The organism is Bacillota bacterium, assembly GCA_033549065.1.
Classification (GTDB): Bacteria; Bacillota; Dethiobacteria; order DTU022; family DTU022; genus JAWSUE01.
Map to the genome: position 1 here is coordinate 1 of JAWSUE010000007.1, position 115,085 is coordinate 115,085.

Sequence of the window (115,085 nt, forward strand, 5' to 3'; positions counted from 1 at the left end):
TGATGAAATAGTTGCCGACATAATCTTCGCCGACTTCAACTTCATCGTCCTCGTCCCAACCCCACTCATCATCACCATCGCCAGGGCCAGGGCCGTAGGCTGCAGTAAAGTCAGTGTGCATGTTACCAGAGAAACTGGGATCTGCTTTAACTTCGGCTGCCCAGATCTGCTTGGTTAGAGGTTTGATATCGTCCCTATCATATAGATCTTCAACATCAAAGTATACATCGCCATCAGAACCATTGCCATTTGATAAAGGGGCTGATACTTCACCATTTGGTTCATCAGGGAAATCATATACATGCTTTGCCGGAGCGCAGAGCTCAATGGCGGTGATGACAGACAGGCTGCTGGTTGCGGAAGCAATCCAGTCATTGTCATCGTCTACTGTTAAGTAACCTGCCATCATGTAAGCGTCTGTTGATTTCATCATCGTTCCGGCACCGGCGATAACCTGCTTCATTTCAGCGCCGGTGTTGCAAAGGTGCCCGACATGTTTCTTCAGGCTGATTGTGCCATCCAGGTCATAATCAACACTGTGGGTCATGTCCTGGGCGAAAACGGGTGCAGCAAGGGCCAGGGTAAAGATAACGGCCAGTGCTACTGCTACGAGTGTCCTTTTCTTCACTTTCTTAACACTTCCTTTCTTAATTTTAGTTGTAATACACCTCGCTAATGGTAATTTTATTAATTTTATGCCTATTTGTCAAGCTAATTTTACGCAATTATTGCAATATATTAAGAATTAATTAAAGAAAACGCCTTATTAATTAAGAAGAAACCAGGGGATTAATCAATAATATAAGTTACATCATATTAAAAGGAATATACTCTCGAATTGTCAGCCTTTAATTAGATAAACCGATATATAGCTTGCTTGCAGAGTAAAGTTTCTTATGCCAACTGCAGCTCTTTAAAATGAAGCAACTTTATGCTAACATTGATAGAGCAACTTCAGAGCATCGGCTTTAACCCGGAAGGGAGATATATTAATGAAGAAACAATTGATCAAGGACTTGAAAATAGGCGATGAGGTAGAGACCCAGGCTTTGGTGGCCGAAGTGAACAGGTCGCCCTTTGCTTCGCCGCACCGGTCAGGCGAGTTCTTTTTAAAGCTCACCCTGGCTGATGTGAGCGGCAGGGTGAAGGCGGTAATGTGGGATCCCCCGGTGGGCGAAGAAGAGATCAAGAGCGATGATATAGTATTTGTGCGCGGTTCTGTGGGCGAATATCACGGGCCACAGGTAGTGGTCAGCGATATGCGTAAGCTCGACCCGACCAAGGTGAACAAGGCCTTCTTCCAGCCGGTGGCAGAAAGAGATCCCCGGGAGATGCTGGGTGAGCTGAAAGAGATAATAGAGCAGGAAGTAAAAGACCCGCAGCTAAAAGGCCTGCTGGAGAAATTCCTCGGCGATGCCGAGTTTGCCCGCAGTTTTGCCCTGGCCCCGGCGGCGAGGACGATCCACCACAATTATGTGAGCGGGCTGCTGGAGCATACCCTGGAAGTGATCGAGATCTGCCGCAACCTGGTCAGGATTTATCCCGGGCAGCTCAGGTTTGATCTTTTGATCGCCGGGGCGGTGCTGCACGATATTGGCAAGATTGAAGAGTATAAACAGGAGAGCATCAGTTTTGATTTTACCGACCGGGGTAAACTGGTGGGCCACATCAGCATCGGCAAGGAGATGCTCGATAAAAAGCTGGCCGAGATGCCCGACTTTCCCGAAGCGCTGAAGCTGGAACTGCAGCATATAATGCTCACCCACCACGGCATGCGCGAGTGGGGCTCCCCGGAAGTGCCGAAGACGATCCACGCCTTTGCCCTCTTCCACGCCGACCTGGTCAGCGCCCGGATGAACCAGTTCATCAACGTCATGCAGAAACATGTCCCCGAAAGCGGCGACTGGACCGAATGGGACCGCTTCCTGGAACGCAGCGTCTACGTCCCCCCGGAAGAATAATTTCCGGGACACATTATTTATTTATATTTTCTGATAATATTCAAACAAGATACAGAGAGATGGTGACCGTGTTGGGCAGAGCCGACAGACCGAAAGGCATATTGAAAACAGATAAAATAAATCCCAAGGTAATCCCCTTTAACCAGGATGCAAAATATTATACCGAAAAAGGGGTTTACTTCGGTCAAAAAAATAAACTGGGCAAGGCACTGCTCTACCTGCAGAAAGCAGTTGAAGCAGACCGAGACGACCCGGCCAACCACTACAACCTGGCCTGCCTGCTGAGCAGGGCCGGCAAACTGAAAGAATCGAACAAGATATTCAAGCATATAGTCCAGAATATGGATTCCGAACTGACCGAATGCTACTTTTTCATGGCTGTCAATTACGGGCTGATGGAAGAGCTTCCCGAAGCGAAGCGCTGTTTGCTCAAATACCTGCATATTTCTCCCGAAGGCGATATGGCTGAAGAGGCGGAAGACCTGCTCTTTGCCATGGAGGAAGAAGAGGAGTATGAAGAAGGGGCCCGCAGTTTAAGCCCCGAAGAAAATGAAGCCATGTTCAAGCTGATCGGGGAGACTTCAACTGTTCAGTTCAAGGAAAGGCTGCTGGAAGAAAAAGAGTTCAGCCAGGTGGTGCGCTGGGGACTTTACCAGGGCAACGATATATTAAAGGAAGCGATAATCAGGCTCTACGGGGGAGCGGACTGCGAAGCGGCCAGGATTGGGCTGGCGGAGTTCGCGGCCAATCCCTGGATCAACGAGCGTTTGAGACAGATTGCCCTGCAGGAGCTGAAGAGAACAGCGCCCCCGGGGCGATACCGTATATTCAACGAAGGGTGCTTCAAGGAAGTCAACCTGAATAACCTTCCTGCATCGGCTCCTGTCTGGGACAAGAGCTGGCAGCAGGTTATAGAGTGCACCATGGCCAACATGCGCCGGAGCGCTTTCTATACTGAAGAATTCTACGAAGATGTGGAAGCGATCTGGATCGATTACATAAATCACCGTTACCCGGAAGGCCCGCGGGTAGATAAGCCGCAGACCTGGGCGGCGGGGCTGGAGTACTGCCTGGCCCGCTTTCATTTCTTAGGTTTAACCCAGAAGGAATTGGCCGCGGCCTACGGCGTGTCGGCAGCCAGCGTGCGCCGAAAATTTAAAGAGATCAACGAAGTTCTGCAGATCGACCGCAAAGCCTACCGGAACATGCTTGCCCTGCTGAACGAAAATAATTTGGGGACACATTAGTTAATTATATTTTCCGACAATTCCTCTGTCTGGAGGTATCCGGATGTACTTCGAACTAAGTGTAAGTTCCACCCAGCGAGAACAATTTATTAATATTACCGACAAGATCAATGCCCTGCTGGCAGCCGGAGGGGTAAATGAGGGGCACTGCACGGTATTCGTTTCCCACACCACTGCAGCGGTAACCATCAACGAAGATGCAGATCCCGATGTGATGAGCGATATTTTAGGTTTCCTGCAAAAGATGGTTCCGCTCAGGGGCGGCTACCGCCACCGGGAAGGCAACAGCGATGCCCACATCAAGGCTTCCCTGCTGGGCTGTTCCCTGCACCTGATCATCAGGGAGGGAAGGCTCGACCTGGGAACCTGGCAGGGCGTCTTCCTGGCTGAATTCGACGGCCCGCGGACCCGCACGGTAAAAATTTGGGGACACATTAGTTAATTATATTTTCCGACAGTTTAATATCTAATTTAACTTCAAAGTCAGGGGAGGTTGTAAGTGATGACCGAACTGAACGAGAAGATCAGGAAAGTGGCCGAACTGCTGCTGGATAGTGATTACGCTTTAGCCCTTACCGGAGCCGGTATCTCCACCGAAAGCGGTATACCCGACTTCCGCAGTCCCGGAAGCGGACTATGGACCATGCTTGACCCCGAGATGTTTACCATCCAGGGGTTCAAAAGGAACCCCGGCGCCTTCTACAGGGCGGGCATCCCATTTTTTAAAATGCTCGAGCAGGCCGAGCCTAACGAGGCGCACCAGGTCCTTGCCGAGCTTGAAAATCGGGGTATGATCAAAGGAATCATCACGCAAAACGTGGATGCCCTGCACCAGAAGGGCGGTTCAAAAAAAGTATACGAGATCCACGGAACACTCAGCAGCGCCAGCTGCATGCACTGCGGCAGGCAGGTGCCCATCGAAGAGGTGGCGGCCGACGTGGAAGAAGGGCTGATCCCGCCCCTCTGTGTGGAATGCGGGGAAGTTCTCAAGCCTGACGTGGTGCTTTTCGGGGAACCGCTATCCCCCGATTACGGCAAAGCGATGAAGGAAGTAGAAAAGGCCGACCTTATCCTGGTGATCGGTTCAAGCATGCAGGTATCGCCGGCCAACCAGATTCCAGCCCTCTGCGATAACGTGGTGATCATCAACCGCACCCCCACTTTCCACGACAGCAAGGCCAGGGTAGTGATCAACGACAGCGTAGTTACAGCAATGAGATTGCTCCTGAAAGAACTTTGAAAGCAAATGTATTTTGGAGGTTAGACCGTGAGATTCGGAGTGCATATGCCCCAGAAGGGCGGGTTTGAAGCAAATGTTAAGCGGGTGGCCGATATCGGCTGCCGTACAATCCAGATCTTTCCCGGCAACCCCACCGGCTGGAAAATGGGTAAGCTGGAGGAAAGCGAGATTGCGAAGCGGGCGGACATGATCGATGTAATGGATCTAAATCCCCTGGTTGTCCACAGCGCCTACCTGATCAACCTGGCTACGAACAACGCAGAATTTCTGGAGAAGTCGAAGAAGCTGCTCGATGAAACGATGGAGAGAGCCGGCTTCTACCGGGCGCCCTACGTGGTTTTACATACCGGGAACCACGGGGGTGAAGGGGTGGAAAAGGGCATTAACCAGATTATTGAATCGATCGGTGAGGGACTGCCGAAGTGGCCGGAATCAGTTAAACTGCTCCTTGAAAACACGGCAGGCAGCGGGACGGCAATCGGCTCCAGGTTTGATGAGCTGGCCGAGATATTGAAAGCTTTTCCTGAAGGCAAGCTGGGGATCTGCATCGATACAGCCCACAGCTGGGCGGCCGGATATGAACTCGGTACAGCAGCCGGGGTCGAAGCGACAATGAAAGAGATTGAGAGCACGGTGGGCTTAAAACACCTTCATGTTATCCATGTCAACGATACGAAGGTGAAGCTGGGGGCAAGAGTCGACAGGCATGCCCATATCGGTGAAGGAAATATCTGCCTGGAAGGTTTCGGCGCGGTGATCAATTACGGCTGGTCGGAGGACTTCCCGATCATTCTGGAAACACCGGAGAACGGGACAGACAGGGACCGCGCCAACTTAGAAAAGCTGGAAAGCCTGGTTAGATAGTCGCTCAGCTTGCGTTAAATTCATTTAAATTTTACCGGCAGGATATACCTGATTCAGGTAACGGGAAATATACATTTTTTGAAAAAATTATTCGGGAGGAAGCATCTTGGCGAAAAAGAAAACGCTTTTCTGCTGCGGCAGCTGCGGTCACGAGAGCCATAGATGGCTGGGGCGCTGCCCGGGCTGCGGCGAATGGAACACGATGAATGAAGTAACGCTTGCGCCATCAAAAAGATCTGCTGCCCCGGGGGGAAGGGCCAGAAAATCAGACTCCAGGGTAGTTACCTTAAGCGATGTTAAATCAACCGAAGAAGAGCGCTTTGCCACCGGTATAACTGAGTTCGACCGGGTTCTGGGCGGCGGGCTGGTTTCAGGCTCGGTGGTCCTGCTCGGGGGCGATCCCGGTATCGGCAAATCCACGCTCCTGCTGCAGGCAGCGGCAAACCTGGCCGACCGTAAAAAGGTATTTTATGCCAGCGGGGAAGAATCTTTGCAGCAGATCAAGATGCGTGCATCGAGGCTTAATATAAAGGATAGTTTTTTCACGGCAGCGGTCACGGAACTTGAAACTCTGTGTGAGGCTGCCGTTTCGCTTGAACCGGCCGTTCTGATTGTCGATTCGGTACAGTCGGTATACCGCAGCGAAATTGACGGGGTGCCCGGCAGCGTCAGCCAGGTGCGCGAAGTAGCCTCGGAACTGGTCCGGCTGGCCAAGGAGGAAAATATTGCTATATTCCTGGTGGGACACGTGACGAAGGAAGGGGTCATGGCCGGACCGCGCCTGTTAGAGCACATGGTAGACTGTGTCCTCTACCTGGAGGGGGACCGCTATCACAGCTTCCGCATCCTCCGCGGGGTGAAGAACCGCTTCGGTTCGACCAACGAGATCGGGGTTTTTATGATGGAAGAAGAAGGGATGGTTGAAGTGGCCAATCCCTCGCACCTGTTTATAACCCAGAGACAGGAGCAGGCTCCGGGTGCGGTTATCACGGCCAGCATGGAAGGGACCCGCCCCCTGCTGGTCGAGATCCAGTCGCTGGTGGCCCCGACCAGCTATCCCTCACCGAAACGGACTTCAACGGGTATAGACTTAAACCGGGTTGCCCTGGTTCTGGCGGTTCTTGAAAAGCATGCCGGGATATCTTTCTTCGGACTCGATACCTTTGTCAACGCCGTCGGCGGAGTGCGTCTTTATGAAACGGCTGCCGACCTGGCCCTGGCTTTGAGCCTTACTTCAAGCCTGAAGGGCGTGAGCCTGAACGGAGATACAGTTGCCGCCGGGGAGATAGGCTTAACCGGTGAAATACGCCCGGTGAGCCGGATCCGCCAGCGCCTGGGAGAGGCAGCCAAACTTGGTTTCAAGAGATTTATCCTGCCCCAGGCCAATATTACCGAGCTAAAGGGGAGCAGAAAGGAATTTAAAGATCTCCAGCTCATCGGGGTGGATAATATAAAGGAAACAATCGGTATATCTCTGCTGCGAAGTTAGGATCATAATTGTTAGGTTTATAAGTAAGACTCACTAACTTAAATCAGGGTGCGAATTTTTGATAAAACCTCCGAGGTGACCGTTGCGGGAAGAGAAGCCAGGTATTCTACCTGTCGTGAACGCCAGTCCAGACTTTTTACCTGGTCGGTAAGTATAACACCGGATACCTGTAAATTTTCAGGGAGTAAAACTTCAAAGGGATACCCTTTTATTGCATTGGTAATCGGACAAAAGATTGCGAGCCCGACTTTTTGGTTGTAGGATTGAGGAGATATGCAAAGAGCCGGACGACGTCCTGACTGTTCATGACCTGACTGGGGAGAAAAGTCAATCCAGACCAGATCGCCCCGTTTTGGTATATAGTCATATTTCATTACCAGATCTCCTTACCTTGAGGTTCTCCGGTATCAATTTCGTAATGAACATTTTCTTCATTAACCTGATTCAGAAGTTGTTCCAATTGATAACTTTGTTCATCTTCAACCGGCTTAACACTAAGTTTTCCATTTTCGATTGTCAGTTCTACACGGCTGTTTTCTTTTATTTTAACCTCACTGGCGAAGGCTTTTGGAATCCTGATAGCCAGACTGTTACCCCATTTTAATATTTTAACCAACACCAAAAACACCTTCCTCAAATTCAGATCGCCGTATCTACAATGATTATACATAATGGGATGATTTCGGTCAATAAAGCCAAAATCCGCGCGGCCGCACGGATTTTGGCTTACTTAATTTGCTTTCAACGGAGGTAATGAAAGCATTACAGAGCCCTAAGGTAGATCTCCTCGTAAGCTTTAACGGTGAGATCACGCGGGTTGCCGATTGTCTGCGGGTCGTTGAAGGCTTCCTGGGCCAGGCGGGGGATATCTGATTCCTTGATTCCCAGTTCGCTCAGTTTGGGTATGCCAATATCACTTGCCAGGTCGCGTACTTCCTCGACAGCGGCCAGGGCGGCTTCGCGCTCGGTCATCCCGAAAGTGGGCACGCCTAAGGCCAGGGCTATCCGGGCATACTTGGCCGGTTCACCCATCCAGTTGTATTCCATTACCGGTACAAGCGTAGAGCCGACAACGATTCCATGATGAACAGGGAATATGCCACCCATGGTCTGGGTCATGGCATGGACAGCTCCGGCGCTTTCAGCACCGTAGGAAAGACCGGCCAGCATGGCGCTCATGGCCATGTAATAGCGGGCTTCCACATCCTGGCCGTAGGCAACAGCCCGGCGCAGGTACTTGCCGGCATACTCGATGGCGAGCAGGGCGACGGCATCTGTTGCCGGTTGGGCGTAGGCGCAGGTATAGCATTCGATGGCGTGGCATAATGCATCCATTCCGGTTCCGGCGGTTACCTCGGCCGGCATTGACAGATGCAGCAGAGGGTCGACCAGCGCCAGGTGAGCGGCGATCAACGGGCCGCCCACGTTGAACTTGTACTGGCGGGCCGGGTCGGTAATTACTGCCCACAAGGTAACCTCGCTGCCTGTTCCCGCAGTAGTGGGGATACAGGCCAGAGGCGGGATACGCTTGCTCAGCTCTTTTTTCCCTTCAGCACATTCATATTCAAGGACCGGTTCGTCGTGAGCAATTTCAACCCCGATCGCCTTGGCGCAGTCCATGGAAGAGCCTCCGCCGACAGCCACAAGGCCGTCACAGCCGTTCTTGTGATACATTTCGGTTCCGGCGGCAACCGTGGCCAGGGGCGGGTTGAAGACAACCTGGTCGTAAAGTACGTAGCTCACCGAGGCATCTTTTAAAGGTTTGAGAACCTGGTCAAGCAGGCCGGCCTTGACCACACCCTGGTCGGTGACGATCAGGGGTTTTTTAACTCCCAGGATGGCGAGTTCATTGGGCAGGTGGTTTACCGCGCCGAGAGCATGTTTCATTACGGTCGGAACCTCGAAATAGTGCAGTTTCTGTAAATCTTTCACGAGGCAAATCCTCCTTAAATTATGGATATGTAATCAAAAATATAATTATGGTTTTTTAATCAAAACCGGCATCTGATCCAGGCCCAGTGATGTAAGTTTATCAGCCGTTGGCTTTCCTTCAGCATCCCAGCCGCGAACCGCATAATATTCGTCGAGCAGCACGTCAAGGTCTTTCAAAGGGATGCGCTGACTGGCATAAGGCCCTTCGGGCAGCGGCTCTTCGGTAAACCTTTTCGGCAGGGTGTCATCAGCACGGGTAAAGCCTTCGCGCAGGTTAAAGAGCCTGATCTGGTTCCAGACTCTCTCGCCGAGCTGTATCAGTTTTGGAACATCATATTTTTCTCCCGTTGCCGCTTCCAGCATGCGGCAGTAGGTTACATCTTTTACCCCGTACTGGCCGAAATCGCATTTAACAACCGTATCGAGACCGGCCAGGTAGTTCTGAAGGTGGGCGACAATTTCACCTTTGCCTTTAAGGGCTTCTCTTTCAACGGGCACGCCGTTCCATTCTCCGCCCACTTCATAAAGTATCGGAAAGGCCCTCTGGTGGCACCCGCCGCGGTCGGCCGTAGCAAGGGCAAGCCCCATACCGGGTACGCTTCGCGGTCCCCAGGCCGGGCTTTCAAGACCCTTGACGTGGACAGCAAAGGCATCTGCATTTCCGCCCAGTTCGCTTGCCGCTTCTTTTACCCCTTTGGCCAGGATATTACCGATCCCGTCCCTAAAAACGATCTTTTCCAGCAGGTAGTCGGCAGATTCGGTGTCGCCAAATTTAAGTTCCCTGCCTCCCGTATCTTTAGCGGTGATCAGCCCTTTCTGATATGCTTCAATGGCAAATCCGGCTACTCCGCCGGCTGACATGCCGTCCAATCCCAAGGCGTCACACTTTTTAACCAGGTAGGCTACATCGCGTGTATTGCTTATCCCCAGGTTGCTGCCGATCATTGAAGCCGTTTCGTATTCCACAACATCGGAAACCATGCCCTTGTGGCGTCCCCGCCTGATCAAACCCACCTTTCCACAGGCGATGGGACATCCGGCGCAGGCTACGTTACGGAGCCAGAAGCTTTTACGCTGGGCCCCGGCATTCAGGCCGGAAGCACCTTCAAAGGTTCCGTCGTAGTAGTTGTGGGTTGGCAGTAGCTGTTCGTCATTGGCAAAATCGATGGAAGCCGCTGTACCGTCAGCCGTAAAGGAAGCGATGGTTTCGTCGGCTGCCAGTTCTGAGTAAGCCTGGTCAACGGCGGAGCTGAATTTTTCAGGATCAGCCGGGGTAATTACTTTGCTTCCCCGCAGAACCAGAGCTTTCAAATTTTTTGAACCCATCACCGCACCGGTGCCTGCTCTACCGGCATGGCGGTTATATTCGCAGTTAATCAGGGCAAAGGATACCAGGTTTTCTCCAGCCGGACCGATACAGGCTGTTTTGACTGTTTCATCGCCCAGCTCTTCGCGGATTACCTCGACAGCAGCGAAAGTATCCAGACCCCAGATCCCTTCTGCAGAGCGGATTTCAACTTTACCGTCATCGATCCAGATATAGCTTGGTACGGCGGCGGCTCCGGTAATGATTATCCCGTCGTAACCGCAGTAGCGGATCTCCTGGGCGAAGTGCCCGCCGAAGTAGGAATCGGCAAAGGTTTGGGTTAAAGGGGATTTTGTAACTACACAGCCGCGCATGGCCGGAGCGAGGGTGCCGGTCAGCGGACCGGGCATGAACATCAGGATATTTTCCGGTGACAGCGGGTCGGTTTCCGCAGGCAGCAGATCGAAAAGAATTTTCGCTCCAAAACCCTTACCCCCGACGAAATCTTTAACCAGGCGGGGATGGGGTGTAATTTCAGTAATTTTTCCGCTGCTGAGATCGATATAGAGCAGTTTATTCATATAGGCGTTCATCGCGTGATCACCTCCCGCTTTTCGACCAGTTTCAGAGCTTTCGGTACACAGTATTTTACGCAAAGCGGTTCCGGTTCATCCTGGCATAAGTCGCATTTGTCAGCCTTGCCAGCGTTATCCAGCTGGATCATATTATCGGGGCAGGCAGTGACGCAGTCGCCGCAACCGGTGCAGGTTTCTTTGTTGATCAGGACAACACCTGTATCTTCCGACCTGCTGATTGCAGCAACCGGGCAGGAATGCAGGCAGAAGGGGTTTTCGCACTGGGTGCAGACCAGGGGGCGGTTAACCAGGTTTTCATTCTCGCTGAAAATTTTGAGACGGGCCAGGCGGGGACTGTAACCGCCGGCAGCCCGGTTGGAACAGGCCAACAGGCAGGAGCCACAGCCGGTGCATAAATCGAACTCGCCTCTCAAGTAAAGCATGGGCATTCCTCATTTCTTCGTAACTTATAGTTCGTCCACATCTTTGTACCACTTTACTTTATCGCCGACCTTACTGCGCATGCGCCAGGCAAGCGGTTTCGGCTCGCTATCGACGTAACGGCTAATTTCAGCCAGACGTTCTTCGATCAGTTTCTTCTCATTGTTATCAAAGAGATCTGTTTTGTTGTTCATCATCATCAGCTTTTCCACGTTGCCGGTTACGGTGCGCCAGAAACCCCACTCACCGGCCAGCACCCTTGCGATCACCGGGGCATTGATTGTTTCCTCATCGCTTTCCCCAACCGGGTGTTCTGCCAGGAGCATCATGGTATCGACGATATCTTTTTCGTTGATCTGAACAATCTGCATCTTCTCCAGGAATAGCTCGGCCAGGGGGATGGTCAGATCGTCAACATCCAGCCTGTCGCGCAACGGCAAAACGTGGCAGAAATCGAGCTTATCAAAGAAGATATCGGAGTGCATCCCTGTTTCAGGGTTATCGAACACCAGGCGGTCGGAGCCGTATAAAGTGGTGATCATTTCATCGTCACGGTAACCGAGTTCAGCGTAAGCTTCAATAATTGCCTGCTGGTGCTCACTGCGGGCTACGAAATCGGTATCGGTGAAGACCCGGCCCCATTTCTGATGAATATGCCTGTAATCGTGACAGTGCAGGTGAAAGGCCAGCGCGCCGATTAAACGCAGTGGTGCTCCCCTTTTTTCCGCCGACTCGATGATCTGTTTAGCTTCGGCGATAAATTCGCCGGCTTCTTTACCTGTATATTGAGACACGTTAGACCTCCTTTCAGCGAATATTTCACATGTTGTTTTTAGCGCCCACATATCCCCTCCCCGCTGAAGGGGAGGGGTAAGTGGGGGTGACATTGTTTTTATTGTTTTACCTTAACCCGAGGTCAAAACGTATTTTTTGACCCCTTTCTTATCCATCTCGATGATTGAACCGAGCAGGGTGCTCTGTTCGTAAGAGCTGCCCGGGTTAACCACAAAGGTCTTCTTCATCCTCTTGATTCCGCGTCCTTCATGGATATGTCCCGTCAGGGCCAGGGGCGGCTGGTACTTATTGATGGCGTCGCGTACTGCATAGCTGCCGACAGGAATCAATGAACGTCCGGCATATTTGGGCCGCAGGTTTTCATCGAGCTCCGGCGCTTCATCAAGGCCTGATCCGAATGGCGGTGCATGCAAATTGAAGACACAGCGATTTATATCAGGCACTTTTGAAGCCATGGCTTCGATTTTTTCGGCCAACTCTTCTTCACTGCACTCGCGGTGGGTATCCCAGGGAGTGGGATTTGACCAACCGGTGCTGATCATTTCATAATGACCGTCGAGATCGAGCAGTTTGCCTTCGGCCATGGTTATGGACTTTGATGATTCAAGAACGTCGTCAATTTCGAACATGTCGTCGTTACCGGGGCAGACGAAACATTTAATTCCGGTACCGACCAGTTTTCCGTCGGCGAAAGCTACCCAGCGTTCAGCCATAGCCAGCACATGATTAACGAACAGTTTTTCAACCTTTTCCGAGTCGGCGCTCAGTTCTTCGAACTCGTCATCGGTCAGGTCTAGAGGATAGTATCCACGGTCGGAAATATTTTTAAACATCCGCGCCTTGCCTTCTTCATCCAGGAGCATTTCTTCTTCCAGGAAGTTAACTTTGTACATTCCCTTGCTGTCCTTGATGAAGGGCACCAGCGCTTTGCCGGTCATATCGCCGCCGAGAACGAGAATATCTGCGTTGTAGAACTTTCCGGCGTTGATAAATTTTTTCCAGCATATCTCCGAACCGTGAACATCAGTTGCAAAAAAGATGGTAGTCATGAATCAGCCTCCATGAAGCACCAGCGTTAAAAATTATTCAACGGGGATGCTCTTATGAATTTCGTCCAGGTTAATACCCTGCTTTTTACGGTATGCCTTGGAACCGACATAAATGATAATTGAAATGGCATAGAGAATAGCCATATAGATGTAGGAAGTCGGTTCGTTGATCCCGTAAACGGAATCGGTTGCCCACATGTAGAAGAGGAAGAGCAGGAAGGCGCCGAATATAATTCCGGTAACCGTAATCAGCGGCAGGCCGAATATTTTAAGCCTGGCGATCGGTGAAGCCTTGTAAAGTTCCGGATCTTTGTAGGGCAGGATTATGGCGGCAATAGTGGTTCCGAAGTAGGTTACAGCGATAACCACGGTCGAGTTCAGGGCAAGAGTTTCCAGATTTTCCGTGTAATGCATTCCGGCGCTGACAATTACACCGCCGACAGCCATTACCAGCAGCGCGTTAACCGGAGAGCGGAACTTGGTGGAAACGCGGGCCATCCACTCGGGCAGGATACGATCGAAAGCGGCTGCGAAGATAACCCGGGTTGAGGAGAGGAATACCGTGCCGCACCAGCCGAAGAACCAGGCGCTCATAGAAATTAAAAGCCACATCTGCAGCAGAGGGCTGTCGGTAAGGAAGCTTACCAGCAGGGCCGGGTAGGGATAAGCGCCAAAAGGCGAGGTGCCTTCATAGTAAGCAAAGTTTGCGGCGTTGTAGAAATCCCAGCCGATTACTTTGGCAATCAAGCCGAGCACGATCAAAGCCAGGATGGTGGTGCCGATTAAACCGGCGGCCATGCTCCAGAAGTTACGCTTGAAATCGGAAGCGCCGCGCACTTCACCGTATAATGTGGCGCCCCAGTTTGGCCAGAGGTTGAAGAAAACAACCATCGGTATAAGGGCCAGGCTGGCGCCGACTGCCACTCTGTTCAGCGGTGCGGCAGTGTAACCGCCTTCGGCAGAAGCAGCCAATACCTGTTGGTATACATCTCCCCCGCCCGCTGCGAAGAAGTTGTTTGCATACTGGTTGAATCCGGCAATAAAGTCTGCCCGGTTGTTGACCAGCATCATGATAATCATTGTGGCCATTCCGGCCATTCCCAGGTAAAAGCAGAATTTCTGAATGCGGGCATACCAGCTCATCCCGAGGCTGACGTAGATAAAAGCGAGGACAATAACAACCAGGGAAGAGACAAAGAAACCGTTGGTGCTGATAAACCAGCTTGCAGCGTTGTGAAGACCGGTGCTGCCGGTCCAGCCGCCCAGCATGCCCAGGATCGGGGCAAATACGTTAAAGGCAAGCATATTTCCGTAGAGAGGTACCCAGTGCCAGAGAATCCAGGCCCAGCCGGTGATCGAGAGGACGAATCCGAGACCGCCTCCCAGGATACGGCTCTGCCAGACATAGTCACCGCCGGCACGGGGCATAACCGCCACCAACAAACCGTAGACGAAGATTTCAAAAATGATAAAGATTGCGCTTATTACAATAGCTGTCAAGAGGTTCGCTTCGGGGAGATAAGGAGCGAAAGCAAAGATATAAAAGCCAAGGGTAACAAGGTTGATCGAGAAGAAAGCATAGACAAAGCCGTCGAAAACCGACCATGAGCGAACCAGGCCGCTGGCTTTGCGGACAAACATTCCGGGTTGTGCCATTATCTTATCTTCCTTTCTAAACTTGTTTTCCGGCAGGTGCTGCCGGGTAAAACTTAACAGGGACTATGCTTCGTGACGGCCGGTTCACCTCCAATTTGTTTGATTTGTCCGGTAAAAATGAGGAAATGATAACAAAATAAATAACAGTTAGTCTATTTAAATTTTCACAGGGGATCACCTTTGTGTAATAGGCTGAAATATTCCTACCTGCTTGTGCAAAATGCACAATTGTGTATGTGGATATGTGAGGATATGTGGTGGTTACCTCTACTGGGCGAGTCGGCGGCTGATCGAGGCGAGCAGCATGGGAAAGGTGTCGACTTTATCGATTTCCTGCCCCAGCAGCTCTTCGATTTTTTGAAGCCGGTAGTTGAGTGAATTTCGGTGCAGGTGAAGTTTTTCTGCGGTTTTGGTCCGCGAAAAGTTGTTTTCTATGTAGGTTTCCAGGGTTTGGACCAGTTCCCCACCTTTTTCCCGGTCATATTCAAGCAGCGGTCCATAAACTTGCTCGAATAGGTGGTCGGTCCCCGGGCTGGTCAAAAAACGTTTTACCAGGTGGTATGGGGCCATGTCCGGGTAAGCCAGGGCAAAATCTGAGGCATTTAGCTTTTTACCGAGATCCATAGTTTCCCATGCTTCCAGGTATCCGGCACTGATTCGATCGATATCGGCACAGTAATCACCGACCGACATGTAGAAGGGTATTCCGTCGATCCGGGGTTTAACTATTTCTTTAATCCTGAGCATAAGTTCTTTCCCAAAGTTTCGTGAGGCAACAGCCCCGAGTTTGTCGGGAACCCTGGCCAGCACGATCAGGCTACCCAGAGCTTCAATTACTATCCCTTCAGTGTTTTCTTTCTCCAGGGAGTAGTGCAGAAGCCTGAAAAGCCTTTTTTCGAGGATCTCCTTATTATATTCAAGGCTGCTCTGCATTTTTTTGTCACTTAATATATTTTCCTTATCAAGTTCGATCAAGATCACAAAGTAGCTGCCTGCGGCATCCAGGCCGTACTGCTGGGCGCGGGTTATGATCGTTTCCTTGTTCTTGATATTGCCGAGGAGCAGTTCGTTGAAGAAGTCAAGTTCGCTTTTCCGCGCGGCTTCCCTGATCGCCTTCTCTTTAAGAATATCAAGGGCAATGGCCATGGCACCCGCTTCCATTGCCACTGTTTTCTCCTTTTCCAGTTCGCTGCTCAGGTCGGGAACAATTAATATGCCGTAGAAAGAATCACCGGCGACAACAGGAAAAAAGAAGTCAAAATAATCCGCTTCAGCAGATCCGTACTGGTAGTATGCCGGTTTCTTTTCATGGAACAATTCATTCAGAAGTGCCCGTGGGTAATAGTCGATTAAGGATAATTTTTTGTTGCTTTTCTCCCACTGTTTGAAAAGAGGTGCTGCGGTATTACAGTCGGCCGGAGCTGCTGCATCAATCAGCATCAGTTCTCCGTCAGCCATCAGGGCAGGTTTTTTCAATAAAGAGGTTAGTGAAAGAAGCAGTTCCTGAAGACCCTTGCCTTTCAGGACAATATTAGTCATCATGCTGTGAACTTCCTGGGCATATTCCAGGGCCTGGACCTGTTTGTCGAGGATTTTGGTCATAACCGGAACAATTACATCTATATATGAACAGTCGGGCATCTGCAGGAGCGGTAAACTGAGCTCATCCGCTTTTCTAATCAGCTTTTCATCGATCTGGGAGATATAACGTTCGGGAGAGAATATGATCAGGGCAGACCCGCCGCAGGTCTTAATATCTTCGAGCATTTGAAGCTGGGCGTCAATATTGTCCTTGAGGGCGTAAAAAGTGGTTGAAAGAAGCGAATCGCGGCGAAACCAGATTGCCGCGTCGGGAACATCGATAATATCTACGGCCCGGATTTCGTTATCCAGTCCTGCCGATCCGGCAAGCACCTTGGCTTCTACCAGGCCGCCAATCTTTAAAGCATCTCTGACCGTGATGGTCATCAGGCAAAACCCCGTTCAGGCGTTCAGGAGAGTAAAAAGTGACCTAACGTATTCATCCTGTCTGCTTCAAGATTAAAGAGATCTTCCAATTTAAAATCAAGAGTGTTGCAAAGGGCTGTTAGGTAAAAGAGATGTTTCCCGATTTCTTCAGCGATCACTTCACGGCAGTGCTCGCACATTTTACCCTTGATATGGGAGTCCATGTACTTTCCGCATTCTTTGAGTGAATCCATCGGGGGGTATTGCTTTTTGTTGGCATTTATTGAAATACAGCCACAATCTGTGACAGTTTTGATGATACTGCGGTTAACACGTGCAGCTGACTCCTGGTATTTTGACAGGCAATCGAGGATACTTCTGTGGCGGATCAAAACTTCTGACACCATTTCCTGAAAGTCACAAACTACATCGTTGTCTTTCACCTGGCGATCACCTCTTTTTCTGTATAGGGGCCTTGTTTACGTAATTATACTTTGAATTTTCCGGTCATGTCAACTAGAAGAGCCTTTAATATAAGGATCGGATACGCTGTCAATTTTTATTATTGTAACCGTCTTCGGGATGTGTTAAACTATATGTTTAATTGACACATACTGGTTATTATGCTACAATATTTAAAGTTACCGACAGGGGGGCGAGGTATTGTTCAGTATTGGAGACAGAGTAGTTTACCCGATGCACGGTGCGGGTGTAATCGAAGCAATAGAAGAAAAAGAGATCCTTGGAGCCCGGAAGAAATACTATGTGATGAAATTACCGATGGGTGAAATGAAAGTGCTCATCCCCACCGATAGCATAATGCAGGTAGGCTTAAGGGGCGTGATCGCTAAAGACAAAGTTTCGGAGGTCTTTATTGTTCTTCAGGGAGAACAGCCGGAGATGTCTGCAAACTGGAACCGGCGCTACCGTAATCACCTGGAAAAGATCAAAACCGGGGATATTTTCGAAGTTGCCGAAGTAGTTCGCAACCTGATGCTCAGAGACCGTGAAAAAGGATTGTCGACCGGTGAAAGCAAGATGCTTGAAACGGCACGCCAGATCCTGATCAGTGAGCTTATCCTGGTTCAGGGCATTGAGCAATCCGAGATAATAGATACCCTTGACAATATATTTGAACAACCGGCAGAATAGTTAGCAGTTGGGATAATTAATACTCTGCCTCGTACGTTTTACCTTGCTTCCGGGGAAAACTTTAAGTTATAATATTTTGAAGAGTTCCCTGGAATTTTTGTTTATAAATATGAATACTCCCCTGAGATGCTTATAATGAATTTATAAATGGATGCATGGATAAATGATAAAAGAATGATGGTTTAAATTCTTTAGAGAGGAGGTGATCCATATGGCGCGTAAAATACTTCGATTTGTTGGTACGCTGATCGGTATTGTGGTTGGTATTTATATTTTTTCGGAGCTGCTTCCCCTGGTTTCTATTTTCATTGAAATTTCTCCCGGCATGCATTTTACTCCTGCCAATATAGGATATTACGCCGTGGGCGGCTTATTATTCGGACTTATATTTTATCTTCTTACCCCTGTTTTGATTAATATTTTTATCCGTTTGGTCGGATGGGCCGACAGTAAGCTGAAAGCAGTCCCGACCCATGATATTGCCCTGGTTGTATTAAGCCTGATTATTACTTTATTGATTGGATTACTGCTCAGTTATCCCATCTATCGACTTCCGGTAGTCGGTGTATTTCTCTCACCCGTGATCACTTTGTTTTTGGTTTTTATCGGTGTCAGATTTGTATTAAATCGAAAGGAAGAATTTGCATTTCTTTCCAACCTTTTTAACCGTGGGATTCGCAGTTCGGGCGGAGAAAATGAAGTCTTTAAAATACTCGATACCAGCGCTATCATTGATGGTCGAATTGTTGATATCTGCAAAACCGGTTTTTTGGAAGGCGTGATTATAGTTGCCGGATTTGTGCTGGAAGAACTGAGACACATTGCCGATTCTCCGGATCTGCTTAAACGTAATCGCGGACGACGCGGGCTTGATGTGCTGAACAAGATCCAGAAAGAGATGGATATCCCGGTTCAGATTTACGAAGGCGACTTCGAGGATATTCCGGAAGTGGACAGCAAGCTGGTTAAACTGGCGAAAACGATCAACGGAAAGATCATTACCAATGATTTTAATTTGAATAAAGTATGTGAACTTCAGGGTATCGCGGTTTTGAATATCAACGAACTGGCCAATGCGGTTAAGCCGGTAGTTCTGCCCGGTGAAGAGATGGTTGCCCAGATTATAAAAGACGGCAAAGAATCGGGACAGGGCGTAGCCTATCTTGATGATGGAACCATGGTTGTTGTCGAGGGCGGCAGACGTTTTATCGGTGATACGATTGAAGTTCTGGTGACAAGTGTTCTGCAGACGGCTGCGGGCAGAATGATTTTTGCCAAACCGAAACTGGATGCCGAAAAAACCAGCGGGGTTAAGTAATGAAAGTTGCCGCGATTATTGCTGCTGCCGGTGAAGGTCTGCGGATGGGTAGTTCAACCCGCAAGCAGTATCTTCTGCTGGAAGGGGTTCCTGTTATTGTCTATTCGGTAAAGCTTTTTCTCGGTCATCCGGCGGTAAAGGAGATCATTATAGTTGTTCCGCCGGGAGAAAAGGATGCTGTAAAAGCGTTAATCCGGACCTATTACAGTTCCGGGCAGTATATCCTGGTTGAAGGCGGAGAAACGAGGCAGGAATCGATAAGCCTTGGCCTTGAAGCTGTATCGATAGATATTGACCTTGTTGCTGTTCACGACGCAGCAAGGCCGCTTGCTACTGCAGATTTGTTGAACAGGCTGGTCGAAGCCGCTGCCGAAAAGGGAGCAGTAGTACCGGTGATCTCTTTGAATGATACGGCCAAGGAAATTGACCCCTCGGGTTATATAATATCGACACCGGATCGTGAAAAACTGCGGCTGGTTCAAACGCCCCAGGTTTTCAGACGGGAGATACTGGTAAACGCTTATCAGGAAGCCTCAAGAAAGGGTCATATGGCTACAGATGATGCATCCCTGGTTGAATTGTCCGGAGCGAAAGTTTTAACAATTTTAGGTGAAGTTAATAACCTGAAGCTTACTTCACCCCGCGACCTTGAGTTGGCCGCGATCTTGATGAGAGGATTAGGTGAAAAATGTACCGGGTAGGAACTGGTTTTGACATGCACCGTCTGGTTGAGGGCCGGGATCTTATTCTCGGTGGGGTAAAAATTGACCACCATCTTGGCCTTGAAGGGCACTCTGATGCAGATGTTCTTGTTCATGCCCTGATGGATGCCCTGCTGGGTGCGGCAGCTTTGGGAGATATCGGACGGCACTTTTCGATGGGTGACCCTGAATATAAAAATATATCAAGCCTGATTCTTTTACATAGAGTTGCCGGGATGGTCGGGCAGAAACAATGGAAACTGGTTAATGCCGATATGACGATCATTGCCGAAGAACCGAGAATGGTTTCTTATATAGATGAAATGCGGGAGAAGATTGCTGAAATTCTTTCTGTTTCAAAAGGTTGCATATCGATCAAGGCGACGACAACTGAAGGGCTCGGTTCCAGTGGCAGAGGGGAAGGTATTGCCGCACAGGCAGTTGTGCTGCTCGGTGAGACTGCCTGCCCGGGCCCGGCCAGTCATGAAGCGCAATAACAGCTCAGAAAGGATTGTCCTCAATGTTCAAAAGAATCCGTCAGGATATCAGGGCGGTTAAGGAAAGAGATCCTGCTGCGAAAAACACCCTGGAAGTTCTGCTCTGCTACCCGGGGCTCCATGCCCTGCTCTTTCACCGGGTAGCCCACTTCTTTTACCGACATGGCCTGGTATTGCTTCCACGGTTGATTTCTCACTGTTCCCGGTTTTTAACCGGTATTGAAATTCACCCCGGAGCAACGATTGGTGACTCCTTTTTTATTGATCATGGTATGGGGGTTGTCATCGGTGAAACTACTGAAATAGGTTCCAATGTGACCATTTACCAGGGGGTAACCCTGGGTGGAACAGGAAAGGAAAAGGGCAAACGCCACCCGACAATCGGTAATAACGTGGTTATCGGTACCGGGGCGAAGGTGCTCGGTCCGATCGAAATAGGAGACAACTGCCGGGTTGGAGCAGGTTCAGTAGTGCTCCGTGCTGCTCCTCCCAATTCAACTGTCGTCGGCATACCCGCCAGGGTTGTCTACTATAATGGAGAAAAAGTACCCTCGATTAACCTAAATCACAGTGATATGCCCGACCCGGTAGCAGAAGCTTTGAGTAACCTGCAACAGCAGATCGATCAGCTGCGCTGCCATCAGGTAGACCAGAAAAACGGAGTGTGCAAAAGTGGCCATAAAGATCTATAACACCTTAACCCGGAGAAAAGATGAACTAAAGCCCGGAGCACCGCCTCTGGTAACTTTTTATGTCTGCGGCCCGACCGTTTACGATTACATACATATCGGTAACGCCCGGGTTTTTATTATTTTTGATGTAGTCAGGCGTTATTTGAAATATCGCGGTTACGACGTGAAGCTGGTACAAAATTATACTGATATAGACGATAAGATGATCAACCGGGCCAACGAGCAGGGGATCACAGTTCCCGAACTGGCTGCAAGGTTTATTAAAGCTTTCGAAGAAGATGTGGCGGCGCTGCATATCAGGCCGGCCGATGTTAAACCGCGGGCTACTGAGCATATTAATGAAATTATCGAGTTGATCGAACTTCTTTTGGAAAATGACTATGCCTACATCAGCGACGGCGACGTCTACTATGACACCTCGCGATTCGAAGATTACGGAAAGTTGTCCCAGCAGAAGCAGGATGAACTGCTGGCAGGAGCCCGGGTTGAACCGGGCGAGAAGAAACGCAGCCCCCTTGATTTTGTCCTCTGGAAGCAGAAAAAGGAAGGTGAACCTTCCTGGGAGAGCCCCTGGGGTGAGGGGCGACCTGGCTGGCATATCGAATGCTCGGCAATGTCTACACATTTCATGAATGACACTCTCGACATTCATGCCGGAGGAGCCGACCTTATTTTCCCCCATCACGAAAATGAGATTGCCCAGACCTGGGGAGCTGACGGGCGGCCGCTTTCACGCTACTGGATGCATGCCGGCTATCTGAATATTGAAGATCAGAAGATGTCAAAATCGCTGGGCAATGTGCGCACGGTGCGAGAACTTATTGCTGAACATGATCCCCTGGATTTAAGATTTTTAATTTTATCTGCCCATTATCGCAGCCCCCTGAATTTCAGTGCTGAACTTGTTGCCCAGAGCAGAGCAGGGCGCCAGAGAATGCAGGAGATGATCACCAATCTTTTGAGTGTAATAGATGATGCAGCTGATTCAGCCGGTGAACAGGAAGAAAAGCTTCAGGCCGCACTAAAAGAGGCAGCTGCCCGCTTTGTCGAAGCAATGGATGATGATTTCAACACTGCTGATGGATTGGGAGTACTTTTTGATCTGGCCCGCAGCTGCAATATTTATCTCAAAGAAGCATACCCCTACAACAGTGAACTGCTTGGAAAGACACTTCAATTTTACAGCGATGTTAATGATATTTTTGATATTCTTGATATCAGTAAACCGGAAGAACTGGGCACAGAGATAAATGCCCTGATCAAAGAACGGGATCAGGCCAGGGCCGATAAGGATTGGGCGAAAGCCGACAGGCTTCGGGATGAACTGACAGCAAAAGGAATAATTCTTGAAGATACTCCTCATGGAACCCGCTGGAAAAGAAAATAGATGAATAAAAACCGGATGTTAATAAGATGCTAATAATAGGATAAAATTATTATATTCTGCTTCAGGTGCCGGGCACCAAAAAATGACATTAAACAGGGGTGTATACAAATGGCCTATGTAAGGGAAAGGACGATTGAATCGGCCTGGCGGATGGTTCTCTGGAACTGTGCCCGCTACGGTTACAGCTACCGGACCAAGAAAGGAAGTTATGAGGGGCAGCTGCGCAAGCAGTTGGATACCCTGACGGTGATGATTGAAGAACCGTATACCCGCCCCCTGGCGGTGTGGCTGCCGGAAAACTGTGGCATTCCAGCGCCCACTTCTGAAGAGCGAATTCAGAACTATTTTTACGAGTATCTCGCTACCGATACCAAATGTGAAATGGAAGATTATACCTACGGTCAGCATATATCTCCCCAGCTGCCCAAGGTGGTTGACCTGCTGAATCGCTCAAAAGGAGCGACCAATCAGGCCTGTATGAATATTGGAGGGCAGGAAAATATTGATCTTGCCGATCCTCCCTGCCTCAGGGTTATCGATTTCAAGGTCGTTGACGGGAAGCTCAACATGACAGTTTTTTTCCGTTCCTGGGATATATTTGTCGGGTTCCCGGAAAACGTTGGAGGACTACAGCTGCTCAAAGAATATATCCTGATGCAGCTTAAGTTCCCGGTTGAAGACGGACCGATATTTGCTTACTCATCGGGGGCGCATATCTACGAACAGTACTTCCCGATAGTCAATATTCTTAATGCACATAAATGCTAATCGGAGGGCTGTATGAGCAGGCAGGAGAGAAAGAAACCCGGTAACCAAACCGCGGAAAACAATGAGGAACTGGTAATCGGACGGCAGGCTGTCCTGGAAGCTTTGCGTTACGGGAGCCCTTTACAAGTACTGCTTGCCGAAGGTTGCAGGGGTTCGATTATCGATGAAATAACAGCGCTTGCCGGTCGTAAAAAAATTACGGCAGAGCGGTTGGCCAGGGATGACTTTGAAGGGAAAACAGGTGGCATTCCGGGTAGCCAGGGAACGGCAGCGATCATGCCTCCCTTTGAATACAGCACCCTTGATGATTTGATCGGGCGGACAAAAACATCAGACGAAGAGCCTTTTCTCCTGATGCTGGACCACATTGATGATCCCCGTAACCTTGGTGCTGTCATGAGGACAGCCGATGCTGCCGGTGTTCATGGCTTAATCATCCCCGGAGACAGGGCCGCGGGCATTACTGCTGCGGTAAGAAAGGTTGCTGCCGGGGCTGCTGAACGTCTGCCTGTAGCAAAAGTAGTTAATCTTAACAGCGCTGCAGAAAGGCTAAAGGCTGAGGGTTTCTGGCTTTATGGCGCGGAAGCTGACGGCGATGATTACTTTTATAAAGCTGATTTCAGGCGACCAATTGTGCTTGTTCTTGGCTCGGAAGGGCGCGGAATATCGCGTTTGCTGCGTAAAAACTGTGATTTAATTGTTTCCATACCCATGCCCGGTCATTCCGGTTCCCTGAATATCTCTGCTGCGGCAGCCGTACTGATCTATGCCGCTCTTTCCCAGAGGAAGGAGTGGTCGGGATGAGTGAGCAGATCCTGATCGTTGATGGTTACAATATTATCGGAGCTTGGGAAGATCTTAAGGAACTGAAAGTCCTTGACATGGGCAGCTCCCGTGACCAGCTGATCTCCACACTTGCCTATTACACCCCATGGCACTGGACCAGAATAATAGTTGTTTTTGACGGGCAGAGTTTTGACTGGGATTATATCGGAGGGGTGGAAATCGTTTTCACAGACAAAAGGGAAACCGCCGATACCATGATCGAGCGCCTTGCTGCCGGAATGGTCTCGTCCTACCATGTTGAGGTAGCCACATCGGACTTTGCTGAATACAGGGCGGCTTCGGCAATGGGCGCGGTTGTTTTATCAGCCGGTGCACTGAAGGAAAAGCTGGCTGAGGAACGCAGAAAGTATGACCGGAAGTCCGGTTCTTCCAGAAATAAAGGACTCATGCTGAACGATATTTTAAACAAATCGGTCATCGATTCACTGGAACGGTTGCGCCGTTCTTAATAAAGATTTAAAATCAAAGCAGCCTGTTTAAACTTGACCCTTAAGAGGCGATAAGTTATAATAACCTGGAAAGTCTGCAAATATCCCACCATAAGATATCCAAACGGAGGCGATAGGTGTGAGCTTTTTAGCTCATGAGTTCAAGTATTCCTGCCAGAGTGAACCCGACTTGGAATTCCGCAGTGATGAAGATATCGTTATGGAAGCCAAAAACGGCGATATTATTGCTCTGGAGTTTTTGATCAACAAGTACAAAAATTTCGTTAAGGCAAAAGCAAGGTCTTATTTTTTGATCGGTGCCGATCGGGAAGATATCATTCAGGAAGGTATGATCGGCCTGTACAAGGCGATCCGCGACTTCAGGGGTGATAAACTATCTTCATTTCGCGCCTTTGCAGAACTCTGTATCACCCGCCAGATCATAACGGCGATCAAAACGGCAACCCGTCAGAAGCATATCCCACTGAACTCATACGTTTCTTTAAATAAACCGATCTATGATGAAGATTCTGACCGCACATTGCTTGATATACTTTCCGGCACCAAGATTACCGACCCTGAAGAGCTGATGATCAACCGCGAGGAGTACAACGACATAGAGTTCAAGATGGGTGAAATTTTAAGTGAACTGGAATGGAAAGTGCTAACCCTGTATCTTGAAGGCAAATCCTACCAGGAAATCGCCATCGATCTGAATCGTCATGTCAAATCAATCGATAACGCCCTGCAGAGAGTAAAACGCAAGCTTGAGCGCTACCTGGAAGTGCGGAAAACCTGAGCATAAGTTAACCACAATACTCTGAGTTTTTTTTGTTAACTTATTGTCCGGACTGACGTGTAAGCAGTTTATTATTGTTGACTTTTAGATATTGCCAGTGTATAATCAGTATCGCTTAAGCGCGGGTGTAGCTCAATGGCAGAGCCCTAGCTTCCCAAGCTAGTCGCGTGGGTTCGATTCCCATCACCCGCTCCAGGGACGTCGCGGGGTGGAGCAGTCTGGTAGCTCGTCGGGCTCATAACCCGGAGGTCGCAGGTTCAAATCCTGCCCCCGCAACCAAAATAAGGAAATCGCTTCTGCGGTTTCCTTATATAACTGAAAAGAGAGTTTACCTGCTCACGTAGCTCAGGAGGTAGAGCGTGTCCTTGGTAAGGACAAGGTCACCGGTTCAAATCCGGTCGTGAGCTCCACTGGCGGCGTAGCTCAGTTGGCTAGAGCACGCGGTTCATACCCGCGGCGTCCGGGGTTCGAATCCCTGCGCCGCCACCACGTTTATATACTGGTCGGCCGATCAGCCGGTCGGTTATTGTTGGGTAAGGTTAAATACCACCTGAGCAATTTTTCTTTTTACTCTTAGGAGGTGCATTTAGTTGGCAAAGAAGAAGTTTGAGCGGACGAAACCGCATGTTAACGTAGGGACGATTGGTCACGTGGACCACGGCAAGACGACTTTGACGGCGGCGATGACCTACTGTTTATCGAGTGCCGGATTTGCGCAGAAGACGTCATTTGACGAGATTGACAAGGCTCCGGAAGAGAAAGAAAGAGGGATTACCATAGCGACAGCGCACGTGGAGTATGAGAGTGAGAATCGCCACTATGCGCACGTGGACTGTCCCGGACACGCGGACTATGTGAAGAACATGATTACCGGAGCGGCGCAGATGGACGGAGCGATACTGGTAGTATCGGCAGCAGACGGGCCGATGCCGCAGACCCGGGAACACATTTTACTGTCCCGCCAGGTAGGCGTGCCCTATATTGTAGTATTTATGAACAAAGCAGACATGGTAGACGATCCTGAGCTATTAGAATTAGTGGAGATGGAAGTAAGAGATTTGCTAAGTGAGTATGAATTTCCCGGAGACGACACTCCGGTGATCGTGGGTTCAGCCCTCAAAGCCGGTGAATGCGGCTGTGGCGGACGCGAATGTGAATGCTGCAAGCCGATCTGGGAACTGATTGACGCACTGGACACCTACATACCGATGCCTGAGCGAGAGAAGGACAAGCCTTTTTCGATGCCGATCGAAGACGTATTTTCGATTACCGGTCGTGGCACAGTGGTTACCGGCCGTGTTGAGCGCGGACAGATTAAAGTCGGCGACGAAGTAGAGATAGTAGGATTTAACGAGCGTTCCCGCAAGACTGTAGCCACCGGAGTAGAGATGTTCCGCAAGCTGATGGACTATGCCGAAGCGGGCGACAACATTGGAGTGCTTCTGCGCGGGATAGACCGTGAATCGGTTCAAAGGGGCCAGGTATTGGCCAAGCCGGGCACAATCAACCCGCACACGAAGTTTAAAGCGGAAGTATATGTATTGAAGAAAGAAGAAGGCGGTCGTCACACCCCGTTTTTCCAGGGTTACCGTCCGCAGTTCTACTTCAGGACCACCGACGTTACCGGAACGATTACCCTCCCCGAAGGGATGGAAATGGTTATGCCCGGTGACAATGTGAATATGGATATAGAACTGATCACCCCGATCGCTATAGAAGAAGGTGTCCGCTTTGCTATCCGTGAAGGCGGCCGCACCGTCGGCGCCGGCGTAGTTACCGGTATCACTGCCTAAACAGCAGGCTGATCAAACATCAAATATAAAGGGGCGGGTATGAATTCCCCCGCCTCTTCATTATGCTAACTTATTGACATAGCGGAATATATTATGATAAATTGATATTTACGAGTTCGGGAGGCAGGTGGAAGAATCAAATGCGTGTAACAATACATTTAGCTTGCTCGGAATGCCAGGAGCGAAATTATACAACCCGGAAAAATAAAAAGAATAACCCGGACCGTCTGGAAATGAAAAAATATTGCAGCCGCTGTAAGGCACAAACCTTACACAAGGAAACCAAGTAATATCACCAGCCTGGGAGACGGTTTAACAGGGTAAATTTTTAGGATCACGGGGAGAGGTAAACCATCAATGAAATTCTTTAAACGAATCGGCAAATTTTTGAGCGAAGTCAGGGGCGAGTTGAAGAAAGTTAACTGGCCGACAAAGCGTGAGTTCAGCGTATTTACAGGTATTGTGTTGTCAGCTGTTCTTGTCATTGGGGTATTTTTCTGGATTCTTGACACCGCTTTTCTTGGCATCCTCCAGTTGGTTATTCGCTGATTTACCGTTTAACTGTCAAATGTTTAGTTACAGTGGACCGGTAACATGGCTTATCAGGGTATTTAATAAAGAATAGGGAGTGACCGGGAATGCGAGCGCATTCCCCAGACTATGAACACTGAAGCAGAAACCGGAGCCGAAAACGGCATCGAGCAGATCTCTGAACAGGAAACTGAAGAGAGTAAAGTTAAAAAAGATTGGTACGTAGTTCATACCTATGCCGGTTATGAAAAGCGGGTAAAAACCAATCTTGAACGACGTGTGGATTCCATGGATATGAAAGATAAAATCTTTCGGATTCTGGTTCCCACCGAAAAAGAAATTACCAGCCGGAGCGGTCAGAAGAGAACTGTTGAGAAAAAAGTTTTTCCCGGTTATGTATTGGTGGAAATGGTCATGGATGATGACTCCTGGTATGTTGTGCGCAATACGCCTGGTGTAACCGGATTTGTCGGTCCCGGATCAAAGCCAGTGCCCTTGAGTGAAAAAGAAATTACCCATATTCTGCGGTCAGTAGGCGTTGTGGAAGGTAAACCGCGTATTGAGTTTGACATAAATCAGGTAGTCAGGGTTGTCAGCGGACCCTTTAAAAATTTCGAAGGCAAAGTTGAAGAAATTAACCGGGAGAAAGGCACTGTTAAGGTATCTGTGTCGATGTTCGGACGTGAAACCCCGGTGGAACTCGAGTTTCACCAGGTTATAAAATTTTAATCAGCACTGCCCGTTAAACACTGGACGGCTGCAGTCGGGAGGTTTATTTAATGGCTAAAAAGAAAAAAGTAATTGCAATTACAAAGCTGCAGATACCAGCCGGTAAAGCAACACCTGCCCCCCCGGTCGGGACTGCCCTGGGCCCGCATGGAGTAAACATTATGGCTTTCTGCAAGGAGTTCAATGAGCGTACAGCCGCGGATAGCGGATTAATTATTCCGGTTGAACTGACCGTTTACGAAGATCGTTCTTTCAGTTTTATAACTAAAACTCCCCCGGCGGCAGTTTTGTTGAAAAAAACACTTGGTCTCGAAAAAGCATCGGGTGAACCAAACCGGGTAAAGGTTGCAACAATTTCCCGTGATAAAGTAAGAGAAATTGCCAAGCAGAAAATGGAAGATCTGAATGCTTACGATATCGAAGCTGCAGCAAAGATTATCGAAGGTACTGCCCGCAGCATGGGAATCGTAGTTGAAGGCAATTAATAGTGGGAGAGCGCATGAAGCTCGCGGACCACAGGAGGTTAATTTAAATGGCAAAAAAAGGTAAGAAGTATCAGGACGCACGAAAAGAAATCGATCGCGAAAAAAAATACGAACCGACTGAAGCACTGCAGATGGTCAAGGATTTAAGCAAAAGATCTTTTGATGAGACGGTTGAACTGGCAGTCCGTCTTGGTGTTAACCCCAAGCATGCCGACCAACAGGTTCGAGGCTCAATTGTTTTGCCCCATGGAACTGGCAAGACCATGCGAGTTGCCGTTTTTGCCAAAGGTGAGAAAATCAAGGAAGCTGAAACAGCCGGTGCCGATTTTGTCGGTTCTGACGAACTTGTTGCTAAGGTTCAGGAAGGCTGGCTTGACTTCGATGTAGCAGTTGCAACACCTGACATGATGGGTTCAGTGGGAAAACTCGGTAAGGTGCTTGGACCACGTGGCATGATGCCCAACCCGAAAAGCGGAACAGTCACTTTTGATATCGAAAAGGCGATCAGTGATATCAAAGCCGGAAAAGTTGAGTATCGGACCGAAAAAGCAGGTAATGTTCATGTTCCCATCGGCAAGGTATCTTTCAGCCACGAGCAGCTTGTTGAAAACTTTAATGCAGTGATGGATGCTCTGATCAAGGCGCGACCTACATCTGCAAAAGGTCAGTACATAAGAAGTGTTACAGTTAGTTCAACGATGGGTCCGGGCATTAAAACCACTCCCGGAGTTGAAATGAAAAGGTAGGCTTAATAGCCTGATATATAGTTATATAGTGACAATTCTTCCGTAGACGACAGGTACTAATCAGTTTAATGGTTTCTAAGCCGCCTGTTGAGGAAATGAATGCACGCCGGTCAACCACTTAATGAATAGGTTGCCACGGGGCTTTCCTTCTGCGGAAAGCCCCGTTTTAATTTTATTAAGTTTAGGTTCTTAAGGAGGTGAAATATTTGCTTACCAAAAAAGCCAAAGAGAAAATGGTGGAAATGATCAGTGAAGATCTAAAGCAGGCGGAACTTGTTATTGTTTCTGATTACCGCGGGCTGAATGTCCAGGCCATCAACAGGTTGCGTGGAAAACTGAGAGCTGAAAATTGCCGCTACCGGATTACCAAGAATACATTGAATCGTATTGCCTGCCACCAGGCGGGGGTCGAAGCTCTTGAAAACTTTTTCGAAGGCCCGACCGCAATAGCATATTCAAGTGCAGATCCAGTTGCTGCAGCCAAGATATTAATCGATTTCGCCAGGGAAAATGATGCTCTGGTTATTAAAGGTGGTTTGCTGTCCGGACAGGTTTTAGATCCTGCACAAATCAAAGCCTTGGGTGAAATTCCACCGCGCGAAGTCCTGCTTGCCAGGGTTGTTGGCGGATTCCAGGCTCCAATCTCCGGATTGGTCGGAGTTCTTCAGGGTACTATTAGGCAACTGGTCTACACAGTAGATGCAGTACGCCAGCAGAAGGAAATTGCATAATCAGTTAAGATTTAAATCAAAAATAACTAACTATTAATAAAGGAGAAATTCTTAATATGGCAAAGGCAAAAGGCGATAACAAAGTAAGTGAGATTATGGATAAAATTAAGGAAATGACCGTCCTGGAACTGTCCGAACTGGTCAAGGCTTTAGAAGAAGAATTCGGCGTAACCGCAGCCGCTCCGGTTGCAATGGCAGCTGCTCCTGCAGCCGGCGCTGCAGCAGCAGAAGAAGAAGAGAAAGATGAGTTCGACGTTGTTCTCACTTCAGCAGGCGAGAAGAAGATCCAGGTTATCAAAGTTGTCCGCGAAATCACCGGATTAGGACTTAAAGAAGCGAAAGAACTCGTTGACGGAGCACCCGGCACCGTCCAGGAAAAAGTCAACAAAGAAACCGCTGAAGCTACAAAAGCCAAAATCGAGGAAGCCGGCGGAGTCATCGAACTCAAATAACTTTTTAAAAAGCACTCCGAGTACTTTCTTATTAACTTATTGTTGATTCAGCAAGCACCTCCTGCTATAATCACTGGCAGGAGGTGCTTTTTGCTACAAGACTGCTTACTGTGTAAAGGCGATTCGCTAAACATAACTGCTGCAGTCGCAAAAAGTTCAGAAAAGTAATCTGAGTACTAACTTATTAACTTATTGGCATTTTATAAAAAAACCCCTTTTTAACCGTTGACACCTTCCAATCCTTGTGATAATATCTTAAGATGTCTAGTACTACCACTATGTGTATTTTGAGTAGTATTTCGGTTTTTCTTCTCAACAATGACATACCCATAGGAGACAGAATTTTGATTTACCGTTCACTGATTTCGGCCTGTATTTCTTCCGGTTCCTAAATCATAAACCAGGTATCAGGGGAGTGATTTTTTTTAATGTCCACTAGCATTGCAACAGGCAGAAGGAGCAGGCGTTCCTTTGCCCGAATCAAAGAGGTTTTGGACCTTCCGAACTTGATTGAAGTTCAACGTAGTTCATTCGAATGGTTTTTAAATCAGGGTTTGAAAGAGATTTTTGAAGATTTTTCTCCGATTCAGGATTTTACAGGTAACCTGGTTCTCGAGTTCTTCGACTATTCTTTGGGTGAACCGAAGTATTCAGTTGATGACTGCAAGGAGCGGGATGCCACTTATGCTGTACCGCTTAAAGTAAAAGTCAGGTTAATTAACCAGGAAACCGGCGAAGTCAAAGAACAGGAAGTTTTCATGGGAGATTTCCCGATGATGACTGAAAACGGCACGTTTATTATTAATGGTGCCGAACGGGTTATCGTCAGCCAGTTGGTCCGCTCACCGGGAGTTTATTTCAAAAAACAGCCAGACCCGACAGGAAGTACCGGAAAAGAGTTGATCAGTTCCACGATCATTCCGAACAGGGGGACCTGGCTCGAATTTGAAACCGACATTTCTGATGCTGTATTTGTTCGCGTCGACAGAACCCGTAAGATTCCGGTAACCGTTTTGCTCAGAGCTATCGGTTACGGGACGGATGAAAAGATTATTGATCTGCTTGGCGAAGATGCCCGCCTCCGTGAAATGTTGGAAAAGGATCATACTGACTCTGAAGAATCGGCTTTGCTCGAAATCTACAAGCGTCTCCGTCCGGGTGAACCCTTAAATGTTGAAAATGCCCGTTCGCTTTTTGAGTCGCTTTTCTTCGACGGCAAGCGCTATGATTTTGCAAGGGTCGGACGGTTCAAAGCCAATAAAAAGCTTTCTATCAGCAACCGCCTCTATGGCCAGGAATTGGCTGAAGATATAAAAGATCCGGTTAGCGGAAAAGTTTTATATCCGGCCGGTACAATAGTTGATGAAGATGCTTTACGCATAATTGAAGAGCATAATATTCAGCGGGTCATTGTTACATTCCGTGAAAAGACGCATATAATTATAAGCAACGGAAAAGTAGATGTGGCAATCAGGCATCTTGTACCTGATGATATTGTAGCTTCAGTTAATTACATTTTTAATCTGCTCGATGGCATCGGAACCATAGATGATATAGATCATCTTGGCAATCGCCGTCTGCGCAGTGTTGGAGAGCTGTTACAAAACCAGTTCAGAATTGGCCTTTCCCGAATGGAACGAGTTGTCCGGGAAAGAATGACCATTCAGGATGTGGAAGCAATTACTCCCCAGGCACTGATCAATATCCGCCCGGTAATTGCTTCAATAAAAGAATTTTTTGGCAGCAGTCAGTTGTCCCAGTTTATGGATCAAACGAACCCGCTGGCCGAGCTGACTCACAAACGCCGTCTCAGTGCTCTCGGGCCCGGTGGTTTGAGCAGGGAGAGGGCGGGGTTTGAAGTCCGTGACGTTCATCACTCTCACTACGGCAGGGTATGCCCTATAGAGACTCCTGAAGGCCCGAATATCGGCCTGATCGGATCGCTGGGAACTTATGCCAGGATCAATGAATATGGTTTTATTGAAACTCCATATCGCCGGGTAGATAAAAAAGAAGGGCGGGTCACTTCGGAAATCGTCTATCTTACTGCCGATGATGAAGACCGCTTTGTTATTGCCCAGGCTAACGCCAAGCTTGATGATGACGGTAAGTTTGCGAGCAACCGTGTAACCTGTCGGTATTACTACGACACTGTTATGCGTCATCCAAACGAAGTCGATTTCATGGACGTTTCACCGAAACAGCTGGTTAGTGTGGCGACCGCCCTGATCCCCTTCCTTGAAAATGACGATGCCAACCGTGCTCTGATGGGTGCTAACATGCAGCGCCAGGCGGTTCCCCTGCTGAAAACTGAAGCTCCATATGTGGGAACCGGCCTTGAGTATAAAGCCGCCGTCGATTCAGGTGCAGTTGCAATCTGTCTCAGCGATGGTGAAGTTGTCAGGGTAACCAGCAATGAAATTATAATCCGCCGTAAGGATAAAAGCGACGGACAAAATTACAAGATTAACGGCCGAACTAGAGAGCGGTTTGAATCAGACAGACTACCTGATCTCGAAACAGGCCTTGATATTTATGTTCTGCAGAAATTCAAGCGGTCCAACCAGGGGACCTGTATCAACCAGCACCCGATTGTCCACCGCGGCCAGAAAGTAAAATTCGGTGAAGTTATTGCGGACGGTTCATGCACTAACCTGGGCGAACTTGCCCTGGGCCGCAACGTGCTGGTAGCCTTTTTACCCTGGGAAGGGTACAACTATGAGGACGCTATATTGATCAGTGAAAAACTGGTTAAGGAAGATGTTTTTACTTCAATCCATATAGAAGAATATGAGTCAGAAGCAAGGGATACCAAACTTGGACCTGAAGAGATAACCCGTGATATTCCCAATGTCGGGGAAGAAGCTTTGAAAGATCTGGATGGCCGCGGAATCATCCGCATTGGAGCCGAAGTGCGAGCAGGAGATATTCTGGTTGGTAAAGTTACACCAAAAGGTGAAACCGAGTTGACTGCTGAAGAGCGCCTGCTGAGAGCGATATTCGGCGAAAAGGCCAGGGAAGTCCGCGATACTTCGCTGCGAATTCCACATGGTGAATCCGGGATAGTAGTTGATGTTAAAGTTTTTAACCGCGAAGACGGTGATGAGCTTTCACCTGGTGTAAACCAGTTGGTCCGGGTCTATGTTGCCCAGAAACGTAAAATTTCAGAGGGTGACAAGATGGCTGGCCGCCACGGAAACAAAGGTGTTATAGCTCGTATCCTGCCTGAAGAGGATATGCCTTTCCTACCGGATGGCACTGCGCTGGATATAGTACTTAATCCGCTGGGTGTTCCTTCAAGGATGAACATTGGTCAGGTTCTGGAGGCTCACCTTGGCTGGGCAGCTAAATCGCTGGGCATCCATATTGCTTCACCGGTATTTGACGGGGCTACAGAAGACGATTTGTTTGCTGCTTTCGATGAAGCTGGTCTGCCGGTTTCGGGTAAAACAGTCCTATATGATGGTCGCACGGGTCAACCCTTTGATGAAAAAATTACCGTCGGCTATGTTTACATGTTAAAACTGGCTCACCTGGTTGATGATAAAATTCATGCCCGCTCAACCGGTCCTTACTCACTGGTAACCCAGCAGCCTCTCGGTGGTAAAGCCCAGTTTGGAGGCCAGCGATTTGGTGAGATGGAAGTATGGGCATTGGAAGCTTATGGAGCAGCTTATACATTGCAGGAGATCCTGACTGTTAAATCCGATGATGTTGTCGGTCGGGTAAAAACTTATGAAGCAATCGTCAAGGGTGAAAATATTCCTGAGCCCGGTGTGCCTGAATCTTTTAAAGTTCTGGTTAAAGAACTTCAAAGCCTCTGCCTCGATGTCCGGGTTCTCAGCGAAGAAACAGGAGAAGTGGAGATTAAAGAGGGCGATGATGATTCTGATTACCGCCGCCTCGATGTCAATATTGAGGGAATGGAATCAGATGAAGATGATATAGACCGATTTATATACCGCAAAGAGCCGAAGGAAGAAGTCGAGATCATGAAAACTGATAAGGTAAAAGAAGAATTAATCGATCTTGCTGAAGGAGACAATGAGGAAGAAGATATTCTTGAAGATGACGACGAAGAAGCAGTTGAAGTTAAAGAACCTGTTGAAGAAGAAGTTGAAGAGGTATCGCTCGATCAGCTCGAGGAAATGGAAGACGATGACAACGATGATCTTGACGATGAAATGGAACCGAAGAGACCTGTTAAGAAAAAAAATAAACGGGTCAAGGTTGAAATCGACACCGAAACCGATGATTTCGATGAAGACGATGAAAACATCTACTAGTAGCACAGGTTGATTCCTGGCGAAAGGAGAGATCTTTTTGTTAGATGTAAATAATTTTGATGCCTTAAAAATTGGGTTGGCATCATCTGAACAGATCAGAGCTTGGTCGAGAGGTGAAGTTAAAAAACCGGAAACGATCAATTACCGGACTTTGAAGCCGGAACGTGAAGGGCTCTTTTGTGAAAAAATATTTGGTCCACAGAAAGATTGGGAATGTCACTGTGGGAAATATAAGCGTGTTCGCTACCGCGGTATCGTTTGTGATCGCTGTGGTGTGGAGGTAACCAGGGCAAAGGTTCGACGCGAACGGATGGGTCATATTGAACTGGCTGCACCGGTCTCGCATATCTGGTACTTTAAGGGAATTCCCAGCCGTATGGGCTTGCTGCTTGACATGTCCCCCCGGGCTCTGGAAAAAGTACTTTACTTCGCTGCATATGTTGTAATTGATCCGGGTGATACTTACCTGAGTAAAAAACAGCTCCTAACTGAGATGGAATACCGTGAGTATTACGAGAAATACCAGGCGTTATTCAAATCCGGTAAAGGCTTTAAAGCTGAAATGGGAGCAGAGGCAATTAAAAAGCTGCTGGCCGATCTCGATCTGGAGGAAATTGCTCTGGAACTGAGGGAAGAGCTTGTGAGTTCAAGCGGCCAGAAAAAGATCCGGGCGATCAGGCGTCTTGAAGTTGTTGAGGCCTTTCGCCAGTCGGGCAATGACCCATCCTGGATGGTTCTTGATGCTATTCCCGTTATCCCCCCGGATTTGCGTCCAATGGTTCAACTGGACGGTGGGCGCTTTGCCACGTCTGATCTAAATGATCTCTACAGGCGGGTAATTAATCGTAATAACCGTCTTAAGCGACTGCTCGATCTGGGCGCTCCTGATATTATTGTCCGTAACGAGAAACGTATGCTCCAGGAAGCGGTGGATGCCTTGATTGACAATGGACGGCGCGGCCGCCCCGTAACAGGACCAGGTAATCGTCCGCTTAAATCATTGAGCGACATGTTGAAAGGGAAGCAGGGACGTTTCCGCCAGAACCTGCTGGGCAAGCGTGTTGACTATTCAGGGCGTTCAGTTATTGTTGTCGGTCCTGAACTGAAGCTTTACCAATGCGGGCTGCCTAAAGAGATGGCCCTGGAGCTCTTCAAACCTTTTGTTATGAAACGTCTGGTCAGCGACGGTCTGGCACACAATATCAAGAGTGCCAAGCGGATGGTTGAAAAGGTACGACCCGAGGTTTGGGATGTTCTTGAAGAAGTTATCAAGGATCATCCAGTGCTGCTAAACAGGGCTCCTACCCTTCACCGCCTGGGTATTCAGGCATTCGAACCTGTCCTGGTGGAAGGCCGGGCTATTCAGATTCATCCGTTGGTTTGTGCGGCTTACAATGCCGACTTTGACGGCGACCAGATGGCGGTTCACGTGCCACTTTCTACCGAGGCTCAGGCTGAAGCAAGACTTTTGATGCTGTCAGCACATAATATTCTTAACCCCAAAGACGGTCGCCCGGTGACCACACCTACCCAGGATATGGTTCTCGGTTGTTACTACCTGACTCTCGAAAAAATGGGAGTAATGGGTGAAGGAAAGGTTTTCCCTGATCCCGATGAAGCTGTAACTGCTTACGATCTTGGCTACCTTGACCTGCATGCCCGTATTTTTGTCCGGGTTTCAGGATTTAAAGGACGCGATTTTATTCGACGTAAAAAGTACCTGCTGACAACTGTCGGCAAGCTGATCTTTAATGATGTATTCCCGAAAGATTTTCCGTACATGAACAATGCCGATTTTACCAATTCTTTACCTGAAGAGTCTTTTATTCCAATCAAGAATTTTGAACCGGCAAAAGTTCTGGAAAATCAGCAGCTAAACAATGCAATCAAAAAGGATTTTCTGGCCGAACTGATTGCCCGATGCTACAGGATATACGGTAATACAAAAACGGCAGAGATTCTCGACCAGGTTAAAAAACTCGGCTTCCGCTTTGCTACCAGGGCAGGAGTAACTGTCGCAGTTAGCGATATAGAGATCCCTGTGGAAAAAGCAGAAATTCTCAAAGCGGCGGAGGAAAAAGTTGAGGCAACCGAAAAGCAGTATGACCGCGGTCTTATCACCGAAAACGAGCGATACGACAGGGTAATTGAGATTTGGAGCGGGGCCAAGGATGAAGTTACCACTGCCCTGATGAACGGGTTGGACAAACTTAACCCTATCTATATGATGGCTCATTCAGGAGCCCGCGGTAATGAATCACAGATAACCCAGCTTGCCGGTATGCGCGGTCTTATGGCTGACCCAGCCGGACGGATTATCGATATTCCGATTAAAGCTAATTTCCGCGAGGGTTTAACCGTTCTTGAATACTTTATTTCAACTCACGGGGCACGTAAAGGTTTAGCTGATACTGCGCTGAAGACAGCTGACTCGGGTTATTTAACCCGCCGACTCGTTGACGTTGTTCAGGACGTTATTGTCCGTGAAGACGACTGCGGAACCGGCCAGTCAATCGGCTTGAGTGAATTTCTTGAAAGTGATGAAGCTCTGGAAGATGCAGTTAACCGCTTGATCGGACGATACACTATGGAACCGGTATATCATCCTGAATCGGGTGAAGTTTTGATTGACGCCGATACACTGATCACTGAAGAGATAGCCCAGCAAATAGTTGACCTCGGGATTACGGAAGTAAGGTTCCGCTCCGTTCTTACCTGCAAAACCCGTCACGGCGTTTGTGTTAAATGTTACGGACGGGACCTGGCCAGCGGAAAAATAGTCAATGTTGGCGAAGCGGTCGGTATCATTGCTGCGCAATCAATCGGTGAGCCGGGTACGCAGCTAACAATGAGAACTTTCCATACCGGTGGCGTGGCCGGGGACGATATCACCCAGGGTCTGCCCAGGGTTGAAGAACTATTTGAAGCCCGTAAACCAAAAGGGCAATCCCTGATCGCCGAGATAGCAGGTGAGGTTGAAGTTGTTGAAACCCGCTACAAGCGGGAAATAAAAGTTACAGCCGAACATGGTGATCAAAGAGTCTATGTTATTCCCTACGGGGCAAGAATCAAGGTGGAAACGGGTAAAAAAGTCAATGCCGGAGATGAACTGACAGAAGGTTCAATTAACCCTCATGAGTTGCTCAAAGTCAAAGGTGTCCGCGGTGTACAGCTATACCTTCTCAAAGAAGTCCAATGGGTATACAAGATGCAGGGTGTGGATATCAACGATAAACATATTGAGATTATTGTCCGGCAGATGCTTAAAAAAGTTAAAGTTGATGATCCGGGAGATACAGATCTACTGCCTGGTGGCATGCTAGACAGCTATGTTTTCGAAGAGATCAATGCGGCTGTGGTCGAAGAGGGAGGCAGCCCGGCTATAGCCAGGCCGCTTCTGCTTGGTATAACCAAAACTTCGCTTGCTACTGAATCATTCCTTTCAGCAGCTTCATTCCAGGAGACGACAAGGGTTCTCACTGAAGCTTCAATCAAAGGAAGACAGGACCAGCTTCTTGGACTGAAAGAGAATGTAATTATAGGCAAGCTTATTCCTGCCGGGACAGGAATGACCCGCTACCGCAATATTGAGGTCAGGCCTGTTGGGCTTGAGCCTGAAATGGAAGATGAAGTAGAACAGGAAGTAGACCTTGGTCTTGACCTGGAAGAAACAGCAGTCGTAGCCACTGCTGAACAGAAACCCGACCAGGCTGATGAAGAATCGGAGCCGGTTGAGGAGTAAAATAAGGTTCAAAAGAGGCATATTTTAATTGACAAGCATTGAATACGGTGTTAAAATCTTAAAGTGCGCCAAAAAAGCTTCTCATTTTGAAGGTTTTGGCAATGAGGTAGGTGTTACTTGCTGTTGGAAGAATTATTAGTCAACGCCCGGCATAAAGTCGTTGGCACCAAGCAGACGATTAAAGCCCTGGAAAAAGACGAAGTAAGCCACGTTTTTCTAGCCAGAGATGCCGAGGATAAAGTAATCCAGCCTGTTATTGATCTCTGTAAAGAGAAGAAATTAGAGCCGCAGTATATTAACACAATGCTTGAATTGGGCAAACTCTGCGGCATAAAAGTTAAGGCAGCAGCAGCTGCAATCACAGAATGTTAAAGGAGGTGGACTGATGCCGACAATTAATCAATTAGTTCGTAAGGGTCGCAAGCAGATGACCAAGAAATCTTCTGCTCCGGCATTGGATAGTTCTCCGCAGAAAAGGGGTGTCTGCACCCGCGTTTCAACAACAACCCCGAAAAAGCCGAACTCGGCCTTACGTAAAATTGCCAGAGTCCGCCTGACAAATGGAATCGAAGTTACAGCTTATATTCCCGGTATTGGGCATAACCTGCAGGAACACTCAGTTGTTTTGGTCAGGGGAGGCCGTGTTAAGGACTTACCGGGTGTACGTTATCACTTGGTAAGAGGCGCTCTCGATGCAGCCGGTGTGGAAAACAGGGCTCAGGGGCGTTCGAAGTACGGCACTAAAAGGCCGAAAACGCAGTAATTTTGTAAGGAGATGGTGATCTAAAATGCCACGAAAAGGCTCAGTACCAAAGCGGGATATTTTACCGGATCCGGTCTATAACAGCAAACTGGTAACAAGGTTTATCAATAAATTGATGTTTGACGGACAAAGAGGATCTGCCCAGGAAATTATATACGATGCTTTTAACATAATTAAGGATAAAACCGGCAAGGAACCGAATGAAGTATTTGAAACAGCCATTCGCAATGTATCTCCGGTATTGGAAGTAAAACCCCGCAGGGTTGGTGGTGCTACCTACCAGGTACCTATTGAAGTTAGTACTAACCGGAAAAATATCCTTGCTATCCGCTGGTTAATCAGTTATGCTCGGGCTCGCGGAGAAAAAACTATGGCCCAGCGTCTGGCCGGAGAATTTATGGATGCAGCCAACGGAGCTGGTAACTCTATTAAGAAAAAAGAAGATACACATAAAATGGCTGAAGCAAATAAGGCTTTTGCCCATTACCGCTGGTAGTTGCATCCCGTTATTTAGGAGAGGAGGGATGACATGAGCAAGGAAGCACAATTAAGCGAGATCAGGAATATCGGTATTGCTGCCCACATCGATGCGGGTAAAACAACAACGACCGAAAGAATATTATTCTATACTGGTCGTCTTCATAAGCTTGGAGAAGTTCACGAAGGAACCGCTACCATGGACTGGATGGCCCAGGAACAGGAACGTGGTATTACAATTACCTCTGCAGCTACATCCTGCCGTTGGCGCGATCACTTAATTAACATTATCGACACGCCCGGGCACGTGGACTTTACAGTCGAAGTTGAAAGATCGATGCGGGTTCTTGATGGAGTGGTGGCTATCTTCTGTGCCAAAGGTGGCGTTGAGCCGCAGTCGGAAACAGTTTGGCGCCAGGCCGATCGTTACCATGTTCCCCGTCTGGCATATATCAACAAGATGGATGCAGTAGGTGCAGATTTCTATAATGTTTTGCGTCAGCTGCAGGAACGGCTTCATGCACATGCCCTTCCAATTCAGTTACCAATAGAGGAAGAAGGCAATTTTTCAGGGGTAGTTGACCTGATAACCATGCGTGCCATTATTTATGAAGATGATCTCGGAACGAGAAGCACCGAATCGGACATTCCGGATGGAATGAAGGAAAAAGTTGCTGATTACCGGGAGAAGATCCTGGAAACCGTTGCCGATTATGATGATGAATTGATGGAAAAATATTTCAGCGGAGAAGAGATCACCCCTGCCGAATGTTACCGTGCCCTGCGCAAGGCGACCATTCATCACGGGTTAGTCCCTGTTCTCTGTGGTTCTTCATACCGAAACAAAGGAGTGCAGCTGCTTTTAGATGCCGTGATCAATTACCTGCCTTCACCGGTTGATGTCGGTGCAGTTAAAGGCTTTAATCCGGTAAGCGGCGCGGAAGATTTTCGCCTTCCTTCTAATGATGCTCCCTTTGCGGCGCTGGTATTTAAAATAATGGTCGATCCTTTTGTTGGAAAGCTTGCTTTTGCCCGGGTTTATTCGGGTAAACTTGATAAGGGTTCGGTCGTCTATAATGCTACCCGTCAGAAACGCCAGCGAATTGGAAGGTTAATCCGGATGCATGCTAATTTCCGGGAAGAGATTAATAGCATCAAGACTGGAGATATTGTGGCTATTATTGGTCCGAAGGAGATCAGCACCGGTGACACGCTTTGTGCCCTGGATAAGCAGATCATTCTGGAAAATATTCAATTTCCGGAACCGGTTATTTCGGTGGCCATTGAACCGAAAACCAAAGCGGACCAGGATAAGATGACCGTATCAATGCAGCATCTGGCCGAAGAAGATCCTACATTCCAGATCCATTCGGACAAAGAAACAGGTCAGACGATTATCTCCGGTATGGGTGAACTTCACCTGGAAATTATTGTTGACCGCCTGTTAAGGGAATTCAAGGTTCAGGCAAATGTTGGTAAACCTCAGGTTGCCTATAAAGAAACTATTCAGGGCGAGACAAAAGCAGAAGGTAAGTTTGTACGTCAATCCGGAGGTCGTGGTCAGTATGGACATGTTCTCATCGAGGTTTCACCCCTTGAACCAGGCGGCGGATTTGTTTTTGAGAACAAAATTGTCGGTGGAGCCATACCGAAAGAATTCATCGGATCTGTTGAGGACGGTCTGAAAGAAGCTGCTTTGAACGGAGTGCTGGCCGGTTACCCGGTTGTTGACATCAAGGTCGTGCTCTATGACGGTTCTTACCATGAAGTTGATTCTTCAGAACTTGCATTCCGTATAGCTGGCTCAAAAGCTCTTAAAAAAGCGCTGGCAAAGGCAACACCTGTACTGTTGGAACCGGTTATGAAAGTAGAAGTTTCAGCGCCTGAAGAATATTTGGGAGACATTATCGGTGACTTTACAGGAAGGCGCGGCAGGATTTTAGGAACGGAACTTAAGAGCGGTCAGCAGGTAGTTCGGGGAGTGGTTCCCTTATCAGAAATTTTCGGTTATGCCACCGAGTTACGATCACATACCCAGGGTCGTGGGGTATATAATATGGAGTTTTACCGGTACGAAGAAGTACCGCAGAGCATAGCTCAAAAAATTATTACTCAGAGTGTTGCTTATTAATAGTTGGAGGTGCATTTAGTTGGCAAAGAAGAAGTTTGAGCGGACGAAACCGCATGTTAACGTAGGGACGATTGGTCACGTGGACCACGGCAAGACGACTTTGACGGCGGCGATGACCTACTGTTTATCGAGTGCCGGATTTGCGCAGAAGACGTCATTTGACGAGATTGACAAGGCTCCGGAAGAGAAAGAAAGAGGGATTACCATAGCGACAGCGCACGTGGAGTATGAGAGTGAGAATCGCCACTATGCGCACGTGGACTGTCCCGGACACGCGGACTATGTGAAGAACATGATTACCGGAGCGGCGCAGATGGACGGAGCGATACTGGTAGTATCGGCAGCAGACGGGCCGATGCCGCAGACCCGGGAACACATTTTACTGTCCCGCCAGGTAGGCGTGCCCTATATTGTAGTATTTATGAACAAAGCAGACATGGTAGACGATCCTGAGCTATTAGAATTAGTGGAGATGGAAGTAAGAGATTTGCTAAGTGAGTATGAATTTCCCGGAGACGACACTCCGGTGATCGTGGGTTCAGCCCTCAAAGCCGGTGAATGCGGCTGTGGCGGACGCGAATGTGAATGCTGCAAGCCGATCTGGGAACTGATTGACGCACTGGACACCTACATACCGATGCCTGAGCGAGAGAAGGACAAGCCTTTTTCGATGCCGATCGAAGACGTATTTTCGATTACCGGTCGTGGCACAGTGGTTACCGGCCGTGTTGAGCGCGGACAGATTAAAGTCGGCGACGAAGTAGAGATAGTAGGATTTAACGAGCGTTCCCGCAAGACTGTAGCCACCGGAGTAGAGATGTTCCGCAAGCTGATGGACTATGCCGAAGCGGGCGACAACATTGGAGTGCTTCTGCGCGGGATAGACCGTGAATCGGTTCAAAGGGGCCAGGTATTGGCCAAGCCGGGCACAATCAACCCGCACACGAAGTTTAAAGCGGAAGTATATGTATTGAAGAAAGAAGAAGGCGGTCGTCACACCCCGTTTTTCCAGGGTTACCGTCCGCAGTTCTACTTCAGGACCACCGACGTTACCGGAACGATTACCCTCCCCGAAGGGATGGAAATGGTTATGCCCGGTGACAATGTGAATATGGATATAGAACTGATCACCCCGATCGCTATAGAAGAAGGTGTCCGCTTTGCTATCCGTGAAGGCGGCCGCACCGTCGGCGCCGGCGTGGTTACCGGTATCACTGCCTAATATAAAAGATGTTAAAAAGCGATGAAGTAAAAGGTTGCCGGGTTAACCGGGGAATTTTTACAGAGCAGCTCTGATTTAATCAGGCGATAAGGAGGATTCGTCCATGGCTAACCAAAAAATCAGGATCAGATTAAGAGCTTTTGATCACCAATTGCTTGATCAGTCTGCCGGTAAGATAGTTGAAACGGCGCGCCGTACCGGAGCTGATGTATCCGGACCGGTACCTTTACCGACAGAGAGAAGCCTTTACACGGTCATTCGGGCGCCGCATAAATACAAAGACTCCCGGGAGCAATTCGAAATGCGCACACATAAGCGCCTGATTGACATACTTGAACCAACACCAAAGACAATTGACGCTTTAATGCGGCTTGATTTGCCTGCCGGTGTTGACATTGAGATTAAGCTCTAGCTGATAGGCGGGAGGTGTATTGATTATGACAAAAGCAATTTTAGCACGTAAAGTCGGGATGACCCAGGTATATGATGAAAACGGTCGCGTTGTTCCGGTAACCGTTCTGGAAGCAGGTCCTTGCCATGTGGTTCAGGTTAAGAACATGGACAAAGATGGTTATAACAGCATCCAGCTTGGGTTTACGAATAAAAAAGAGCAGAGGGTTAACCGCCCGCTGAAAGGGCACTTTCAGCAGGCAAAGGTCAAGCCGTTGCGCTATTTACGCGAATTCAGGGTCGATGATTCGTCCGGGTATACCCCGGGACAGGAAATTAAAGCAGATTCTTTCTCGGCAGGAGACTATGTTGATGTCAGCGCAATCGCCAGGGGAAAGGGTTTTGCAGGATCAATTAAAAAGCTTGGCTTCAGCAGAGGGCCTAAAACACACGGATCGCATTACCACCGTGGGCCTGGATCGCTGGGAGCTGTTGCTCCGGCAAGGGTTTTTAAAGGACGTTTGCTTCCAGGTAGGATGGGCGGATGGCGGAGAACAGTCCAACGTCTGTTCGTTGTTGAAGCTGATGCAGAAAAAAACATTCTGCTGGTTAAAGGTTCTGTGCCCGGCCCCAAAGGCGGCCTGGTAGAAGTTAAAGAATCAGTAAAAAGCTAGTTAAGTAAATGGATAGCGCAGAGAAAGGAGATGCCCTGAGCATGCCTAAAATATCACTTTACAATAAAGATGGCGAGCAGGTCGATGAAATAGAACTTCAGGCAAGCATTTTTGAGGTCCCTCTCAAAATGGGAGCGATTCATCAAACGGCTGTTTCGCAGGCGGCAAGGCGCAGGCTTGGTACCGCTTCGAGCAAAGATCGCAGTGAAGTAAGGGGCGGCGGAAGCAAACCGTGGCCGCAAAAAGGGACGGGTCGGGCCCGTCATGGGAGTACCCGCTCACCGTTATGGGCAGGCGGAGGCGTGACATTTGGTCCTCAGCCGCGCGATTTTAGTACAAAGGTGCCGAAAAAAATGCGTCAGGCTGCATTGAAATCAGCTCTCAGCGAAAAGCTGGCCGAAGGCAAGCTTCTTGTTGTAGATAATTTTGCCATCGACACTCCGCAAACCAAGAAAATGGTTTCCTTGCTTGAGCACCTGAAGGTATGCGGTGGAGCCCTGATTGTAAATGTCAATCCTGATGTAAATATTATAAAGTCAGCCCGCAACCTGCCCAAGGTCAAGACAATTTTAGCCCGTCAACTGAACGTGCTTGATCTGCTTACTTATAATTACCTGGTTATGAGCAAGGAAGCGCTGCAGCAGGTTGAGGAGGTGTTTGGCGGATGAAAGATGTAAGAGATATTATAATCCGTCCTCTGGTTAGTGAAAAATCTTCCGACCTGATGGAAGAAAACAAGTATACCTTTGTCGTTTCGGGCAAAGCGAACAAAATTGAGATCAAACGTGCTCTTGAAGAGATATTTGATGTCAAGGTACAGGCAGTGAATACTGCTAATTTTAAGGGCAAGATGAAACGTCTGGGTCGTTACCCTGCAGGTAAGCAGCCCAGTTGGAAAAAAGCAGTAATCACTCTGGCCGAAGGCAGCAAACCGATTGAGCTGTTTGAAAGCCGCTAGTAGAAGGAGGGAATACTAAATGGCTGTTAAACGTTTTAAACCCACTTCGCCGGGGCGGCGGTTTGCCACCGTTTCAACATTTGAAGAGATTACCAAGCAGGAGCCGGAAAAATCACTTCTGGCCCCGCTGAGTAAAAAAGCCGGTCGTAACTCCTATGGAAGGATTACTGTCCGGCATCAAGGCGGCGGCCATAAGCGCAGCTACCGGATTATTGATTTCAAGCGGAATAAAGATGATATTCCGGCAAAAGTAGCCGGTATCGAGTATGATCCGAACCGTTCGGCCAATATTGCCCTGCTGCATTATGCCGATGGTGAAAAGCGATATATACTTGCTCCGCTTGGATTAAGAGATGGCCAAACAGTAATGTCCGGCAATAAAGTAGAAGTAAGGCCCGGAAATGCCATGCCGCTTCGCTCTATACCGGTCGGTACTTATGTCCACAATATTGAGTTGAAACAGGGTTATGGCGGTCAACTGGCCCGCTCTGCAGGTACTGCTGCTCAGCTGGCAGCAAAGGAAGGCGATATGGGGCATATCCGCCTGCCTTCCGGAGAAGTACGCCTGGTTCGCCTTGATTGCAGGGCAACTATCGGCCAGATTGGCAATATTGAGCATGAGAACCTGACGATCGGTAAAGCAGGCCGCAGCCGCTGGATGGGCAAGCGCCCGACAGTCCGCGGTTCGGTTATGAACCCCTGTGACCACCCTCATGGTGGTGGAGAAGGAAAGGCACCGATTGGACTCAAGCGGCCGGTAACCCCCTGGGGTAAACCGACACTTGGATATAAAACACGTAAGAAGAATAAGGATTCGGATAAACTTATTGTCCGTCGCCGTAAGAAGTAGCCGGAAAGAGTATCCGGGGCTCTTAAGTAAAACCGGTTTCTTTTCGACTGAAAGGGAGGTTGTATAATTGTCGCGTTCACTGAAAAAAGGTCCCTATGTCGAGGCCAGCTTGATGAAAAAGATTGAACAGATGAACGATAAGGGAGAGAAAAAGGTTATAAAAACCTGGTCCCGCCGTTCAACCATCTTTCCTGACATGGTTGGTCATACAATAGCTGTTCACGACGGTCGACGTCATGTTCCAGTCTATATAAGTGAAGATATGGTTGGACACAAACTGGGCGAATTCGCCCCAACCCGAACCTTCCGGGGGCACGGGCACCATACCGAACGCTCTACGACTTTGAAGTAGAGCAGAGGAGGCAGAAAGACTTATGGAAGCAAAAGCACAGGCCCGTTACGTGCGCCTGGCGCCGCGTAAGGCGAGGGCTGTTGTTGACCTCATTCGCAATAAAGATATCGATGAAGCCTTGAGTATACTGCGCTATACCCCGAGGCGTGCCGCTTCGGTGGTGACCAAGGTGGTTAATTCTGCGGCAGCTAATGCCGAGAATAATTTGGAAATGAAACGGGGAACGCTCTATATCGATCAGGCCTATGTTGATGAAGGGCCAACCCTGAAACGTGTTCAACCACGAGCCAGGGGAAGACGTTTCCTGATATTAAAACGGACCAGCCATATTACGGTTGTAGTCAAAGAGAGAAAGGGGGTCTAGTTGTGGGACAAAAAGTAAGCCCCATCGGTTTCCGGATCGGTATCATTCGCGATTGGGATGCTCGCTGGTTTGCCGGAAAAAACTATAAAGATTTACTTCATGAAGATCTGAAGATCCGTAATTATATCCAGAAAACCCTTGCAGGTTCATCGTTGTCCCGGATAGAGATCGAAAGGGCAGCCAACAACCTTAGGATTAACATCCATACTGCCAAACCAGGAATGGTAATTGGCCGTGGTGGCGTGGGAGTAGAAGATCTGCGCAAACAGTTGGAAGCGATGACAGATAAAAAAGTGCACTTAAATATTATTGAAATTAAGAAACCGGAATTGGATGCGTTCCTGGTGGCTGAAAGCGTTGCTCAGCAGCTTGAAAGGCGCATCGCATTCAGAAGAGCTATGAAGCAAGCTGTATTCCGGGCTATGCGAAACGGAGCCAAAGGAGTAAAAATCGCCTGCAGTGGCAGATTGGGTGGTTCTGAGATGGCTCGTAATGAGAGTTATCATGAAGGAACGGTACCGCTCCAGACACTGCGTGCAGATATCGACTACGGATTTACCGAAGCCCGGACAACTTATGGACGGATTGGGGTAAAAGTGTGGATTTACAAAGGTGAGATCCTACCCTCAAAGCCAAGCGTAGGGAAGCCTGCAGAGGAGGTAGACGCAGATGTTAATGCCTAAGCGGGTTAAATTTCGCCGTCAGCATCGCGGCCGGATGAAAGGCCGGGCTAAAGGCGGCACGGTAGTACAGTTTGGTGAATTCGGAATGCAGGCTCTTGAGCCTTCCTGGATTACAAGTCAACAAATTGAAGCAGCACGTATTGCCATGACCAGGTTTATCAAAAGGGGCGGAAAAGTATGGATCCGCATCTTTCCTGACAAGCCGGTTACTGAAAAACCTGCTGAAACCCGAATGGGTAAAGGTAAAGGTTCGCCCGAATACTGGGTTGCTGTAGTGAAACCGGGCCGGGTCATGTTTGAACTGGCTGGTGTAAGTGAAGAAATTGCCAAAGAGGCACTGCGCCTGGCGGCTAATAAATTACCGATTAAAACAAAGTTTATTAAAAGAACTGAAGCGGGTGGTGTATCTGAATGAAAATAAAAGATGTCCGTGAACTTAATGAAGAGGAACTGGAAGAGAAAGTAAAAGAGTTGAAAGATGAGCTTTTTAACCTTCGTTTCCAGCAAGCCACCGGTCAGTTGGAAAATGTAATGCGTATTAAAGAGGTCCGCCACAGTATTGCCCGGGTTAAAACCGTGCTCAGGGAACGGGCCCTAAGCTGAGCCTGATGAGGAAGGGAGGCCCATTGGTTTGGATAATTTAAAACGTAAGGTTCGCAGTGGTCGCGTCGTTAGTGACAAGATGGATAAAACCAGGGTGGTTGCGGTTGATAGAGTAACCCGCCATCCCTTGTACGGCAAAATCATCCGCAGAACCAAAAAGTATAAATTTCATGATGAAACAAACGAATCCCGAGTAGGAGACATTGTCAAGATCATGGAAACCAGGCCCTTGAGTAAAGATAAAAGGTGGACCCTGGTGGAAATCGTTCAGCGTTCGAAGCTGTAGATTCTCTTTCCGAATAGCCTGTCGGAAAGGGGATGAAAGGAGAGGCAACGATGATTCAAAGCGAAACCATCTTAAATGTAGCTGACAACTCGGGAGCTAAAAAGATCCTCTGTATCAGGGTCTTGGGAGGATCGAAGCGCAAATCAGGCCGAATCGGCGATATAATTGTTGCTTCGGTCAAGGAAGCCACCCCGGGTGGAGTGGTTAAAAAAGGTGAAGTGGTCAGGGCTGTTATCGTGCGGACAAGAAGCCGGCTTACCCGCAAAGACGGATCCCATATCCATTTCGATGAAAACGCAGCAGTTATTATTAATGAACAGAATAATCCACGGGGAACACGTATTTTCGGCCCCGTTGCCCGTGAGCTGAGGGATAAAGAATTTATGAAGATTGTTTCCCTGGCGCCTGAAGTGATTTAGATGTTCAGTATGGAGGTGGCGAATAACCGGTGGAAATAAAAAAAATGTCAGTTCGTCGGGGGGATAAAGTATTAGTCCTCTCCGGCAAAGATAAAGGTAAAAAAGGGAAAGTGATCGCCACTTTTCCCCGCCTTGGCCGGGTAAAGGTGGAAGGGGTTAACATTATCAAGAAGCATGCTAAACCGACCCGTAAGGTTCCCCAGGGGGGAATAAGGGAGATGGAAGCGGCATTCCCGGCATCGAAAGTTATGGTTGTCTGCCCGGCTTGCAGTAAACCGACCCGCGTTGGCAAAAAAATTCTTGCTGATGGTAAAAGGGTTAGAATCTGCCGGAAGTGCGACGAATCGCTGGATAAGTAAGGAGGGTTAATGCGTTAACATGTCAAGAATGAAGCAGAAATATCTTGAAGAAGTAAGGCCCGCTCTGGCCAAGCAGTTCGCTTATAAAAGCTTAATGCAGGCGCCAAAAATTGAAAAAGTTGTAATCAATATGGGCCTGGGTGAAGGTAAAGATAACCCGAAAATACTCGATGCAGCGGTAAACGATCTCTCGATTATAACCGGCCAGATGCCGATTATCACCCGTGCACGTCGGTCTGTTGCCAGCTTTAAATTGCGTGAAGGAAATCAGATTGGCTGCAAGGTGACTCTGAGAGGTATCCGGATGTATGACTTTCTGGACAAGTTTTTCAGCATTGCATTACCCAGGGTCAGGGATTTCAGGGGAATTTCACCGCACTCGTTTGATGGTCGGGGAAACTTTACCGTTGGTATCAAAGAACAGTTAATTTTCCCGGAAATTGAGTACAGCAAGGTAGAAAAAATTCTCGGTATGGATATCACCATAGTGACTTCTGCCGAGACTGATGAAGAAGCACGCGAACTTTTAACTTTGATGGGCATGCCATTCAAAGCAGCTTAAAGCTGTAAGTTCAGCGAGAGGTTAAGAGGAGGGAAAGGATGGCCAAGAAATCATTAATCGCCAAGGCCAAGAGAGAGCCCAAATTTGCAGTCCGCAGCTATAATCGTTGCCACATCTGCGGCCGACCGAGGGCTTACTTACGTAAATTCGGCCTGTGCCGCCTTTGCTTTCGTCATCTGGCCAACGAAGGAAAAATTCCGGGGGTTAAAAAAGCCAGTTGGTAGATGGTGAAAGAATGAGAGGAGGTTATTACTGCCAATGATGACAGATCCGATTGCCGATATGCTGACACGTTTACGCAATGCAAATAATGTGCGGCATAAAACTGTCGAAATCCCTGCTTCAAATGTGAAACGCTCTATTGCAGCTATAATGAAGCAGGAAGGGTTTATCAAGGATTATGAATTTATTAAGGATGACAAGCAGGGTGTCTTGCGTGTTCACTTAAAGTATGGACCCAATCAGGAGAGGATTATCAGTGGTCTGAAAAGGATCAGTAAGCCTGGCCTGAGGGTTTATGCGAAAAAAGACGAACTGCCCAAAGTTCTTGGAGGGTTAGGAATAGCCGTTATTTCAACTTCACAGGGCTTAATGAGTGACCGCCAGGCCCGGGAAACCGGCACAGGCGGAGAAGTCTTATGCTATATCTGGTAGCATAGCAAGGAGGTTCACCGATGTCTCGAACCGGCAGAAAGCCTGTCGCTGTACCCGACAAGGTCGAGGTAAAGATTGACGGGCAGAATATTGCTGTTAAAGGTCCGAAAGGGCAGCTCAATCAGGAACTGCCAGCAGATATGATTATTGAGCAGGAAAATGGATTTATCAATGTTAAGAGACCGACCGACAGCCCGCAGCATAGAGCGCTGCATGGCCTGACCCGTTCATTGATTGCGAATATGATTGAAGGGGTTACCGAAGGCTATAGCCGGACGCTTGAACTGGTTGGCGTGGGTTACAAAGCTGCGCTTCAGGGTAACAAACTTGTTCTCAATATTGGTTTTTCACATCCGGTTGTTTTCGATCCCGGTAAGGATATTGAGATCGAAGTCCCCAGTGCAACCAAAATTATAGTTAAGGGGATAGATAAACAGAAGGTAGGGAACCTGACTGCAGTTATACGCGGAACTTTCCCACCCGAGCCTTACAAGGGGAAGGGTATTCGTTATGAGAATGAAAAAGTGCGCCAGAAGGTTGGTAAATCTGGCAAATAGTCACCTGGAGGTGTAAAGAACTGTGCCTAATATAAAAATAAGACAGATCAGCCGGAAACGGCGTCATCGTAGAGTACGCGTGAAAGTTAGCGGCACTCCGGAACGTCCCCGGTTAAATGTTTTCCGCAGCATCAACCATATTTATGCCCAGGTGATTGATGATCAGTCTGGAAAAACCCTGGCTGCTGCCTCCAGTCTGGATCCCCAACTTCGTTCGGAGCTGTCTAAAGGTGGTAACCGTGAAGCAGCCCGAAAAGTCGGTACTCTGGTGGCTCAGAGGGCTGTGGAAAAGGGTATTAAAAGTGTTGTTTTTGACCGTGGAGGTTACTTGTTCCATGGACGAGTAAAAGAATTGGCAGAAGGAGCCCGCGAAGCGGGGTTAAACTTCTAGAAAGGGGGAATCACAGGGGTGTCGAAGATCGAACCATCACAGGAATTAGTAGAGAAGGTAGTCCAGGTCAACCGTGTGGCCAAGGTAGTTAAAGGTGGAAGGCGCTTTAGCTTTAGTGCCCTGGTCGTTGTCGGTGATCAAAATGGAGTAGTCGGAGCCGGAATGGGAAAAGCCGGCGAAGTGCCGGAAGCAATCCGTAAAGGTATAGAAGATGCCAAGAAAAACCTGATCCGTGTGCCCATGGTTGGAACGACAATTACCCATCCCATCACCGGCAGATTCGGTGCTGGCAAAGTGCTTTTAAAGCCTGCGTCAGAAGGTACCGGTGTTATAGCCGGCGGACCTGTTCGTGCTGTCTTGGAGTTGGCAGGAGTAAGGGATATTCTGACAAAGTCCCTCGGCTCGGCCAATGCGATAAATATTGTAAATGCAACTATTGAAGGTTTGAAGTCGCTGAGAAGAGCTGAAGAAGTCAGTTCTCTACGTGGCATTGAAGTGGAGAAGTTGCTCGGTTAAGGAGAGTAAACAGCTATGGCAAAAAAATTATTAATTACCCTGGTCCGCAGTCCTTTGGCCCGCAAACCGAAACATCGCCGCACTGTAGCGGCACTCGGTCTTAAAAAAATCGGCCAGACAGTCGAACATGATGACACTGATGCGATCAGAGGGATGGCTAAAACTATTGATTACCTGGTACATGTTGAAGAAAGTAAATGATCTAAGAAGCGGTATAGAGGGAGGTGTAGCCGATGCGTTTACACGAATTAAGGCCTCCTGAGGGAGCCAGGAAAGCGGCTAAACGTAAAGGAAGAGGTATAGCTTCGGGTTTGGGCAAAACTGCAGGCCGGGGACAGAAAGGACAGAAGTCCCGTTCGGGTTCCGGAATCCGCCGTGGATTCGAAGGCGGCCAGATGCCTTATTTCCAGCGCCTGCCAAAGCGCGGATTTACCAATATATTTAAGAAAAAATGGAATATTGTAAATATCGATAGCTTAAATGCGTTTGATGAAGGTACCGTTATTACTCCGGAACTTTTACTGGAAAAAGGTCTGCTGAAAAACCTTACCTATCCTTTGAAAATCCTTGGGGACGGTGAACTGGACCGAAAACTTGAAATCCATGCTCATCATTTTAGCAAACAAGCCCAGGCGAAGATTGAAGCAGCTGGCGGAAAGGCAGAGGTGATTTAAATTGCTGGAAACAGTTCGTACAGCTTGGAGGATAAAAGAACTCAGAGAACGTATCCTCTTTACCCTGGCCATGTTCGTGGTTTTCAGGGTTGGATCAGCGATCCCCGTACCCGGGGTAGATCCATCCCGGCTGGCTGAATTCTTCCAGCAGGATACCATTTTTGGCTTTGTAAATATTATCGGTGGCGGTAACCTGGCCAATTTTACCATATTTGCCCTGGGCATTATGCCTTATATTAATGCTTCCATTATCATGAACCTGCTGACGATTGTTATTCCGAAGCTTAAAGAGTGGAGTCAGGAAGGTCCTGAGGGGCGGAAGAAAATTTCACAGATTACCCGTTACGGAACAGTCGTAATAGCGGTAATCCAGGCGCTCGGTTTATCAACATTGATTGCCGGAGAAGCTGTTCTGGATAAATCTTTACTTTCCTATGCGACGATTATCATCTCATTGACTGCGGGAACTGCTTTTCTGATGTGGATGGGTGAATTGATTACCGAAAAGGGAATTGGTAATGGCATATCTCTGATCATATTTGCCGGGATTGTTGCCGGTTTTCCGATTGGTGTTGCTCTGGCTGCTGAACAATACCGCTTTGGTCAGATTAACCTCCTGGTTATTATCGTGGTTATTGTCATGCTGCTGTTCTTGATTATTGGAATTATCGGTCTGGATCAGGGTCAGCGGAGGATTAATGTTCAGTACAGCAAACGGGTAGTCGGCCGGCGCATGTATGGCGGGCAGGCAACTCATATTCCGATGAAAGTTAACCAGGCAGGGGTTATTCCGGTTATTTTTGCCTCGGTTATTCTAAGCTTTCCGCAGACACTGGTCAGCTTTATACAGCATCCGATTGCGCAGAGAATTGCTGCCAGTCTGGGATGGGGCACAAACCTGAACCTGGTTTTATATATGATCCTGATTATTCTCTTTACCTATTTTTATACGGCAGTACAGTTTGATCCATTCCAGGTCGCCGGGAATATTAAAAAGTACGGCGGCTTCATTCCCGGGCTCAGGCCGGGACGGCCAACGGCTGATTATCTGGCCCGGGTAACATCCAGGCTGACAACAGCAGGAGCATTCTCATTGGCCTTCATCGCAGTATTTCCGATCATCCTGGAACGGGTAACAGGGATGAATATTATTTTTGGAGGAACCGGGCTGATCATTGTTGTTGGTGTGGTTCTTGAGACTTTTAAACAGATTGAAAGTCACATGTTGATGCGAAGTTATCGCGGATTCATGAAATAGAGATCATTATGATCAAACTGAAATCGTTGCGGGAAATACAATTGATGAGAGAAGCGGGTAAGATAGTAGCTGAAGTACTTGATGAACTTGAAACTGCAGTTAAAGTTGGCATACCCACCGCTATGCTGAATAAGATTGCGGAAAAATGTATCCGCAAGTACAATGCAGAACCGGCTTTTCTGGGATATCATAATTTCCCCGCATCAATTTGCACATCGATTAATAATGAAGTTGTGCATGGGATTCCCGGGTTGCGTAAGCTTAACGAGGGCGATATAATCAGCATTGACGTTGGTGTCCGTTTAAATGGGTATTACGGAGATGCTGCGGCAACCTTTCCGGTTGGCCGGATATCCTCTGAAGCTCAAAGCCTGATAGATGTTACCAGGGGTTCCCTGCAGAAAGCAATCGGGGCGATGAAAGAAGGCCGGAGGCTTTCTGATATATCGCATGCAGTGCAGACTTTTGTGGAACAAAATCACTTTTCGGTAGTCCGTAACTATGTCGGTCACGGCATTGGGGAAGAGATGCATGAAGAACCCCAGGTTCCGAATTTCGGTTTACCGGGGAGAGGACCACGGTTGCAGCAGGGAATTGTACTGGCTATTGAACCGATGGTTAATCACGGTAGCTGGGAAGTGAAAGTTCTTGAAGATCAGTGGACGGTTGTAACAGCTGATGGCAGCTTGTCTGCTCACTTTGAGCATACTGTGGCATTGGGTGAAAACGGCCCGGAGGTACTTACCTCTTCAAACCTGAATTAGGGGGGCGGAGTAATTGGCAGAGTTAAAACCGGGGCAATTGGTCCGTTCACTTGCCGGTCGCGATAAAAATAAGCATTACCTGGTGCTTAAAGAAATTGAACAAAATTATGTATTACTGGTCAATGGGCGCAGTAAGCCTGTCGCCCGTCCTAAGAAGAAAAATAAGGCTCATCTTCAACACTATGAGCGCCGGGCAGATCTGGGAGACATGACGGATCCGGAAAGTATGGATGACAATCAAATTGCCAAATATTTAAAAGAAGTAGTTCCGGTGGCCGGGTCACCCGAGGAGGAGGTTTAACTGGTAGCATGAGCAAGAAAAAAGATGTTGTTGAAGTGGAAGGTACTGTAGTCGAACCATTGCCAAACGCCATGTTCAGGGTTGAGCTGAAAAATGGGCACAAGGTTCTGGCTCATGTATCCGGAAAAATCCGGATGAATTTTATCCGAATTCTGCCGGGTGACAGGGTATTGGTTGAGCTATCGCCTTACGATTTAACTCGGGGGCGCATTACCTACCGTTACAAGTAATAAGGAGGACTGGTTATCATGAAGGTGAGGCCCTCAGTAAAAAAAATGTGTGAAAAATGTAAGATAATTCGGCGTAAGGGTAGGGTTGTTATTATCTGCCAGAACCCGAAGCACAAGCAGAGACAGGGCTAAGCGTGAATTACCTGGCTTATGCTGAAGCAGAAAACAACAGGGGGACTTTATTTAAGGAGGTGTTAATCGATTGGCCAGAATTGCAGGTGTAGACTTACCGCGTGACAAACGAGTAGCAGTTGCGCTGAGCTATATTTACGGAATCGGTATAAGCAGAGCGGCAGATATCCTGTCACATACCGGGGTTAGTCCCGAAACCAGGGTAAAAGATTTAACCGAGGATGAGCTCGGACGGCTGCGTGAATTTATCGATAAAAACTATAACGTCGAAGGTGACTTGCGTCGTGAGGTGGCTCTTAACATCAAACGACTGGTCGAAATTGGCTGCTACCGCGGAATCAGGCACAGACGTGGTCTGCCGGTTCGGGGACAAAAAACGAAGAATAATGCCCGGACTCGCAAAGGCCCGCGCAAAACAGTCGGTATCCGCCGTAAGAAATAGGATGACCCTAGAAGGGAGGAACTGGTGAAAATTGGTTAAGAAAAAAACTACCCGCACCAAACGTCGTGAAAGAAAAAATATTGAACGCGGGGTTGCTCATATTAAATCAACCTTTAACAATACATTTATCAGTATAACCGATGTGGACGGAAACAGCATTTCCTGGTCCAGCGCCGGAAATGTGGGATTCAAGGGCTCGCGTAAATCAACTCCTTTTGCCGCTCAGCTCGCTGCCGAAGCTGCTGCCAAGGTAGCCATGGAACACGGCATGAGACAGGTAGAAGTATTTGTAAAAGGGCCGGGAGCCGGTCGTGAAGCGGCTATTCGTTCACTTCAGGCTGCAGGACTCGAAGTTAATGCTATTAAAGATGTAACTCCGATTCCGCATAACGGTTGCCGTCCGCCTAAAAGGCGGCGAGTTTAGTTATTTTTAGAAGGAGGTGTAACATAAACCAATATGGGACGCCATACAGGAGCAGTTTGTCGTTTATGCCGCAGAGAAAAAGATAAACTTTATTTAAAAGGGGATCGCTGCTATTCTGATAAATGCGGGGTGGTGCGTCACGCATACCCACCGGGAGAACACGGTCAGGGCCGTCAAAAGTTTTCTGAGTACGGCCAGCAGCTGCGTGAAAAGCAAAAGGCCCGCCGTATATATGGAGTTATGGAAAGGCAGTTCCGCCGTTACTTTAAGGAAGCCGATCGCCGCAGAGGTGTTACCGGTGAAATTTTACTGCAGCTTTTGGAAAGCCGCCTGGATAACATAGTTTACCGTTTAGGCCTGGCCAGGTCACGTTCTGAAGCGAGGCAGCTGATCAATCACGGTCACTTCCAGGTTAATGGTCGTAAGGTCGACATACCTTCATACCTAACGAGGGTAGGAGATGTTATTGCCGTTCGGGATAAATGCAAAAATAAGCCAGTTTTCAAACTGATTGCTGAGGCAAGGGATCAGCAGGGAACCGTGGACTGGTTGGAAGTGGATCATGAAAAACTGGAAGGTCGGATTATCAGGATTCCACAGCGCGATGAGATAGATGTTCCTTTAACAGAGCACTTAATCGTCGAACTTTATTCCCGTTAATTGTATATAGCACCCTCAATATATCAAACGAGGAGGGTAAACAGGATCAATTATGATTGAAATTGAAAAGCCGAAAATTGAATTTGTTGAGAAGAGTGATCAGAATAATTACGGCCGTTTTGTTGTGGAACCTTTGGAGAGAGGCTATGGAACAACACTGGGCAATGCGCTGCGCAGAATCTTGCTCTCATCGCTACCCGGAGCGGCCATAACCAATGTGAAATTTGACGGAGCATTACACGAATTCTCGAATTTACCGGGAGTTTTGGAAGACACCATTGAGATAATCTTAAACCTGAAAGCAGTTTCGCTGAAGATACACTCTGATGAACCGCAAACTCTGGTTATCGATACCGATAAAGCAGGAGCGGTTCGCGCACAGGATATCAATGCCCCTTCAGATGTTGATATCTTAAATGGTGAACATCACATCTGTACCCTTGAGGAAAATGCCAGGTTATACATTGAGATGACTGCGCAAAACGGAAGGGGATATGTTCCGGCTGAACGTAATAAGATGGCACAACAGCCGATTGGTGTAATTCCTGTTGATTCGATGTTTTCGCCAATTCGAAAAATTAATTACCAGGTTGAGAATACTCGTGTTGGTCAGATAACAGACTATGATAAGTTAACCCTTGAGGTTTGGACTGATGGGAGTATTCGGCCTGATGAAGCGATCAGCCTTGCTGCAAAAATACTGAATACCCATATCTCCCTGTTTGTTAACCTTACAGAACAGGTTGATGATGTTGAGATTGCCTCTGATCGTCAGGAAGAAGATCGCGAACGTAAGCTTGACATGACTATTGAGGAGCTTGATCTTTCTGTGCGTTCGTACAATTGTCTGAAGAGGGCCGGAATAAATACCGTTGGCGAACTGGTGCGGAAGACAGAAGATGAAATGATGAAAGTACGCAACCTGGGTAAAAAGTCGCTTGAGGAAGTGGAGCAAAAGCTTGAAGAATTGGGCTTTGCTTTTAACAAGAGCGGAGAGTAGCCTTCAAGGAGGAAGTTTAGAATGCCATACCAGAAACTGAGTCGTAAAAGTGGACCCCGACGAGCGCTGCTGCGTGGTCTGGTTACATCTTTTCTACGATCCGGCAGAATAGAAACCACTGCTGCCAAAGCTAACGCAATCCGCCCGCTGGCCGAGAAAATGATTACACTTGGCAAAAGAGGCGATCTGCATGCACGCCGACAGGCATTGGCCTTTTTACTGGATGAAGATGTTGTAACAAACCTTTTTGAAAAAATCGGGCCTAAAATGGAAGCTCGTGACGGGGGTTACACACGTATAATCCAGAAAGGACCGAGACGTGGGGACAGTGCTCCGATGGTCATCCTGGAGCTTGTATCCGACTGATTGACAAAATGGCCGGTCTAAAAGATATTTTTATTGAAGCGAAAGCAGTATCTTATAATTATCCAGGAGAAGAGACAGAATCTTCGCCTGCACTTTCCGGAATTGATATGGTTATTAAAAAGGGCGAATATGTCGCCCTGATTGGTCCCAATGGTTCCGGAAAAACTACTTTAATGAAACTTTTTAATGCCCTCCTGATTCCCTCCTCCGGTGAGGTCTTGGTTGAGGGCATTTCTACAGCTGATGAAGAAATGTTGCCTGAGATAAGGCGCAGGTGCGGGATGATTTTTCAAAACCCAGATAATCAGCTTGTTGCTACTACTGTTGAGGAAGATATTGCTTTTGGCCCGGAAAACCTGGCTTTGCCAACCGAAGAGATCAGGGAGAGGGTATATTCTGCTGCGAGCCAACTGGGTCTTGACAGAGTTCTGAAGCAACCGCCGCATATGCTATCAGGCGGAGAAAAACAGCGGGTTGCAATTGCCGGGGTTCTGGCCATGCAGCCGGGGTGTATCTTGATGGATGAGCCGACTGCGATGCTTGATGCCGCCGGGCGGCGAGAAGTTCTAAAGACTGTTGCAGCGTTAAACAGAGATCACGGTATTGCCATTGTCCATGTTACCCATTTTCCTACCGAAGCAGCCCTGGCTGACCGGATAGTCCTTCTTGATCATGGTTCAATTGTAACTCAGGGTTCTCCACAAGAGGTTCTAACAGATCTTTCTCTGCTCCATAATTTAGGTCTGAGAGGAACTACAGCAGTGGAACTTGCAGCAGCGCTTCGCCGGGATGGTTTACAACTCAAACCCATGCTGCTTCATAACCGGGAGTTGATTGAAAGTTTATGTTCATTGGAACGAAAAATTTAAGCCATACATACATGCCCGGTTCTCCCTTTGCCACCGAGGCGCTTCGCGATATTTCTTTCAGCCTGGGGAAGGGTTGTTTTACTTTGCTAATCGGTCCATCCGGTTCAGGCAAATCAACCCTGATCCAGCACTTAAACGGACTTCTCAAACCCACCTCCGGACAAGTTTATTTTGAGGATAAAGCAATCGGTGCAGATAAACATGAATTACTTCTGCTGAGACGGCGAATAGGTCTTGTATTTCAGATGCCCGAAGATCAATTTTTTTCTGAGACTGTTTTTGATGAAGTAGCCTTTGCCCCGCGCAACCTCGGACTACCTGAAGGGGATGTCAGAAACAGAGTAGTGGAGGCACTGGAAAAAGTTGGACTGGATGCTGAGGAGTACATGGACCATCACCCTTTTCAACTGAGTGCCGGGCAAAAGCGTCTTGTTGCTGTAGCAGCTGTATTATCTCTTCAACCAGAGGTACTGGTTCTGGATGAACCGACTGCAGGGCTGGATGCGGCAGGACAAAATAATTTATTTCGGCTTCTTGAAAAACTTAACCATGAAAGCGGCCTGACTGTAATTATCTCCACCCATCATCTTGATGAAGCTGCCGCGCTGGCTGATACAGTTCTGGTTCTTCATAACGGCAAACTTGTCATGTCAGGAAGCAGAAACGAAGTATTTTCAAAAAGAGAAGAACTATTTGATTTAGGATTGGAGTTGCCTGCTCTTTCAGAACTGATGAATGAACTTGCTAAAGAAGGTTTGCCGGTTAAAACAGCAGTATACACATTGGACGATGCAAGGAATGAAATAAATAAGGTTTTTAGGTGGCATAGCAAATGAGCCGTAGTATTACTCTTGGTCAGTACCTGCCGGGTGAGAGCTTCATTCACCTTTTAAACCCGCGATTGAAAATAATCACTTTACTCGCAATGTTGGTTTTGCTTTTCACCATGCAGACGATGACAGGTTTGTTAATCCTGCTAATATTTGCCCTGCTGCTTTTTGCAATTTCAAAGATACCTTTCCGTTACTTTTTGCGCAGCTTAAGACCGATCATGATGATTGCTCTTTTTGCGCTGATTATTTATTTTTTCTTTACCAAGGGTGGAGTGGTACTATTAAGAATCGGATCGGTTACAGTTGAATCGGATGGAGTAACCCAGGGGATCTTCATAATAACACGCCTCTTTACCCTCATTCTCTTTTCCCTGCTTGTAACGCTGACGACAACCCCACTATCTTTGACGTATGGCATGGGATATTTTTTAAAACCCTTTAATCGCCTCGGTTTACCAACAGAGGAAGTGGCCATGATCATGGCCGTTGCTTTACGGTTTATCCCTACTCTGATGGAAGAAAGCCAGCGATTGATGCGTGCCCAGCTGTCCAGAGGAGCAGATTTTGAAACTGGCTCTATATTCAGGAAAGCAAAAAGCATGGTTCCCCTGATAGTTCCGCTATTTATCAGCGCTTTCAGGAGAGCAGATGAACTTGCCCTGGCCATGGAAGCCCGCGGTTATAGAATAGGAGCTAAAAGAACTAGATTGCAAAGAGACTTAATAACTTTCAGAGACTGGGCAGCATTAATATCTGTTTTGGTTTTACTGATGATTGCCCTTGTCTATAATTTTTAAACGAGGAGAGAAAAGTTAATGTTAACATCCAGACAAAGGGTTGAAAGAGTTTTGAATCATCAGGAAGCGGACAGGGTTCCCCTTGACCTGGGAACAACATTTTTTACAGCATACCATCTGGAAGTAGCCAAAGAAGTTAATAAACAACTGGGTGTTGAGCAGGATGACTATCAATTTGTTTCATTCAGTGCCCAAACGGTTAAAGCTCATCCGGTTGTACTTGACAAGCTGAAGATAGATACTTATGGCATAAATTCAAAACCTGCCGGAAATTTCCGGTTTGAATTAAACAGGACAGATAATTCATATATCGATGAGTGGAACATCCACTACAGAAAAGCAGAGCACTCATATCAGTACGATTTCATCAAACACCCTCTCGACAATGCGGGAATAGCTGATCTTGATCTTTATCCATGGCCTGACCCTCTGGATCAAGGCAGGTTTAAAGGATTTCGAGAAGAAGTTAAATCTTTATATGAAAATACTGATTACGCTCTAATTCTTAATACCCCGGTTGGTTCACAAATAATGGGCATGATCGGTTGGCTGACCGGCTATGAAAAACTATATACCGATATTGCAGTTAATCATGATTTTATTCGGGCTATATCGGAAAAATTGCTTCTCTGGCATGAGGAATGGATTCGTAAAGCTCTGGAGTTGGTTGGTGAGTATCTCACCTGTATAGCTATCGCAGATGACCTCGGTATCCAAAGCGGGCCGATGATCAATCCGGCAATTTACAGGAAACTGATCAAACCTTTTCATCAAAAGCTTTTTTCATTTGTAAAATCGAGGACCGATGCTAAAATTTTGTTTCATAGCTGCGGTTCGGTGTATGAATTCCTACCAGATCTGATTGAAATGGGCGTTGATATAATTAACCCTATCCAGTACTCGGCAAAAGACATGAGCTGCATTAATCTGAAAAAAAATTTTGGTGATAGAATTTGCTTTTGGGGTGGTGGATGTGATGCGCAGGGTATATTGCCCTTTGGCTCTGTATCGCAGGTCCGGGAAGAAGTGGAAAGGGTAATTAATATCCTAAAACCTGGTGGAGGGTATGTATATGCCCCTATACATGCTGTTTTACCCGGAGTGTCTGCCGAAAAGGTATTAACCATGTATCAGACTGCCCTGGAACATGGTGGTTATTAATAAACATTTTTTTGTGGGAAGTTTTCGTATGAGTAATCTATTGTTGACAATCAGTTATGATGGGACCGCTTACAGTGGTTTTCAGATCCAGCCTAATGCACCTACCGTTCAACAAAGCATTGAACAGGCGCTGGAAATTATCTATAAACAGCCGGTGAGGATAAATGGCGCCGGGAGGACAGATGCGGGGGTGCATGCACGGGGACAGAGAGCCAGTTTTACAGCCCCCTTTCCGATCGCCATCAATAAAATACCCTATGCGCTGAACTCACTTTTACCGGAAGATATTGTGATTATTGACACCCGTGAAGTTCCTGAAGATTTTCATGCCCGGTTCAATGCCAGTCGGAAAACTTACAGCTACACCTTGGATCGCGCATTATTCCCCCAGGTAATGCTCAGACTCTATAGCTGGCATCTTCCTGACGCTCTGGATCTTAACCTGATGGGCGAAACGGCTAAGCTTCTTGAAGGAACCCATGATTTTAAAGCTTTCCAGGCGGTGGGGAGCCTGGTTGAAGATACTTTTCGGACTCTCTACAGGGTTGAAATAAATATTATCCCCGAAAAAGATCTATTGGTAATCCACTATGAAGGAAGTGGATTTCTTTACCGCATGGCCAGACTCATAACCGGGACTCTCGTCCAGGTGGCCCAAAAAAGGCTGCCAGGCTCAGTTGTCAGTGAAGCCCTTCTGACAGGTAATCCTGCATTAATCGGGCCTACCGCTCCGGCACGTGGTTTATGCCTGGAATGGATATCTTATGATGGGCTTGTTGAAGAGGTGTGAATAATTAGCGGACATGGGGGTGGAAGAAAAGATGACTTCTTTGCTTTTCAAAAATGCTCAAATTGTTACCATGGATTCATCCAGAAACGTGATTTTTGGTAATTTACTGATTGAAAACGACCAGATAAAAGCAATCGGAGACAGAACTTTTTTTGCCGACAAAGAGATCGATCTGAATGGCAAGATAATTATTCCCGGGCTTATCCAGACTCATGTCCATCTGGCCCAGACACTTTTCAGGGGGCAGGCCGATGACCTTGCCTTACTGGACTGGCTGAGTAAAAAGATTTGGCCGATGGAAGCAGCACACGACGCATATACCTTGTATTACTCAGCGCTATTGGGAATCTGTGAACTTTTTCGAAACGGTACAACATCTATTGTAGATATGGCCACTGTCCATTATACTGACTCTGTTTTTCAGGCGATGACCGAAACAGGGATCCGGGCTATAGGTGGTAAATGCATGATGGATACCGGAAACGATGTTCCACCACGTATGATGGAAAGTACCGGAAAATCAATTCAGGATAGTGTCGATCTGCTTGAAAAATGGCATGGTAGTTCCAATAACCGTATTCAATATGCATTTAACCCAAGGTTTGTGCTTTCCTGCAGCAAGGAAATGCTCCTTGAGATCAGAGATCTTTCTGAAAAAAATCAAGTCCTTATACACAGCCATGCTGCGGAGAATGAAGATGAAACTAAGGCAGTTAAACAATCATTCGGAAAAGGCAACATTCATTATCTTGCCGATCTAGGTTTGACCGGAGAAAGGTTAATCCTGGCCCACTGTATCTGGGTCGATGATGAAGAACTGGAGATCTTGAAAGAAAGTGGTACGAAAGTAGTCCACTGCCCATCATCAAATCTGAAACTGGGTTCCGGAATTGCCCGGATAACTACAATGCAGGAGATGGGAATAAGCATTTCACTGGGGGCTGACGGTGCACCCTGTAATAATAATATGGATCCCTTTATGGAGATGCGCCTGGCAGCCCTGCTGCAAAAACCATTCTTTGGCCCTACAGCTATGCCTGCAGAGAAAGCATTTGAGATGGTCACCCTTGGTGGGGCTAAAGCAATGGGCCTTGAAACTCAAATTGGTTCAATCGAACCAGGCAAAAAAGCCGATCTGGCCATTTTGGATCTGGATCGTGCTCACAGCATACCGGCAACGGGAAGTAACATCTACAACAGGCTTGTTTATGAAGCTCAATCTTCAGATGTAGTGCTGACAATGGTTGACGGAAGGATCGTTTTTGAAAACGGTACAGTGCAGACAATCGACGAAAAAGAGGTATATCGGGGGTCTGAGCGATTAATCAGGAAGATTCTCACCCGATTGGGTGCCATATAAAAAAAATAGCTAAAAATAGCTTGAAACAGCCTGTTATAGCTTGACAGGGCTAGCCCGGTATATTAGAATGTAGGTTGTGGCTTTACTGGAAGAGGTAAAAGGAGAGGGTAGAATTGCGTACTACATACATGGCTAAACCTCATGAAATAAATCGGCGCTGGTATGTTATTGATGCTGCCGGACGGCCTTTGGGCAGAGTGGCAACAGAAGCAGCCCGTTTATTGAGAGGGAAGCATAAACCAGAATTTACTCCTCACCTGGATACAGGTGATCATGTCATTATTCTTAATGCCAGCCAGGTCGTGTTAACCGGGCGCAAGCTGGAACAAAAAAATTATTACAGGCATTCAGGTTATCCCGGCGGACTGAAGAAAATACCTTATGAAGTTTTGATGGCAACAAAACCTGAAAAAGCTGTTTATGAAGCAGTTCGGGGCATGCTTCCCCATAATCGCCTGGGTCGCGCAATGCTTAAAAAATTGCGTGTATACAGAGATGACCAGCACTCTCATCAGGCTCAACAGCCGGTAGTCTGGGGAGAAGGGCCGGAAGTTAAGACGGAAGGAGGCCCTAAATCTTGAGCGAAGTTCAGTATATGGGCACCGGACGCCGTAAAAAATCGGTAGCCAGAGTAAGGCTTTTACCGGGTAACGGCAAGATAGTCATTAACGGGAAAGAAATGGATCAGTATTTCGGTTTGGAAACTCTCAAGCTTATTGTCAGACAGCCGCTGGTTGCTACTGAAACTGAAAGTCGGTTCGATGTTATCGCCAAAGTTGAAGGTGGCGGGTTTTCCGGGCAGGCCGGTGCAATCAGGCACGGAATAGCCCGGGCTCTGCTGCATGCAGATGGCGAATACAGACCGGTTCTGAAACGTAATGGTTATCTTACACGGGATCCGCGCATGACAGAACGTAAGAAATACGGCTTGAAAAAGGCACGTAAAGCGCCTCAATTCTCAAAACGTTAAAAGTTCCTTTAAAAGGCAGATTATTTATAGAATACTGGTTTTAATTGCCCGCAGAGGTGACCCGCAAGGACACCGGATGTGGGCTTTGATTTAGCCTTATGGCTGTTCAAATGGGAATCAAGGAGACAGATGCTGGATGAAAGAGATAGTTGACGGATTGTGGTTTATCGAAGGTGAAAATAAAGGCCGATATCCTCATGCCCATTCAATTTTTCTGGAAGGGGAGGAAAACATCCTGGTTGATACCGGGGCCGGTTCTGTATTAAAGGATTTGATTCCAAAAATCAGGCAGGTTTTTCTGACCCATTATCACCGGGATCATGTGGCTTTAAGCCATCTTTTTACCGGGGCAAAATTTTTAATGCACCCGGTTGATGCTCCCGGAGTAGAATCTCTTGAAGGGTTTTACCGTCTAACCGGTTTGGACCATGTCGATATTGATGCCTACTGGAAGATAGTCAGGCAGGTCAAATTTGAACCGATAAAGATTGACTGCTACCTGCAGGAAGGCGATTATCTGGAAGGTGCCCGCCTTGATGTAAAAGTACTGCATTTCCCGGGGCACACAGCCGGCCACTGCGGTCTTTTGGTTGAGAAATGTGGATTGGTCTTTGCTACTGATATTGACCTGACCACCTTTGGCCCCTGGTATGGCAATCCCGCTTCTGACATCAAAAAATTCCGGCAATCTATTCGCCGGTTAAGAGCTATTAAGCCTGACATTCTTATAACCGGCCATACCGCACCGATAAATAAGCACCTGGATCAGAAACTGGCAGAATATGAAGCGGTGATTGACCAGCGTGATGAAGCAATATTATCAGCTTTGAGGAAAGAGCCGCTGAACCTGGATCAACTGGTTGATAAGAAGATTATTTACAAGCGCCATTACGGGCAGGAAGTGCTGCGCCATTTTGAGAAGTCTATCGTTGAAAAGCATCTACAGGACATGATTGAGTGCGGAAAAATTGCAATAATGCCAGATAGCACAATTGAAGTATTGTAATCTGTCTAAAATCTCACTGTTGTCAAGTTGTCAAACCCTCCAAACTGGACTATAATATGCTTAAGAATATGGAACAGGCGATACACCATTCTGGTCTTGGTCAGGGTGCTATAATCTTGTTTTGGGATGCCCCGGACAGGACTCAAGAAGAAGGTAAAACTGATGAAAGTCCAACAATATATAGAAGAAAAACTCAGCCAGGGAGCAGTTCATATAACATTGATTGACCCATCGCGGCAGACCCCTGATGCTGCTGGAAGACTTGCAGAAACGGCCCAGGAAGTGGGCAGTGATCTTATTTTTGTTGGTGGCTCCTCGGGTGGAACACAGAGAATACTATCCGAAACTGCCGATGCTGTCAAGGAGAAAGTATCTATTCCCGTTCTTTATTTTCCCACCGGGACGGAATCGATCAGCTTAAATCTTGATGCCTTTCTTTTCCTCAGCCTGCTAAATTCACGAAATTCCCATTTTATCAGCGGCACTCAATCACGTCTGGCTCTCGTGTTAAAGCGTCTTGAGGTCGAAGTGCTTTCAATTGGATATATTCTAGTTGAACCCGGTATGAAACTGGGAGAAATCGGGGAAGCCGATCTGGTAGCTCGCGATAATTTCTGGGATGCCATTGGCTACGCCCTCACTGCTGAATTCATGGGTATGTCCTATGTTTACCTGGAGGCAGGAAACGGGGCGGCCCAGCCGGTACCAGCCGGAATGATCAGATCGGTGAAAAGGGAACTCTCCATTCCACTGATCGTTGGAGGCGGGATCAGAACGGCTATCGACGCCCGCAGGGTACGTCAGGCTGGGGCCGATATTGTTGTTACCGGAACCGTTATTGAAACAGCCGGTTATCGTGAACGCCTTCGTTCGATTTTAAGCGCACTGAAAGATTGATTTACTTAAAATAAATACTATTTATCAAGGTTATGTTGCCCGGGTTTTCAATCCCGGGCAATAATTGATTTAGTTTATTTTCTTATATTAGTCGAAGTGTTAAATGTGGATGTTATTTTGACCTTATATCTTTTCCCTGTAGCCTTCGGCTAACTTCAAAACTAGCTCATTAAGAAATGCACTGAATGCTTCTTCGTCATTCATTACAAGATATTTTTTATCTTCAATTAGTTTTCTTGCTTCAACTAAATCCTTATTTACTGATCCCGCTTCTTCAAGAATATCGATAAGGCGACTGGAAGCATCGACCAATCGAAAAGGGCCATACAGTGGCGGTTCACCAATAAGATTACAAGCACTTGTTGCCATATAACATATCAGTTTGTATGAATTCATTAGCAACTTATCATTTTCCATTACACACACCTCTGCAGTAATATTCCCTATAATAAACATCTTCTAAGGCAGGCCTGATCCCTCTTGGTTGATCCCCTTCAGGGTAACCAAGTGCAACAAGAAGTTCTGGTACTATGTTTTCAGGCAATCCTATGAGTGTGCCGATGGCTTTTGCATGGAAAGAGCGTATTACGCATGCCCCAAGACCCAGAGCGTGAGCTGCCAGTAAAAGATTTTGAGCTGCCATTGCAACATCCATAATTGAGTATATATAACCATTTGAACTGGCCTTTTCTTTGGCTTTTGCCTGATCGCCACAGAGGACCAAAACTGCTGCAGGTTTTCCAAACATTCCCGGAGATAAAGATTTAATAGCTTCCACTGTATTAGCTTCCTTAACCGACAGAAATATCCTGGGATTTATATTCCCCGCACTGGGAGCCCAATGAGCAGCTTCAACGAGAGTTTGCAGGGTGTCATCAGGTATTTCTTGTTCCCGATATCTTCTAATGCTTCGTCTGCTCTTTATAGATTCAAAGATTTCCAAATTGTTCACTCCTGTTAAAAGAGTTAAATTAAGGTAATTATCAACATATTAACCAATACTGCATAAATAAGTTATCCGATTAAAGTATCCCTAATATTGTATGTTTGTGAAGGTTTGTAAATGCACACTCAAATAAAATATGAAATTGTTTTTAAAGAAGACATGAAAGTGTACATAGGAAAATAATAAAATATTAGCAGTAATTTGGGCAAAACTGAAACATTTACTTTATAACATTTTTTAATTGTTCCTGTCAACAGCGTGTTAATACTCTTTATCTTATGCTCTTTGAAGTTGTTATTTGTTTAAGCAGCCATCATAAAGGGGAAGGATTCCTCTTTGAGCTGTAGAATTATGGTAAGACTACACTATAAGGTCCAATAGTAATCAATAATGAAAAATACACTCTAAACATTTTTTATGCATAACGCTTCACCTTGGTTTATTTTTAATACTGTGAAAGGAACTCGATAATGCCGTTTATTACAGTCAGAGAAGTTCTGGAACTGCCGGAATTGCAAAGTTTGGAAATAATTGCCGGTGAGACAGGCCTGGATCGGGAGGTAAGAGATGTAACGGTTCTTGAAGTGCCTGATCCTTTTCAATGGCTGAAAGGCGGTGAACTGGTTCTTACAGCTTTTTATGGTGTACGTGAAAACTATGATGCTCAGGTAAAGATTATTGAAGAATTTGCGAAAGTGATAGCAGGAATCTGTTTTAATCCGGGACCGGGTGTATTATTTGATCCAAAGATTATTAAAATTGCTGATCGATTAGCATTACCAATACTTAGAATGCCTGGTGATATGCCGTATACAAAGGTAATAACCGAGGTTATGCAGGCTATTTTAAACCGAAGAGCATATCTCCTTGGTCGCTCTTCAGAAATTAATTCAATGATGATAAAAGCAATATTAAATGGAGCAGAGTTAGGAGAAATTATATCTACACTTGCACAATTGGTACAGAATCCAGTTGCATTTCTCGACACTTCATTAAATCTTGTTGCCGATGATCCATATTATGATGGAGGCAGAGAATTTCTGCAGGCTGGGTTAGAGAAATTGCACGATTTTAATATATTTTTTAAGGATAACCAGAAATGTGAATTTCCTCTTTTTACAACCATAAATATTTCTAATAAAGATTTTCGCATTGGTCTGCAAGCAGTTATGATTAAGTCAACAACTTATGGTTATTTAACGGTTTGGGAGATTTTGAAAAAATTTGATGAAATTGATTTTCATGCCATAGCTCATGCATCTTCAGCTATAGCGCTTGACTTTGTAAGAAGTATTAACCTGGCTGAACAAAGGCAGAAAATGATAAATGATATTTCTGAAGATTTATTATCAGGCAATTATGTTTCCGAGGATTCAATTGTGAAGCAAGGAGAAGTTCTAGGTCTAAATATACCTATGCTAAATCAGGTTATGGTAATCCAAACAGGGAACATTAAGATAAAACAGATAATGCAAAATAAAAAAAGGAAAGTAACTTTCGATTTTAATGAGCTAATGTCAGAAATCAGGATTATAGTAGAAGGTTCTTTTTCTAACTCTCTTGTATCAGGCCGGAGAGGGGAAATTGTTGTTATTCTTAACACTGGGGCGGATAGTAAACGAAAAGAAGAGTTGGATAATTTGGCACAGGATATTGAGCTTAAATGTAAAAAATTAATTGGCAAGTCGGAAGTGATGATTGGGATCGGAGCTTGTGGAAAGTCTCTTAACTCACTTCCCTTGAGCTACTCGCAAGCGAAGGCTTCTATAACTATTGTTAATAGGTTGTTTGATGGCAGGACTATAATTTCATATGAAGATTTAGGTATATACCGATTATTAAATGAAATTCCTGATACACCGGAAGTAAGAAGATTTATAGAGATGATTCTTCCTGAAGTTGATAAGTGTGATCAAAATGTTTTGAAAACACTCGAAGTATTTATAGAAACACAGAAAAGCCCTGTTAAAGCAGGTAAGTATCTATATGTTCATCCAAATACAGTGAAGTATCGAGTAAGAAAAGCTAAAGAGCTCTGGGGGGAACATATATTATCAGATGAGAGATGTATCGATACACTTATAGCTATAAAATTAAAAAGGATCTTTACACATTCACTTCAAGATTAATAATATCATAACAGTAACGCTTAATTTTGAAGAAAAACTGCGAGATTCTTGAAGATAGATTTTTAACTGCCGCAGTTCCACATTATTCTAAATTGTCAGTCTACGCTAAGAATATTCTGGTTTTTTGTCCTCAAAAAACAAAGGATTAATTCCATTATAAAAGAACATTCTTAAATTAAATCTCTTTTTACATGAAACTGAATTGATCAGTTGTTACAGGTTATTTTATTAATTAGCTTCTGCAGATAAAAATAATTCTTGCTGGCTTATCTATTCCTTAAAACAGGGTTAATTGCAGAATGATGTGGGGAGGTGTTTTTATAGAAGGTCGTATTTGCACGATTATATTAGCAGTACAGGGCAAATAGTTTACTGTGTGTTTTATCAATTAGGGGGTGTAAGTAAAATGTTAAGAAGGCAATTACTTGCCTTACTGATTGTGCTTTTACTGATTTCTGCATTTAGTTTCGGCTGTGGACCGAGTGAGCCGGTTGTTGAACCAGATGAGGAAACACCTGAACCTTCTGTTGAAGGACCGGTATATTTAAGGAAGACATTTTCCTGGCCGACCTATATCGATCCGGCAATTGGCTCTGACTTTTCAAGTTCTACAGCGATGACCAACCTTTATGACACTTTGATCTATCCTAAATCTGATGGGTCTTTTGATCCACATCTTGCAAGGGATTGGGAAGTATCGGAGGACAACCTTACTTACAGATTCTTTTTAAATGAAGGGGTAATGTTTCATGACGGTTCAGAACTTACAGCAGAAGATGTAAAATTTAGTTTTGATCGTCTAGTTGCAATCGGAGAGGGCTTTGCATATATTTTCGGGGGTAGAGTTGAATCTGTTGAAGTTATTGATGACTATACAGTAGATTTTCACCTTCCGGTGCCATTTGGTCCTTTTTTGACTACACTTACCAGGTTATACATTGTAAATAAGGACTTAGTAATGGATAACCTGCAGGAAGGGCCATATGGAGATTTTGGAGACTATGGGAAAGAATTTCTTAACACTAATGATGCAGGTTCAGGGGCATACAAAGTTAAGGAATTTGATGTAGCAACCACCCTGGTGCTTGAAAAATTTGATGACTATTTTGCATTTATTGATCCAATGGCACCTGATATTTTTGAACTGATTGGAACAACTGAAGCGGCTACAGTAAGAACCGGTATGATGAGACGTGAAATTGAGATTTCCGATCAATGGCAGACATTGGAAGCCTTTAATTCTCTTGAGGCAACAGATGGTGTGGAAATCGCCAGGTGGCCGGATGGTGGACAGCTTTATTTGATGATGAATACACAGAATCCACCTCTGGATGATATTCATGTGCGTAGGGCGTTATCATGGGCTTTCAACTATGATGCATTAGTCCAGAATATATATCCGGGCACAGAGCAGGCTAAAGGTCCTGTCTCCAGCGTACTGCCAGGTTGGAACCCGAATGTAATGCAATACAGCTATGATCTTGAAAAAGCCGAACAAGAGCTTGCTTTATCAAAATACGCAGGGCAATTCGATCAATACCCGATTGAATATGCCTGGACGGCTGAAGTGGCTGATCTGGAGAAAATTGCTTTAATGACTCAAGCTGAGGCTCAGAAGATTGGCCTAACTGTAGAAATAGTTAAAACTCCCTGGATGACGATGATTGACCGGGCTGGGAGTGAAGATACCACCCCACATATCATGAGTATCTGGGTTTCCCCTCACTATGGTGAAGCAGGTTCAATCCTTGAAGCCAAATACCATTCTTCTAATACCGGCAGTTGGGAACAGACAGAGTGGCTAAATAATGCTGAAGTTGATGCTTTGATTGAACAGGCTATGGCTACAGTAGATCGCGAAGAGAGATTTGCTATATACATGCAAATTCAGGATCTGATAGTTGATCTTGCACCTACGATCTTTGCCTATGATAATATGGAGCGCCATGCTTATCAGTCATATTATATTGAGTGGCCGCAGGCAAATGATCCGATTCCGGTTATGGGTTACAATTTAGCTGCACGTTTTATCAGGGTTGATCCTGTCAAACGTGCTGAATTATTAGGCAATTAAGCAATCACGTAAGGAGAGTCCGAAAGGACTCTCCTTACACTTGTTTTATTAGCTGTGCGGAGGTTTAAGGATGAAGCTCTCAACATTTATTCTAAAACGACTTATCCTCTCAATAGGAGTATTAATAGGTCTTTCCATACTGATCTTCGTAATAGCCCGGGTTGTCCCCGGCGATCCGGTCAGGTTAGCTCTTGGCGCCCGTGCACCACAGGAAGTTGTTGAAAAGGTAAGCAGTGAGATGCATCTTGATAAGCCTTATCCGATACAATATGTTTTATGGTTAAAAGGTGTGGTGCAGGGTGATTTTGGAATGTCTCTTTATACCCGAAGAAATATTAGCGAAGATATTAAAGCATTTCTACCAGCGACACTTGAGCTTGCATTATTTTCCGGCATTATAATGACGATATTTGGTATTTTGCTAGGTGTCCTATCCGTAATGAAAAGAAACACCTGGCTTGATCATGTCGTACGTGTAATTTCATATCTGGGAGTGGTTACGCCGGCATTCGTTTTTGCTATCTTTTTTGTACTTTTCTTTGGTTATGTAATGCAAGCATTTCCAATATCGGGCCGTTTGGCTGCCCACATTACTCCTCCTCCTATTATTACAGGGATGATAACAGTTGATAGTTTGTTAACAGGTAATATCAAGGCATTTTTAAGTGCGCTTACCCATCTTTTTCTTCCAGCGCTTGCACTTTCTATGGCAGGTTTATCGCAGCAGGCAAGGATTGCCCGGTCAAGTATGAGCGATAATTTACAAAAAGACTATATATTAGCCCATAGGGCATGTGGTATTAGTGAACAGAGGATTATGTTTAAATATCTTCTAAAACCATCTCTAATTCCAACAGTTTCCATACTTGGGCTTGATTTTGCTGCACTACTCAGTAATGCATTTTTGGTAGAGCTCGTATTTAACTGGCCGGGTATTTCAAGATATGGCATTAATGCGATTCTCCGAAAAGATCTAAATGCGGTTGCTGCTGTTGTGATGATTCTTGGAATAACTTTTGTTCTTGTAAATATAATAGTTGATATAGTAGTTGCTTATTTGGATCCAAGGATTCGCATGAGGAGGGATCGTACTGGTGCCTGAGATAAATAATGGTATAAAAGAAAATAAATGGGAAGTGTATAAGGATAATATTAAAAGGTCATGGTATAAATTCACCGGAAACAGGCTTTCCGTTATTGGCTTGGCAATTGTTATCATTGTTATCTTTTTAGCGTTATTTGCACCATGGGTTACTCCTTACCCTGAACATAGAGATGCGTTTGTAGATTTTGGCAATGCCATGCAATCACCAAGTGTAAACCATTTAATGGGTACAGATGCAGTTGGCAGAGATATTTTAACACGGGTTATATTTGGATTTCGCTTTTCATTAATGATGGGTTTTGTTGTTATTGGCCTGGCAGCGCCTCCCGGTATTATTTCGGGATTGGTTGCAGGTTATTTTCGCGATACATGGATTGATACGATAATTATGCGTATTACTGATGTCTTTCTTTCTGTTCCTCCTCTGATATTAGCTTTGGCAATCACTGCTGTACTACCGCCGAATGTTTTTTTTGCAATGCTGGCAGTAACCCTAATGTGGTGGCCGTGGTATGCACGTTTGGTCTATGGTATAGCATCTTCATTACAAAATGAATTCTTTGTTCAGGCAGCTCAGGTTACCGGAGCGTCAAGATCATATATTATATTCAGGGAAATCCTTCCGAACTGTGTTTCATCAATATTCACAAAAATGACCCTTGACTTAGGTTTTGTGATTATTATTGCCTCCAGCCTTAGTTTTGTCGGTTTAGGGGCTCAACCTCCTACACCTGATTTGGGCACTATGGTTGCAGATGGAGCAAAATATATGCCCGATCAATGGTGGATGACTGTTTTTCCTGCTCTGGCAATAGTTATAGTAGTTCTGGGATTTAATTTATTAGGTGACGGGCTTCGTGATATGCTCGCAGTCGAGGAGGTATAATGGTGAGTGAAAAGCTGCTTGAAGTTCGTAACCTTTGTGTAAGTTATAAAACCTATGAAGGAAATTTGCGAGTAGTTGATGGGTTAAATTTAGAGGTGAGACAGGATGAAAAGGTAGGTCTTGTCGGGGAAACCGGTTGCGGGAAAACTACAACTATGAGAGCTATTATGGGTATATTACCAAAGCCGGTAGGAAAAGTAGATAGCGGAGAAATAATCTATAAAGGGCAGGACTTGCTTAAAAAAACCAATAAGGAAATGCAATGTATCCGGGGTGTTGAAATTGCAGTAATATTTCAGAATCCGACTGCTGCCTTGAATCCTGTTTTTACAATTGGACAGCAGTTGCAGCAGGCTATAAAAAGCCAGGTTCCGAAAAAAACTGGTAAGAAAATATCTTCTTCAGAAGCAAGGGAAAGAGCAATAAAAGCTTTAAAGGAAGCTGCTCTTCCTGATCCAGAAAGACTTTTGTCGAATTACCCTGTTCAATTAAGTGGAGGAATGAAACAGAGAGTATGCATTGCATTGGCGTTGGTATCTGATGCTAATCTGTTAATTGCAGATGAACCAGGTACGGCATTAGATGTGACCATTCAAGATCAAATTTTGCGATTGTTAATGTCCTCCGTAGAAAAACGGCAAACCGCAACCCTTTATATTGAACATTCTTTGGGAGTAATCAGAGAATGGATGGATAGGGTTTATGTTATGTATGCCGGAAGGACTGTAGAAGTAGCTAAAACCAAAGATCTATTTGATAATCCACGGCATCCTTATACCCGCGGCCTGATGCAGGCAGTTCCGAGACTTACAGGTGGAGGTATAGCCCAGGGGATTCCGGGAAGAGTGCCTGAATATGTTAATCCACCTAGTGGATGTCGATTTCATCCACGCTGCCCTTATCAAATAGATATTTGTGTGAAAGAAAGGCCACCTTATTTTGAAATAGGGGAAGATCATAAAGTAGCTTGTTATAGGAGTGCAGAAATTGACTGAAATACTAAGAATTGATAACCTGAAAAAATATTTTCATACAGCCCAGGGAGTAGTAAAGGCAGTTGATGGTGTTAACCTAACCCTGGATGAAGGTGAAACACTGGGTCTGGTAGGTGAATCGGGCTCAGGGAAAAGTACTGTTGCTTATACTGTGGTTGGTATCTATGGAGCTACATCCGGCAAAATTTTATTTCGCGGCAAGGATATTTCCATGGGAACTGTCCGTCGTCCAAAATCATTGAAAAAAGATATACAAATTGTTTTTCAAGATCCCGGAACATCTTTAAATCCCCGGCATTATGTTCACGAAATTCTTGCCATGCCTTTGCGGGTTCATAAAATCGTCCCGGAAAAAGAGATCACCAATAAAGTAAAAGAGCTTCTCGACAGAGTTCAGCTCCCAACCAGTTTTATATATAAGCACCCTCTCGAGTTGGGTGAAGGCGAAAAACAGTCGGTAGGTGTTGCCAGAGCATTGGCGGTGAATCCTTCACTAATTGTATTGGATGAACCTACATCAGCTTTAGATGTATCGATGCAGGCAAAAGTAATAAACCTGCTGTTAGATTTACAGAAGAATTATGGATTTTCATATTTATTTATTACCCACGATCTTGGAGTCATGAGAAATGTGGCAGACAGGATTGCGATAATGTACCTGGGCAAGATCTGTGAAATAGCTCCGGCAGCTGATTTCTTTCATAATCCACTTCATCCTTATACCCGGATGCTTATATCATCTGTACCGGTTGTATCTGAGGAAGAGGAACAACTAAGGCCTGTCAAAGTTGCTTCTCGTGGTGAAATTCCGAGTCCGGTAAATGTACCTAGTGGGTGTGGATTTCACCCTCGCTGCTCAGATGTTATGAGCCTATGTAGTGAAGAGATTCCCGGTAAATGGGAAGTAGAACCTGGACACTATGTATTTTGCCACAAGTATATAAAAGATAAGAGATGAATGTAAGATCCTGATTATCATGAAATGTGAATAAAGACTATGAGTATAATTTTAAGGGGGTAAGAGGGCTAATTAATATTAACTATAGTCTTAATATTGTTTTTACCTGTAAGGGCTTTGAATTAAGCTGTTGAAGAAAGGAGAAAAAATGTTAAGGGTAGCAACAGATATTGGCGGAACTTTTACTGACCTTGTTTATGTTAATCCGGAAGGTGAAGTTGTAAATGCAAAAAGCAATACAACTTCGGGAGAGTTTGAAAAAGGTGTTATGAATGTAATAGAAACCAGCGAAATATCTCCAGTTGATTTCATTTCTTTTGTACACGGGACTACTATTGTGATTAATGCAATTACTGAAAGAAAAGGGGCAAAAACTGCTTTGATAACAACAAAAGGTTTCCGTGATGTGCTTGAAATTGGACGTGGAAACCGCCCGGATTTTTTCAATCTGGAATATAGAAAACCAAAACCCTTTGTTCCCCGTTATTTGCGCCGTGAAGTATCAGAAAGAGTTAATTACAAAGGTATAGTGAAAGAAACTCTGGATTCAAGCGACCTTCCTAAAATTCTTGAGGATTTTCGATCAGATGGAGTTGAAGCTATTGCAATTTGTTTAATTAATTCCTATGCAAATCCGGTTCATGAAGTTCAAATTCTTGAAATGATTAACGAGCAATGGCCAGAGGTGGCTGTAGTTGCTTCTCATCAAATCACCAGGGAATGGCGCGAGTACGAGCGTACAAACACTGCAGTCCTATCTGCATATGTGCAGCCAATTGCCCATCGCTATTTGGATCAGCTAACAAATTCTTTAGATGATGCCGGAATGAAATGCACACCATATATTATGCAGTCCAATTGTGGAATTGACACTGTAAATAGCGCACGACAAATTCCAATTACGATGATTGAATCTGGACCGGCCAGTGGGATCTGGGGTGCAGCGGCACTTGGTAGAATAATAGGAGAACCAGAAATTATTGCCATTGATATTGGTGGTACAACCGCTAAATGTGGCTTAATAACCAAAGGAGAAATTAAACTAAATACGGACTATAAGGTAGAGAGAAGTGAAATTTATGCCGGCTATCCGGTTATGGTACCAGTGGTTGATTTAGTCGAGATTGGAAACGGTGGGGGATCGATTGCCTGGGTAGATGATTACCAAAGAATGCATGTTGGCCCCCAAAGTGCAGGTGCTGTCCCCGGGCCGGTTTCTTATGGGATTGGCGGAACTGAACCCACCCATACAGATGCCTTTCTAGCACTGGGAATAATCAACCCGGATTATTTCTGCGGAGGCACAATGGTTGCTGATATGGAAGCGGTAGAGCAAGCTATCAATAAACTGGCAGGTAAGCTCAATATCAGTAAGCAGGAAGCAGCACATGGCATTGTTAGAATTGCATCAAACAACATGGTCAATGCAATCAAGTTGATTTCAATTAACAGAGGTTTTGATCCACGTGATTTTACGCTGATGGCATTTGGCGGTGGAGGTGGATTAAACGCTTATGCTCTGGCGAAGGAATTGCAAATCAAAAAAATTATAATCCCGAAGCTATCCAGTGTTTTCTCTGCATGGGGCATGTTACTGAGCGATCTTAGGCGAGATTACTTGCTTACACAGATTGTAGAGTTAAAAGATGAAAGCAGTAAGCAAATTACAGCATCATTTAAAGACTTGGAAGAAAAAGCATTAGAACAATATGTTGAAGAAGGTATTGAAGAGTCCAGGATATCATTCCGCCGTTTTGCCAGATGCAGATATCAGAATCAGGAACATACAGTTGAAATACCTTTTCCTGAAGGGATTATCTCTGCTGAAGAGATTAAAAATACCTGTGAACAATTTCATGTACACTATGAAAGAGAATACACTTACCGTCTTGATGCCCCAATTGAGTTAGTTTGTTACCATCTTATTGCTATAGCAGAAATGGATAAGTTAAAACCGGAGAAAGCCCCAAGATCCGGACTTAAAGTTGAAGATACCATCAAAGGTAAACGTGATGTGGATTTTGTAGAACACGGTATTTATGAAGCAGTAATCTATGATGGTAATGTCTTCGAGCCCGGCATGAATTTAAATGGTCCGGCAATTATCGAAGAAGCGGGAACCACCATTATAATTCCGCCAAAATTTAACTGCAATATAGATGAATATGGGAATTACCGGATAAATCTTATTGAGGAAGGTGAATAAATATGATTATCCATCAGTATGATCCTATTACACTAAATATTATTCAAAACTCTATCCAGGCCGCAGCCGATGAAATGTTTGCTGCATTTCGACATACCGCTATGAGTGCTATTATTTATGAAGTGCTTGATATGGGAGTTGGGATTACAGATAAAAACGGAGAACTGGCCAGCAGTGGAGCAGGAATACCTGCATTTGCCGGACTATTAGATAAGTCCGTATTTTGTATTCTTAAAAAGTTCAATAAACCAGATGATATAAAGCCGGGTGATATCTTTATAACCAATGATCCTTATAATGGCGGAGTAACACATCTCAATGATGTTGTACTGGCTATGCCTGTATTTGTAGATGGTGAGCTTATTGCATGGACTGCAAATATGGCTCATTACAACGATGTCGGCGGGGCAGTTCCAGGCAGTATGTCCAATGATGCAACGGAGATATTCCAGGAAGGTTTTATACTTTCAGCAATTAAACTTTTTTCTGAAGGAAAACCGATCCAATCTGTATTTGACATAATGACTTCCAACTGCCGCATGCCCGATTTCTTGACCGGAGATCTTTGGGCCGGCATTGCATCGCTGAGAGTGGGCGAAAATCGAATTATGGACATATGCAATAAGTATGGAAAAGATGTTTTTTTGCATGCCATAGAGGAATACCTGGATTATGCTGAGCAGGTTAGCCTGGATGCGATGAAGGAGATTCCCAATGGCAAGTATTCACTGGTTGAAGAGCAGGATAATGGAATGTTCTATAAAGTTACAATTGAAATAACTGATAATGAATTTATAGTTGATTTGCGGGAAAACCCCGATCAAGATAAAGGGCCTTTTAATACCAGCCGTGATGGCACGTTAACTATATGCCAGCTCGCTTTTAAAGGGGTAACATCATCCAATAAGATGTCAAACAGCGGAACATTCAGGCCTTTAAAAGTTTTAACTCGCCCGGGTTCAATCTTTGATCCAGTCTATCCGGCTGCTCAGGGCATTTACTATGAGTTAACAGTAAGATTGTCGGATTTGATAGTAAGGTGTATGGCTGAGAAGCTTCCTGAGCGTTTACCGGCAGGAAACTTTTCCTCAGTGTGTGGAACACTATTTGGAGGGATACATCCGGATACCGGAAGGACATACGTTGTTATTGAGCCTGAGCTTGGAGGCTGGGGTGGATCGGCAACATCAGACGGTAACTCCGGACAGTTCTGTATGATGCATGGAGAAACATATAATTGTCCCGCTGAAGTAGCTGAAGCACGTTACGGAGTGACTGTAGATTACCTGAGTTTTCATGATGAAGATGGCGGTGCCGGACAGTATAAAGGAGGTAAAGGGGTAAGAATAGATTATAGAATTAGATCGGATAACGCATGGTTGACTGTTTCATATACTCGCTCAAAGTTTCCACCCTGGCCTTTGGAGGGTGGATGTGAAGGATCACCTAACTATATCTTGATTGTTCGCTCAGACGGCAGCACTGAAAGATATTCTGTAGTTAGCGGATTGACATTGAATACTGATGATGTAATCAGAATTATGACAGGAACAGGTGCCGGTTGGGGAGATCCATTAAAACGTGAAATTGAAAAAATAAACGAAGATATAAAAAATGGTTATGTAACTTTAGAACAGGCAAATCGCTATTATGATTATGAAAACAGGTTAAAAAAACAATAGCTAAAGTATTATGGTTTACATTAGTTTGCCTTATGAAAAGTAAGAATAGTTATGATAGGAGAGAAAAATGGTTAAATTAACAGTGCTTTACAATTTACCGCCTGATGCAGATCATGAAGAGTTTCTCAAATGGCGCACTACAACTCATCAGAAGAACAATATGGCCATGCCAGGAGTGATTAAGAGTGATTTCTATGAAATCAAGAAAGCCTGGAAAAACGATTCTGCTCCATACCGCTATATGACGGAGGCATATTACCCGGACATGGCAACCTTTGAGAAAAGTTTTTTTGATCCTGACTATCAAGCAAGATTAGCGGTATCATTAGAACGCATCGCTGATCCGCTTTTCTTAATTTCAGAGGAAATAATTTCAGAGGAAAATTAGTCAATTAGATTAACTATTCAAATCAATTTTGAGGGCATAGATTGGATTTACTATGCCGGAAAAGGTTTCATGACCGTAAAACGTTTTGCCGATCAATGAATTGAATAATGAGGAGGGCTTAAAATGTCGAGGCGGATTCTTTGGGTCAATCCTGTAGGCACTGATATTTTTGATGCTCCGATAAAAGAAATTTTTGATGCGGAGAAAATGCCTGATTCTGAAGTTGATGTAGTATCCTTGAAGCGTGGACCTCAGCACTTGGAGTACCATTATTATGAGATGATGGTGATTCTGGATATGCTTCATTTAATCAAACAGGGGGAAAAGGACGGCTATGATGCTGCTGTTATTGGCTGTTTCTATGATCCTGGATTAAGAGAAGCCAGGGAAATCACCGAGCGGATGGTAGTCACTGCACCGGCAGAAGCCTGCATGCATATCGCTACCACTCTTGGCGACAAATTTTCTGTAATAGTAGGCCGTCAGAAATGGGTTCCGGCAATGAGAGAAAATGTTCATAAATATGGATTTGGCGATAGACTGGCTTCATTTAAACCAGTGGGCCTGGGAGTACATGATTTTCACAGGGATGAAAAAGAAACAAAACGCCTGTTAAAAGAAGCGGCCAGAGAAGCTGTTGATATAGATAAAGCGGAAGTAATAATTCTTGGCTGCACGATTCAGTTCGGCTTTTACAAGGAATTACAGGAGTATGCAGGTGTTCCTGTAATCGACGCAATTCTTGCTCCCTTGAAGTACGCAGAACTTCTAATCGAGATAAATCAAAAATTTGGCTGGTTCCATTCCAAGAAATACGGTTATGAAAGCCCACCTGCACCTGAAATTGAGGGTTGGGGCTTAGATGTCCAGTACGGTTTCGGTGATCTCTGGAGGTAACCTGTCCTATAAATCAGGAGATATGGTTATTCAGGTAAAGTAATTTGATGATAAAGGCGTGCCATGCGGCATGCCTTTATCATCATCTCGCGCATTCCCCGCCGCGTCCGGTAACAGTTTCAAGGGCATGCTCCAATACAGGAATCAATACATCCAGGCATTCAGCAACCGCTTTCGGGCTGCCCGGCAGGTTAACGATCAGTGTTGAACCGCTTATACCGGATATGCCCCGGGTGAGCATGGCTCTGGCTGTTACTGCAGCAGTTTCACGACGCATTGCTTCACCAATTCCGGGGATCTCGCGATCGATTACTTCCAGCGTTGCTTCAGGTGTTACATCTCGCGGGCCGAGTCCCGTGCCGCCGGTGGTAAAAATTGCATCAATACCTCCGGCAATCATGTTGCGCATGGTTTTTGACAATATTGATTGATCATCGGGAACAATCAGGTAATCAATGGTATCGCCGTATGGCAGGAGCATTTCAGTCACAGTCGGTCCACTGGTATCTTCTCTTTCACCGCGGGAGCCCTTATCACTGGCGGTGATTATACCGAACCGGTAAGAATGGACAGCTTCCAGATGATTACCAACCTCAATTTCCCCTCCCCGGAGAACTTCGGTAAAAATTCCCTCACGCGGCATAACGCAGTCACCGGCCTGATAGTAAATAGCGCACCGATCATGGCACTCCTTGCCGATCTGGGTCACCCTTAACCTGGCCTCTTTCCCTGCTTTCAAACGGGTGCCGACCGGCAGGCTGACCAGATCTATGCCCCTGGTGGTCAGGTTTTCGGCAAAATCACCACAGCCCACATCCAATCCCTTGGCAACCATCTTGGCAATACTCTCTTCGGCCAGCAAACTTACCTGGCGGTGGGCAAATCCGGCGTGAGCATCACCCTCAAGGCCTTCATTTTTTAACAACATGCTTTTACCGATGTTCGTTTTTCGCTGCCCTTTCTTCGGACTGGTACATACAGCGACAATTTCACCCATTATTTCTGGTCCCGGCGATAATGACCGGAACGTCCTCCCTTCTTTTCGACCAGACGGATATTCTGGATCACCATATCTTTATCAACTGCCTTGCACATATCATATATAGTAAGGGCTGCTACACTCACTCCGGTCAGCGCCTCCATTTCAACTCCCGTTTGTCCGGTTAATTTGACCCTGACCCCGATTTCGACTTTCGGATCAGGAGCAAAGACTGGAACAAAATCGACTTCTACACCTGATATGCCCAGTGGATGAGCCATCGGTATGAGACGGCCTGTATCCTTGACGGCCATAATAGCTGCTACCTGGGCAACAGTTAGAACATCTCCCTTGGCCATTCCACCTTCCATAATTTTGGTCAGCGTATCGGCAGCCATAATGATCTCCCCCAGGGCATATGCTTCCCGTAAAGTTTCATCTTTTCCCGATACATCCACCATCTTTGGCCGGCCTGACCGGTCGAAATGAGTGAACTCTGCACCAGCGCTTTCATCACCGGTACGGTTTCTGAAATAAGTGTCAAAGATGAAGTTGGCCAGTCCGCTGCTGTCGTCAAGATGGAAAACGGGAATATGGAGATCAAAATCTTCCCGATCGGTGACAACTGCTATGGTATTTTCTACTAATAGGGGTTCGCGGCTTATCGCGCTGCGGACAATTTCTATTTTCGGATTTGTACTGGTTTTATTACCTTCGATCAATATCAAGTCAAAATCTTTTAACAACTCCGCTGCGGCATCCAGGCCGTTCATTCCACTTCTGGATCCGATCAGAATATAACTTCCCGGTGTGGTAATCCCGGATACTTCTGCTCCGGCTTCAGCAAAACGCCAGCTATCCTTGCCGGGAAGGTCCAGGTTATATTTATGTATTTTCCCTTTTAATGCAGCGACACGAAGGTCGCGTTCGATCAATTTTGGCAATAATTTTTCGAGCAGTGTTGTTTTACCGCTGTCCGAAAGTGCTGCAACCAGGTTAATCATTACCGGTGGCACCTATACCACCTCCTTATCCTCCCGTTTTAGACATGCCGCGCATTTGACCCGGAAGAACAGATCCGCAGTGACCATTGGAAGACATTTTATGTTCGACCGGTTTTATACTGAGCACTTCGATAATTAATTTTTTTAGAGCCTCTTTATCATCTATAACCGGATGGACTGGCTGTTCGTCCTGCCAGTAGAGACAGGCTTTCAGGTTACCATCTGCAGTAAGCCGTAAGCGGTTGCAGCTGTCACAAAAGTGTTTACTTATCGGGTGTATCAACCCGACAGTTCCTTTACCGTCCGGTATGGTGTAAGACTCTGCCGGTCCTGCTCCCCCGGGTAAGGGAATCGGAGTAAGCGGAAGACCTGCTTTACCCGCGGTTTCTTCGACGAAACTTAAAGGCAGGTAATGATCGTTATAGCTCTGGTCATGATCGCCGATAGGCATATATTCGATAAAGCGGACATGCAGTGACCTTTCACGGACCATCTGCAGAAAGTTAAGCACTTCACTTTCATTGATACCTTTCATTAAAACCACGTTTAGTTTGACCGGTTTAAGATCATATTCCAGGGCGGCATCGATCCCCTTTAACACCTGCCGGAGATCACCACAGCGTGTTATCCGGTTATAAACTTCTTCCCGCAGAGAATCAAGGCTGATGTTAACTCTTCGCAGACCGGCTTCTTTAAGTTCCCTGGCATAACGGGAAAGAAGTATGCCATTTGTTGTCATAGCAAGATCGACTATCCCCGGTACTGCCGCTATTTTTTCGATTAGACCGATAACGCCTTTGCGAACGAGCGGTTCGCCTCCGGTTATTCTAATCTTGCTGATTCCCAACTCGGCGCCGGCAGTAACAACCTTCAGGATATCTTCATAGCTTAATATATCCCGGTGAGAAATCTGTTCAATTCCTTCTTCACCCATGCAATAAACGCATCGCAGGTTACAGCGGTCGGTTACAGAAATTCTGAGATAATCATGATATCTTCCATGTCCGTCTATGAGCGGCATAATTACATCTCCCTTTTGCCGGCATCCCGCATACTATACCCACCCAGTGCTTCAACCTCTTTCTGAAAGAGCGGATCTGTAATAATATCGAGGATCAGTTGGCCTTCTTTGCTTTTGTAGAACGACTCACTCATCAACAGGTCATAGCGTTCTTCAGTAAGTGGAACAAAATCGAGCTTAAAAGCTCTGGCTGCCGGCAGTATGCCCAATCCGGCCCGGGCAGTTCCGGCCGCTACAGCAGCTGCTACATTCAGGTGGGTATGCTCTTCCCGTTGGTATCCATAAATCTGATCGGGGTTGTATTTTGCTTCGGCCAGCAGGTGATCAAATAAAAGGCGGGTGCCTGCACCACGTTGGCGGTTGACAAAAGGTATTTTAAGTTCAGCCAGCTGCTTAACAGATTCAATCCTGTCCGGGTTACCCTCGGGAACGATCCATCCCTGCATCCTGTATACAAGATTGATCAGGTGGAAATTCCCCTTCGGTAAAAACCTCTTGAGATAAGGAATATTATATTGACCGGTTTCAGAATCAAAAAGGTGTATTCCGGCAAAATGAGCCTGGCCCTTTCCGATGGCAGCAATACCTCCCATACTGCCCAGGTGGGATGAAGAAAGATTGACAAGTGGGTCACGTTCCCGAAGCGCTGTGGATAAAATATCTAAAATCAGATCGTGGCTTCCGGCAGCCAGCAGGTTATAGCGCAGTTGGTCACGTGATTTATATAGCTCTATTTCTACGGTTTCATCCTGTTCATTGCCGAGAGAATTTGCAGGTATTACCAGCAGCCCATCAGCCCTGACCAGCGACATGGTTACTCCGGCGCCCCTGGTCAGAGGATTGGCAATAAAGCGGTCTTCCACATAACCAACGGTCATCCTGACGAATTCTTCAACACCGATCTCGGAGACAACCCTTCTGCCCAGTGTAACCTCCATCTTTTCTCTCACCGGTTCAGGAATCCCGAAATATCGGTAGATCAGGGGTCTGACAAACCATTCCAGGCTCATGTAGGCAGAAACCGGGTAACCGGGCAGACCGATAATCGGTTTGGAATGGATAGAACCGAGTATGGTCGGTTTGCCCGGTCTGGTGGCTACTCCATGCAAAAAAACCTTGCCAAGATTTTCTATAATTGAGCTGGTATAATCTTTTTCACCGGCCGATGAACCGGCATTGATTATAACCAAATCGCTTTTTTCAATAGCCTTCAGTATTGAGTCCCTGATTTTGTCAGGTTTATCAGGCACAATCGGGAAAATTTCCGGTACTGCTCCCCATTCCTCAAGATACGATGCGATAACCGTGCTGTTAAAGTCGGGGATACTTCCCTTTTTTCTATCAGCGGACGGGCTGATTACTTCAGAACCGCTGGGAATTACAGACACCTTCGGTTTGGCCATAACTTCAATTTCAGTAATTCCCCCTGCCAGCAGGGCACCAAGATCGGGAGGTTTCAAACAATGCAGGGCGGGAACAATCAGTTCTCCGGCGACCACATCTTCACCGACAGCCCTGACATGCTGCCAGGGGGTAGCGGGTGCGAGAATTTCTACTTCATCACCTTTGATGAAATGGATATCCTCTATTTTAATAACCGCATCAAATCCGTTGGGAAGTGGGTCTCCGGTGTTTACATTGTCGTAATGATTGCCCCGCATAAGGAATACGGGAGTTTGGTCCGATGCCGTGAATGTTTTTTCTGCTGTGACTGCTATACCGTCCATGGCAGCAGCATGATACCCGGGCATAGAAAACCGGGCGATTACCGGTTTGGCGGTGACACGGCCAATCGAGCTTTTTACTTCTGAAGTTTCGACCTTCCTCGGAATGTTAGTCCTCTCCAAAAAAATCCTGAGAGCCTCAGACCGGGGAGTATTGCTCAAATAAACTTTTCTCATCTGGTTCCTCCATTGGTTATTCCCAGATTGTTATTTCAACAACTTCTCCTTCTAATAAACCTTCTTTTTCTGCCGGTATGGTTAGCAGTCCGTCTGCTTCGGCCAGAGAGCGCAGAATGCCTGATCGGCCGAAAATCGGTACTGCTCTCAATGTATCATTTTCTTTTTCAAGCTTGATCCGGACATAATCGGTGCGCCCCGAACGTGAAGGGATATTTCGACCGAGTATAGCTTTGACTGTGGGTGCGAAAGGTTTTTCAATGCGGCCTGACAGCCTTTCGATTACAGCTCTGCCAAAAATTGAAAATATATTAAGCGCTGAAACAGGATGACCGGGTAATCCGAGAATCGGTTTGCCTTCACAGTTTGCCAAAAGGGTTGGTTTGCCCGGTTGAATGGCAATACCTTCAACCAGTAAACCCGGTTTGCCGAGTGCATTCATAGTTCGGGCAGTGTAATCCCTGCTTCCTACTGAACTACCCCCCGAGAATACAAGAAAATCTACCTTTTGAAGCATGGAGTTGCTTCTGTCCAGGAAAGTTTCGTATATATCGGGTAAAATCCCCCCGTATTGAGCGTCGGCGCCGAACTGTTTTGTTAGGTATAGTGTTGCCGGGGCATTGCTGTCACGGATTCGGGCAGTTTCGATGGTCGGTTGATGATAATCGACCAGTTCATCACCGCTGGAAAAGAAGCCAATCAACGGTCTTTTATGTGCTTGAAATTTGGTAATACCGAGTGATGCCAGGAGCCCGATTTCAGGAGCACGCATCCGATGGCCTCCTGCCAGGGCAAGAGCTCCTTTCTTCAGGTCTTCACCGCGAAGAATTACATTTTCTCCCGGTGCAACCTGGCGGAAGCACTGGACCATCGTTCCAGTCACTTCGGTATCCTCTATCATAACGACGGCATCGGCTCCCTCAGGGAGCATACCGCCGGTATGAACCAGGCAGCAATGGCCGCTGTTTATAGCGGGGGCAGGTTGCCCCATCAATACCTCTCCTACGGATTCAAGCATGGCCGGGATACCTTCGCCGGCTCCAAAAGTATCCCTGGCGTTGACGGCGTAACCGTCTACGGTAGATCGGTTAAACCCGGGAGAATCTTCTGCAGCGAAAATATCCTCGGACAGTATGCGTCCGCCTGCTTCAAGCAGGCCAACTTCTTCGCTTTCCAGCGGCTTAAATTGTTCGGCAATTAACTGCAAAACATCGGCCGGGTTACTTACCTTCATTAATTTCATCAGAGCACCCCGAAAAAATAACAAACCGCGCCTCCCAATCAAGAAAACGCGGCCTAATGGCGATTGTCTCCTTTCCGAACACGGGAGGCTAAGGGATTTCTCCCTCAACCCAGGCCTTTTACCATACCCGCATTACGGCTGTAGGTAAAAAGGCTCGGAGTGGTTTATTTGGTTTTACCAACAGCGCTATTATACCATTAGTAAGGGAATAGAATCAACCCGAGAAGTGCTCCCGCAGCAATGTAATAAAGCGGGCTGATCGGCCGCAGGATGCACGCTGAGAGAATTAAACCGAATATCAGTGCTGTGGAGAAATCGATCACTGCTGTTTGACCAAGGGTAAAAGAAGCAAGCAGAATCAGGGCGATCAGGGCTGAACGGAGACCGTTCAGGAAAGAGGCTGCTTTCTGGTTTTGAATTAGCTTGAATAAAATTCGCGAAAGTAACAGCAGGAGAACCAGTGATGGTGTGATTACCCCAAGGGAAGCGGTGAGCGAGCCGATCACCCCGGCTAACCTGTATCCGATAAAAGTCGCTGCATTGATCGATACCGGACCCGGAGTCATCTCTGCAACAGCGATTATGTCGAGAAATTCTGAGGCCGTGAGCCAGCCGTGAACATTGATCACTTCGGCTTCCATCAGGGGGATCATTGCATAGCCGCCACCGATTGTAAATAAACCTACTTTAAGAAATGACCAGTAAAGGGAAAGTAATATAGTTGCCATCAGTCGCATTCCCCCCTGCATACGAAAAGCCCGGCCACACCGCCGGCTACCAGAACCAGAATAGGGTGTATCCGGGTGATGATTGCGATTACAAGCAGAACAGCACAGAGTAATACTCCGCGCCAACCATGAAGAATTCCTCGTCCCATTTTAATTGCAGCGTAAGCAATAAGGGCTACTACGGCCGGACGCAAACCGTAAAAGGCAGCCTGGACATAAATATTGTCCCTGACCAGGGGGTAAAGCCAGGCGGCAATGATCAGCAGAATGATAACCGATGGGGCGGTTACCCCAAGAGCTGCGACCAGACCGCCGATATTTCCACGCAGTCTGATCCCGATCTGAATGGCACTGTTCAAAGCCAGCTGGCCGGGCATACCCTGGGTTATGATCAAAATATCGGAGAAGGTGGAGTGACTAACCCACTTTCTGTTTTCCACGACTTCTCTCTGAATTACCGGCAGGATTGCATAACCGCCCCCGAAAGTAAAAGCGCCCACTTTAAAAAACGTGAGCAGGATTGTCCATAAAGATTCCTGATTAGGTTTGGCTGGGATTTCAGACTGCAAAAGCTGTCTTCCTTTCAATGATGCTGAGATTTTTATTGATTAATTCAACTGATTCAATTATCGATTGTTACCGTCCTCCGGTTGTTCGGTTATGTTTTCCAATTCTTCGAAAACGCGCATCACAGATTGCAGAGAGACAATCAAATTTTCTCTCTCTTCAGGATTCAGATGTTGGGCTAGGTTGTTAAAACGGAATGAACGTCTTTCAAAAACCAACCGGGAAAGCTGGCGGCCGTATGATGTCAGCGCGACACGAACTACCCTGCGATCGTTCTCGTCTCCCCGTCGTTTGACCAGGTTAAGATTTACCAGGCGGTTAACCAGACGGGTTGCCGCGCTCTCCGCAAGGTAGATTTCGGAGCTTAACTTACCCATGGTCAGATCATCATGAAAATAAAGAACCAATAATGCATTGATCTGGCTGGGGGTAATTCCTAATCCGGTTAGTTCCCTGTTCTCTTCAGCACTCAGATAGTGCATGAGTTTGGGGAATATAGCCTGGATGGCTGCAGTAAACTTTTCAGCATCACGATATTCACTGCTCATATTACCCGTCTCCTGTCCGGTTTACTTTGTTATTGGAGAAAACTTATTCATAGGTTAGGCTATTTGCATAAATATGTCAAGTTGGTAAGCCAGGTTTTCAAGTAAAACTATGGAATTAATTGTTCACCAATAAACTATTTGGTATACTTGCTTTAAGAGTTAACAGAAACGGCCGGAGCCCAGGCGGCCTGGAAAATATTTCGCTGAGCTTCCGGTCTGAAGGCAGGTGTTTTAATTGTTGCAGGTGATCGGAATTGCTCCTCACCCTCCCATAATAATTCCGGAAATCGGCCGCAGTGAAATTACCAAAGCTCGTAAAACCGTTGATGGGATGTATCGCTTAGGTAAAATCTTTAATGAACTAAACCCCGAATTGATAATCATTATAACTCCACACGGGCAGATTATGCGTGAAGGTCCTGCAGTATTAACTGGAAAGAAACTGCAAGGTCACTTTGGTCACTTCGGTTTCCCCGGTATTCATGTTGAATTTGAAACCGATATGAAGCTGCTTGAACTCTTGAGAGAAAATGCTGACCGGGCCCCTTTGCGGCCGATATTCCTCGAAGACAGCGACAGGTTCTATGAAGGAAACATACTGGATCACGGGGCAATGGTTCCCCTGTACTTCCTCCGGGAAGCAGGGGTAAATGCTCCGGGGCTGCATATAACTTTTGGCTTTAACTCCTTTCGTGATCTCTATAAGTTCGGTACCTTTTTAAGGAAGCTTATCGAAGAAAGAGGCAAGCGGGTTGCCGTACTGGCCAGCGGAGATCTATCACACCGTTTGATTCCCGGTGCACCTGCAGGATATGATAAAAGGGGCGCTAAATATGATCAGCGGCTTGTGGAGTTACTGCGCAGTAAAGAAATTGACCAAATAGTGAATTTTGATCCGGATCTTGTTGAAGCAGCCGGTGAATGCGGCCTTAGATCCTTTTTAATTGCACTTGGAATGCTCCATGGAGAAGTTTTTAATTCTGAAATCATCTCCTATGAAGGGCCTTTCGGGGTTGGCTACCTTGTAGCTGCTTTAATACCTTCAGAAATAAGTTCTGATTCAGATAGAAAAGAGGTTGAACAGCCTGCCGTTCAGAATGAAAAGGAAACACTAAACCCAGCACGCTTTGCGCGAATGGTTTTAAAAGAGTATTTAGCTGATGGAATAATTCCACAGCTGCCTGCTGTCCTTCCGGATGAATATAAAGTAAAATCAGGCGTTTTTGTTTCCCTGAAAAAAGAAGGTCAGCTGCGTGGATGCATCGGGACTGTAGAGCCGGTGCGGGAAAACCTGGCATCCGAAATTATTGCCAATGCCATTAGCGCTGCCTTGCGTGATCCCCGGTTTTCACCTGTCTGTAGAGAAGAGTTAGCTGATTTGGTTATTTCTGTGGATGTTCTCAGCCCGATGGAGCGAATAAAGAGCATATCCGAGCTCAACCCAAAAAAATATGGCGTCCTGGTCCGCAGCGGTATGAAAACAGGTTTGCTCCTTCCTGACCTGGAAGGTATTGATTCAGCAGAAGATCAAGTTGATATTGCCCGGCGTAAAGCAGGAATAACACGGGATGAGCCTGTAGAGCTATATCGGTTTACCGTTACCAGATACAAGGAGTAAACTATGCAGCACAGGGCAAGGTTTTATGAAAAAAGAGTAGAAAAAATACGCTGCCTGCTGTGCCCTCACCGGTGTTTGCTGGGAGAAGGGGAAGTCGGGTTATGTGGTGTCCGGGAAGTTTCAGTGGGCGAGCTGTATACAAAAGTTTATAATTATGTTGCCGCCTTAAACTGGGATCCTATCGAAAAGAAGCCGCTCTATCATTTTCATCCAGAGAAAACAATCTTATCGGTTGGAACAGTCGGTTGTAATCTTGGTTGTTCATTTTGCCAGAACTGGACGCTGGCCCGGGGACGCCCTGACCAGAAGAGCGATATTATTAAGCCGGAAGATCTTCTGGCAATGCTGGACAGGGAGGGCGGCAGGGCTAAAACAATCGGCCTTGCTTATACCTACAATGAACCGACCGTCTGGTATGAATATGTTTTTGATACTGCCCGGCTGCTTCACGAAAGAGGGTATAAGAATGTTTTGGTTACCAATGGATACATTAACCGTGAACCGCTCCTGGAGATACTGCCCTATATTGACGCAATGAATATTGATGTCAAGGGTTTTACAAATTCTTTTTACAAGGATTACTGCCAGGGTTCGATGAAACCGGTTATTGAAACTGTCGAGACTGCTGTCAAGCACTGTCATGTCGAAATAACCTGCCTTTTGATACCTGGTCTTAACGATGATTTGAAGGAGCAGGAAGAACTGGCCAGTTGGCTGGGCAATTTAAGCAGGGATCTGGTTCTTCATTATTCTCGATATTTCCCCCAGTATAAACTGGATATACCTCCAACATCTCCGGAGACAATGATCGGCATCCGGGAGATGGCACGGAAATATTTACGTTATGTATACCTGGGAAATATTGACTTCCCTGGCACTTCCGATACCATTTGCCCCCACTGCGGAAACCTGCTTGTTAAGCGCAGTGGTTACCGGGTAAGAGTTGTCGGTCTGGATGGAGTTAATTGCAATAATTGCCGCAACCAAATCAGTGTTATCCTGTCAGATAATAATGAATAATTTTTGATATTAATTATGGTTAACTTTTTATGGGCGGGCAGGTATTTTCGGATAAGAAAGCGAATAATTACCAGTTAGGTAAAAAGAGAAATATTTCTTCGAGTTTACCTAAATTAAAACAAAGAGGGCTCAACTGATAGTGGCTATATGGGAAAGAATTCTTGCCGCAATTCTACAACTAAATTTTGAATGGCGCGACGTAATTGATGTTGTTATCATGACCTACGTCTTTTACCGCCTGATTTTAATTATTCGCGGTACCAGAGCTGAACAGTTAGTTAAAGGCCTGGTACTCCTATTGTTGGCCATGGTCATCAGTGACCAATCCGGTCTTGATACTCTTCACTGGACCCTCCGACAGACAATGACTGTTGGTTTGATTGCTATTCCTATCGTATTCCAACCGGAACTCCGCAGGGCACTTGAACAATTGGGCAGGGGTAAAATTTTTAAATCCACTTATTTCAACTGGAATACTCAGGATTTCGAAAAGATGCTCGATGAACTGATCAAGGCTATTCCGGTTCTGGTTAAAAAAAGAATTGGCGCCCTGATTGTTATGGAACGTTCGACCGGATTGAAAGACTGGGTGGAAACCGGTATACCGGTAGAAGGTGTAGTAACTGCTGAATTACTGATCAACATCTTCTTTCCCCGGAGTCCTCTTCATGACGGGGCCGTAATAATCCAGGGGAACCAGATAGTTGCGGCGGGGTGTTACCTGCCTTTAACGGAAGATCCCAATCTTGGCAAGGAGTTGGGAACCAGGCACAGGGCGGGAATCGGTATCACTGAACAGTCTGATGCCCTGGCCATTATTATTTCTGAAGAAACCGGAATAATCTCTGTTGCTCATGATGGTGTTCTTACCCGTTACCTGGACGAGAAAAAACTTCGAACGATGTTAACGGAGTTATGCTCACCAGAACGCGGTGAAGGGTTCAATCTATGGTCACGAAAGGGTAATAAATAACTATGGAAAGGTTTTTACGAAGTAACAACTTTGCCAGGATTCTGGCTCTTTTCCTGGCCATCATCCTCTGGCTTTTTGTGACAGGTGACAAAATTACCCGCAGCACTCCGTCCCTTAAAGTATGGCAGGATGTGCCCCTGAGGGTAGAAAATTTAAACCAGGATTACGTAATTACCGATATACCCTCAGCGGTTAATATTACACTGGAAGGTCTGCCCGAGGCTTTTGAAGATCTGCCGGTACAGGAACTTGATGCGTACGTTGATCTTGCCGGGAAAGAACCGGGCAATCACCTGGTGAGAGTGCAGGGGCGCCCACCACGTGGCCTTAACCTGGTCCTGCTGGAACCGGAACAGGTTCGGGTGACAATTGAAGAATTCTTTTCAGAGGATTTTGAAATTGAAGTAGAGCTTAGCGGCGAACCGGCAGAGGGCTGGAGATTTGTTCAGTATACAATTGATCCGGGAGAAGTTTTAGTTGGCGCTCCGGAATCCATATTTGAAAGAATCGATAAGATTATTCTCAGGATTGATATTACCGACATGCGTTCAATAGAAAGGTTCGATCTAGTACCGATTGCCCTCGACGAAGACGGCAACCCGGTTCACGGACTGATAATAGATCCTTTTGTAATATCGGTTCGTGTTGAACTGGAAAGGATCCCGGAACCTGTAGTTGAAGAAAATGATATTATTGAGTAACAAACTGTAATAAAGTATAAACAATACTAGTATATACTCCAGGGAGGTATGTTATTGGGAGAGCTATTTGGAACAGACGGAATCAGAGGAGTAGCCAATCGCGATTTGACACCGGAGTTAGCCTTTAAAATTGGAAGAATAGCAGCCTGGATTTTAGGCCGTGAACATAAAAACCCCATATTTGTCATCGGACGTGACACCCGCCTTTCCGGCCCCATGCTCGAGGGAGCGCTGACAGCCGGAATAGCCTCGGCTGGCGGTGGAGTTCATTTACTGGGTATCGTTTCAACGCCGGCGGTGGCATACCTGACAAAAAGGCTTAATGCCTCGGCTGGTGTAGTTATTTCCGCATCTCATAACCCCATAGAAGATAATGGTTTAAAAATTTTCAATGGCAGTGGCTATAAACTGCCTGATGCCCTGGAAGATGAAATTGAAAGAATTTATTTCCTGGGAAATGATGAGCTTCCCCGGCCAGTTGGTAATGCACTCGGTCAGGCCTTGAGCGATGGTGAAGCGGTTGAACTTTATCTTAACCATCTAAAAGAAAGCAGTGTACCACTTGAGGAAATCCGTTTGGTAATCGACTGTGCTCACGGTGCTGTCTGCAGAATTGCCGGCGAACTCTTCACATCACTTGGAGCAAAAGTGAAAATGCTCCATGATCAACCGGATGGCAGCAGAATAAATATAAAGTGTGGAGCAACCGATACTGCTGATCTCCGTCAGGCTGTAATTAGCAGCGGTGCTAATCTTGGTCTTGCTTTTGACGGTGATGCTGATCGATTGATTGCTGTTGACGAAAAAGGTCGGGAAGTAGATGGGGATGCAATCATGTCGATTTGTGCCATTGATCTGCTCGCCAGGGGATTACTGAACAACAAGATGCTGGTTACAACCGTTATGAGTAACGGTGGGCTGGAAATTCTCGCAGAAAGATATGGTTTCAATGTAATCCGCACTTCCGTGGGAGATCGTTACGTCCTTGAAAAAATGATTGAGGGCAACTTTAATCTTGGAGGAGAACAGTCGGGTCATATCATTTTCGCTGATTTTGCCACGACAGGAGATGGTCTGCTGACAGCACTACAGCTTTTGAAAGTGGTGCAATCCAGTCAGAAAACGTTATCTGAACTTGCTGCCTGTCTCGAACGTTTGCCCCAGGTCCTGGTCAACCAGAAGGTTGGCACAAAGGACGGCTGGGGGGAGAACAGGAAAATAAGGGAAGCAATAAAGAACGTAGAAGAGAAACTTGGCAAGCATGGACGTGTCCTGGTCCGTCCATCAGGAACAGAACCGAAAATCAGGATTATGCTGGAAGCACCGCTGCCGGAAGATAAACTGAGAGATTTTGCGGAATCGGTCGCTCAAGTTATTGCCCGGGAGCAGTCTTAACAGGCCCCTTTCTGCTGCAGGAAATTTGACAGATTATACAAGAGGCAATATATTAATGGGGGCATAATCTGCCCCCATTCAGGTTACAATAGTTAATGAAATATATATCACAGCGTAAATACTGGGGGTTTTACCATGTGTGGCATTATCGGTTATACAGGGAGTAAATTCGTAAGCCCTATAATTATTGCAGGTTTAAAACAGCTTGAATATCGTGGTTATGATTCAGCCGGAATAGCATTCCAGGAGAATGGCAAACATTTTATTGCCAAGACAGCCGGTTCAGTCGCAGATCTGGAAAATAAAATTGGCGACCACTTTCAGAAAGTTACGGTCGGGATCGGACATACCCGTTGGGCAACGCATGGCCGCCCTACTGATGAAAATGCACACCCGCACTGCGATTGTTCTGATGAAATTGCCATAATTCATAACGGTATTATTGAAAATTACCGGCCGATCCGCCAGCACTTGATTGAAGAAAGAGGCCATAAATTTCGTTCGGAGACTGATACAGAAGTTATAGCTCATCTAATTGAAGAATATTATGATGGCGATTTACTTGAAGCTGTTCGCCGGGCCATGGCTGATCTTAAAGGTTCATATGGCCTGGTAGTTACTTCATGCCGGGAGCCGGGGCGAATTGTCTGCGCCCGACAGGATAGCCCTCTGGTTATCGGACTTGGTGATGGCGAAAACTTTGTTGCCTCAGATATACCCGCTTTTTTAGCGCATACCCGCCGGGCAAAAGTCCTGGAAGACGGTGAATTTGCCTCGTTAACTGCTGAAAAGGTAGATATATATGATGCTGAAGGTCAGCTGGTCGAACGTGAAGTCTTTGAAGTGACCTGGGACATTGAAGCAGCAGAAAAAGGCGGCTATGATCATTTCATGCTAAAAGAGATAATGGAGCAGCCGGGAGCAGTTCGCGAAACCATGCGACAGCGAATCGATTCTTCGTTGAAAAAGGTAGATTTAAGTGAACTTGAATTGAGCAGAGATGAAATAGCAGCTTTAAACAAAATTTATATTATCGCCTGTGGAACAGCTTACCATGCCGGTATTCTCGGAAAATCGATTATTGAGAAGCTGGCCGGTATCTCTGTTGAAGTCGATGTTGCATCCGAATTCCGCTACCGTGAACCACTAATTGAGGAAAATCAGCTGGTGATCGTGATCAGCCAATCGGGAGAAACTGCCGATACGCTGGCTGCCCTGCGTTTGGCCCGTTCTAAAGGGGCCCAGGTCCTGGCTATTACCAACGTAGTCGGCAGCACAGTATCACGAGAAGCGGACAAACTGCTGTATACCTGGGCAGGACCGGAGATTGCAGTAGCGTCAACCAAAGCATACCTGACCCAGTTAGTAGCGCTCTATATGATCGCTATATATATGGGTGAGATTCGCGGCTCACTGTCATCAGATTTGGCCGGCGAACTTACAGCAGATCTTTTAGAACTGCCCGGGCAGATTAAAACAGTCCTCTCTGAAGAGAGCATGGAAAAACTAAAGGATTACTGCAAACACCTTGCCAGATGGGAAAGCGCTTTCTTTGTTGGCCGTGGTTTGGATTATCCCGTTGCAATGGAAGGAGCACTCAAACTAAAAGAGATCTCCTATATCCATGCTGAGGCTTACGCAGCAGGAGAACTGAAACATGGACCTCTGGCCTTAATCGTCGAGGGCATCCCGGTTATTGCCCTGGCTACCCAGAAAAAAGTACTGGACAAAGTACTAAGCAATATCCAGGAAGTGAAAGCCAGGGGAGGGGCAGTTTTTGCTATAACTCAGAAAGGTTTTGATGATGTAGTCAGGCAAGTTGATACTGGTTTTTACCTGCCGCCGATCAATGATCTTTTGGCCCCGGTATTAAGTGTAATACCGACCCAGCTGATTGCCTATTATGCTGCCGTGGCCCGCGGGAGTTCGGTGGACAAACCACGCAACCTGGCCAAAAGTGTAACCGTTGAATAAGACTAAGATGATAGCCTGGCTGCTTTTCCTGGTTTGCGGAATAATCTATATTGCAGCAGCAATACGGGATCGAGATTTGTTAATGATTGCCGGAAGCGCTTGTTTTATTGTTGCTGTGATGATTTTCCTGTTACCGGATAAGAAGTAATTACCTTTAATATCTTATAAAGGAGATCTAAATGGCGGATAATAACGGAAATGAATTCAAGACAAACTTTATTTATACGATGATCAGAGAGAATCTGGAAAAAGGTTTGCTGGAAAGTAACCAGGTGCATACCCGCTTCCCCCCCGAGCCTAACGGGTACCTGCATATAGGCCATGCCAAGGCTATTTTGCTTAACTATTTCATAGCCAAAGACTTCAATGGAAAATTTAACCTTCGTTTTGACGACACCAATCCGATTCGTGAAGAGCAGGAGTTCGTCGATTCGATTATTGAAGATATCCGCTGGTTGGGCGCAGATTGGGAAGATCGTCTCTTTTTCAGTTCTGATTACTTTGAAGTTAAATATGAATTCGCCCTGCGGCTGATCAAGGCAGGAAGAGCCTATGTATGTGATTTGAACCAGGATGAGATGAGAGAATACCGGGGTACTTTGACCGAACCGGGAAAAGAGAGTCCCTATCGCAACCGTTCAATGGAAGAAAACATTGATCTCTTTGAACGGATGAAAAATGGAGAGTTTCCCAATGGCAGCAGGGTGCTCAGGGCAAAAATCGATATGGCTTCCGGCAATCTGAATATGCGGGACCCCGTTATTTACCGGATCCTCCATGCGACACACCATAATACAGGCGACAAGTGGTGTATCTATCCTATGTATGATTTCGATCATCCTTTCTCGGATGCCCTGGAAGGAATTACCCATTCGCTCTGTTCTATCGAGTATACAGATCACCGGCCCCTGTATGATTGGATCGTCGACAATGCAGTTGAGCTCATACCTGAAGTTGTCAAGTTCAGGTCGAGGCAAACCGAATTTGCCCGACTTGATATGACTTATACCGTGATGAGCAAACGTAAACTGCGAAGGTTAGTTGAAGAAGGATATGTCGCCGGATGGGATGATCCCCGTATGCCAACTATCGCAGGTCTGCGCCGCCGGGGGGTAACTCCGGAGGCAATAGCTGATTTTCAGCAAAGAGTTGGTGTTTCCCGGGCGGATAGTAAAGTTGATATAGCACTTTTAGATCACTGCATACGGCAGGATCTTGAAACAAAAGCCCCTCGCCTCATGGCAGTAATTGAACCGCTAAAAGTAGTGATCACCAACTGGCCGGAAGGGCAGACAGAAATGGTTGAAATGGAGAATATGCCCGGTGACGACAGCGCCGGGACCAGGAAGGCCCCATTTAGCGGCGTAGTTTACATTGAATATGAAGATTTTATGGAAGATCCACCCAAAAAATTTTTCAGGCTTGCTCCAGGCAGGGAAGTTCGTTTGAAAGGCGCCTACATCATCTGCTGCGACAAGGTAATAAAAGATGCAGATGGTAATATAACAGAGCTGCACTGCAGTTATGATCCTCAAACAAAAAGCAGCCAGGACACAAGCGGCAAAAAGGTTAAGGGGGTTATTCACTGGGTATCGGCAGAACATGCAGCCAGCATAACGGTGAATCTTTATGATAGACTTTTTACCGTTGAAAACCCTGAAGAAGACGATGAAAAAGATTTTGTTGCCCACATTAATGCCCAGTCTCTGGTTGTGTGCAAGAATGTTCCTGCCGAACCTGCCACAGCCGAAGCCTTACCGGGAAGCAGGTTTCAGTTCTTAAGAAAAGGCTATTTTTACCTGGATCCCCAGGAGGCAGAGAAGGGGAAGCCTGTTTTTAATCGAATTGTCCCCCTGCGGGACAGTTGGGCTAAAATAATGAAATAGACAATCCAGTGATATCTATTCCGGTGCCAATATAAAGTTAAAAACCGGGGCATATAATTCTAATACAATTCCGCTGGGCGGTCTTTTCGGAAGCCATATTGCTCTGGACAATTATGTATGCGCCAGCTGCGGTTACGTTGAAAGCTATATAAATAATCCAAAAGATATTGAGAAAGTAAAGACCCGGTGGGGGAGAATCTGGTAAGATATTCTTCAGCGGAATGATCAGGAAATGTGCAGGTAACTGAAAAGGTGGCGGCGTTAAACTGGCATCAGTCGAACAAAAAATAATCAAAATCGACAAGCATACTTTGCAATTTGAGTTAATCAGGAAAAACGTGAAAAATATAAACCTGCGGATCCGAAAAGATGCCACAGTTATGGTATCGGCGGGGGAGCATGTCCCTGATGAAATAATAGAAAAGTTTGTACGGAGCAAAGCATCCTGGATTCTGAAACATTTAAGGCATGTCGAAGAAAGAAAATCTGTAAAAGAACTTGATAATCTGGCAAATGACCATACAGTCTATTATCTCGGCATGCCTTATAAATTGGAGGTAATTGAAACAGCAGGCAGGCAAACAGCCCTGTTCCAGGAAAATCAAATTATTCTGCTGGTTAAGGATCGGCATAACGTGGTAACCAAACGAAATACATTTAATGCCTGGTTAAAAGAAAAAGGAAAAACAGAGTTCAAGCATTCTCTGGAAAGGATCCATCCCCTGGTTGCTGCCTACGATATCAATAAGCCGAAAATTGTTATCAGAGCCATGAAGTCCAGGTGGGGCTCCTGTTCTTTTACCAATAATAAAATAACGCTCAATACTGAACTGCTAAAATATCCGGTTAAGTGTATTGATTATGTTGTATTACATGAACTGGCACATTTTAGATACAAGAAGCACGATCAGGCTTTTTATCAGTTTTTGACGAAAATAATGCCTGATTGGAAAGAACGGAAAAAGATCTTAAAAGAAATTGCCGCATATTAATAAAATATAAAAAGCAGACTGACTATATTCAAGAGGTATATTAGAGATTTGCCTAAAACACCGGGGCTTTAATTTAAGCTTACCCGGGTGTATGTTGGCGTTGGTGATTTTTTATCTGGATAATTGGTATTTGAAGCCTTTAACCAGGTTAACAATAGAATCGATCAGCAGGGCGAAGGCAACAACTATCGTTAAGCCAGTTAAAGCTGTGCCCCAGAGTGCAAATGGATCTGATTCAACCGGAATAATACCCAGACTCATCCAGAATTCAAAAAATGCATTATTCCATAATCCTTCACCACGGATGAAAATGACAAACAGCCCAAAGGATACTGCATTGAAAGCCAGGTTGGTTATAGCTAGAGTAGGAGTCCATTTTCCCGCTGCCAGTTTAAGTGATTCCTTAACAATTCCCAAAGCTACCATAATATTAAGTAGTGGTAGAAAAGTCCGGAAAACATCATGGCTGAACAGGGGTATTACCCTGGTAATGCCTTCATCCCCAAAAATATAAATACCAATCAGATGTTCGGCTGTATTCAGGATAATTATGGCGATTACTGCAAATAATATACCCAGGATAGATTCAACTGGTTTAATTTCCGTTTCCTTCGACGGCAGTTCAGGAAGATCTGCCGGAGTCCATTTGTCATCTTTAAATTCTTTTCCGATTGCCACACCCTGATATTCTAAAACTGCAAAAACGATCGTGACCCAGGCAAAGCCCTGGAAAAAAGCTCCGATCAGGTTTCCGAAATAACGACCGATCACACTGATCAGGCTGTCAGGAGGAGTAACAATATAACCTATTGTAGTTGCCAGGGTCATACCGAATGCGATAGCGGCAATTACAATTTTAACCACTAATATATAGGTGTCAAAGTTATCTGGTCCAATCAAATACCTGCTCTTCGCCCTGTACTGATCTGCCAGTTTAACTGGATCGCCAAGTTCCATAAGAACCTGATCAACAGTTTGTGCCGTGTATTCTGGTTTGTCTGTTTTTCCGCTCAGCATATCCTCGATCAAACCTCTTAACTCTTTTTCTATATCTTTACGCTGGTTTTCGGGCAGTCTCCTGGTAACTGCATAAATGTATCTGTCTATCTTTTCCATTACTAATCCACCTCTTCGGGATTGATAAGATTATGCATACTCATATTTATTAATTGCCATTCCTCTGTTAACTTTTTGTATATCTCATTTCCTTTTCTGCTCAGTTTGTAAAACTTTCGAGGTCGGTTTTCACTGGTATCCCAGCTGCTTTCCAGTAATCCCTGTTTTTCCAGCCGCCTTAGCAGAGGGTAGAGTGTTCCCGGTTCAACGGGAAAACCTTTTTGCTCAAGGATTTGGACCAGTGAGTAGCCGTACTGGGGGTCTGAAAGCTGGCTTAGGACAGCCAGAATCACTGCACCCCTGCGCAGTTCCATTAAAAAGCTGCTGATTAACTCTTCTATTTTCTCCATATGTAATCACCCGGTTAGATTATACTGTGTGCTATACACTATTGTCAATAGTATATTAAAAATTAATTTATAATAATGGGGGCTAAAGTGTTTGTTATTATTTCTACCGGTTCTCATCTTCAATTTCAATATTGATACCAGGCTGTGTGGGAAAACCATTGAGGGGGCCGATGTTTATCTGGTCTCTCGGGCAGGTGAGTTCTGTTTGTAGGTAAGCTGTCAACAATGAAGCAACTGCATTCAGTGAATTTATGTGAACCCGTTCATATCCGTGGGATGCGTCAACACCGAAACCGACCAACGCTGTGCGCAGATCATTACCTGCCGCGAGAGCTGATGCGCTGTCACTGCTGTAATATTTAAATACTTCCCGGCTGTGTATAATTTTATATTCCCTGCATAAACTGATCAGTCGATGGCTTAAATGATAATCAAAAGGTCCGGCGGAATCCATCATGCAGATCGTTGCACCCATCTCTGATGAATTCTGTCCTTCAGCAACGGTAGCATTGTCTACGGTAACCATTTCCGCCACTTTCTCCTGCAGACCGGTTGAAGCCCCTACACCAACTTCCTCTGCGATCGTAAACAGCAGCTTGCAGGTGACAGGAAGATGAGCATTATTTTCCCAGAGTGCTTTCGCTGTTCCCAGAACTAATGCTACTCCAGCCTTGTTATCCAGATGTCGGGCGTTTATATAGCCACTTTCACTTGTTTCAGGGGAAGCATCAACAGCGATATAATCACCCACATTGACGCCCATTTTGTTGAGATCTGCTTCGGTTTGGCAATTTTCATCTATACGCACTTCAACGTTTTCCCAACTTATTTTCAACTGATCAATTTTTTTATCAAAAGTGTGCCCCGATGCCAGTATGGGCAGTATTGTTCCTCTGATCGTTTTTTCATCGGTAAACAAAGTAATTCTGGCTCCTTCTGCAAAACGGCTTGACCAATTTCCGATTGGAACAATTTCAATCCGACCGTTCCCTTTCAAACGTTTAACCATTGCGCCCAGTGTATCAAGGTGTGTGACAACAGCCCTGCTCGGGTTATCCTGACCACCCGGGAGAACAGCTCTGATTGCGCCCCTTCTGGTAAGCTGAAAGTTTATTCCCAGGCGGGATAGCTCTTCACCGACAAAATGGACTATCTGATCAGTATAGCCGGTTGGGCTGGGAATATTCAGTAATTTTATCAATATGTCGATCATGTAGTCCATATCAACCTTGAGCGGTTTCATTATTTAAACTCCCTTCAAAAATATAAAAGCCTGCCAACTATAAGCAGGTAAGATTACTGCTCTTATATTATATTCCTTCGTGGTTGATGTAATAATTTCCTTCTTCATCTTACTTTTTCGGATCACGATCCGGGCAACATTTCAGCTGTGATATAATTAGTTCTACTGAAAGGTGGATCATATTATGAAATCAGCTGAAGGAAATATTGGTAGAATCTTTATGATCAGGCTTGAAGATGGAGATATCATACCAGACTGCCTTGAAGATTTTGCATCAAAAAACAACATTAAAACCGGAATGGTTACATTGATCGGAGGAATGGGTAAGGGAAATATTGTTACCGGACCACGGGATGGCAAACAGGTGCCCCCTGAACCGATAATTACACCCCTGGAGGGTGTTCATGAAGTATTAGCGTCAGGAATTATAGCTCCGGATGGATCAGGCAAACCTGTCCTGCATATACACGGTGCATTGGGTAGGGATGGCAGGATGCTCGGAGGCTGCTTACGCCCGGGTCTATCTACCTGGCTGGTCGGGGAAGTGATCGTAACCGAAATCCTGGGCTTAAGCAGCAAGCGTCTACCCGATGCAAAAAGTGGTTTTTCCTTACTCGAGCCTTAAAATACTTTCTTTGAAACAAACTACTGAACATCCCTTTTTTTAAGCTGATTGATTTCTGCTTCCAATTCATATACTTCTTTTTTCAGCGTATTCAGTTGGGTCAATGCTGCGATAGCAAAAACAAATGCGATCGGAGCCAGCAAACCAACAAATTCCATTATTATCACCACCTATTTATTTATTCTCTGCGGAAAGTTTTAGAATTTTAAAACTGGCGTTTTAGTTCTCTGTATTAGACAACTGAATTAAACTTCTATATCCCTGTATCTTCGTGGAGCTATACGAACTAATAGTTTATAGAAAAGGAAGCCCAGAAGAAGCGCACTGCCCATGGTAGCCGGGTACAATAACACTTCACTGCTGCTTAACTGATATGTTATCCATCCGACAGCAAAGATAATTGCGTAGATAATGCCTCCGGCTGCCATCCCCAGGAGCACATTTACATTTTGTTTGATCGCTTTCTGGGGGTTATCCCAGTTGAGGTACGGCCGCAGCAGATCGATGAAGAGGTTGGCGATTATTGCCGGAAAGCTGAATATCAAGCCGGCGATAATTGCCAGTATTAATTGATAAATGCTGAGCGGTAGAAAAACCAGGCTGACAATTACAACGAGCGGAACTGTCAGAAATGTGATCAGGTAGCAGTATAATAACTTACCCCATATTTGTTTGCCGGCCGATACAGGAATAGCCTGTGAAATCCAGAAAAGTTTTCCTTCCCTCGAAAAAGAGCTTGAGGAAGCCGGCGCAAATATAGCCATTATGGCAATAAATCCTGAAATAAACCCAATCTGGGCAAATAGAGGAATTTCATTTCTTAATGTAGCAATAATATCGGTAATAGCTCCTTCGCTGATCAGTGGAATGACCAAAAAGACGGGAACAATAATTAAGATCACCAGGGAGTTGAATAGATAGACCGGGGTTCGCAGCAGGTATTTGATCTCCCTCATGGCTATCGCCCGGGAAGGAGAAGCAACAGCAGTGATCTTCCTGGTAAACCTATCTTCTGAAATAACTTTACCCCTGCTTATCTCGGTTCCACCGATCAGACCACGGTAAAAAAGCTTCTGTCCAACCAGGTATACAAAAATTAGTCCGGTCAGGTTAACTCCAATAAAGTAAATAAAGTTCAACAATGAGATCACTCCGCCAACGGCAAGAGCGCGCGTTGCCAGGATGGCAGGAGGATAGAGGCGGGTTATATAGCTGAGGATGCCTTCATTTCTCTGAAGCAGATCCTCAATATAGGCTATTTCTTCACCATCAGGAATTCCAGTCAGAAAATAGTTCAAGGCGAAGACTAGAAGCAGTAAAACAACCATACCGATTATCCGGAATGTATCACGTCTTTTACTCAGGTTTGTCAGGCTCATCAGCAAAAGAACAAATAGTGAAGCGATTCCGAGGGGGACAATCGGAACGAGAAAAAATATACCGAGGGAAATAATCCAGTAAAGAAAACCTGCATTTGTGCCGATACCGAAAACCCATATGGCTGGGAGCATAAATGGAGCGATTGTTATATATTCATAGGATATAATTACTGCAAATTTTGATCCTAGAATAGCCCCCGGCTGGAGAGGAAGGGGGACCAGCAGAGTAAGATCGTGTGAGAAGAAAAAGACAGACATGACATATGTGAGACCGAAAAAGAATACAAGCATGGAAGATATCATCAAGCCAGTGGCGAGGATAACTTCAGGCTGTCCCAATCTGACGGTAACATTAAAGGCACTTTGCAGCATTGTATAGTAGAGAACAATCAGGGGGCCAAGGCTGACAATAACAATTAAGGCCAGACCAATTGACCCGAAAAATTTTTTCTTGTTGTTTTTTAGATTCCAGTGTAGTGTTGAAAGACCAAAACTGATTCTTAACTGTACTTTTATCAGATCGATTAACTTCATTTTTCAGTCAGCTCCAGGAAAATATTTTCAAGGGTTTCGCGGTTGGCGGCCATATTCTTAAGTTCGTCCATGGTGCCGCAGGCAATTAATTTCCCATGATTGATGATCCCGATCCTATCACATAATCTTTCGGCAACTTCGAGAATATGCGTGGAAAAGAATACTGTTTTACCTTTCTCGCAGTGCTCTCTCATGTAGTTTTTAAGATTATTTGAAGAGCGGGGATCGAGGCCAACCATCGGTTCATCAAGAATAAACACCTCAGGTTCATGCAGCATGGCTCCAACCAGGACTATTTTCTGACGCATGCCATGAGAGTAAGACTGGATCAGATCTCCCACCGAATCGCTAAGTGAAAATAGATCAAGCAGGTAGGGTATTCTTTTAAGGCGATCTTCTGCCGGTACCTCATAGACATCACCCATAAAATTCAGATATTCGATACCGGTAAGCTTTTCATAAACTTCAGGACTGTCAGGAACAAAACTGATTATTTTTTTAACTTCTAAGGGTTCATTATTAATACTTTTACCGTTGATCGTAACTTCCCCGTTTTCCGGTTTCAGCAAACCAACCATCATCTTAATCGTTGTTGTTTTGCCAGCCCCGTTTGGTCCAAGAAACCCGAATATCTCACCGTGCTCAATATTAAGATTTAAGTCATCTACTGCTTTTACTGTACCCCTGTTGTAGCTTTTCGAGAGATTCATGATTTCAATCAACTTTTTTCCTCCTCACCAAAGGTTTCTTTTTTAATCCGTATCAGTGTATCGCTGAATTTATCAGGCTCGGCCATCAATCACTTCATAATATTTATTGACTAGTTCCAGGGGTGTATTACGATCTTTTACTCCTGAAATAAAATAAACTGGGATCGAGATTTTCTTTATATCCGTTAAGAGGGAAAAATCCTGTGTTTCTTCCCACATTGGTCCACTTCCCCTGGTCGCCCCCTGCAGCCAGGCAAGATAATCTTTTAGCTTATATTCAGGTGATTTCAGAGCAATCCAGTTCGGCAATGATATCGCCCAGATCATTTTTGATCGATCTGGTTTTTCCCGAAGACAATTCTTTGTATGCTAATAAAATAATAGAAATCAGAAGTAAAAAAATGAATAATCTCAATAAAAATTTCAAATCTACGCACTTCCTGTTTTCTTATTGACCATTTGTGCCTACAGATGTCAAAGCATTTTCAATTGCCTTAAGTATTATCTTACTGCTGGATGTTACCCCACTGATCAGATCAACCTGCAGAGACTGGGCTTCAATTACCCGCTGGGGTAATACTTCTGCTTCCTCACCCCGGCCATGCCTGTGCTCAAGCAGAATATTAGTTATCCGGTGTTCTTTAACAGTTACTTCAACTGCGGCGCCTACCCAAACCGACTCAGCTGATCCGGTATATATACCGTCCTCTATTTGGCTTAAATCTACTTCTCCGATAGTTATCTCCTCAATGGTTTCCCTGTATTTTGCCAGATCAGAAAGATACTTTCCGCCGATTGCTCCGCCGACTACCAACGCTGCAGCAATCACTATAAATAAAATCTTAACTCTTTTTTTCAACTCATTCCGTCCTTTCAATCCATTTAAATGTGAACAAATAAACTCATAAGCCAATTTTAACAGATAAGCTCAAGTAATTGTGTGCATTCCTGAACTCTAATTTTTATGATCAGTAAACAAGAAAAGTAACCACAAGGATTACCAGTCCGATGACCGAAACCCCGATATCGATCAATACTATTTTTCTGCCTTTTTCCTTTCTAAGCATCCCGGCAACGGCTTTCTGGAAACGATCGTAGTCAAAAATAAAGGTCAGCGCCTTAATAGCAGTCAGCGAGAATAGCACAGTGATATAAATGGAATGGGGGATATTTAATGTAAAATGCAGGTACCAGGTCAGGGCTACCAGGGCTAGACCAATTAATGCGATCGGGATAATCCATGGCGGACGTTTCTCTGAGTAGAATTTCTCCAGGAACTGGTTTTCGTCCCAGGGCAAGAGATGCATATAAACCGGTTTTAAAAGTGCAGCCAACCCGAAGATTATTCCCAGAAGTTTAAAATAGTTCATTGTAAGCCCTCCTTACTTGATATTTTCTGAAGCCCGTTCCTCAGGAATTGAACCAGGTAATCAATTTCCTGCCAGATTGCTTCGTTATCTTTTTTCATCAATTCCCTGTAGTCGGGAAATATTTCTGTGAAACGCATCAACGTGTCAAGGGGACGGTTCTCTTGACACGTTATTCTTGAGGGATAATTTTTCTGACACGCGAAAACAGTTAAAAAGTGTGTCAAGAGAACCGTCCCCTTGACACGCGTCCCCGTGACACGTTTTAAGGCAGGGCGGCAATAGCCTCAACTTCAACCAGGTACTCTGGAAGGTAAAGTTCGGGAACAACAATAAAGGTGCAGGCCGGATAACGATCTTTTAGAAAGTGGTCTCTGGCTTTCGCTGCTCCCGCCTTACTTTCTGATCCCACCGCAATGATAGTCAATTTAATCAGATCATCTAGTGTTGCCCCTTCCGAAGCCAGGCAGGCTTCAATATTTCTAAAAACTTGCATGGCCTGACTCTCAGCATCCTTATCAATACTGCCATCAGGTTTAAAACCAACCTGCCCCGATAAAAAAATCATATTGTTATAACGAACAACATGGGTATAAGGACCGGGGGGGTGGATGGTACAAGGGTTACTTTTCTTAAGGTGATTACTCAATTTGAAATCCTCCTTTGGAAGCTAGTAGTCTAATAAACAGGTAATTTTGGATATCTATTTCGCGAGTAAACCCGTGATCACCTGTTAAACCTGCAATTATTAATAACCGCCGCAGCCATTGCTTGACCGGTTTTGGTGGTCATGATATAACGCTAGCAGGTGTAACATTTTCGAGAAGGATGTGTCTGATTTGGCGATAGCCTGGTTGCAGTTCTTCGCAGGGGCGATCCTGATTGTAATCGCCGGTGTAACCCTGACCAAGAGCGCCGACACGCTTGGAAGAGCTTTAGGTTTAACTACCGGCTGGGCAGGAGTAATAATTTTACCCTTTGCCACATCGCTTCCCGAGCTGGTCAGCAGCGTGCGGGCAGCTTTGATCCTGGCTCCCGATCTTGCTGTGGGCAACCTTTTCGGGAGCAACCTTTTTAACATAGCGATCATTGCTATAGTTGATCTGATGCAGGGCAAAGGTTCTCTGTTTATCCGTTTAAAAGATGGTCACGCAATGTCTGCTTCTATCAGCGTTATACTGATATCAATCGCCGGACTTGGGCTGCTATTACCTTTCCCCACACTTTGGGGAACTCAGATCGGCTTCGATACTGTTCTTCTGTTGGGCAGTTACCTGCTTGCAGCCAGAATAATTACAGTTTACGAGAAAAAAGGGATGACCCTTGCTGATCTGGACCCTCGGAGGAGAAAAGAGAAGGAAGAGAAGGAGCATGAAGAAGCTATATCAAGGGGGAAGACAAAGAAAGCGATTCTCAGTTTTGTCCTGGGAGCAGCCGTCATTCTCGTTGCCGGTACATACTTAACAGATGCTTCAGATGTTATAGCATTGGAAACTGGCCTTGGCAGGACTTTTGTAGGCTCAATCTTTTTGGCTATCGCCACCAGTTTGCCCGAAGTGGTTACCACATCAACCGCAGCCCGGTTGGGGAAACTGGATATGGCAGTTGGTAACGTGTTCGGGGCAAATATGTATAATATGTTCATCCTGGCCATAGTTGACCTGGTTTATCTGCCGGGTCCGATTCTTAAGGCCAGCTCACAGGGACATTTGTTAACATTACTGATGTGTACGATCTTAACTGCATTAGCGATCACCGGGCTGGTTAACCGTTCTAAGAGGGCGATAGGTTACCTTGGTATCGATTCTCTGGTAATTGTTGTAGTATATTTATCAGCAGTGGCAGCCCTGTTTTTTGTACGGTTATAAGGTTAATTTCGATAGATTTCGGGAGGAATCCTAATGGATGAAATTACAAAGAAAATGCCGCATACCCGGGATGTACCTCCAGGTGTGTTGGTCCATATCGGCAAATTAAAGAGCAATAAAACAATTGTTACTATCTGTGGGTATAGTGAAGATATCTATTGGGAAAAGAAAACTGAAGATGTTGAAGAATGCAGTTCTATTCTAAGAAATGAGCCTCCCATGCTCTGGGTAAACGTTGATGGCTTGGCCAACCTGGATATGCTGCGTGCAATCGGAGATTCTTTTAAGCTGCATCAACTCACCATTGAGGATGTTCTAAATACTGAACAACGACCTCGACAGGGAGCTTACGATAGCTACACTCATATAGTAATGAAAGCCCTTGAACATAACCCTAACGATTACTCGATTGAAGAAGAACAGGTAAGCTTGGTTATTGGAAATAATTTTGTTGTTTCTTTTAGTGAACGAGAGTCGGATAACTATGCATTAATACGCAAAAGGATTGAAAGTGGGAAGGGGGGAGTCCGCAGCAGGGGTTCTGACTATCTGGGCTATTTACTAATGGATATTGTTGTAGACAATTATTTTTCAGTTCTTGAAAAAGGCGGCGAACGTATTGAAATTTTGGAAGAAGAACTATTAGAAAAACCGGATGAAAAAACACTCCATTCGGTTCACAGCCTAAAACGGGAAATGCTTGGTATGCGTCAAATGGTATGGCCACTCCGGGAAGCCTTAGTGGGACTTGAACAATCGGATTCAATATTTGTTCATACTGATACAGCTTTACATCTCAGGGATCTTTATTTTCATGTTGTTCAAATAATAGATACAATTGAGGTCCACCGTGAGATGCTGTCAGGGATGATTGAAATCTACCTTTCCAGCGTTAATAATAAATTGAATGAAGTGATGAAACTCCTCACCATGTTTGCAGCCATATTCATACCGTTAACTCTTATTTCAGGTATCTATGGCATGAATTTTTTATATATGCCCGAGCTCAAATGGTATTATGGTTATCCCTTTGCTCTGGGGCTAATGTTATTAGTGGTTGCAGTTATGCTGTTCTATTTCAGGCGGAAAAAATGGCTGTAACCTACAATTTTCTCCAAAATTATCAAAAAGGTGTGTTAGAACAGTTGGGCTGGCTAAATGAAGAAGTAGAAGTTATTGAAAGAATAAACGGACGAGCCGGAGAACTGCAGCTTCAGCGCCGGGGAGATGAATTCGAAGTCATCTATAACGGGGTTTTCCTGATGGCAACCTATAACGGCTTGTCTGAAAAAGCTGCGGTCAGTGACGCTCTAAAAATAATTACAAACAACCATGCAGAGCCGATCAGAGTATTGATGGGAGGCCTGGGTGTAGGTTATAGCCTGCAGGAGGCACTAAGTTGGGAACAGGTTGAAAAAGTTGTTGTAGCTGAAATTGAACCTGCAGTGATTAGATGGAGCCGGGATATCTTTGGGAGATATAACAACCATGCTCTTGAAGATATCCGTTGTGAGATGTTCTGTGGTGATTTTCGTGAATTCCTGGAAAATGAGCAGACGTTGAATCCAGATGATCCATTCGGAAGATGGGATTTGATCATGGTTGATACTGACAATGGAAACAGCTGGCTTAGCCTACCCGGGAACGCATTTTTCTATGGGCCTGACGGCCTGGATTTGATGAGAAGCTGCCTTGTCCCTGGCGGCATTACCTGTTTTTGGTGTTCAAGGCGTGAAGAAACATTTGAAAGCGTTTTGGGTGAAAAATTTTCTGAGATTTCATTTCACCGGGTAATGGAGAAAACAGGACAGGAAGGCTGTTACTACATGGCTTTCAAAACTGCCATAAACAACCGGTAGAAGACATTAACCTCACCAGCAAGTATTAATAAGGTTGACAGGGTTTATTAATAATCGCTATAATTGAATTTGTGAGGATGCCCTTTCTCTAATAGGAGTGAGGGTTAAATTAGCAGAGCGTTATACTTATAAAAACATAACGATTAGCTATAACTCCAACCCTTATATTACTAAAAGAAGGTGCTGCATACGATGAAAATCAGCCAGATCAAGACTGAACAGGCGATTGGGCGTTTACTCTGCCATGACATCACAAGAATAGAAAAAGATTCCTTCAAAGGAGCGCAGTTTAAAAAAGGACACCGTATTTGTCCCGAGGATGTTGAGGTCCTCCTTAATCTCGGTAAAAATTTTATATATGTTCTTGAGCTTGAAAAAGGCGATATTCATGAAGACGGCGCCGGCGAACGTATAGCCCAGGCTCTGGCTGGCCAGGGCCTGGAGATAACGCGTCCTTCAGAAGGTCGTGTTGATTTGGTTGCGCGGCACAGGGGATTACTTAAAGTAGATGCAGCAAGATTATTTCAGATTAATTCTATTCCCGAAGTAGTAGTATCGACCCTTCACACAAATTCTCCGGTGGATGCAGGTGAAAAAGTAACCGGCGCCAAGGTGATACCACTGGTTGTCAATGAATCAGTAATCACATCAGTAGAGGAGATATGTGCTTCCCATGGTCCGCTAATTCAGGTTTTGCCATATTTGAATTTTAAAATGGGTAGTGTCATTACCGGCAGAGAAGTATTTGAAGGGAGAATCAAGGACGGTTTTGGCCCAGTCCTCAAAAATAAAGCAGCTCATTACGGTTTGGATGAACCGGTGATTAGGTACTGTTCGGATGATACTGCAAAAATAACTGCTTCAATAGATGAACTTATTGCGGAAGGGTGTAATATGATCGTCATTACCGGCGGCATGTCTGTTGATCCCGATGATGTTACGCCAACCGGAATCAAGGATACCGGCGCAGAAATTATAAAGTACGGGGCCCCTGCCCTGCCCGGGGCCATGTTTCTTCTGGCCTATAAGGGTGGCATACCATTGATCGGCCTTCCGGCATGCGGCATGTATTATAAAAATACAGTATTCGATATCCTGATGCCCCGCCTGATGACCGGACAGAAAGTGAGCGCTGCGGAAATAGCTGCCCTTGGGCATGGTGGTTTGTGCAGGCAGTGTGAAATATGCATATTTCCGAATTGCTCTTTTGGGAAAGGTAACCTGTAAAATATGAAAGACAATTACAATTTTAATATTCAACATAACAAATCTTATAGATCCAAGGTGCTCGTTTTGTCGATTATGATCATACTGGTTGTATTTATAAGTCTGGTTGGCTGTTCTGATCCGGAAAAAATAACACTGAATATATCAGCGGCCACCAGTCTGACCGATGCGATAAATGAAGTCAATGTATATTATCTGCAAGAAAACAGCAATTTGGAGTTGTTAACCAACTTTGCTGCTTCAGGTGATCTGCAAACACAAATTGAAAACGGCGCTCCGGTTGATATTTTTATCTCGGCTTCCCCGATCCAGATGGATAATCTGGAAGCCAAAGATTTGATTTTAAACGACACCCGCCAGGATCTTATAAGTAACAGGATAGTTCTCATCACCCTGAAGGATAAAAATTTTGACTTTACAGGTTTCGAGAATCTAATGGATGACAAAATAACACTCATTGCCATGGGTGATCCCGAGTTTGTACCTGCTGGTTATTACGGGCGTCAAGTCTTTGATTTTCTCGATTTGCCCTTTGAAGAGATCCTCCATAAGTTTGTTTTAACCGGTAATGTTAGACAGGTTGTCGGTTATGTTGAAAGTGGAAATGTTGATGCAGGGATACTATTTACTTCAGATGTTGTCAATTCTGATCGGGTAAGAATTGTTGCAATAGCGCCCGATGAGATAAATAATACAATACTTTACCCCGTTGCTATCATAGCTTCAAGTACGAGAACAGAAACTGCCCGGAGTTATGTAGAATTTCTTTTCACTACGGTAGCACAGGAAATATTTGAAAAACACGGATTTTTATTAATCCAAAGCCGGTAATACGGATTTTACTGGAAAGGCTGAAAAATGTTCGAAACATTCTATTCTCCTCTATATGTTTCCCTGAAAACAGTTTTGGTATCTACATTGATCACCTTTTCCCTCGGAATTGGCGCCGCACACTGGATGGCCAATTATTCCGGTAAGTTAAAAAGCTTGATCGATGGTCTATTTCTGCTTCCCCTTGTTTTACCTCCCACGGTTGTTGGATTCGGTCTTCTATTTCTATTTGGTAATAACGGTCCGTTGGGAAAACTATTTAATTTAATTGGAATTAATGTTGTATTTTCATGGCCGGCAACTGTGATTACAGCTGTTATCGTCTCGTTTCCCTTGATGTATATGTCTGCCCGTGGTGGGTTTGAACAGGTTGATATAAATATTGAAAATGCTGCCCGTACTTTGGGTGCAAGTGAATGGCGGATATTCTGGACAGTAACACTGCCTCTTTCCTGGCCTTCGGTGATGGCTGCAACTGTTCTGGCTTTTGCCCGTGCCCTGGGTGAGTTCGGTGCAACATTGATGCTGGCCGGAAATATTCCCGGCAGAACGACGACTATACCGGTTGCCATCTACTTTAAAATACAATCTGGCCGGATGGACGAGGCCCTTATTTTAACCTTAATAGTCCTGGCCTTTGCATTCATATCGCTGGTTTTACTTGCCTACTGGAAAGGGAAAGCCAGGAATAACGGAAGGAGTAAGGCTCTTGCTGGAAATTAAGGTAAAAAGAAATTTAACTGATTTCAATCTTGACGTCGAAATCAATGTAGACAAGGAAATCCTATCGATACTGGGACCTTCCGGATCAGGCAAGACTATGACACTTATGTGTATAGCCGGATTACTCCACCCTGATGAAGGATTGATAAGGCTGAATGGTAAAGTCCTTTTTGACTCTAAGAAGGGGATATTTATGCCGCCTCAAAAAAGAAAAATCGGCTTTGTATTTCAGAACTATGCGCTTTTTCCTCACCTAACTGTTGCTGAGAATATAGCCTATGGTATACACGATAAACCGAAGAAATTTGCAAATGACAGGATTAAGGAACTGCTTGAAATTATTCATATACCAGGACTAATAAATCGATATCCCAATGAACTTTCATCAGGTCAACAGCAAAGGGTTGCCCTGGCGAGGGCTATTGCCCCTGAACCGGAAGTTCTGTTACTCGACGAACCTTTCTCTGCACTTGATACATTCCGTCGCGAACGGCTTGAATATGAGCTGCTCAACCTCTACCAGTATTTCGAGGGTGATATCCTTTTTGTCACACATGATCTGGACCAGGGTTTTAAACTTGGGAATCGAATTGCCATTTTTGAAAATGGACGGGTCATTCAGTGCGAAGCAAAAGAAGAGGTTATTGCCAACCCGGAAAACATTACAGCTGCAAAAATGCTTGGAGTAAAGAATTTGCTGAGCGGCAGGATTACAGAGATAGACGAGGGAGGAGTATCTGTTTTAATACCGGAGTTCGGAATGAAATTAAAAGCTGTCGGAACGATATCTGAAAAACTTTCCCCAGACCAGCCGGTCCTGGTCGGAATTAGGCCGGAACATATTGAACTAAAAGATTTTCCGGGAATTAACACTTTGTCCTGTATATCGGAACAGGTCCTGGACGGGGTAACCAACTTCCACAGCTTTTATTACGCTGTCAACGATGCAGTTAAAAGATACAGGTTGGAAAGATGCTCACCGAGAAGTTCATCAATAGCTGTTCATCCGGAGGGTGAAAACTACTGCTATCTTTACTTTCCTCCGGAACGTTTGATTGTCCTGGCTGAATAATTATCCTGCTTATTCAGCCTGCAGGTGATCTAATATTGCCAGGATCTCTTTGTTTTCCGGAATATCGCTCATTGAATGCCCGTAATGGACATAGCGCAGGATGCCCTTCTTGTCGATAATCATCTGAGCGGGCTGCCTGCCCATTCTGAAGAGATTGACCTCCTGGCCATAAAGCTTCAATATCTGATGACTTTCATCAGGAATACCGATAAATGGCAGGCTGTTTTTCTTCCAGTATTCTTGAAAGCTTTCAGCATTTTCAGGTCCTACCGAAATGATAACAGTATCCCTTTCAGCATATTGCTCGTGTTTCCGACGCAGCCGCGCCAGGTGCCGTCGGCAAAACGGTCAGACAAAACCACGGTTTAATACCAGCAGGATATGATTTTTATCTTTGTAATCGGATAACCTGATGTTATTACCTTTAAAATCTTCCAGGCTAAAATCAGGAGCAACCATATTTAGTTCAACCTGCGGCATGGCACTTTCCTCCCGTATTAATAAATAATCAGAATAGATTGCCTATTCCCAGATTCCAGTAGATCGAACCCGGAATAATCATTTCATTGATCAGAAAAAAGTTATTGATTGCCTGAAAAACATTCAGTGTACCGGTTCTTCGTACGGCAATAACC

Annotated in this window: 132 protein-coding genes, 4 tRNA genes, 3 pseudogenes and 1 riboswitch (1 of these 140 running past the window's edge); of the genes and pseudogenes, 103 read left to right on the forward strand and 36 right to left on the reverse strand. The window is 45.9% G+C overall.

Features of this window, described 5'->3' with window-relative positions:
• The coding region (locus SCJ97_05765; protein ID MDW7739550.1) for a hypothetical protein at window positions 1-628 on the reverse strand (628 nt) is incomplete at its 3' end.
• 364 nt (window positions 629-992) lie between these two features.
• Here SCJ97_05765 and SCJ97_05770 point away from each other — a divergent pair.
• The 6 genes from SCJ97_05770 (at window position 993) to radA (ending at window position 6,801) form a co-directional block, all read left to right on the forward strand.
• Window positions 993-1,961, forward strand: a complete 969-nt coding sequence (locus SCJ97_05770) for an HD domain-containing protein (protein ID MDW7739551.1) — start codon at window positions 993-995, stop codon at window positions 1,959-1,961.
• A gap of 59 nt (window positions 1,962-2,020) precedes the next feature.
• A complete protein-coding gene (locus SCJ97_05775) occupies window positions 2,021-3,208 on the forward strand; it encodes a hypothetical protein (protein MDW7739552.1) in 1,188 nt (395 codons plus the stop codon).
• A gap of 43 nt (window positions 3,209-3,251) precedes the next feature.
• The gene (locus SCJ97_05780) at window positions 3,252-3,650 is read left to right on the forward strand and encodes a secondary thiamine-phosphate synthase enzyme YjbQ (protein MDW7739553.1); all 399 of its coding nucleotides are present in this window, start codon (window positions 3,252-3,254) and stop codon (window positions 3,648-3,650) included.
• 60 nt (window positions 3,651-3,710) lie between these two features.
• Window positions 3,711-4,448, forward strand: coding sequence for an NAD-dependent deacylase (locus SCJ97_05785; protein ID MDW7739554.1), 738 nt, complete (start codon window positions 3,711-3,713; stop codon window positions 4,446-4,448).
• Between the two features lie 27 nt (window positions 4,449-4,475).
• Complete coding sequence (locus tag SCJ97_05790; GenBank protein MDW7739555.1) at window positions 4,476-5,312, forward strand: deoxyribonuclease IV; 837 nt, start codon at window positions 4,476-4,478, stop codon at window positions 5,310-5,312.
• Between the two features lie 106 nt (window positions 5,313-5,418).
• Window positions 5,419-6,801 carry a DNA repair protein RadA gene (radA, locus tag SCJ97_05795; protein MDW7739556.1) on the forward strand — a complete coding sequence of 461 codons (1,383 nt, stop codon included), beginning with the start codon at window positions 5,419-5,421 and terminating at the stop codon, window positions 6,799-6,801.
• Between the two features lie 38 nt (window positions 6,802-6,839).
• On the opposite strand, the gene mazF is transcribed toward radA, so the two are convergent.
• The 10 genes from mazF to SCJ97_05845 all read right to left on the reverse strand — a co-directional run bounded on the left by mazF (window position 6,840) and on the right by SCJ97_05845 (window position 16,909).
• A complete protein-coding gene (gene mazF, locus SCJ97_05800) occupies window positions 6,840-7,175 on the reverse strand; it encodes an endoribonuclease MazF (protein MDW7739557.1) in 336 nt (111 codons plus the stop codon).
• Window positions 7,175-7,420, reverse strand: coding sequence for an AbrB/MazE/SpoVT family DNA-binding domain-containing protein (locus SCJ97_05805; GenBank protein ID MDW7739558.1), 246 nt, complete (start codon window positions 7,418-7,420; stop codon window positions 7,175-7,177). The genes mazF and SCJ97_05805 overlap by 1 nt, the downstream gene beginning before the upstream one ends.
• A gap of 143 nt (window positions 7,421-7,563) precedes the next feature.
• Window positions 7,564-8,688 (reverse strand): iron-containing alcohol dehydrogenase, encoded by a 1,125-nt coding sequence (locus SCJ97_05810; protein MDW7739559.1) that lies wholly within the window; start codon window positions 8,686-8,688, stop codon window positions 7,564-7,566.
• Between the two features lie 90 nt (window positions 8,689-8,778).
• Complete coding sequence (locus SCJ97_05815) at window positions 8,779-10,632, reverse strand: aldehyde ferredoxin oxidoreductase family protein (GenBank protein MDW7739560.1); 1,854 nt, start codon at window positions 10,630-10,632, stop codon at window positions 8,779-8,781.
• Window positions 10,629-11,057 (reverse strand): 4Fe-4S dicluster domain-containing protein, encoded by a 429-nt coding sequence (locus tag SCJ97_05820; protein MDW7739561.1) that lies wholly within the window; start codon window positions 11,055-11,057, stop codon window positions 10,629-10,631. Before SCJ97_05820 ends, SCJ97_05815 begins: the two co-directional genes overlap by 4 nt.
• Window positions 11,058-11,081: 24 nt before the next feature.
• Complete coding sequence (locus SCJ97_05825; GenBank protein ID MDW7739562.1) at window positions 11,082-11,849, reverse strand: hypothetical protein; 768 nt, start codon at window positions 11,847-11,849, stop codon at window positions 11,082-11,084.
• Between the two features lie 111 nt (window positions 11,850-11,960).
• On the reverse strand, window positions 11,961-12,899 hold the full coding sequence (locus tag SCJ97_05830) for a metallophosphoesterase (GenBank protein MDW7739563.1): 939 nt from the start codon (window positions 12,897-12,899) through the stop codon (window positions 11,961-11,963).
• A gap of 33 nt (window positions 12,900-12,932) precedes the next feature.
• The gene (locus tag SCJ97_05835) at window positions 12,933-14,555 is read right to left on the reverse strand and encodes an APC family permease (GenBank protein ID MDW7739564.1); all 1,623 of its coding nucleotides are present in this window, start codon (window positions 14,553-14,555) and stop codon (window positions 12,933-12,935) included.
• Between the two features lie 267 nt (window positions 14,556-14,822).
• Entirely contained in the window at window positions 14,823-16,523 is a 1,701-nt protein-coding gene (locus SCJ97_05840) for a PucR family transcriptional regulator ligand-binding domain-containing protein (GenBank protein ID MDW7739565.1), read from the reverse strand.
• A 23-nt stretch (window positions 16,524-16,546) separates the two neighbouring features.
• Window positions 16,547-16,909, reverse strand: coding sequence for a DUF1573 domain-containing protein (locus tag SCJ97_05845; GenBank protein MDW7739566.1), 363 nt, complete (start codon window positions 16,907-16,909; stop codon window positions 16,547-16,549).
• 256 nt (window positions 16,910-17,165) lie between these two features.
• Here SCJ97_05845 and SCJ97_05850 point away from each other — a divergent pair, with 256 nt between their 5' ends.
• The 70 genes from SCJ97_05850 to SCJ97_06195 all read left to right on the forward strand — a co-directional run bounded on the left by SCJ97_05850 (window position 17,166) and on the right by SCJ97_06195 (window position 66,730).
• On the forward strand, window positions 17,166-17,654 hold the full coding sequence (locus SCJ97_05850) for a CarD family transcriptional regulator (GenBank protein MDW7739567.1): 489 nt from the start codon (window positions 17,166-17,168) through the stop codon (window positions 17,652-17,654).
• A gap of 211 nt (window positions 17,655-17,865) precedes the next feature.
• The gene (locus SCJ97_05855; GenBank protein ID MDW7739568.1) at window positions 17,866-18,972 is read left to right on the forward strand and encodes a PIN/TRAM domain-containing protein; all 1,107 of its coding nucleotides are present in this window, start codon (window positions 17,866-17,868) and stop codon (window positions 18,970-18,972) included.
• The gene (gene ispD, locus SCJ97_05860) at window positions 18,972-19,673 is read left to right on the forward strand and encodes a 2-C-methyl-D-erythritol 4-phosphate cytidylyltransferase (GenBank protein ID MDW7739569.1); all 702 of its coding nucleotides are present in this window, start codon (window positions 18,972-18,974) and stop codon (window positions 19,671-19,673) included. Before SCJ97_05855 ends, ispD begins: the two co-directional genes overlap by 1 nt.
• Entirely contained in the window at window positions 19,661-20,170 is a 510-nt protein-coding gene (ispF, locus tag SCJ97_05865) for a 2-C-methyl-D-erythritol 2,4-cyclodiphosphate synthase (protein MDW7739570.1), read from the forward strand. Before ispD ends, ispF begins: the two co-directional genes overlap by 13 nt.
• A gap of 23 nt (window positions 20,171-20,193) precedes the next feature.
• Entirely contained in the window at window positions 20,194-20,862 is a 669-nt protein-coding gene (gene cysE, locus SCJ97_05870; protein MDW7739571.1) for a serine O-acetyltransferase, read from the forward strand.
• A complete protein-coding gene (gene cysS, locus SCJ97_05875) occupies window positions 20,843-22,249 on the forward strand; it encodes a cysteine--tRNA ligase (protein ID MDW7739572.1) in 1,407 nt (468 codons plus the stop codon). The genes cysE and cysS overlap by 20 nt, the downstream gene beginning before the upstream one ends.
• 108 nt (window positions 22,250-22,357) lie before the next feature.
• Window positions 22,358-23,017 carry a thymidylate synthase gene (locus SCJ97_05880; protein MDW7739573.1) on the forward strand — a complete coding sequence of 220 codons (660 nt, stop codon included), beginning with the start codon at window positions 22,358-22,360 and terminating at the stop codon, window positions 23,015-23,017.
• Between the two features lie 12 nt (window positions 23,018-23,029).
• Window positions 23,030-23,821, forward strand: a complete 792-nt coding sequence (gene rlmB / locus SCJ97_05885; GenBank protein MDW7739574.1) for a 23S rRNA (guanosine(2251)-2'-O)-methyltransferase RlmB — start codon at window positions 23,030-23,032, stop codon at window positions 23,819-23,821.
• Window positions 23,818-24,312 (forward strand): NYN domain-containing protein, encoded by a 495-nt coding sequence (locus SCJ97_05890; GenBank protein ID MDW7739575.1) that lies wholly within the window; start codon window positions 23,818-23,820, stop codon window positions 24,310-24,312. The genes rlmB and SCJ97_05890 overlap by 4 nt, the downstream gene beginning before the upstream one ends.
• Before the next feature lie 169 nt (window positions 24,313-24,481).
• Entirely contained in the window at window positions 24,482-25,090 is a 609-nt protein-coding gene (sigH, locus tag SCJ97_05895) for an RNA polymerase sporulation sigma factor SigH (protein MDW7739576.1), read from the forward strand.
• Between the two features lie 121 nt (window positions 25,091-25,211).
• Window positions 25,212-25,285 (forward strand) — tRNA-Gly (locus SCJ97_05900).
• 7 nt (window positions 25,286-25,292) lie between these two features.
• A tRNA-Met gene (locus SCJ97_05905) sits at window positions 25,293-25,369 on the forward strand.
• 55 nt (window positions 25,370-25,424) lie between these two features.
• A tRNA-Thr gene (locus SCJ97_05910) sits at window positions 25,425-25,500 on the forward strand.
• A 2-nt stretch (window positions 25,501-25,502) separates the two neighbouring features.
• Window positions 25,503-25,579, forward strand: a tRNA-Met gene (locus SCJ97_05915).
• 101 nt (window positions 25,580-25,680) lie between these two features.
• Complete coding sequence (tuf, locus tag SCJ97_05920) at window positions 25,681-26,883, forward strand: elongation factor Tu (protein ID MDW7739577.1); 1,203 nt, start codon at window positions 25,681-25,683, stop codon at window positions 26,881-26,883.
• A 140-nt stretch (window positions 26,884-27,023) separates the two neighbouring features.
• Entirely contained in the window at window positions 27,024-27,173 is a 150-nt protein-coding gene (rpmG, locus tag SCJ97_05925; protein ID MDW7739578.1) for a 50S ribosomal protein L33, read from the forward strand.
• Between the two features lie 67 nt (window positions 27,174-27,240).
• The gene (gene secE, locus SCJ97_05930; protein ID MDW7739579.1) at window positions 27,241-27,432 is read left to right on the forward strand and encodes a preprotein translocase subunit SecE; all 192 of its coding nucleotides are present in this window, start codon (window positions 27,241-27,243) and stop codon (window positions 27,430-27,432) included.
• Window positions 27,433-27,543: 111 nt separating this feature from the next.
• Window positions 27,544-28,143 (forward strand): transcription termination/antitermination protein NusG, encoded by a 600-nt coding sequence (gene nusG / locus SCJ97_05935; GenBank protein MDW7739580.1) that lies wholly within the window; start codon window positions 27,544-27,546, stop codon window positions 28,141-28,143.
• A gap of 50 nt (window positions 28,144-28,193) precedes the next feature.
• Complete coding sequence (gene rplK, locus SCJ97_05940; GenBank protein ID MDW7739581.1) at window positions 28,194-28,628, forward strand: 50S ribosomal protein L11; 435 nt, start codon at window positions 28,194-28,196, stop codon at window positions 28,626-28,628.
• A gap of 47 nt (window positions 28,629-28,675) precedes the next feature.
• Window positions 28,676-29,374 carry a 50S ribosomal protein L1 gene (gene rplA / locus SCJ97_05945; GenBank protein ID MDW7739582.1) on the forward strand — a complete coding sequence of 233 codons (699 nt, stop codon included), beginning with the start codon at window positions 28,676-28,678 and terminating at the stop codon, window positions 29,372-29,374.
• A 206-nt stretch (window positions 29,375-29,580) separates the two neighbouring features.
• Window positions 29,581-30,105: a 50S ribosomal protein L10 gene (gene rplJ, locus SCJ97_05950; protein ID MDW7739583.1), complete on the forward strand. Its 525-nt coding sequence runs from the start codon at window positions 29,581-29,583 to the stop codon at window positions 30,103-30,105.
• Between the two features lie 56 nt (window positions 30,106-30,161).
• Window positions 30,162-30,557, forward strand: coding sequence for a 50S ribosomal protein L7/L12 (rplL, locus tag SCJ97_05955; protein ID MDW7739584.1), 396 nt, complete (start codon window positions 30,162-30,164; stop codon window positions 30,555-30,557).
• A gap of 428 nt (window positions 30,558-30,985) precedes the next feature.
• Window positions 30,986-34,843, forward strand: a complete 3,858-nt coding sequence (gene rpoB / locus SCJ97_05960; protein ID MDW7739585.1) for a DNA-directed RNA polymerase subunit beta — start codon at window positions 30,986-30,988, stop codon at window positions 34,841-34,843.
• 37 nt (window positions 34,844-34,880) lie between these two features.
• Window positions 34,881-38,585, forward strand: a complete 3,705-nt coding sequence (gene rpoC, locus SCJ97_05965) for a DNA-directed RNA polymerase subunit beta' (protein MDW7739586.1) — start codon at window positions 34,881-34,883, stop codon at window positions 38,583-38,585.
• 123 nt (window positions 38,586-38,708) lie between these two features.
• A complete protein-coding gene (locus tag SCJ97_05970; protein ID MDW7739587.1) occupies window positions 38,709-38,957 on the forward strand; it encodes a ribosomal L7Ae/L30e/S12e/Gadd45 family protein in 249 nt (82 codons plus the stop codon).
• A 13-nt stretch (window positions 38,958-38,970) separates the two neighbouring features.
• Window positions 38,971-39,348: a 30S ribosomal protein S12 gene (rpsL, locus tag SCJ97_05975; GenBank protein MDW7739588.1), complete on the forward strand. Its 378-nt coding sequence runs from the start codon at window positions 38,971-38,973 to the stop codon at window positions 39,346-39,348.
• Window positions 39,349-39,373: 25 nt separating this feature from the next.
• Window positions 39,374-39,844 (forward strand): 30S ribosomal protein S7, encoded by a 471-nt coding sequence (gene rpsG, locus SCJ97_05980; GenBank protein MDW7739589.1) that lies wholly within the window; start codon window positions 39,374-39,376, stop codon window positions 39,842-39,844.
• Between the two features lie 33 nt (window positions 39,845-39,877).
• Window positions 39,878-41,956, forward strand: coding sequence for an elongation factor G (fusA, locus tag SCJ97_05985; GenBank protein ID MDW7739590.1), 2,079 nt, complete (start codon window positions 39,878-39,880; stop codon window positions 41,954-41,956).
• Window positions 41,957-41,975: 19 nt separating this feature from the next.
• A complete protein-coding gene (gene tuf, locus SCJ97_05990; protein ID MDW7739591.1) occupies window positions 41,976-43,178 on the forward strand; it encodes an elongation factor Tu in 1,203 nt (400 codons plus the stop codon).
• Between the two features lie 103 nt (window positions 43,179-43,281).
• Complete coding sequence (rpsJ, locus tag SCJ97_05995) at window positions 43,282-43,590, forward strand: 30S ribosomal protein S10 (protein ID MDW7739592.1); 309 nt, start codon at window positions 43,282-43,284, stop codon at window positions 43,588-43,590.
• 25 nt (window positions 43,591-43,615) lie between these two features.
• Window positions 43,616-44,242 carry a 50S ribosomal protein L3 gene (gene rplC / locus SCJ97_06000; protein ID MDW7739593.1) on the forward strand — a complete coding sequence of 209 codons (627 nt, stop codon included), beginning with the start codon at window positions 43,616-43,618 and terminating at the stop codon, window positions 44,240-44,242.
• 41 nt (window positions 44,243-44,283) lie between these two features.
• A complete protein-coding gene (gene rplD / locus SCJ97_06005; protein ID MDW7739594.1) occupies window positions 44,284-44,910 on the forward strand; it encodes a 50S ribosomal protein L4 in 627 nt (208 codons plus the stop codon).
• Window positions 44,907-45,200 (forward strand): 50S ribosomal protein L23, encoded by a 294-nt coding sequence (gene rplW, locus SCJ97_06010; protein ID MDW7739595.1) that lies wholly within the window; start codon window positions 44,907-44,909, stop codon window positions 45,198-45,200. The genes rplD and rplW overlap by 4 nt, the downstream gene beginning before the upstream one ends.
• Window positions 45,201-45,219: 19 nt before the next feature.
• Window positions 45,220-46,050 (forward strand): 50S ribosomal protein L2, encoded by an 831-nt coding sequence (gene rplB / locus SCJ97_06015; GenBank protein MDW7739596.1) that lies wholly within the window; start codon window positions 45,220-45,222, stop codon window positions 46,048-46,050.
• Between the two features lie 67 nt (window positions 46,051-46,117).
• Window positions 46,118-46,402 (forward strand): 30S ribosomal protein S19, encoded by a 285-nt coding sequence (gene rpsS, locus SCJ97_06020; GenBank protein MDW7739597.1) that lies wholly within the window; start codon window positions 46,118-46,120, stop codon window positions 46,400-46,402.
• Window positions 46,403-46,424: 22 nt separating this feature from the next.
• Window positions 46,425-46,766 (forward strand): 50S ribosomal protein L22, encoded by a 342-nt coding sequence (rplV, locus tag SCJ97_06025; GenBank protein ID MDW7739598.1) that lies wholly within the window; start codon window positions 46,425-46,427, stop codon window positions 46,764-46,766.
• Between the two features lie 2 nt (window positions 46,767-46,768).
• Window positions 46,769-47,449, forward strand: coding sequence for a 30S ribosomal protein S3 (gene rpsC / locus SCJ97_06030; GenBank protein MDW7739599.1), 681 nt, complete (start codon window positions 46,769-46,771; stop codon window positions 47,447-47,449).
• Complete coding sequence (rplP, locus tag SCJ97_06035) at window positions 47,436-47,864, forward strand: 50S ribosomal protein L16 (protein ID MDW7739600.1); 429 nt, start codon at window positions 47,436-47,438, stop codon at window positions 47,862-47,864. Before rpsC ends, rplP begins: the two co-directional genes overlap by 14 nt.
• A complete protein-coding gene (gene rpmC / locus SCJ97_06040) occupies window positions 47,861-48,052 on the forward strand; it encodes a 50S ribosomal protein L29 (GenBank protein MDW7739601.1) in 192 nt (63 codons plus the stop codon). Before rplP ends, rpmC begins: the two co-directional genes overlap by 4 nt.
• A 28-nt stretch (window positions 48,053-48,080) precedes the next feature.
• Window positions 48,081-48,338 (forward strand): 30S ribosomal protein S17, encoded by a 258-nt coding sequence (gene rpsQ, locus SCJ97_06045; GenBank protein ID MDW7739602.1) that lies wholly within the window; start codon window positions 48,081-48,083, stop codon window positions 48,336-48,338.
• 50 nt (window positions 48,339-48,388) lie between these two features.
• Window positions 48,389-48,757 carry a 50S ribosomal protein L14 gene (gene rplN / locus SCJ97_06050; GenBank protein MDW7739603.1) on the forward strand — a complete coding sequence of 123 codons (369 nt, stop codon included), beginning with the start codon at window positions 48,389-48,391 and terminating at the stop codon, window positions 48,755-48,757.
• Window positions 48,758-48,792: 35 nt separating this feature from the next.
• Entirely contained in the window at window positions 48,793-49,116 is a 324-nt protein-coding gene (gene rplX, locus SCJ97_06055) for a 50S ribosomal protein L24 (protein MDW7739604.1), read from the forward strand.
• A 19-nt stretch (window positions 49,117-49,135) separates the two neighbouring features.
• The gene (gene rplE, locus SCJ97_06060; GenBank protein MDW7739605.1) at window positions 49,136-49,678 is read left to right on the forward strand and encodes a 50S ribosomal protein L5; all 543 of its coding nucleotides are present in this window, start codon (window positions 49,136-49,138) and stop codon (window positions 49,676-49,678) included.
• A gap of 38 nt (window positions 49,679-49,716) precedes the next feature.
• Window positions 49,717-49,902: a type Z 30S ribosomal protein S14 gene (locus SCJ97_06065; GenBank protein MDW7739606.1), complete on the forward strand. Its 186-nt coding sequence runs from the start codon at window positions 49,717-49,719 to the stop codon at window positions 49,900-49,902.
• A 34-nt stretch (window positions 49,903-49,936) separates the two neighbouring features.
• Window positions 49,937-50,332, forward strand: a complete 396-nt coding sequence (gene rpsH, locus SCJ97_06070; GenBank protein MDW7739607.1) for a 30S ribosomal protein S8 — start codon at window positions 49,937-49,939, stop codon at window positions 50,330-50,332.
• 20 nt (window positions 50,333-50,352) lie between these two features.
• Window positions 50,353-50,889 (forward strand): 50S ribosomal protein L6, encoded by a 537-nt coding sequence (gene rplF, locus SCJ97_06075; GenBank protein MDW7739608.1) that lies wholly within the window; start codon window positions 50,353-50,355, stop codon window positions 50,887-50,889.
• Window positions 50,890-50,911: 22 nt separating this feature from the next.
• Entirely contained in the window at window positions 50,912-51,280 is a 369-nt protein-coding gene (gene rplR / locus SCJ97_06080) for a 50S ribosomal protein L18 (GenBank protein MDW7739609.1), read from the forward strand.
• An 18-nt stretch (window positions 51,281-51,298) separates the two neighbouring features.
• Window positions 51,299-51,796 (forward strand): 30S ribosomal protein S5, encoded by a 498-nt coding sequence (gene rpsE / locus SCJ97_06085; GenBank protein MDW7739610.1) that lies wholly within the window; start codon window positions 51,299-51,301, stop codon window positions 51,794-51,796.
• 15 nt (window positions 51,797-51,811) lie between these two features.
• Entirely contained in the window at window positions 51,812-51,997 is a 186-nt protein-coding gene (gene rpmD, locus SCJ97_06090) for a 50S ribosomal protein L30 (protein ID MDW7739611.1), read from the forward strand.
• A 32-nt stretch (window positions 51,998-52,029) separates the two neighbouring features.
• The gene (gene rplO / locus SCJ97_06095) at window positions 52,030-52,470 is read left to right on the forward strand and encodes a 50S ribosomal protein L15 (protein MDW7739612.1); all 441 of its coding nucleotides are present in this window, start codon (window positions 52,030-52,032) and stop codon (window positions 52,468-52,470) included.
• A gap of 1 nt (window position 52,471) precedes the next feature.
• Entirely contained in the window at window positions 52,472-53,728 is a 1,257-nt protein-coding gene (secY, locus tag SCJ97_06100; protein ID MDW7739613.1) for a preprotein translocase subunit SecY, read from the forward strand.
• 8 nt (window positions 53,729-53,736) lie between these two features.
• Window positions 53,737-54,492: a type I methionyl aminopeptidase gene (map, locus tag SCJ97_06105; GenBank protein MDW7739614.1), complete on the forward strand. Its 756-nt coding sequence runs from the start codon at window positions 53,737-53,739 to the stop codon at window positions 54,490-54,492.
• A 13-nt stretch (window positions 54,493-54,505) separates the two neighbouring features.
• Window positions 54,506-54,793, forward strand: coding sequence for a KOW domain-containing RNA-binding protein (locus tag SCJ97_06110; protein MDW7739615.1), 288 nt, complete (start codon window positions 54,506-54,508; stop codon window positions 54,791-54,793).
• An 8-nt stretch (window positions 54,794-54,801) separates the two neighbouring features.
• Window positions 54,802-55,023: a translation initiation factor IF-1 gene (gene infA / locus SCJ97_06115; GenBank protein MDW7739616.1), complete on the forward strand. Its 222-nt coding sequence runs from the start codon at window positions 54,802-54,804 to the stop codon at window positions 55,021-55,023.
• 18 nt (window positions 55,024-55,041) lie between these two features.
• Complete coding sequence (gene rpmJ / locus SCJ97_06120; protein ID MDW7739617.1) at window positions 55,042-55,155, forward strand: 50S ribosomal protein L36; 114 nt, start codon at window positions 55,042-55,044, stop codon at window positions 55,153-55,155.
• Between the two features lie 70 nt (window positions 55,156-55,225).
• A complete protein-coding gene (gene rpsM, locus SCJ97_06125; GenBank protein MDW7739618.1) occupies window positions 55,226-55,597 on the forward strand; it encodes a 30S ribosomal protein S13 in 372 nt (123 codons plus the stop codon).
• Between the two features lie 31 nt (window positions 55,598-55,628).
• Window positions 55,629-56,021 (forward strand): 30S ribosomal protein S11, encoded by a 393-nt coding sequence (gene rpsK / locus SCJ97_06130; protein MDW7739619.1) that lies wholly within the window; start codon window positions 55,629-55,631, stop codon window positions 56,019-56,021.
• A gap of 33 nt (window positions 56,022-56,054) precedes the next feature.
• A complete protein-coding gene (gene rpsD, locus SCJ97_06135; GenBank protein ID MDW7739620.1) occupies window positions 56,055-56,681 on the forward strand; it encodes a 30S ribosomal protein S4 in 627 nt (208 codons plus the stop codon).
• Window positions 56,682-56,733: 52 nt separating this feature from the next.
• On the forward strand, window positions 56,734-57,681 hold the full coding sequence (locus SCJ97_06140) for a DNA-directed RNA polymerase subunit alpha (GenBank protein MDW7739621.1): 948 nt from the start codon (window positions 56,734-56,736) through the stop codon (window positions 57,679-57,681).
• Between the two features lie 21 nt (window positions 57,682-57,702).
• The gene (gene rplQ, locus SCJ97_06145; protein ID MDW7739622.1) at window positions 57,703-58,047 is read left to right on the forward strand and encodes a 50S ribosomal protein L17; all 345 of its coding nucleotides are present in this window, start codon (window positions 57,703-57,705) and stop codon (window positions 58,045-58,047) included.
• Between the two features lie 8 nt (window positions 58,048-58,055).
• A complete protein-coding gene (locus SCJ97_06150; protein ID MDW7739623.1) occupies window positions 58,056-58,916 on the forward strand; it encodes an energy-coupling factor transporter ATPase in 861 nt (286 codons plus the stop codon).
• Complete coding sequence (locus tag SCJ97_06155) at window positions 58,892-59,752, forward strand: energy-coupling factor transporter ATPase (GenBank protein ID MDW7739624.1); 861 nt, start codon at window positions 58,892-58,894, stop codon at window positions 59,750-59,752. Before SCJ97_06150 ends, SCJ97_06155 begins: the two co-directional genes overlap by 25 nt.
• The gene (locus SCJ97_06160) at window positions 59,749-60,546 is read left to right on the forward strand and encodes an energy-coupling factor transporter transmembrane protein EcfT (GenBank protein MDW7739625.1); all 798 of its coding nucleotides are present in this window, start codon (window positions 59,749-59,751) and stop codon (window positions 60,544-60,546) included. The genes SCJ97_06155 and SCJ97_06160 overlap by 4 nt, the downstream gene beginning before the upstream one ends.
• A gap of 18 nt (window positions 60,547-60,564) precedes the next feature.
• Entirely contained in the window at window positions 60,565-61,707 is a 1,143-nt protein-coding gene (locus tag SCJ97_06165) for a uroporphyrinogen decarboxylase family protein (GenBank protein ID MDW7739626.1), read from the forward strand.
• A 28-nt stretch (window positions 61,708-61,735) separates the two neighbouring features.
• Window positions 61,736-62,497, forward strand: a complete 762-nt coding sequence (gene truA / locus SCJ97_06170; GenBank protein MDW7739627.1) for a tRNA pseudouridine(38-40) synthase TruA — start codon at window positions 61,736-61,738, stop codon at window positions 62,495-62,497.
• 31 nt (window positions 62,498-62,528) lie between these two features.
• The gene (locus SCJ97_06175; protein ID MDW7739628.1) at window positions 62,529-63,857 is read left to right on the forward strand and encodes a 5'-deoxyadenosine deaminase; all 1,329 of its coding nucleotides are present in this window, start codon (window positions 62,529-62,531) and stop codon (window positions 63,855-63,857) included.
• Between the two features lie 128 nt (window positions 63,858-63,985).
• Window positions 63,986-64,438, forward strand: a complete 453-nt coding sequence (gene rplM, locus SCJ97_06180) for a 50S ribosomal protein L13 (GenBank protein MDW7739629.1) — start codon at window positions 63,986-63,988, stop codon at window positions 64,436-64,438.
• On the forward strand, window positions 64,435-64,827 hold the full coding sequence (gene rpsI / locus SCJ97_06185) for a 30S ribosomal protein S9 (GenBank protein MDW7739630.1): 393 nt from the start codon (window positions 64,435-64,437) through the stop codon (window positions 64,825-64,827). Before rplM ends, rpsI begins: the two co-directional genes overlap by 4 nt.
• A 136-nt stretch (window positions 64,828-64,963) precedes the next feature.
• On the forward strand, window positions 64,964-65,833 hold the full coding sequence (locus SCJ97_06190; protein MDW7739631.1) for an MBL fold metallo-hydrolase: 870 nt from the start codon (window positions 64,964-64,966) through the stop codon (window positions 65,831-65,833).
• 162 nt (window positions 65,834-65,995) lie between these two features.
• Window positions 65,996-66,730, forward strand: coding sequence for a geranylgeranylglyceryl/heptaprenylglyceryl phosphate synthase (locus SCJ97_06195; GenBank protein MDW7739632.1), 735 nt, complete (start codon window positions 65,996-65,998; stop codon window positions 66,728-66,730).
• 123 nt (window positions 66,731-66,853) lie between these two features.
• On the opposite strand, the gene SCJ97_06200 is transcribed toward SCJ97_06195, so the two are convergent.
• Both SCJ97_06200 and SCJ97_06205 read right to left on the reverse strand, forming a co-directional pair.
• A complete protein-coding gene (locus tag SCJ97_06200) occupies window positions 66,854-67,147 on the reverse strand; it encodes a DUF6092 family protein (GenBank protein ID MDW7739633.1) in 294 nt (97 codons plus the stop codon).
• Window positions 67,137-67,673: a nitroreductase family protein gene (locus SCJ97_06205; GenBank protein ID MDW7739634.1), complete on the reverse strand. Its 537-nt coding sequence runs from the start codon at window positions 67,671-67,673 to the stop codon at window positions 67,137-67,139. Before SCJ97_06205 ends, SCJ97_06200 begins: the two co-directional genes overlap by 11 nt.
• A 473-nt stretch (window positions 67,674-68,146) precedes the next feature.
• Here SCJ97_06205 and SCJ97_06210 point away from each other — a divergent pair, with 473 nt between their 5' ends.
• The 10 genes from SCJ97_06210 (at window position 68,147) to SCJ97_06255 (ending at window position 80,996) form a co-directional block, all read left to right on the forward strand.
• Window positions 68,147-69,805 (forward strand): PucR family transcriptional regulator ligand-binding domain-containing protein, encoded by a 1,659-nt coding sequence (locus SCJ97_06210; protein MDW7739635.1) that lies wholly within the window; start codon window positions 68,147-68,149, stop codon window positions 69,803-69,805.
• A 406-nt stretch (window positions 69,806-70,211) separates the two neighbouring features.
• Entirely contained in the window at window positions 70,212-71,879 is a 1,668-nt protein-coding gene (locus tag SCJ97_06215) for an ABC transporter substrate-binding protein (protein ID MDW7739636.1), read from the forward strand.
• Between the two features lie 70 nt (window positions 71,880-71,949).
• A complete protein-coding gene (locus SCJ97_06220) occupies window positions 71,950-72,981 on the forward strand; it encodes an ABC transporter permease (GenBank protein MDW7739637.1) in 1,032 nt (343 codons plus the stop codon).
• A gap of 1 nt (window position 72,982) precedes the next feature.
• Window positions 72,983-73,870 carry an ABC transporter permease gene (locus tag SCJ97_06225; protein ID MDW7739638.1) on the forward strand — a complete coding sequence of 296 codons (888 nt, stop codon included), beginning with the start codon at window positions 72,983-72,985 and terminating at the stop codon, window positions 73,868-73,870.
• 2 nt (window positions 73,871-73,872) lie between these two features.
• Window positions 73,873-74,865, forward strand: a complete 993-nt coding sequence (locus tag SCJ97_06230) for an ABC transporter ATP-binding protein (GenBank protein MDW7739639.1) — start codon at window positions 73,873-73,875, stop codon at window positions 74,863-74,865.
• Window positions 74,849-75,823, forward strand: a complete 975-nt coding sequence (locus SCJ97_06235; GenBank protein MDW7739640.1) for an ABC transporter ATP-binding protein — start codon at window positions 74,849-74,851, stop codon at window positions 75,821-75,823. The genes SCJ97_06230 and SCJ97_06235 overlap by 17 nt, the downstream gene beginning before the upstream one ends.
• 148 nt (window positions 75,824-75,971) lie before the next feature.
• On the forward strand, window positions 75,972-78,029 hold the full coding sequence (locus SCJ97_06240) for a hydantoinase/oxoprolinase family protein (GenBank protein MDW7739641.1): 2,058 nt from the start codon (window positions 75,972-75,974) through the stop codon (window positions 78,027-78,029).
• Window positions 78,030-78,031: 2 nt separating this feature from the next.
• A complete protein-coding gene (locus SCJ97_06245) occupies window positions 78,032-79,711 on the forward strand; it encodes a hydantoinase B/oxoprolinase family protein (GenBank protein MDW7739642.1) in 1,680 nt (559 codons plus the stop codon).
• A gap of 67 nt (window positions 79,712-79,778) precedes the next feature.
• Window positions 79,779-80,099, forward strand: a complete 321-nt coding sequence (locus SCJ97_06250; protein ID MDW7739643.1) for an EthD domain-containing protein — start codon at window positions 79,779-79,781, stop codon at window positions 80,097-80,099.
• 123 nt (window positions 80,100-80,222) lie between these two features.
• On the forward strand, window positions 80,223-80,996 hold the full coding sequence (locus SCJ97_06255) for an aspartate/glutamate racemase family protein (GenBank protein MDW7739644.1): 774 nt from the start codon (window positions 80,223-80,225) through the stop codon (window positions 80,994-80,996).
• Window positions 80,997-81,078: 82 nt separating this feature from the next.
• Here SCJ97_06255 and SCJ97_06260 read toward each other — a convergent pair whose 3' ends face one another.
• The 9 genes and pseudogenes from SCJ97_06260 to SCJ97_06300 all read right to left on the reverse strand — a co-directional run bounded on the left by SCJ97_06260 (window position 81,079) and on the right by SCJ97_06300 (window position 88,987).
• Window positions 81,079-81,993, reverse strand: coding sequence for a molybdopterin-binding protein (locus tag SCJ97_06260; GenBank protein MDW7739645.1), 915 nt, complete (start codon window positions 81,991-81,993; stop codon window positions 81,079-81,081).
• A complete protein-coding gene (moaC, locus tag SCJ97_06265) occupies window positions 81,993-82,523 on the reverse strand; it encodes a cyclic pyranopterin monophosphate synthase MoaC (protein ID MDW7739646.1) in 531 nt (176 codons plus the stop codon). The genes SCJ97_06260 and moaC overlap by 1 nt, the downstream gene beginning before the upstream one ends.
• Before the next feature lie 6 nt (window positions 82,524-82,529).
• Window positions 82,530-82,979 (reverse strand): annotated as a pseudogene (mobB, locus tag SCJ97_06270) (molybdopterin-guanine dinucleotide biosynthesis protein B).
• A 25-nt stretch (window positions 82,980-83,004) separates the two neighbouring features.
• A complete protein-coding gene (gene moaA, locus SCJ97_06275; GenBank protein MDW7739647.1) occupies window positions 83,005-84,000 on the reverse strand; it encodes a GTP 3',8-cyclase MoaA in 996 nt (331 codons plus the stop codon).
• Between the two features lie 2 nt (window positions 84,001-84,002).
• On the reverse strand, window positions 84,003-85,901 hold the full coding sequence (locus SCJ97_06280) for a molybdopterin biosynthesis protein (GenBank protein MDW7739648.1): 1,899 nt from the start codon (window positions 85,899-85,901) through the stop codon (window positions 84,003-84,005).
• Between the two features lie 16 nt (window positions 85,902-85,917).
• Entirely contained in the window at window positions 85,918-87,168 is a 1,251-nt protein-coding gene (locus tag SCJ97_06285; protein MDW7739649.1) for a molybdopterin molybdotransferase MoeA, read from the reverse strand.
• A gap of 27 nt (window positions 87,169-87,195) precedes the next feature.
• Window positions 87,196-87,316: riboswitch (molybdenum cofactor riboswitch) on the reverse strand.
• Between the two features lie 25 nt (window positions 87,317-87,341).
• The gene (locus tag SCJ97_06290; GenBank protein MDW7739650.1) at window positions 87,342-87,872 is read right to left on the reverse strand and encodes a chromate transporter; all 531 of its coding nucleotides are present in this window, start codon (window positions 87,870-87,872) and stop codon (window positions 87,342-87,344) included.
• On the reverse strand, window positions 87,872-88,441 hold the full coding sequence (locus SCJ97_06295; GenBank protein ID MDW7739651.1) for a chromate transporter: 570 nt from the start codon (window positions 88,439-88,441) through the stop codon (window positions 87,872-87,874). Before SCJ97_06295 ends, SCJ97_06290 begins: the two co-directional genes overlap by 1 nt.
• A 57-nt stretch (window positions 88,442-88,498) precedes the next feature.
• The gene (locus SCJ97_06300) at window positions 88,499-88,987 is read right to left on the reverse strand and encodes a MarR family transcriptional regulator (protein ID MDW7739652.1); all 489 of its coding nucleotides are present in this window, start codon (window positions 88,985-88,987) and stop codon (window positions 88,499-88,501) included.
• Window positions 88,988-89,231: 244 nt separating this feature from the next.
• On the opposite strand from SCJ97_06300, the gene amrA reads away from it, so the two are divergent.
• From amrA to SCJ97_06345, 9 genes are all read left to right on the forward strand, one after another.
• Entirely contained in the window at window positions 89,232-90,605 is a 1,374-nt protein-coding gene (amrA, locus tag SCJ97_06305) for an AmmeMemoRadiSam system protein A (GenBank protein ID MDW7739653.1), read from the forward strand.
• A 3-nt stretch (window positions 90,606-90,608) separates the two neighbouring features.
• On the forward strand, window positions 90,609-91,625 hold the full coding sequence (gene amrS, locus SCJ97_06310; GenBank protein MDW7739654.1) for an AmmeMemoRadiSam system radical SAM enzyme: 1,017 nt from the start codon (window positions 90,609-90,611) through the stop codon (window positions 91,623-91,625).
• Between the two features lie 139 nt (window positions 91,626-91,764).
• Complete coding sequence (cdaA, locus tag SCJ97_06315) at window positions 91,765-92,598, forward strand: diadenylate cyclase CdaA (GenBank protein ID MDW7739655.1); 834 nt, start codon at window positions 91,765-91,767, stop codon at window positions 92,596-92,598.
• Window positions 92,599-92,600: 2 nt separating this feature from the next.
• Window positions 92,601-93,299 carry a CdaR family protein gene (locus tag SCJ97_06320; GenBank protein ID MDW7739656.1) on the forward strand — a complete coding sequence of 233 codons (699 nt, stop codon included), beginning with the start codon at window positions 92,601-92,603 and terminating at the stop codon, window positions 93,297-93,299.
• 48 nt (window positions 93,300-93,347) lie between these two features.
• Window positions 93,348-94,694 (forward strand): phosphoglucosamine mutase, encoded by a 1,347-nt coding sequence (gene glmM, locus SCJ97_06325; GenBank protein ID MDW7739657.1) that lies wholly within the window; start codon window positions 93,348-93,350, stop codon window positions 94,692-94,694.
• A 135-nt stretch (window positions 94,695-94,829) separates the two neighbouring features.
• A complete protein-coding gene (gene glmS, locus SCJ97_06330) occupies window positions 94,830-96,668 on the forward strand; it encodes a glutamine--fructose-6-phosphate transaminase (isomerizing) (GenBank protein MDW7739658.1) in 1,839 nt (612 codons plus the stop codon).
• Complete coding sequence (locus tag SCJ97_06335; protein MDW7739659.1) at window positions 96,661-96,816, forward strand: hypothetical protein; 156 nt, start codon at window positions 96,661-96,663, stop codon at window positions 96,814-96,816. The genes glmS and SCJ97_06335 overlap by 8 nt, the downstream gene beginning before the upstream one ends.
• A 31-nt stretch (window positions 96,817-96,847) precedes the next feature.
• The gene (locus SCJ97_06340; protein MDW7739660.1) at window positions 96,848-98,554 is read left to right on the forward strand and encodes a glutamine--tRNA ligase/YqeY domain fusion protein; all 1,707 of its coding nucleotides are present in this window, start codon (window positions 96,848-96,850) and stop codon (window positions 98,552-98,554) included.
• Window positions 98,555-98,892: 338 nt separating this feature from the next.
• A complete protein-coding gene (locus tag SCJ97_06345; GenBank protein ID MDW7739661.1) occupies window positions 98,893-99,546 on the forward strand; it encodes a SprT family zinc-dependent metalloprotease in 654 nt (217 codons plus the stop codon).
• Window positions 99,547-99,657: 111 nt separating this feature from the next.
• Here the strand turns inward: SCJ97_06345 and SCJ97_06350 are convergent, their stop codons facing one another.
• The 3 genes from SCJ97_06350 to SCJ97_06360 all read right to left on the reverse strand — a co-directional run bounded on the left by SCJ97_06350 (window position 99,658) and on the right by SCJ97_06360 (window position 102,255).
• Window positions 99,658-100,662 (reverse strand): hypothetical protein, encoded by a 1,005-nt coding sequence (locus SCJ97_06350; GenBank protein ID MDW7739662.1) that lies wholly within the window; start codon window positions 100,660-100,662, stop codon window positions 99,658-99,660.
• Window positions 100,663-100,664: 2 nt separating this feature from the next.
• Entirely contained in the window at window positions 100,665-101,012 is a 348-nt protein-coding gene (locus SCJ97_06355; protein ID MDW7739663.1) for a helix-turn-helix transcriptional regulator, read from the reverse strand.
• A gap of 103 nt (window positions 101,013-101,115) precedes the next feature.
• The gene (locus SCJ97_06360; GenBank protein MDW7739664.1) at window positions 101,116-102,255 is read right to left on the reverse strand and encodes an osmoprotectant NAGGN system M42 family peptidase; all 1,140 of its coding nucleotides are present in this window, start codon (window positions 102,253-102,255) and stop codon (window positions 101,116-101,118) included.
• Window positions 102,256-102,439: 184 nt separating this feature from the next.
• Here SCJ97_06360 and SCJ97_06365 point away from each other — a divergent pair, with 184 nt between their 5' ends.
• Window positions 102,440-102,880, forward strand: coding sequence for a DNA-binding protein (locus SCJ97_06365; GenBank protein ID MDW7739665.1), 441 nt, complete (start codon window positions 102,440-102,442; stop codon window positions 102,878-102,880).
• 20 nt (window positions 102,881-102,900) lie between these two features.
• Here the strand turns inward: SCJ97_06365 and SCJ97_06370 are convergent, their stop codons facing one another.
• From SCJ97_06370 to SCJ97_06405, 8 genes are all read right to left on the reverse strand, one after another.
• Window positions 102,901-103,038, reverse strand: coding sequence for a hypothetical protein (locus tag SCJ97_06370; GenBank protein MDW7739666.1), 138 nt, complete (start codon window positions 103,036-103,038; stop codon window positions 102,901-102,903).
• Window positions 103,039-103,125: 87 nt separating this feature from the next.
• Entirely contained in the window at window positions 103,126-104,793 is a 1,668-nt protein-coding gene (locus SCJ97_06375; GenBank protein MDW7739667.1) for a hypothetical protein, read from the reverse strand.
• On the reverse strand, window positions 104,790-105,515 hold the full coding sequence (locus SCJ97_06380) for an ABC transporter ATP-binding protein (GenBank protein ID MDW7739668.1): 726 nt from the start codon (window positions 105,513-105,515) through the stop codon (window positions 104,790-104,792). The genes SCJ97_06375 and SCJ97_06380 overlap by 4 nt, the downstream gene beginning before the upstream one ends.
• Before the next feature lie 60 nt (window positions 105,516-105,575).
• On the reverse strand, window positions 105,576-105,830 hold the full coding sequence (locus SCJ97_06385; protein MDW7739669.1) for a hypothetical protein: 255 nt from the start codon (window positions 105,828-105,830) through the stop codon (window positions 105,576-105,578).
• A 121-nt stretch (window positions 105,831-105,951) separates the two neighbouring features.
• Window positions 105,952-106,362 carry an FMN-binding protein gene (locus tag SCJ97_06390; GenBank protein MDW7739670.1) on the reverse strand — a complete coding sequence of 137 codons (411 nt, stop codon included), beginning with the start codon at window positions 106,360-106,362 and terminating at the stop codon, window positions 105,952-105,954.
• 109 nt (window positions 106,363-106,471) lie between these two features.
• Window positions 106,472-106,873 carry a hypothetical protein gene (locus SCJ97_06395; GenBank protein ID MDW7739671.1) on the reverse strand — a complete coding sequence of 134 codons (402 nt, stop codon included), beginning with the start codon at window positions 106,871-106,873 and terminating at the stop codon, window positions 106,472-106,474.
• Complete coding sequence (locus tag SCJ97_06400; GenBank protein ID MDW7739672.1) at window positions 106,870-107,010, reverse strand: hypothetical protein; 141 nt, start codon at window positions 107,008-107,010, stop codon at window positions 106,870-106,872. Before SCJ97_06400 ends, SCJ97_06395 begins: the two co-directional genes overlap by 4 nt.
• A gap of 125 nt (window positions 107,011-107,135) precedes the next feature.
• The gene (locus SCJ97_06405; protein ID MDW7739673.1) at window positions 107,136-107,519 is read right to left on the reverse strand and encodes a RidA family protein; all 384 of its coding nucleotides are present in this window, start codon (window positions 107,517-107,519) and stop codon (window positions 107,136-107,138) included.
• A gap of 190 nt (window positions 107,520-107,709) precedes the next feature.
• Between SCJ97_06405 and SCJ97_06410 the strand changes: the two genes are divergently transcribed.
• From SCJ97_06410 to SCJ97_06440, 7 genes are all read left to right on the forward strand, one after another.
• Window positions 107,710-108,738, forward strand: a complete 1,029-nt coding sequence (locus tag SCJ97_06410; protein ID MDW7739674.1) for a hypothetical protein — start codon at window positions 107,710-107,712, stop codon at window positions 108,736-108,738.
• Window positions 108,739-108,771: 33 nt separating this feature from the next.
• The gene (corA, locus tag SCJ97_06415; GenBank protein MDW7739675.1) at window positions 108,772-109,839 is read left to right on the forward strand and encodes a magnesium/cobalt transporter CorA; all 1,068 of its coding nucleotides are present in this window, start codon (window positions 108,772-108,774) and stop codon (window positions 109,837-109,839) included.
• Window positions 109,830-110,597, forward strand: a complete 768-nt coding sequence (locus tag SCJ97_06420) for a spermine/spermidine synthase (protein ID MDW7739676.1) — start codon at window positions 109,830-109,832, stop codon at window positions 110,595-110,597. Before corA ends, SCJ97_06420 begins: the two co-directional genes overlap by 10 nt.
• 192 nt (window positions 110,598-110,789) lie before the next feature.
• Window positions 110,790-111,824 carry a molybdopterin-binding protein gene (locus SCJ97_06425; GenBank protein MDW7739677.1) on the forward strand — a complete coding sequence of 345 codons (1,035 nt, stop codon included), beginning with the start codon at window positions 110,790-110,792 and terminating at the stop codon, window positions 111,822-111,824.
• Between the two features lie 75 nt (window positions 111,825-111,899).
• A complete protein-coding gene (gene modA / locus SCJ97_06430; protein ID MDW7739678.1) occupies window positions 111,900-112,655 on the forward strand; it encodes a molybdate ABC transporter substrate-binding protein in 756 nt (251 codons plus the stop codon).
• 27 nt (window positions 112,656-112,682) lie between these two features.
• The gene (gene modB / locus SCJ97_06435) at window positions 112,683-113,378 is read left to right on the forward strand and encodes a molybdate ABC transporter permease subunit (GenBank protein ID MDW7739679.1); all 696 of its coding nucleotides are present in this window, start codon (window positions 112,683-112,685) and stop codon (window positions 113,376-113,378) included.
• A complete protein-coding gene (locus SCJ97_06440; protein ID MDW7739680.1) occupies window positions 113,365-114,450 on the forward strand; it encodes an ABC transporter ATP-binding protein in 1,086 nt (361 codons plus the stop codon). Before modB ends, SCJ97_06440 begins: the two co-directional genes overlap by 14 nt.
• Window positions 114,451-114,459: 9 nt before the next feature.
• Here the strand turns inward: SCJ97_06440 and SCJ97_06445 are convergent.
• From SCJ97_06445 to SCJ97_06455, 3 genes and pseudogenes are all read right to left on the reverse strand, one after another.
• A pseudogene (locus SCJ97_06445) lies at window positions 114,460-114,786 on the reverse strand (redoxin domain-containing protein).
• Window positions 114,787-114,798: 12 nt separating this feature from the next.
• Window positions 114,799-114,930 carry a hypothetical protein gene (locus SCJ97_06450; GenBank protein ID MDW7739681.1) on the reverse strand — a complete coding sequence of 44 codons (132 nt, stop codon included), beginning with the start codon at window positions 114,928-114,930 and terminating at the stop codon, window positions 114,799-114,801.
• 40 nt (window positions 114,931-114,970) lie between these two features.
• Window positions 114,971-115,085, reverse strand: a pseudogene (locus SCJ97_06455) (flavodoxin family protein); it runs 14 nt beyond the window's last position.

Coding starts and splice junctions, on each gene's coding strand:
- SCJ97_05840 (MDW7739565.1), bottom strand. CDS start 16,523: ATGACCATCACGGTCAGAGATGCTTTAAAGATTGGCGGCCTGGTAGAA.
- rplL (MDW7739584.1), top strand. CDS start 30,162: ATGGCAAAGGCAAAAGGCGATAACAAAGTAAGTGAGATTATGGATAAA.
- rplP (MDW7739600.1), top strand. CDS start 47,436: ATGTTAATGCCTAAGCGGGTTAAATTTCGCCGTCAGCATCGCGGCCGG.
- SCJ97_06065 (MDW7739606.1), top strand. CDS start 49,717: ATGGCCAAGAAATCATTAATCGCCAAGGCCAAGAGAGAGCCCAAATTT.
- SCJ97_06195 (MDW7739632.1), top strand. CDS start 65,996: ATGAAAGTCCAACAATATATAGAAGAAAAACTCAGCCAGGGAGCAGTT.
- SCJ97_06215 (MDW7739636.1), top strand. CDS start 70,212: ATGTTAAGAAGGCAATTACTTGCCTTACTGATTGTGCTTTTACTGATT.
- rplA (MDW7739582.1), top strand. CDS start 28,676: ATGGCAAAAAAAGGTAAGAAGTATCAGGACGCACGAAAAGAAATCGAT.
- modA (MDW7739678.1), top strand. CDS start 111,900: ATGATCATACTGGTTGTATTTATAAGTCTGGTTGGCTGTTCTGATCCG.
- rpoB (MDW7739585.1), top strand. CDS start 30,986: ATGTCCACTAGCATTGCAACAGGCAGAAGGAGCAGGCGTTCCTTTGCC.
- SCJ97_06150 (MDW7739623.1), top strand. CDS start 58,056: ATGGCCGGTCTAAAAGATATTTTTATTGAAGCGAAAGCAGTATCTTAT.
- SCJ97_06425 (MDW7739677.1), top strand. CDS start 110,790: ATGAAAATCAGCCAGATCAAGACTGAACAGGCGATTGGGCGTTTACTC.
- rplM (MDW7739629.1), top strand. CDS start 63,986: ATGGCTAAACCTCATGAAATAAATCGGCGCTGGTATGTTATTGATGCT.
- SCJ97_05770 (MDW7739551.1), top strand. CDS start 993: ATGAAGAAACAATTGATCAAGGACTTGAAAATAGGCGATGAGGTAGAG.
- map (MDW7739614.1), top strand. CDS start 53,737: ATGATCAAACTGAAATCGTTGCGGGAAATACAATTGATGAGAGAAGCG.
- rpmJ (MDW7739617.1), top strand. CDS start 55,042: ATGAAGGTGAGGCCCTCAGTAAAAAAAATGTGTGAAAAATGTAAGATA.
- infA (MDW7739616.1), top strand. CDS start 54,802: ATGAGCAAGAAAAAAGATGTTGTTGAAGTGGAAGGTACTGTAGTCGAA.
- SCJ97_05820 (MDW7739561.1), bottom strand. CDS start 11,057: ATGCTTTACTTGAGAGGCGAGTTCGATTTATGCACCGGCTGTGGCTCC.
- SCJ97_06400 (MDW7739672.1), bottom strand. CDS start 107,010: ATGCGTTTCACAGAAATATTTCCCGACTACAGGGAATTGATGAAAAAA.
- rpmD (MDW7739611.1), top strand. CDS start 51,812: ATGGCAAAAAAATTATTAATTACCCTGGTCCGCAGTCCTTTGGCCCGC.
- SCJ97_06350 (MDW7739662.1), bottom strand. CDS start 100,662: ATGGAAAAGATAGACAGATACATTTATGCAGTTACCAGGAGACTGCCC.
- truA (MDW7739627.1), top strand. CDS start 61,736: ATGAGTAATCTATTGTTGACAATCAGTTATGATGGGACCGCTTACAGT.
- ispD (MDW7739569.1), top strand. CDS start 18,972: ATGAAAGTTGCCGCGATTATTGCTGCTGCCGGTGAAGGTCTGCGGATG.
- rpsL (MDW7739588.1), top strand. CDS start 38,971: ATGCCGACAATTAATCAATTAGTTCGTAAGGGTCGCAAGCAGATGACC.
- SCJ97_06395 (MDW7739671.1), bottom strand. CDS start 106,873: ATGAACTATTTTAAACTTCTGGGAATAATCTTCGGGTTGGCTGCACTT.
- mazF (MDW7739557.1), bottom strand. CDS start 7,175: ATGAAATATGACTATATACCAAAACGGGGCGATCTGGTCTGGATTGAC.
- SCJ97_06260 (MDW7739645.1), bottom strand. CDS start 81,993: ATGGGTGAAATTGTCGCTGTATGTACCAGTCCGAAGAAAGGGCAGCGA.
- SCJ97_06290 (MDW7739650.1), bottom strand. CDS start 87,872: ATGGCAACTATATTACTTTCCCTTTACTGGTCATTTCTTAAAGTAGGT.
- rplO (MDW7739612.1), top strand. CDS start 52,030: ATGCGTTTACACGAATTAAGGCCTCCTGAGGGAGCCAGGAAAGCGGCT.
- modB (MDW7739679.1), top strand. CDS start 112,683: ATGTTCGAAACATTCTATTCTCCTCTATATGTTTCCCTGAAAACAGTT.
- SCJ97_06420 (MDW7739676.1), top strand. CDS start 109,830: ATGGCTGTAACCTACAATTTTCTCCAAAATTATCAAAAAGGTGTGTTA.
- SCJ97_06255 (MDW7739644.1), top strand. CDS start 80,223: ATGTCGAGGCGGATTCTTTGGGTCAATCCTGTAGGCACTGATATTTTT.
- SCJ97_06200 (MDW7739633.1), bottom strand. CDS start 67,147: ATGGAAAATGATAAGTTGCTAATGAATTCATACAAACTGATATGTTAT.
- SCJ97_05830 (MDW7739563.1), bottom strand. CDS start 12,899: ATGACTACCATCTTTTTTGCAACTGATGTTCACGGTTCGGAGATATGC.
- SCJ97_06370 (MDW7739666.1), bottom strand. CDS start 103,038: ATGGAATTTGTTGGTTTGCTGGCTCCGATCGCATTTGTTTTTGCTATC.
- rplE (MDW7739605.1), top strand. CDS start 49,136: ATGTCAAGAATGAAGCAGAAATATCTTGAAGAAGTAAGGCCCGCTCTG.
- rpsJ (MDW7739592.1), top strand. CDS start 43,282: ATGGCTAACCAAAAAATCAGGATCAGATTAAGAGCTTTTGATCACCAA.
- SCJ97_06165 (MDW7739626.1), top strand. CDS start 60,565: ATGTTAACATCCAGACAAAGGGTTGAAAGAGTTTTGAATCATCAGGAA.
- rplQ (MDW7739622.1), top strand. CDS start 57,703: ATGCCATACCAGAAACTGAGTCGTAAAAGTGGACCCCGACGAGCGCTG.
- rpsH (MDW7739607.1), top strand. CDS start 49,937: ATGATGACAGATCCGATTGCCGATATGCTGACACGTTTACGCAATGCA.
- SCJ97_06240 (MDW7739641.1), top strand. CDS start 75,972: ATGTTAAGGGTAGCAACAGATATTGGCGGAACTTTTACTGACCTTGTT.
- SCJ97_06220 (MDW7739637.1), top strand. CDS start 71,950: ATGAAGCTCTCAACATTTATTCTAAAACGACTTATCCTCTCAATAGGA.
- amrS (MDW7739654.1), top strand. CDS start 90,609: ATGCAGCACAGGGCAAGGTTTTATGAAAAAAGAGTAGAAAAAATACGC.
- ispF (MDW7739570.1), top strand. CDS start 19,661: ATGTACCGGGTAGGAACTGGTTTTGACATGCACCGTCTGGTTGAGGGC.
- secE (MDW7739579.1), top strand. CDS start 27,241: ATGAAATTCTTTAAACGAATCGGCAAATTTTTGAGCGAAGTCAGGGGC.
- SCJ97_05815 (MDW7739560.1), bottom strand. CDS start 10,632: ATGAACGCCTATATGAATAAACTGCTCTATATCGATCTCAGCAGCGGA.
- SCJ97_06280 (MDW7739648.1), bottom strand. CDS start 85,901: ATGAGAAAAGTTTATTTGAGCAATACTCCCCGGTCTGAGGCTCTCAGG.
- SCJ97_05775 (MDW7739552.1), top strand. CDS start 2,021: ATGGTGACCGTGTTGGGCAGAGCCGACAGACCGAAAGGCATATTGAAA.
- glmM (MDW7739657.1), top strand. CDS start 93,348: ATGTTATTGGGAGAGCTATTTGGAACAGACGGAATCAGAGGAGTAGCC.
- nusG (MDW7739580.1), top strand. CDS start 27,544: ATGAACACTGAAGCAGAAACCGGAGCCGAAAACGGCATCGAGCAGATC.
- glmS (MDW7739658.1), top strand. CDS start 94,830: ATGTGTGGCATTATCGGTTATACAGGGAGTAAATTCGTAAGCCCTATA.
- fusA (MDW7739590.1), top strand. CDS start 39,878: ATGAGCAAGGAAGCACAATTAAGCGAGATCAGGAATATCGGTATTGCT.
- SCJ97_05780 (MDW7739553.1), top strand. CDS start 3,252: ATGTACTTCGAACTAAGTGTAAGTTCCACCCAGCGAGAACAATTTATT.
- rplC (MDW7739593.1), top strand. CDS start 43,616: ATGACAAAAGCAATTTTAGCACGTAAAGTCGGGATGACCCAGGTATAT.
- rpsD (MDW7739620.1), top strand. CDS start 56,055: ATGGGACGCCATACAGGAGCAGTTTGTCGTTTATGCCGCAGAGAAAAA.
- SCJ97_06160 (MDW7739625.1), top strand. CDS start 59,749: ATGAGCCGTAGTATTACTCTTGGTCAGTACCTGCCGGGTGAGAGCTTC.
- rplV (MDW7739598.1), top strand. CDS start 46,425: ATGGAAGCAAAAGCACAGGCCCGTTACGTGCGCCTGGCGCCGCGTAAG.
- SCJ97_05855 (MDW7739568.1), top strand. CDS start 17,866: ATGGCGCGTAAAATACTTCGATTTGTTGGTACGCTGATCGGTATTGTG.
- SCJ97_05845 (MDW7739566.1), bottom strand. CDS start 16,909: ATGGTGTCAGAAGTTTTGATCCGCCACAGAAGTATCCTCGATTGCCTG.
- SCJ97_06355 (MDW7739663.1), bottom strand. CDS start 101,012: ATGGAGAAAATAGAAGAGTTAATCAGCAGCTTTTTAATGGAACTGCGC.
- SCJ97_06320 (MDW7739656.1), top strand. CDS start 92,601: ATGGAAAGGTTTTTACGAAGTAACAACTTTGCCAGGATTCTGGCTCTT.
- SCJ97_06155 (MDW7739624.1), top strand. CDS start 58,892: ATGTTCATTGGAACGAAAAATTTAAGCCATACATACATGCCCGGTTCT.
- SCJ97_05835 (MDW7739564.1), bottom strand. CDS start 14,555: ATGGCACAACCCGGAATGTTTGTCCGCAAAGCCAGCGGCCTGGTTCGC.
- SCJ97_06175 (MDW7739628.1), top strand. CDS start 62,529: ATGACTTCTTTGCTTTTCAAAAATGCTCAAATTGTTACCATGGATTCA.
- rplW (MDW7739595.1), top strand. CDS start 44,907: ATGAAAGATGTAAGAGATATTATAATCCGTCCTCTGGTTAGTGAAAAA.
- SCJ97_06245 (MDW7739642.1), top strand. CDS start 78,032: ATGATTATCCATCAGTATGATCCTATTACACTAAATATTATTCAAAAC.
- rplB (MDW7739596.1), top strand. CDS start 45,220: ATGGCTGTTAAACGTTTTAAACCCACTTCGCCGGGGCGGCGGTTTGCC.
- SCJ97_05785 (MDW7739554.1), top strand. CDS start 3,711: ATGACCGAACTGAACGAGAAGATCAGGAAAGTGGCCGAACTGCTGCTG.
- SCJ97_06360 (MDW7739664.1), bottom strand. CDS start 102,255: ATGAAACCGCTCAAGGTTGATATGGACTACATGATCGACATATTGATA.
- SCJ97_06210 (MDW7739635.1), top strand. CDS start 68,147: ATGCCGTTTATTACAGTCAGAGAAGTTCTGGAACTGCCGGAATTGCAA.
- SCJ97_06140 (MDW7739621.1), top strand. CDS start 56,734: ATGATTGAAATTGAAAAGCCGAAAATTGAATTTGTTGAGAAGAGTGAT.
- SCJ97_06365 (MDW7739665.1), top strand. CDS start 102,440: ATGAAATCAGCTGAAGGAAATATTGGTAGAATCTTTATGATCAGGCTT.
- SCJ97_05880 (MDW7739573.1), top strand. CDS start 22,358: ATGGCCTATGTAAGGGAAAGGACGATTGAATCGGCCTGGCGGATGGTT.
- rplK (MDW7739581.1), top strand. CDS start 28,194: ATGGCTAAAAAGAAAAAAGTAATTGCAATTACAAAGCTGCAGATACCA.
- SCJ97_06190 (MDW7739631.1), top strand. CDS start 64,964: ATGAAAGAGATAGTTGACGGATTGTGGTTTATCGAAGGTGAAAATAAA.
- SCJ97_05810 (MDW7739559.1), bottom strand. CDS start 8,688: ATGAAACATGCTCTCGGCGCGGTAAACCACCTGCCCAATGAACTCGCC.
- moaA (MDW7739647.1), bottom strand. CDS start 84,000: ATGCCGCTCATAGACGGACATGGAAGATATCATGATTATCTCAGAATT.
- SCJ97_06340 (MDW7739660.1), top strand. CDS start 96,848: ATGGCGGATAATAACGGAAATGAATTCAAGACAAACTTTATTTATACG.
- rlmB (MDW7739574.1), top strand. CDS start 23,030: ATGAGCAGGCAGGAGAGAAAGAAACCCGGTAACCAAACCGCGGAAAAC.
- rplF (MDW7739608.1), top strand. CDS start 50,353: ATGTCTCGAACCGGCAGAAAGCCTGTCGCTGTACCCGACAAGGTCGAG.
- SCJ97_06385 (MDW7739669.1), bottom strand. CDS start 105,830: ATGATCTGGGCGATATCATTGCCGAACTGGATTGCTCTGAAATCACCT.
- cysE (MDW7739571.1), top strand. CDS start 20,194: ATGTTCAAAAGAATCCGTCAGGATATCAGGGCGGTTAAGGAAAGAGAT.
- SCJ97_06250 (MDW7739643.1), top strand. CDS start 79,779: ATGGTTAAATTAACAGTGCTTTACAATTTACCGCCTGATGCAGATCAT.
- SCJ97_06300 (MDW7739652.1), bottom strand. CDS start 88,987: ATGAGCAGTGAATATCGTGATGCTGAAAAGTTTACTGCAGCCATCCAG.
- SCJ97_06375 (MDW7739667.1), bottom strand. CDS start 104,793: ATGAAGTTAATCGATCTGATAAAAGTACAGTTAAGAATCAGTTTTGGT.
- rpmC (MDW7739601.1), top strand. CDS start 47,861: ATGAAAATAAAAGATGTCCGTGAACTTAATGAAGAGGAACTGGAAGAG.
- rpmG (MDW7739578.1), top strand. CDS start 27,024: ATGCGTGTAACAATACATTTAGCTTGCTCGGAATGCCAGGAGCGAAAT.
- corA (MDW7739675.1), top strand. CDS start 108,772: ATGGATGAAATTACAAAGAAAATGCCGCATACCCGGGATGTACCTCCA.
- SCJ97_05890 (MDW7739575.1), top strand. CDS start 23,818: ATGAGTGAGCAGATCCTGATCGTTGATGGTTACAATATTATCGGAGCT.
- rplN (MDW7739603.1), top strand. CDS start 48,389: ATGATTCAAAGCGAAACCATCTTAAATGTAGCTGACAACTCGGGAGCT.
- rplD (MDW7739594.1), top strand. CDS start 44,284: ATGCCTAAAATATCACTTTACAATAAAGATGGCGAGCAGGTCGATGAA.
- SCJ97_06450 (MDW7739681.1), bottom strand. CDS start 114,930: ATGCCGCAGGTTGAACTAAATATGGTTGCTCCTGATTTTAGCCTGGAA.
- rpsG (MDW7739589.1), top strand. CDS start 39,374: ATGCCACGAAAAGGCTCAGTACCAAAGCGGGATATTTTACCGGATCCG.